The organism is Streptomyces sp. TAA204 (assembly GCF_000424965.1).
The window spans coordinates 514,794-630,136 of sequence record NZ_AUKW01000002.1 but is presented as its reverse complement, the minus strand read 5'-3'; the positions used below and the strand labels follow the sequence as shown (position 1 = coordinate 630,136).

97 protein-coding genes and 1 pseudogene (2 of these 98 cut by a window edge) are annotated in these 115,343 nt (G+C 71.5%); 59 read left to right on the top strand and 39 right to left on the bottom strand.

The window, feature by feature from the left end; translation table 11 throughout:
- Positions 1–854, bottom strand: the 5' portion of a protein-coding gene (locus tag H343_RS0105545; RefSeq protein WP_028430335.1) for an acyl-CoA dehydrogenase family protein. It extends 838 nt beyond the left edge of the window; the window shows 854 of its 1,692 coding nt (coding positions 1–854); it begins with the start codon at positions 852–854; its stop codon lies beyond the left edge, outside the window.
- A gap of 18 nt (positions 855–872) precedes the next feature.
- Here H343_RS0105545 and H343_RS0105540 point away from each other — a divergent pair, with 18 nt between their 5' ends.
- From H343_RS0105540 to H343_RS0105515, 6 genes are all read left to right on the top strand, one after another.
- The gene (locus H343_RS0105540) at positions 873–2,000 is read left to right on the top strand and encodes a YihY/virulence factor BrkB family protein (protein WP_078505025.1); all 1,128 of its coding nucleotides are present in this window, start codon (positions 873–875) and stop codon (positions 1,998–2,000) included.
- A gap of 367 nt (positions 2,001–2,367) precedes the next feature.
- The gene (rsgA, locus tag H343_RS29015; protein ID WP_037902368.1) at positions 2,368–3,525 is read left to right on the top strand and encodes a ribosome small subunit-dependent GTPase A; all 1,158 of its coding nucleotides are present in this window, start codon (positions 2,368–2,370) and stop codon (positions 3,523–3,525) included.
- 185 nt (positions 3,526–3,710) lie between these two features.
- Positions 3,711–4,313 (top strand): AAA family ATPase, encoded by a 603-nt coding sequence (locus H343_RS0105530; protein WP_028430333.1) that lies wholly within the window; start codon positions 3,711–3,713, stop codon positions 4,311–4,313.
- Positions 4,314–4,374: 61 nt separating this feature from the next.
- On the top strand, positions 4,375–4,905 hold the full coding sequence (locus H343_RS0105525; protein ID WP_486586798.1) for a hypothetical protein: 531 nt from the start codon (positions 4,375–4,377) through the stop codon (positions 4,903–4,905).
- A 212-nt stretch (positions 4,906–5,117) separates the two neighbouring features.
- Positions 5,118–6,407: an MFS transporter gene (locus H343_RS29010; RefSeq protein ID WP_078505024.1), complete on the top strand. Its 1,290-nt coding sequence runs from the start codon at positions 5,118–5,120 to the stop codon at positions 6,405–6,407.
- A 194-nt stretch (positions 6,408–6,601) separates the two neighbouring features.
- Positions 6,602–8,167 carry an AlkA N-terminal domain-containing protein gene (locus H343_RS0105515; RefSeq protein ID WP_028430331.1) on the top strand — a complete coding sequence of 522 codons (1,566 nt, stop codon included), beginning with the start codon at positions 6,602–6,604 and terminating at the stop codon, positions 8,165–8,167.
- Positions 8,168–8,281: 114 nt separating this feature from the next.
- On the opposite strand, the gene H343_RS0105510 is transcribed toward H343_RS0105515, so the two are convergent.
- Positions 8,282–8,674: a PPOX class F420-dependent oxidoreductase gene (locus H343_RS0105510; protein WP_028430330.1), complete on the bottom strand. Its 393-nt coding sequence runs from the start codon at positions 8,672–8,674 to the stop codon at positions 8,282–8,284.
- Between the two features lie 167 nt (positions 8,675–8,841).
- Between H343_RS0105510 and H343_RS0105505 the strand changes: the two genes are divergently transcribed.
- The gene (locus H343_RS0105505; protein WP_037902613.1) at positions 8,842–10,767 is read left to right on the top strand and encodes a protein phosphatase 2C domain-containing protein; all 1,926 of its coding nucleotides are present in this window, start codon (positions 8,842–8,844) and stop codon (positions 10,765–10,767) included.
- Positions 10,768–11,014: 247 nt separating this feature from the next.
- Here the strand turns inward: H343_RS0105505 and H343_RS0105500 are convergent, their stop codons facing one another.
- Together H343_RS0105500 and H343_RS0105495 are read right to left on the bottom strand one after the other, a co-directional pair.
- On the bottom strand, positions 11,015–12,148 hold the full coding sequence (locus H343_RS0105500) for a DUF2637 domain-containing protein (RefSeq protein ID WP_028430328.1): 1,134 nt from the start codon (positions 12,146–12,148) through the stop codon (positions 11,015–11,017).
- 182 nt (positions 12,149–12,330) lie between these two features.
- A complete protein-coding gene (locus H343_RS0105495; RefSeq protein WP_028430327.1) occupies positions 12,331–13,191 on the bottom strand; it encodes a (2Fe-2S)-binding protein in 861 nt (286 codons plus the stop codon).
- Between the two features lie 379 nt (positions 13,192–13,570).
- Between H343_RS0105495 and H343_RS29005 the strand changes: the two genes are divergently transcribed.
- Positions 13,571–14,320: a GntR family transcriptional regulator gene (locus tag H343_RS29005; RefSeq protein WP_078505023.1), complete on the top strand. Its 750-nt coding sequence runs from the start codon at positions 13,571–13,573 to the stop codon at positions 14,318–14,320.
- A gap of 124 nt (positions 14,321–14,444) precedes the next feature.
- Here the strand turns inward: H343_RS29005 and H343_RS0105485 are convergent, their stop codons facing one another.
- The 3 genes from H343_RS0105485 to H343_RS35215 form a co-directional block, all read right to left on the bottom strand.
- The gene (locus tag H343_RS0105485) at positions 14,445–15,275 is read right to left on the bottom strand and encodes a hypothetical protein (protein WP_486586793.1); all 831 of its coding nucleotides are present in this window, start codon (positions 15,273–15,275) and stop codon (positions 14,445–14,447) included.
- Between the two features lie 223 nt (positions 15,276–15,498).
- A complete protein-coding gene (locus H343_RS0105480; protein ID WP_028430325.1) occupies positions 15,499–16,077 on the bottom strand; it encodes an HhH-GPD-type base excision DNA repair protein in 579 nt (192 codons plus the stop codon).
- A 135-nt stretch (positions 16,078–16,212) separates the two neighbouring features.
- Positions 16,213–17,502, bottom strand: a complete 1,290-nt coding sequence (locus H343_RS35215) for a competence protein CoiA family protein (protein ID WP_051264597.1) — start codon at positions 17,500–17,502, stop codon at positions 16,213–16,215.
- Positions 17,503–17,993: 491 nt separating this feature from the next.
- On the opposite strand from H343_RS35215, the gene H343_RS0105470 reads away from it, so the two are divergent.
- The 4 genes from H343_RS0105470 to afsR all read left to right on the top strand — a co-directional run bounded on the left by H343_RS0105470 (position 17,994) and on the right by afsR (position 24,633).
- Positions 17,994–18,989 carry a hypothetical protein gene (locus H343_RS0105470; protein WP_028430323.1) on the top strand — a complete coding sequence of 332 codons (996 nt, stop codon included), beginning with the start codon at positions 17,994–17,996 and terminating at the stop codon, positions 18,987–18,989.
- 472 nt (positions 18,990–19,461) lie between these two features.
- A complete protein-coding gene (locus H343_RS0105465; RefSeq protein ID WP_037902361.1) occupies positions 19,462–19,788 on the top strand; it encodes a CU044_2847 family protein in 327 nt (108 codons plus the stop codon).
- The gene (locus H343_RS0105460; RefSeq protein WP_028430321.1) at positions 19,785–20,612 is read left to right on the top strand and encodes a S1 family peptidase; all 828 of its coding nucleotides are present in this window, start codon (positions 19,785–19,787) and stop codon (positions 20,610–20,612) included. The genes H343_RS0105465 and H343_RS0105460 overlap by 4 nt, the downstream gene beginning before the upstream one ends.
- A gap of 982 nt (positions 20,613–21,594) precedes the next feature.
- The gene (afsR, locus tag H343_RS0105455; protein WP_078505055.1) at positions 21,595–24,633 is read left to right on the top strand and encodes an SARP-family global regulator AfsR; all 3,039 of its coding nucleotides are present in this window, start codon (positions 21,595–21,597) and stop codon (positions 24,631–24,633) included.
- A gap of 136 nt (positions 24,634–24,769) precedes the next feature.
- On the opposite strand, the pseudogene H343_RS34785 reads toward afsR, so the two are convergent.
- The 5 genes and pseudogenes from H343_RS34785 to H343_RS0105430 form a co-directional block, all read right to left on the bottom strand.
- Positions 24,770–24,871, bottom strand: a pseudogene (locus H343_RS34785) (HhH-GPD-type base excision DNA repair protein); the annotation flags it as partial.
- Between the two features lie 185 nt (positions 24,872–25,056).
- Positions 25,057–25,872 (bottom strand): ABC transporter permease, encoded by an 816-nt coding sequence (locus H343_RS0105445; protein ID WP_051264596.1) that lies wholly within the window; start codon positions 25,870–25,872, stop codon positions 25,057–25,059.
- Entirely contained in the window at positions 25,869–26,867 is a 999-nt protein-coding gene (locus tag H343_RS0105440; RefSeq protein ID WP_028430318.1) for an ATP-binding cassette domain-containing protein, read from the bottom strand. The genes H343_RS0105445 and H343_RS0105440 overlap by 4 nt, the downstream gene beginning before the upstream one ends.
- Before the next feature lie 80 nt (positions 26,868–26,947).
- Positions 26,948–27,796, bottom strand: coding sequence for a DUF4097 family beta strand repeat-containing protein (locus H343_RS0105435; RefSeq protein WP_028430317.1), 849 nt, complete (start codon positions 27,794–27,796; stop codon positions 26,948–26,950).
- A gap of 81 nt (positions 27,797–27,877) precedes the next feature.
- The gene (locus H343_RS0105430) at positions 27,878–28,396 is read right to left on the bottom strand and encodes a hypothetical protein (RefSeq protein WP_028430316.1); all 519 of its coding nucleotides are present in this window, start codon (positions 28,394–28,396) and stop codon (positions 27,878–27,880) included.
- A 500-nt stretch (positions 28,397–28,896) separates the two neighbouring features.
- Between H343_RS0105430 and H343_RS0105420 the strand changes: the two genes are divergently transcribed.
- On the top strand, positions 28,897–29,223 hold the full coding sequence (locus H343_RS0105420; RefSeq protein WP_028430314.1) for an EthD family reductase: 327 nt from the start codon (positions 28,897–28,899) through the stop codon (positions 29,221–29,223).
- 98 nt (positions 29,224–29,321) lie between these two features.
- On the opposite strand, the gene H343_RS0105415 is transcribed toward H343_RS0105420, so the two are convergent.
- Positions 29,322–30,149, bottom strand: coding sequence for a phosphoenolpyruvate hydrolase family protein (locus H343_RS0105415; protein ID WP_028430313.1), 828 nt, complete (start codon positions 30,147–30,149; stop codon positions 29,322–29,324).
- Positions 30,150–30,268: 119 nt separating this feature from the next.
- On the bottom strand, positions 30,269–31,501 hold the full coding sequence (locus H343_RS0105410; protein ID WP_028430312.1) for a Tm-1-like ATP-binding domain-containing protein: 1,233 nt from the start codon (positions 31,499–31,501) through the stop codon (positions 30,269–30,271).
- A 296-nt stretch (positions 31,502–31,797) separates the two neighbouring features.
- Here H343_RS0105410 and H343_RS35210 point away from each other — a divergent pair, with 296 nt between their 5' ends.
- The gene (locus H343_RS35210) at positions 31,798–31,986 is read left to right on the top strand and encodes a hypothetical protein (protein WP_158679509.1); all 189 of its coding nucleotides are present in this window, start codon (positions 31,798–31,800) and stop codon (positions 31,984–31,986) included.
- A gap of 123 nt (positions 31,987–32,109) precedes the next feature.
- On the opposite strand, the gene H343_RS0105400 is transcribed toward H343_RS35210, so the two are convergent.
- Positions 32,110–33,912 (bottom strand): PucR family transcriptional regulator, encoded by a 1,803-nt coding sequence (locus H343_RS0105400; protein WP_028430311.1) that lies wholly within the window; start codon positions 33,910–33,912, stop codon positions 32,110–32,112.
- Between the two features lie 202 nt (positions 33,913–34,114).
- On the opposite strand from H343_RS0105400, the gene H343_RS0105395 reads away from it, so the two are divergent.
- From H343_RS0105395 to H343_RS0105375, 5 genes are all read left to right on the top strand, one after another.
- Positions 34,115–35,053, top strand: coding sequence for an FAD binding domain-containing protein (locus H343_RS0105395; RefSeq protein ID WP_028430310.1), 939 nt, complete (start codon positions 34,115–34,117; stop codon positions 35,051–35,053).
- Positions 35,044–35,664 carry a (2Fe-2S)-binding protein gene (locus tag H343_RS0105390; RefSeq protein WP_028430309.1) on the top strand — a complete coding sequence of 207 codons (621 nt, stop codon included), beginning with the start codon at positions 35,044–35,046 and terminating at the stop codon, positions 35,662–35,664. The genes H343_RS0105395 and H343_RS0105390 overlap by 10 nt, the downstream gene beginning before the upstream one ends.
- A 1-nt stretch (position 35,665) precedes the next feature.
- Entirely contained in the window at positions 35,666–38,077 is a 2,412-nt protein-coding gene (gene pucD / locus H343_RS0105385) for a xanthine dehydrogenase subunit D (protein WP_028430308.1), read from the top strand.
- A 120-nt stretch (positions 38,078–38,197) separates the two neighbouring features.
- On the top strand, positions 38,198–39,736 hold the full coding sequence (locus H343_RS29000) for an NCS2 family permease (RefSeq protein WP_078505022.1): 1,539 nt from the start codon (positions 38,198–38,200) through the stop codon (positions 39,734–39,736).
- A gap of 164 nt (positions 39,737–39,900) precedes the next feature.
- On the top strand, positions 39,901–41,175 hold the full coding sequence (locus H343_RS0105375) for an XdhC/CoxI family protein (protein WP_028430307.1): 1,275 nt from the start codon (positions 39,901–39,903) through the stop codon (positions 41,173–41,175).
- 118 nt (positions 41,176–41,293) lie between these two features.
- On the opposite strand, the gene H343_RS0105370 is transcribed toward H343_RS0105375, so the two are convergent.
- Together H343_RS0105370 and H343_RS28995 are read right to left on the bottom strand one after the other, a co-directional pair.
- Positions 41,294–42,325 (bottom strand): endonuclease/exonuclease/phosphatase family protein, encoded by a 1,032-nt coding sequence (locus H343_RS0105370; RefSeq protein ID WP_158679508.1) that lies wholly within the window; start codon positions 42,323–42,325, stop codon positions 41,294–41,296.
- A gap of 382 nt (positions 42,326–42,707) precedes the next feature.
- A complete protein-coding gene (locus tag H343_RS28995; RefSeq protein ID WP_486586792.1) occupies positions 42,708–44,162 on the bottom strand; it encodes an MFS transporter in 1,455 nt (484 codons plus the stop codon).
- Between the two features lie 121 nt (positions 44,163–44,283).
- Here H343_RS28995 and H343_RS0105360 point away from each other — a divergent pair, with 121 nt between their 5' ends.
- Positions 44,284–45,987, top strand: a complete 1,704-nt coding sequence (locus tag H343_RS0105360) for an AMP-binding protein (protein ID WP_028430305.1) — start codon at positions 44,284–44,286, stop codon at positions 45,985–45,987.
- Positions 45,988–46,060: 73 nt separating this feature from the next.
- Here H343_RS0105360 and H343_RS0105355 read toward each other — a convergent pair whose 3' ends face one another.
- The 4 genes from H343_RS0105355 to H343_RS0105340 form a co-directional block, all read right to left on the bottom strand.
- Entirely contained in the window at positions 46,061–46,891 is an 831-nt protein-coding gene (locus H343_RS0105355) for a hypothetical protein (RefSeq protein ID WP_028430304.1), read from the bottom strand.
- A gap of 266 nt (positions 46,892–47,157) precedes the next feature.
- Positions 47,158–48,876 carry a glyoxylate carboligase gene (gcl, locus tag H343_RS0105350; protein WP_486586791.1) on the bottom strand — a complete coding sequence of 573 codons (1,719 nt, stop codon included), beginning with the start codon at positions 48,874–48,876 and terminating at the stop codon, positions 47,158–47,160.
- 4 nt (positions 48,877–48,880) lie between these two features.
- Complete coding sequence (locus H343_RS0105345; RefSeq protein WP_028430302.1) at positions 48,881–49,786, bottom strand: 2-hydroxy-3-oxopropionate reductase; 906 nt, start codon at positions 49,784–49,786, stop codon at positions 48,881–48,883.
- Between the two features lie 125 nt (positions 49,787–49,911).
- Positions 49,912–50,766: a TIM barrel protein gene (locus H343_RS0105340; RefSeq protein ID WP_028430301.1), complete on the bottom strand. Its 855-nt coding sequence runs from the start codon at positions 50,764–50,766 to the stop codon at positions 49,912–49,914.
- 164 nt (positions 50,767–50,930) lie between these two features.
- Between H343_RS0105340 and H343_RS0105335 the strand changes: the two genes are divergently transcribed.
- The 6 genes from H343_RS0105335 to H343_RS28985 all read left to right on the top strand — a co-directional run bounded on the left by H343_RS0105335 (position 50,931) and on the right by H343_RS28985 (position 56,728).
- Complete coding sequence (locus H343_RS0105335; protein WP_078505021.1) at positions 50,931–51,182, top strand: hypothetical protein; 252 nt, start codon at positions 50,931–50,933, stop codon at positions 51,180–51,182.
- Entirely contained in the window at positions 51,179–51,559 is a 381-nt protein-coding gene (locus tag H343_RS0105330; RefSeq protein ID WP_028430299.1) for a helix-turn-helix domain-containing protein, read from the top strand. Before H343_RS0105335 ends, H343_RS0105330 begins: the two co-directional genes overlap by 4 nt.
- A 118-nt stretch (positions 51,560–51,677) precedes the next feature.
- On the top strand, positions 51,678–52,589 hold the full coding sequence (gene uraD / locus H343_RS33900) for a 2-oxo-4-hydroxy-4-carboxy-5-ureidoimidazoline decarboxylase (protein WP_078505020.1): 912 nt from the start codon (positions 51,678–51,680) through the stop codon (positions 52,587–52,589).
- A gap of 7 nt (positions 52,590–52,596) precedes the next feature.
- A complete protein-coding gene (pucL, locus tag H343_RS0105320; RefSeq protein WP_028430298.1) occupies positions 52,597–53,505 on the top strand; it encodes a factor-independent urate hydroxylase in 909 nt (302 codons plus the stop codon).
- Between the two features lie 121 nt (positions 53,506–53,626).
- The gene (locus tag H343_RS0105315; RefSeq protein WP_028430297.1) at positions 53,627–55,021 is read left to right on the top strand and encodes an 8-oxoguanine deaminase; all 1,395 of its coding nucleotides are present in this window, start codon (positions 53,627–53,629) and stop codon (positions 55,019–55,021) included.
- A gap of 216 nt (positions 55,022–55,237) precedes the next feature.
- Positions 55,238–56,728, top strand: a complete 1,491-nt coding sequence (locus H343_RS28985) for a nucleobase:cation symporter-2 family protein (RefSeq protein WP_078505019.1) — start codon at positions 55,238–55,240, stop codon at positions 56,726–56,728.
- 302 nt (positions 56,729–57,030) lie between these two features.
- On the opposite strand, the gene H343_RS28980 is transcribed toward H343_RS28985, so the two are convergent.
- On the bottom strand, positions 57,031–58,440 hold the full coding sequence (locus H343_RS28980) for an MFS transporter (protein WP_078505018.1): 1,410 nt from the start codon (positions 58,438–58,440) through the stop codon (positions 57,031–57,033).
- 228 nt (positions 58,441–58,668) lie between these two features.
- On the opposite strand from H343_RS28980, the gene H343_RS0105300 reads away from it, so the two are divergent.
- Complete coding sequence (locus H343_RS0105300; protein ID WP_028430296.1) at positions 58,669–59,460, top strand: maleylpyruvate isomerase family mycothiol-dependent enzyme; 792 nt, start codon at positions 58,669–58,671, stop codon at positions 59,458–59,460.
- Between the two features lie 123 nt (positions 59,461–59,583).
- Positions 59,584–60,165 carry a putative glycolipid-binding domain-containing protein gene (locus tag H343_RS0105295; protein WP_028430295.1) on the top strand — a complete coding sequence of 194 codons (582 nt, stop codon included), beginning with the start codon at positions 59,584–59,586 and terminating at the stop codon, positions 60,163–60,165.
- Between the two features lie 60 nt (positions 60,166–60,225).
- Here the strand turns inward: H343_RS0105295 and H343_RS0105290 are convergent, their stop codons facing one another.
- Positions 60,226–60,426, bottom strand: coding sequence for a DUF397 domain-containing protein (locus H343_RS0105290; protein ID WP_028430294.1), 201 nt, complete (start codon positions 60,424–60,426; stop codon positions 60,226–60,228).
- On the bottom strand, positions 60,423–61,277 hold the full coding sequence (locus H343_RS0105285) for a Scr1 family TA system antitoxin-like transcriptional regulator (RefSeq protein ID WP_028430293.1): 855 nt from the start codon (positions 61,275–61,277) through the stop codon (positions 60,423–60,425). The genes H343_RS0105290 and H343_RS0105285 overlap by 4 nt, the downstream gene beginning before the upstream one ends.
- A gap of 414 nt (positions 61,278–61,691) precedes the next feature.
- On the opposite strand from H343_RS0105285, the gene H343_RS0105280 reads away from it, so the two are divergent.
- Entirely contained in the window at positions 61,692–62,423 is a 732-nt protein-coding gene (locus H343_RS0105280; protein WP_028430292.1) for an alpha/beta hydrolase, read from the top strand.
- Between the two features lie 152 nt (positions 62,424–62,575).
- Here the strand turns inward: H343_RS0105280 and H343_RS0105275 are convergent, their stop codons facing one another.
- The 3 genes from H343_RS0105275 to aceB form a co-directional block, all read right to left on the bottom strand.
- The gene (locus tag H343_RS0105275; protein ID WP_028430291.1) at positions 62,576–63,727 is read right to left on the bottom strand and encodes an acyltransferase family protein; all 1,152 of its coding nucleotides are present in this window, start codon (positions 63,725–63,727) and stop codon (positions 62,576–62,578) included.
- Complete coding sequence (locus H343_RS0105270; RefSeq protein WP_028430290.1) at positions 63,724–64,383, bottom strand: TetR family transcriptional regulator; 660 nt, start codon at positions 64,381–64,383, stop codon at positions 63,724–63,726. Before H343_RS0105270 ends, H343_RS0105275 begins: the two co-directional genes overlap by 4 nt.
- Positions 64,384–64,587: 204 nt before the next feature.
- Positions 64,588–66,213 carry a malate synthase A gene (gene aceB / locus H343_RS0105265; RefSeq protein WP_028430289.1) on the bottom strand — a complete coding sequence of 542 codons (1,626 nt, stop codon included), beginning with the start codon at positions 66,211–66,213 and terminating at the stop codon, positions 64,588–64,590.
- A 582-nt stretch (positions 66,214–66,795) separates the two neighbouring features.
- On the opposite strand from aceB, the gene H343_RS0105260 reads away from it, so the two are divergent.
- Positions 66,796–68,031, top strand: a complete 1,236-nt coding sequence (locus H343_RS0105260) for an epoxide hydrolase (RefSeq protein WP_028430288.1) — start codon at positions 66,796–66,798, stop codon at positions 68,029–68,031.
- 76 nt (positions 68,032–68,107) lie between these two features.
- On the opposite strand, the gene H343_RS0105255 is transcribed toward H343_RS0105260, so the two are convergent.
- Positions 68,108–68,731, bottom strand: a complete 624-nt coding sequence (locus H343_RS0105255; RefSeq protein ID WP_028430287.1) for a nucleotidyltransferase family protein — start codon at positions 68,729–68,731, stop codon at positions 68,108–68,110.
- 255 nt (positions 68,732–68,986) lie between these two features.
- Between H343_RS0105255 and H343_RS0105250 the strand changes: the two genes are divergently transcribed.
- Positions 68,987–69,322, top strand: coding sequence for a DUF5955 family protein (locus H343_RS0105250; protein ID WP_199778872.1), 336 nt, complete (start codon positions 68,987–68,989; stop codon positions 69,320–69,322).
- 58 nt (positions 69,323–69,380) lie between these two features.
- Here H343_RS0105250 and H343_RS28975 read toward each other — a convergent pair whose 3' ends face one another.
- The gene (locus tag H343_RS28975) at positions 69,381–70,247 is read right to left on the bottom strand and encodes an IclR family transcriptional regulator (RefSeq protein ID WP_051264595.1); all 867 of its coding nucleotides are present in this window, start codon (positions 70,245–70,247) and stop codon (positions 69,381–69,383) included.
- Between the two features lie 210 nt (positions 70,248–70,457).
- Here H343_RS28975 and allB point away from each other — a divergent pair, with 210 nt between their 5' ends.
- From allB to H343_RS0105215, 6 genes are all read left to right on the top strand, one after another.
- Positions 70,458–71,801 carry an allantoinase AllB gene (gene allB, locus H343_RS0105240; protein ID WP_028430285.1) on the top strand — a complete coding sequence of 448 codons (1,344 nt, stop codon included), beginning with the start codon at positions 70,458–70,460 and terminating at the stop codon, positions 71,799–71,801.
- Positions 71,798–73,006, top strand: coding sequence for an allantoicase (alc, locus tag H343_RS0105235; RefSeq protein WP_078505016.1), 1,209 nt, complete (start codon positions 71,798–71,800; stop codon positions 73,004–73,006). The genes allB and alc overlap by 4 nt, the downstream gene beginning before the upstream one ends.
- A 63-nt stretch (positions 73,007–73,069) precedes the next feature.
- A complete protein-coding gene (locus H343_RS0105230; protein ID WP_028430283.1) occupies positions 73,070–73,507 on the top strand; it encodes a ribonuclease in 438 nt (145 codons plus the stop codon).
- Between the two features lie 868 nt (positions 73,508–74,375).
- Positions 74,376–75,305: a sugar kinase gene (locus tag H343_RS0105225; protein ID WP_051264594.1), complete on the top strand. Its 930-nt coding sequence runs from the start codon at positions 74,376–74,378 to the stop codon at positions 75,303–75,305.
- A 276-nt stretch (positions 75,306–75,581) separates the two neighbouring features.
- Positions 75,582–76,232 carry a bifunctional 4-hydroxy-2-oxoglutarate aldolase/2-dehydro-3-deoxy-phosphogluconate aldolase gene (locus H343_RS0105220; RefSeq protein ID WP_028430281.1) on the top strand — a complete coding sequence of 217 codons (651 nt, stop codon included), beginning with the start codon at positions 75,582–75,584 and terminating at the stop codon, positions 76,230–76,232.
- 187 nt (positions 76,233–76,419) lie between these two features.
- On the top strand, positions 76,420–76,923 hold the full coding sequence (locus H343_RS0105215) for a GNAT family N-acetyltransferase (protein WP_028430280.1): 504 nt from the start codon (positions 76,420–76,422) through the stop codon (positions 76,921–76,923).
- Between the two features lie 46 nt (positions 76,924–76,969).
- On the opposite strand, the gene H343_RS0105210 is transcribed toward H343_RS0105215, so the two are convergent.
- Positions 76,970–77,380 carry a VOC family protein gene (locus H343_RS0105210; protein ID WP_028430279.1) on the bottom strand — a complete coding sequence of 137 codons (411 nt, stop codon included), beginning with the start codon at positions 77,378–77,380 and terminating at the stop codon, positions 76,970–76,972.
- 375 nt (positions 77,381–77,755) lie between these two features.
- On the opposite strand from H343_RS0105210, the gene H343_RS0105205 reads away from it, so the two are divergent.
- A complete protein-coding gene (locus tag H343_RS0105205) occupies positions 77,756–77,968 on the top strand; it encodes a DUF397 domain-containing protein (protein WP_028430278.1) in 213 nt (70 codons plus the stop codon).
- Positions 77,969–77,973: 5 nt separating this feature from the next.
- Positions 77,974–78,771, top strand: coding sequence for a methyltransferase domain-containing protein (locus H343_RS0105200; RefSeq protein WP_028430277.1), 798 nt, complete (start codon positions 77,974–77,976; stop codon positions 78,769–78,771).
- 19 nt (positions 78,772–78,790) lie between these two features.
- Here H343_RS0105200 and H343_RS0105195 read toward each other — a convergent pair whose 3' ends face one another.
- The 3 genes from H343_RS0105195 to H343_RS0105180 form a co-directional block, all read right to left on the bottom strand.
- Positions 78,791–79,702 (bottom strand): SDR family NAD(P)-dependent oxidoreductase, encoded by a 912-nt coding sequence (locus tag H343_RS0105195; RefSeq protein WP_028430276.1) that lies wholly within the window; start codon positions 79,700–79,702, stop codon positions 78,791–78,793.
- Positions 79,703–80,027: 325 nt separating this feature from the next.
- Entirely contained in the window at positions 80,028–80,453 is a 426-nt protein-coding gene (locus H343_RS0105185) for a cytidine deaminase (protein WP_028430275.1), read from the bottom strand.
- 109 nt (positions 80,454–80,562) lie between these two features.
- On the bottom strand, positions 80,563–81,564 hold the full coding sequence (locus H343_RS0105180; protein ID WP_028430274.1) for a Gfo/Idh/MocA family protein: 1,002 nt from the start codon (positions 81,562–81,564) through the stop codon (positions 80,563–80,565).
- A gap of 191 nt (positions 81,565–81,755) precedes the next feature.
- On the opposite strand from H343_RS0105180, the gene H343_RS0105175 reads away from it, so the two are divergent.
- The 10 genes from H343_RS0105175 to H343_RS0105130 all read left to right on the top strand — a co-directional run bounded on the left by H343_RS0105175 (position 81,756) and on the right by H343_RS0105130 (position 91,545).
- On the top strand, positions 81,756–82,478 hold the full coding sequence (locus H343_RS0105175) for a GntR family transcriptional regulator (protein WP_028430273.1): 723 nt from the start codon (positions 81,756–81,758) through the stop codon (positions 82,476–82,478).
- Positions 82,479–82,592: 114 nt separating this feature from the next.
- A complete protein-coding gene (locus H343_RS0105170; protein WP_078505015.1) occupies positions 82,593–83,603 on the top strand; it encodes a sugar ABC transporter substrate-binding protein in 1,011 nt (336 codons plus the stop codon).
- A 169-nt stretch (positions 83,604–83,772) separates the two neighbouring features.
- Complete coding sequence (locus tag H343_RS0105165) at positions 83,773–84,798, top strand: sugar ABC transporter substrate-binding protein (RefSeq protein ID WP_037902589.1); 1,026 nt, start codon at positions 83,773–83,775, stop codon at positions 84,796–84,798.
- Entirely contained in the window at positions 84,795–85,883 is a 1,089-nt protein-coding gene (locus tag H343_RS0105160) for an ABC transporter permease (protein WP_028430270.1), read from the top strand. The genes H343_RS0105165 and H343_RS0105160 overlap by 4 nt, the downstream gene beginning before the upstream one ends.
- On the top strand, positions 85,880–86,743 hold the full coding sequence (locus H343_RS0105155; protein ID WP_078505014.1) for an ATP-binding cassette domain-containing protein: 864 nt from the start codon (positions 85,880–85,882) through the stop codon (positions 86,741–86,743). Before H343_RS0105160 ends, H343_RS0105155 begins: the two co-directional genes overlap by 4 nt.
- Positions 86,744–86,987: 244 nt before the next feature.
- Positions 86,988–88,142: an ROK family glucokinase gene (locus H343_RS0105150; RefSeq protein ID WP_106958773.1), complete on the top strand. Its 1,155-nt coding sequence runs from the start codon at positions 86,988–86,990 to the stop codon at positions 88,140–88,142.
- Positions 88,139–88,720 carry a hypothetical protein gene (locus H343_RS0105145; protein ID WP_028430267.1) on the top strand — a complete coding sequence of 194 codons (582 nt, stop codon included), beginning with the start codon at positions 88,139–88,141 and terminating at the stop codon, positions 88,718–88,720. Before H343_RS0105150 ends, H343_RS0105145 begins: the two co-directional genes overlap by 4 nt.
- A gap of 81 nt (positions 88,721–88,801) precedes the next feature.
- Positions 88,802–90,049 carry a bifunctional 3-oxoadipate enol-lactonase/4-carboxymuconolactone decarboxylase PcaDC gene (pcaDC, locus tag H343_RS0105140; RefSeq protein WP_078505013.1) on the top strand — a complete coding sequence of 416 codons (1,248 nt, stop codon included), beginning with the start codon at positions 88,802–88,804 and terminating at the stop codon, positions 90,047–90,049.
- Positions 90,050–90,116: 67 nt separating this feature from the next.
- A complete protein-coding gene (locus H343_RS0105135) occupies positions 90,117–90,755 on the top strand; it encodes an MBL fold metallo-hydrolase (RefSeq protein ID WP_028430265.1) in 639 nt (212 codons plus the stop codon).
- A gap of 10 nt (positions 90,756–90,765) precedes the next feature.
- Positions 90,766–91,545 (top strand): exodeoxyribonuclease III, encoded by a 780-nt coding sequence (locus H343_RS0105130; protein ID WP_028430264.1) that lies wholly within the window; start codon positions 90,766–90,768, stop codon positions 91,543–91,545.
- 54 nt (positions 91,546–91,599) lie between these two features.
- On the opposite strand, the gene H343_RS0105125 is transcribed toward H343_RS0105130, so the two are convergent.
- The gene (locus H343_RS0105125; protein WP_028430263.1) at positions 91,600–93,402 is read right to left on the bottom strand and encodes an SGNH/GDSL hydrolase family protein; all 1,803 of its coding nucleotides are present in this window, start codon (positions 93,400–93,402) and stop codon (positions 91,600–91,602) included.
- Positions 93,403–93,600: 198 nt separating this feature from the next.
- On the opposite strand from H343_RS0105125, the gene H343_RS0105120 reads away from it, so the two are divergent.
- Complete coding sequence (locus tag H343_RS0105120; protein WP_028430262.1) at positions 93,601–94,041, top strand: DUF6278 family protein; 441 nt, start codon at positions 93,601–93,603, stop codon at positions 94,039–94,041.
- Between the two features lie 53 nt (positions 94,042–94,094).
- Here the strand turns inward: H343_RS0105120 and H343_RS0105115 are convergent, their stop codons facing one another.
- Positions 94,095–94,844 (bottom strand): hypothetical protein, encoded by a 750-nt coding sequence (locus H343_RS0105115; RefSeq protein WP_028430261.1) that lies wholly within the window; start codon positions 94,842–94,844, stop codon positions 94,095–94,097.
- Between the two features lie 142 nt (positions 94,845–94,986).
- Between H343_RS0105115 and ggt the strand changes: the two genes are divergently transcribed.
- From ggt to H343_RS28970, 7 genes are all read left to right on the top strand, one after another.
- Positions 94,987–96,810 (top strand): gamma-glutamyltransferase, encoded by a 1,824-nt coding sequence (gene ggt, locus H343_RS0105110; RefSeq protein ID WP_028430260.1) that lies wholly within the window; start codon positions 94,987–94,989, stop codon positions 96,808–96,810.
- Positions 96,811–96,922: 112 nt separating this feature from the next.
- The gene (locus tag H343_RS35205; protein WP_028430259.1) at positions 96,923–98,440 is read left to right on the top strand and encodes a hypothetical protein; all 1,518 of its coding nucleotides are present in this window, start codon (positions 96,923–96,925) and stop codon (positions 98,438–98,440) included.
- A gap of 206 nt (positions 98,441–98,646) precedes the next feature.
- Entirely contained in the window at positions 98,647–99,489 is an 843-nt protein-coding gene (locus H343_RS0105100) for a nitrilase-related carbon-nitrogen hydrolase (protein WP_028430258.1), read from the top strand.
- Complete coding sequence (locus tag H343_RS0105095) at positions 99,489–100,841, top strand: class-III pyridoxal-phosphate-dependent aminotransferase (RefSeq protein WP_051264592.1); 1,353 nt, start codon at positions 99,489–99,491, stop codon at positions 100,839–100,841. The genes H343_RS0105100 and H343_RS0105095 overlap by 1 nt, the downstream gene beginning before the upstream one ends.
- Positions 100,838–102,244 carry a dihydropyrimidinase gene (gene hydA, locus H343_RS0105090; RefSeq protein ID WP_028430256.1) on the top strand — a complete coding sequence of 469 codons (1,407 nt, stop codon included), beginning with the start codon at positions 100,838–100,840 and terminating at the stop codon, positions 102,242–102,244. Before H343_RS0105095 ends, hydA begins: the two co-directional genes overlap by 4 nt.
- A 34-nt stretch (positions 102,245–102,278) precedes the next feature.
- Positions 102,279–103,280, top strand: coding sequence for a TIGR03842 family LLM class F420-dependent oxidoreductase (locus H343_RS0105085; RefSeq protein ID WP_028430255.1), 1,002 nt, complete (start codon positions 102,279–102,281; stop codon positions 103,278–103,280).
- Between the two features lie 47 nt (positions 103,281–103,327).
- Positions 103,328–104,959: an NCS1 family nucleobase:cation symporter-1 gene (locus H343_RS28970; protein ID WP_051264591.1), complete on the top strand. Its 1,632-nt coding sequence runs from the start codon at positions 103,328–103,330 to the stop codon at positions 104,957–104,959.
- A gap of 78 nt (positions 104,960–105,037) precedes the next feature.
- On the opposite strand, the gene H343_RS0105075 is transcribed toward H343_RS28970, so the two are convergent.
- Positions 105,038–110,962, bottom strand: a complete 5,925-nt coding sequence (locus tag H343_RS0105075) for a WD40 domain-containing protein (RefSeq protein WP_028430254.1) — start codon at positions 110,960–110,962, stop codon at positions 105,038–105,040.
- Positions 110,963–111,080: 118 nt separating this feature from the next.
- Here H343_RS0105075 and H343_RS0105070 point away from each other — a divergent pair, with 118 nt between their 5' ends.
- The gene (locus tag H343_RS0105070; protein WP_037902583.1) at positions 111,081–112,241 is read left to right on the top strand and encodes an SLC13 family permease; all 1,161 of its coding nucleotides are present in this window, start codon (positions 111,081–111,083) and stop codon (positions 112,239–112,241) included.
- A 50-nt stretch (positions 112,242–112,291) separates the two neighbouring features.
- Here H343_RS0105070 and H343_RS0105065 read toward each other — a convergent pair whose 3' ends face one another.
- From H343_RS0105065 to H343_RS0105055, 3 genes are read right to left on the bottom strand one after another with little or no spacing between them, the layout of a single operon-like run.
- Positions 112,292–113,158 carry an inositol monophosphatase family protein gene (locus H343_RS0105065; RefSeq protein WP_028430252.1) on the bottom strand — a complete coding sequence of 289 codons (867 nt, stop codon included), beginning with the start codon at positions 113,156–113,158 and terminating at the stop codon, positions 112,292–112,294.
- Entirely contained in the window at positions 113,139–113,822 is a 684-nt protein-coding gene (locus H343_RS0105060) for a hypothetical protein (RefSeq protein ID WP_028430251.1), read from the bottom strand. The genes H343_RS0105065 and H343_RS0105060 overlap by 20 nt, the downstream gene beginning before the upstream one ends.
- 15 nt (positions 113,823–113,837) lie before the next feature.
- Positions 113,838–114,788 (bottom strand): hypothetical protein, encoded by a 951-nt coding sequence (locus H343_RS0105055; protein ID WP_486586790.1) that lies wholly within the window; start codon positions 114,786–114,788, stop codon positions 113,838–113,840.
- A 199-nt stretch (positions 114,789–114,987) separates the two neighbouring features.
- Here H343_RS0105055 and H343_RS0105050 point away from each other — a divergent pair, with 199 nt between their 5' ends.
- Positions 114,988–115,343 carry the beginning of a phenylalanine--tRNA ligase beta subunit-related protein gene (locus H343_RS0105050; RefSeq protein WP_051264589.1) on the top strand. It continues 394 nt past the right edge of the window, so the window shows 356 of its 750 coding nt (coding positions 1–356); its start codon is at positions 114,988–114,990; its stop codon lies beyond the right edge, outside the window.

Sequence of the window (115,343 nt, the reverse complement as noted above, 5' to 3'; positions counted from 1 at the left end):
TCGAACTCGACCTCTGCGGAGGCGTTGGAGCGGTTGCCCAGCTTGTCCTTGAGCCGCTGCACGCGGAAGGCGTTGCGGGTGCCGTCCGGCAGTACGCGCGGCACGAGGAAGCAGGTCGGCCCCTCGCCCCCGCCCTCGTCCCCGGCGACCTGCGCCAGCACCAGGAAGACGTCCGACATGGGCGCCGAGCAGAACCACTTGTGCCCGGTCAGCGCGTACTCACCGCCCGCCGCACCGTCCCCGCTCAACGGCGTCGCGACGGTCGTGTTGGACCTCACGTCGCTGCCGCCCTGCTTCTCCGTCATGCCCATCCCGGCCACGGCCCCGGCCTTCGCGGACGCGGGACGGTCCAGCCCCGGCTCGTACGTGTGCGAGGACAGCAGCGGCTCCCACTCGGCTGCGAGGGCGGGCTCCTTGCGCAGCGCGGGCACCGCGGCGTGCGTCATCGACACCGGACAGCCGTGCCCCGCCTCGACCTGCGACCAGACGTAGAAGCCCGCCGTGCGCCGCAGCTGGCCGTCCGGCCGTGACCAGGCGTCGGTCAGGCCCGCGCCGACGGCACGCTCCAGCAGCCGGTGCCAGGCGGGGTGGAAGTCGACCTCGTCGATGCGGTTGCCGTACCGGTCGTGCGAACGCAGCACGGGCGGTACCTCGTTGGCCTGCCGTCCCCACTCCTGCGCCTCGGCCGAACCGGCGGCGCGGCCCAGCTCGCTCAGCTCGGCGCGTACCTCTCCGGCCCGGTCCGGATCGGCGTACCGGGCGACCGACTCGGTCAGGGCCGGGTCGGCCGAGAAGACGTCGTAGCCGGCGAGAGGCGGCGGCTGATTGGTCACGGTGTGAGTGGAGGCTGGCATGGCAGATACGTTAAGGAGGTGCAGCCAGCCGATGAAACCCCACCTCGCCGCAGCGGACGGTTCCGCCGGGCACGCGTCGTCTACCGCAACGTCCCCAAACGCAAGATGGCGTGGCTGCTGCTGAAGGACACCGTCAACTCCTGCATCGAGTACCGGGTGCTCGGCCTCGCGGCGGAGGCGGCGTTCTTCACCCTGATCTCGATCCCGCCGCTGCTGCTGGGCCTCATCGGTCTGCTCGGCTATCTGGACGCCTGGATCGGCACCGACACCATCGACTCGATCCGCACCAACTTCCTGACCGCCTCCTCCGCCGTGCTCTCCGACCGGGGCGTCGACCAGCTCGCCCGCCCCCTCATCGACGACGTCATCCGGGGAGGCCGTCCCGACGTGATCTCGCTCGGCTTCGCCATCGCCCTGTGGTCGGGGTCGCGTGCCGTCAACGTCTTCATCGACACCATCACCGTGATGTACGGGCTGGACGGGCAGCGCGGCATCGTCAAGACGCGGCTGCTGGCCTTCCTGCTCTACCTCGTCGCACTGGTCATCGGCGCGGTCGTGCTCCCGCTGATGGTCGCCGGGCCCGAGGCTGTGCTGCGGCTCGTGCCGCAGGCGGAGTGGCTGGTGACGGTCTTCTACTGGCCGGTGGTGCTGCTGCTGTCCGTCGCCTTCCTCACCACGCTCTACCACGTGTCCGTTCCCGTGCGTTCGCCGTGGCGCGAGGACATCCCGGGCGCGCTCGTCGCCCTGGTGATGTGGGTGCTGGGCAGCGCGCTGCTGCGTCTCTACATCACCAGCACCGTCGAGGGGCCCACCCTCTACGGCTCGCTCGCGGCCCCCGTCGCCGTGCTGCTGTGGATCGGCGTCTCGGCCTTCGCCGTGCTGATCGGCGCGGCCGTGAACGCGGCCATCGACCATGTGTGGCCGTCCGTCGCGACCGCCGCGGCCCGCCGTATGAACGAGCGGGCGCGCGAGGAGGCCGCCGCGGAGGTCGTCGCGGCGGCAGCCGCCCGCCGGGCGATGCGGAGCGCCGAGAGCACGGGTGCGGAGGACGGGGAGAACCCGCCGGCGGAATTCCCCGAGCGCTGGACGAAGTTCCTGCCGCACGCGGACGTACGGGCGCGGCTGCGCGCGCGGCGCGACCGCTGAAGCCGCTACCTCGGACCGCCGGCTGCACCCCGCCGGCTGCACCCCGACGGCCGCGGACCGGGAGCGCGGGAGGTGCGGGGAGAACGCGCGGCACGGGAGGGGCCCAAGAGGCCCGGGGAAAACCCGTGGCGTCAACCGTCGCCGCGGGCTAGTGTCCCCGGCAGTGAGGAGGGCCCGTCGAGGGCCGTCCCGGAAGCCGAGCAGACGCGGGAGGTGAAGACCGATGGCCGTCGCCGTGGCGGGCGCTGCCCGTACCCCGAAGCCCGATCTCTTCACCACCGTGGTCCCCCGCTGACCCGCACCGCGACACCGACGACACGTCCGGGCGGGCGTTGCCGGGGCCACCCTTCAGCGAAGGGTCACACCCTTGAACTCCTCGGCCTCACAGCCGCGTTCCACGCGTTCTCCCGCTTCTTCCGTTTCTTCCGGCGCCCCCTCCTCGCATCCGCTCGCCCGCTACGGCTGGAACGCGGACATCGCCGCGGCCTTCGAGCCCTACGAGGCCGAGGGCCTGGTCCCCGCCCGTATCGCACGTGTCGACCGTGGCCGGTGCGAGGCGGTCACGGCCGAGGGCACGGTACGGGCCGGCATCGCACCGGTCGCCGACCCCGACCCCACGCGCACCGTCTGCACGGGTGACTGGGCGGCGCTGAGAGGCACGGGCGGCCCGCCGGAGGTAGGGGCTCTCCTGCCGCGCCGCACCGCCTTCCTGCGTTCCACCGCCACCACACGCTCCGAGGGACAGGTGCTGGCCGCCAACGTCGATCACGCGCTGATCGCGGTGCCCCTCGCCGTCGAGCTGGACCTCGCACGCGTCGAACGCTTCGTCGCGCTGGCCTGGACGAGCGGCGCACAGCCCCTGCTCGTCCTCACCAAGGCGGACCTGGTCGACGGCCAGGACACCCTCGCCCAACTCGCCGCAGACATCGAGGCGTCCGCCCCGGGCGTGACCGTGCTGACGGTCAGCGCCGCGACCGGCGACGGGCTCGAGGTGCTCTCCGCCGTCATCGGCGGCGGCACCTGCGTGCTGCTGGGCTCCTCGGGCGCCGGCAAGTCCACGCTCGCCAACGCGCTGCTGGGGGAGACGGTGCAGGACGTGCGCACCACCCGCGACAGCGACGGCAAGGGCCGGCACACCACGACCACCCGCGACCTGCTGCCGCTGCCCGGGGCGTCCGGCGGTGTCCTCATCGACACCCCCGGACTGCGCGGCGTCGGCCTCTGGGACGCACAGGACGGTGTCAGCCGCACCTTCGCCGAGATCGAAGCCCTGGCAGGGCGGTGCCGCTTCCACGACTGCCGGCACGAGGCCGAACCGGACTGCGCGGTGCTCTCCGCCGTCGAGGACGGGACGCTGCCGCACCGCCGCCTGGAGAGCTGCCGCAAGCTGCTGCGCGAGAACGCCCGCCTCGCCGCCCGTTCGGACGCACGGCTGCGGGCAGAGAGGAAGCAGCACTTCAAGCAGATGTCAGCGCTGGGCCGTCACATGGCGGAGCGCAAGCGCGGCGGGAGGAACCAACCCTGACGCACGGCGCATGGCGCACGGCGGCACGGCGCTCGCCGACGGACAGGGACGGCCGACAGACCGGCCGGCGGACCGGCGGCCGTGCGGCCGTGCGCCGTGCGGGCCGGGGTGTGCGCCGGGGTGGCCTGAAGCGGACGTGACGAGAGAGAGGGTACGGAGGGAAGGCGGTTGCTACCGTCCTCTCCATGCTCCTGTGGATCAACGGGCCCTTCGGCGGCGGCAAGACGCACGTCAGCCACGAACTGCACCGCCGCCTGCCCGGCAGCGTCGTCTCCGACCCGGAGCATCTGGGCGCGGGAATGCACCGGATGCTGCCCCCGCACGCCAAGTCCGACTACCAGGACTACCGGGCGTGGCGGAACGGCATCGTCGAGGTGCTGGACAGCCTGCTGCACCGGCACCACGACGGCCCCGTCATCGTGCCGATGACGCTCGTCGAGCCCGCTTACTTCGACGAGACGGTCGGCGCCCTGCGCGCCGAGGGCCATCAGGTGCACCATGTCTCGCTGCTCGCCTCACGGGAGACCGTGCTGCGGCGGCTGCACGGCCGTGCGCTGCCCGGACTGCGCTGGGAGAAGTGGGCGGCCGAGCGGGTCGACCGGTGCCTCCAGGCCCTGCGGCAGCCGGAGTTCGCCGAGCACGTGCACACCGACGAGCTGACCGTGCCGCAGGTGACGGAGACCGTCGCCCGGTCGGCGGGGCTCGAACTCCGGCCCGACACGTACGGGCCGTTGCGGCGCCGGCTGCGCCGCGCCCGCGTCACGCTCGACCACATGCGCCTCCGCTGACGGGCCGGTGCCGGTGACCGCGTTCGGGCCCCGCCAGTTCCAGTTCGTCCTGCTGCGCAGGATGGCCGACTTCCAGCAGGGCCTCGTGGAGGAGGCGCTCACCGAACTGCACGCCGGGCGCGCGGAGATGAGAGAGGCGAACCGGCGGTGGCAGGCCATGCTGCGCTCGTCCCGCTCCCGCGGCGCGATCGGCCGCTACCGCTCCGTCCTCGGGCCGCCCGAGCAGACCGTACGGCGGCCGGCAGGCGACCTCGACTGCGAGGCGCTGACCTGGCCGGTGCCGCTCTGGCCGGACCTGCGCTTCGAGGTGGTGAGCGTACCGGGCGGCGGGGTGGTGACCGAGTGGCTGGTACGGGCGCCCGGCGCCCCGCCGGCCTCGCTGCGTACGGTCGAGGACCTCACGCCCTGGTCCTGCACCGTCGACGAGGTGGCGCGCGCCTTCGCCCCGGCACGGCCCATGGAGGGCTCGGCGCCGAGCCGCTGGCGTCTGGGCTTCACAGCGCCGGACGAGGGCGGGAGACGGCACCGGGTGATCGCGGAGTTCAGCTGGGGCCTGCTGCAGAGGCTTCCCGAAGTACGGCCGCTTCCGTGACGGGCGCCCGCCGTCGGCGGCCCTCTTCGTCCTCCGTGAACGTCTTCCGCCACGGTCGTCCGCGAAGCACCCGCCGCGCAGGGCCGGGACCGGCGCGGAGAAACCCCTCCCGGCGAGGGCTCCCGCTGCCGTACGCTGAACGCATGACCTGGCGACATTGATTCTCGGCCGAAGCATCACCGACACCCGCGGCGACAGCAGGACCGGCCGCGGTGGCCCGGCTCGTCCGCAGGCTCTACGCGTACACGTTCTTCGAAGACCTGATCCTGCTGTATCCGGTCTACGCGCTGCTCTTCGCCGGGAACGGCCTGTCCGCGGCCGAGATCTCCTCGCTCTTCATCATCTGGTCGTGCGTCACCTTCGTGCTCGAAGTGCCCTCCGGGCTGTGGGCCGACCTGTTCTCACGCCGCAAGCTGCTGGCGCTCGCTCCGCTGCTGACCGCCGCGGGCTTCGCGGTGTGGACCTGGCTGCCGTCCTATCCGGCGTTCGCCGCGGGCTTCGTGCTGTGGGGGGCAGGAAGTTCACTCGTCTCGGGCACGCTCCAGGCACTGGTCTACGAGGAGCTGGCCCGGTCGGACGCGGCGCACACCTACGCCCGGAGAATGGGCCGCTCCCAGGCGCTGGGCACGACAGCGATGATGATCGCGACCGCGCTGGCGGGCCCCGTACTGGGTGCGGGCGGCTACGAGGCGGTGGGAGCGGCCAGCGTCGTGGTCTGCCTGCTGGGCGCCCTGGTCGGCTGGTCCTTTCCGGAGTCGCGCGGGACGGGCGCAGCGGGTGGCGCGGACGGTGCGACGGGTACGAACGGTATGGCCGGCGCGGACAGTTCGCACCCGGAGGACGACCCCGGGGCCGGCGGGGAAGGCGGGGAGGACGGCGACGGCGGGGAGGACGGGGGTTTCCTGACAGTCCTGCGTGCCGGCTTCGGTGAACTGCGGGCCTCGCGGGCCGCCCTCCGTGCCGTACTGCTGTCGTCGGCCGTGACCGGCGTGATGATGATCGACGAGTATGTGCCGTTGCTCGTGCAGTCCATGAGCGTCAGCGAGGCGACGGTGCCGCTGCTGATCCTGATCGTCACCGTGGGTGTGGCTGTCGGCGGCTGGTGCGCCGGGCGTGGATCGCCGCGTCTGCTCGGTCCGGCGCTCGCCGTTGCCGCGGCGGCACTGGCGGTGGGCGCCGTGACCGGACCCGCGGGCACACCGCTGCTCGCGCTCGCCTTCGGCATCTTCCAGTGGGCGACGGTCACATGTGACGCGCTGTTGCAGGACCGCGTCACCGACCGTGCGCGTGCCACCGTCAGCTCCATGGCGGGCTTCGGCGCGGAGGTGTTCTCGGTGCTGCTCGCCGCCGGCTACGCGCTGGGGTCGGCCTGGTGGACGCACGGCACGCTTTTCGTGCTCGCCGCTCTCCCCTACTCGCTGATCGCGCTCGTACTGCTGCGGTACGTGCGGCGGAAACCCGCACGCGAGAGCGGGAGGGATGCCGGAGATGACGAAAGCTGACGGCTGGCGGCTGCGCCGGAGCCGCGGCGCGCCGCCCGGCACGGCACGGACGGCACGGCACGGACGGCACGCACGGCCGCGACGGCCGGGACGGCCGGGACAGGCCGGCGCTCCGGAAGGCGCGGGAAGCGCCCGACGGCCATGTCCGATTCCCGCGAGTGATCCCGCCGCGACGGGCGCACACTGAGGGCGTGATGACAGACGACAGCAGGTACGAGGCGGTGCGGAGCCGGGACGCCCGTTTCGACGGGGTGTTCTTCCTCTCCGTACGCACCACCGGCATCTACTGCCGTCCGAGCTGCCCGGCGGTCACCCCGAAGCGGGAGAACGTCCGTTACCACCCCTCGGCAGCGGCGGCGCAGCGCGCGGGCTTCCGCGCCTGCCGCCGCTGCCGTCCCGACGCGGTACCGGGGTCGGCCGAGTGGAATCTGCGGGCGGACCTCGTGGGCCGCGCGATGCGGCTGATCGGGGACGGTCTGGTCGACCGGGAGGGCGTCGCGGGTCTCGCCGGCTCTCTCGGCTACAGCGCACGGCAGGTGCAGCGCCAGCTCACGGCCGAACTGGGAGCGGGGCCAGTGGCACTGGCCCGTGCGCAGCGTGCGCACACGGCGCGTGTGCTGCTCCGGACGACGTCACTGACCGTCACGGAGATCGCGTTCGCGTCCGGGTTCGCGAGCGTGCGGCAGTTCAACGACACGATCCGGGAGATCTACGCACGCACTCCGAGCGCCCTGCGCGAGGCGTCCGACCGGGGCGGACGAGACGGGCGCGGCAACGGCGGGCGCGGGGAGGGCGGACCGCGTGCAGCGCAAGCCGGAGCGGACGGCGAGCGGCCAGCTCCGGCCTCCACCGGTGTTCCGCTGCGGCTGGCACACCGGGGTCCGTACGCGGCGCGGGAGGTCTTCGACTTCCTGCAGCGGCGCGCGGTGCGGGGGGTAGAGGAGACGCTCGGTGCCCCCGGAGCCCGCAGATACCGGCGCACGCTGCGGCTGCCCCACGGCACTGGCATCGCCGAGGTCGACGAGCCCGCCGGACGTTCGCGTCCCGGCGGTTCCGGCGGCGGCTGGCTGGAATGCCGGCTGCATCTGACGGACCTGCGCGACCTGACGACCGCCGTGCAGCGCGTACGGAGGCTCTTCGACCTCGACGCCGACCCGTACGCGGTCGCAGAACGGCTCGGCGCCGACGCCATGCTCGGTCCGCTCGTCGCCGCCCGCCCCGGCCTGCGCTCGCCGGGGAGCACCGACCCGCACGAACTCGCCGTACGTGCCGTGCTCGGACAGCAGATCACCGTCGCCGCGGCACGCACGCTCGCCGGGAGACTCGTCGCCGCGTACGGCAAACCCCTCCCCGCCCCGGACGGCGCTCTCACCCACCTCTTCCCCGGGGCCGACGCGCTCGCCTCGGCCCCGCTCGGCGAACTCGGCATGCCGGAGCGGCGCCGAGCGACCCTCCGCGCCGTCTCCGCCGCAGTCGCGGACGGCAGCGTCACCCTGCACCCGGGCGCCGACCGGGACGAGACCGAGCGTGCCCTGCTCGCCCTGCCCGGCATCGGGCCGTGGAGCGCGGGCTACATCCGTATGCGGGCACTCGGGGATCCGGACGTCTTCCTCGCCGGGGACGCGGGCGTCAGGCACGGCCTCGCCCTGGGCGGAGGTGACGCCACCGCATCCGGCGCATGGCGGCCGTGGCGCTCCTACGCGCTGCACCACCTGTGGTGCCTCGCCGCCGAAGGGCCCGCCGCCCGGCGGGCGGGCTGAGAGACGGGGCGGCTGAGTGGCGGGGCGGCTGAGAGGCCGGGCGGCCGAGAGGCTGGGCAGCTGAGCCGGGGCGGCTGACAGCGGGGGCCGGGAACGGGCTGGGAGCGCCCAGCCTCAGCTCTCCTCGGTGAGACCCCAGCTGTGCACCCAGCGCGGGTGCACGCGGATCATCTCCTCGCTCATCCCGGGCGCGAGTTCCGGCGGCCCCGTCAGCAGCTCCGCCTCCCCGCGTACTTCCACACCGCGCACCTTCCACGGGTGCACGCTGACGATGTCGTCGACGACGAGCGAGAGCCGCGGGTTCGCCAGCAGGTTGCGCCAACGCTTCGTCTCCGCGAGTGCGAGGCCTCCGGAGAGGATCGTTCCGTCCTCCTGGAGGTAGAAGCCGACAGGGTTGACCTGGGGCTGTCCTGAGGGGTCCACGGTCGCCATGCGGCACAGCCGCTGGGACGTGAGGTAGGCGCGTTCGGTCTCGTCGAGGGCTCGATGACGGGTCTCGGTGCTCATGCCGGAAGGCTCACACGCACGGCCGGCCACCGCATCGGGCAGAGGTCCGAGGGGGAGTGGGACCCGCGCCGGAGGGCAGGGGGCGTACGGGAGGCAGGAGCGCGCGGACGGCCACCGGGTTGGGCCGGGAGTCATTGCCCGCCTCATGTGCGGGCAACAATATGTGCATGAGTCAGCAGGGCAGGCCCCGTGGTCCCAAGCGCGGCCAACAGGACGACTGGTGGAGCCAGTTGTACGATCCGGGATCACCGGACACGGGCCGCGGCGGAGAGGGCGACACCCTCGACGACCGCTACGCCTCGGTCCGGCGCACCATGGGCCAGGGGACCGCCCCAGCGGGTCCTGCGGTGCGCAGGTCCGAACCGTCCGGTGAGGGCGAGCGGGCCGAGCGGGAACCCGAGCCGGAGCCGGAGCCGGACCGCGAGCCGGAGCCGGAGCCGGAGCCGGACCCCGAGCCGGAGCCGGAGCCGGAGCCGGACCCCGAGCCCGAGCCGGACCCCGAGCCGGAAACAGGGGCGAAGCCCGCTTCCGGGAGCCTGGGACGTCCGGCCGCAGCCGGAACCGGAGCCGGAACCCGTCTTCCCGAAGACGCCCCCGACCTGGAAACCCTCGCCTTCCAGCCGCCGTCCTTCGAACCCCCCGCATTCGAGCCCCCGGCGTTCGAACCGCCTTCCTTCGAGCCACCCGCCTTCGAACCCCCGTTCGTGGACTCGTCGCTCTTCGACTCGCCCGCCTTCAAGTCCCCGTCCTTCGACTCCCCTGTCCTGGACCCGGCCGAGCCTCCAGCGCCGACGGCGGGGCCCGGTACGCGTGCCGGGGGGACGGAGTCCGTCCCCCCTCCGGACCCTCGTACGACGCCGGAACCGGCCCCCGGGCCGTCAAGCTCGTTCCTGCGCAAGGAAGCCGATCCGGAGCCCGAACCCGTACCGGAGCCCGAACCCGTACCGGAACCCGAACCCGTACCGGAACCGGAACCGGAGCCCGCATCCGTCCCCGAGGCACAGCCCGAACCCGAACCCGAACCCGAACCCGAACCCGACCCCGCATCCGTATCCGACGCCGGGCCCGTGCCGGGCGCTGCGCCCGCGGACGAGGCGCCGCTGCGGCCCTCGCCCTCTCACGTCGGCGAACGGCCCCCGACATACGACGCCGAGCCCGCCACACTCCCCGCCGCCGATCCGGCGGCGCTCTCCGAACTCGTCCCGGACACCGTGCTGGACGGTGCGCACTACGCCGGAGTCACCCTGCGCGCCGCCTCGTTGCGCGGCGACTCGGCACGCCACCGGGGTGCCCTGCGCCGTGACGCGCTGCTGACGGCCCGGTTCGGCTCGGGCGAGTCCGCGCTGCTGCTCGTCGCCGTCGCCGCGGGCGGGCGTGCCGCCACGGGCGGGCACCGGGCGGCCCGGGAGATCTGTCACTCCGTCGGCGGTGCCGTCGGCCGCAGCCACGCCCGCCTCGCCGAGGACATCCGCGCGGACCGGCGGGGCGCCCTCAAGTCGGGGCTGCAGCGGCTCACCGAACGCTGCTACGGCAAGCTGCGCGCGCAGGCTGCCGCTCTCGGCGTCCAGCCGGAGGAGTACACCGCCGATCTGCGGTGCCTTCTGCTCTCGGCCGACCCGCGATGCCGTACCCGCATCTTCTTCGGTGCCGGCGCCGGCGGCCTCTTCCAACTCCGGGACGGTGCCTGGCGGGACATCGAGCCACATCCGACGGCCGGCCGGCGTGGGCCGGGCCCGTCCGGTGCGGAGAGCGGCCACGGTACGGACCCGGGTTCCCCCGATCCGGTGGAACTCGGTGACGCCGCCGCCCTCAGCGTGCCCTCGGGTGCGCCCGTACTTCCGCCGCCCGGTCCTCAGGAGCCGGAGCCGTTCCGGTTCCGCGCCACGGCGGGCCGGCGGGGCGACACCCTTCTGCTGTGCAGTCCGGGACTCGCCGCGCCCCTGCGTGCCGAGCCCGCATTCGCCGGGCAGCTCGCCCGCTCGTGGGCGGAGGGGCCCGAACCACCGGGGCTGGCTGCCTTCTTGGCGGACGTTCAACTGCGTGTACGGGGCTACGCGGACGACCGTACGGCGGTGGCCGTCTGGGAGGAGTGAGCCGCGCGCACGGCGGGGAGAGGCGGCGGGCGGCCTGCGGCCTGGGACGGGGCCCCGCAGGGGAAGCGGACGCGCGGACGTCCGCCCCTACGGCCCCGGCCACCCGCCACCGCCCGCCCCTGCTCTCCGGCCTTGCCGGGCGGGGTTCGGCCGGAGTCCGGCGAGAGGTACGGGCAAGAGGTCCGACCGGAAGGCCGACCCCGACCGGAAGGCCCTCCAGAAGTCCGGTCCACAGCCGGGCCCGACCTCAGCCGAACTGCCGCTCGATCTCGGCGAGTTTCTCCTCCAGCGAGTCCAGCCGCGGGCTCGCCGCGCCCCCGGCGCTCTCGTCCTCGCCGCCGGCTCCCGCCGTGCCGGGGCCGGTTCCCGTGTCCTCGCCCCTGCCGCCCTTGCGGAAGTCGGGGCGGGAGCGCAGCGGCAGGATGCCGTGCCCGCCGCCCCGGTCGTCCACCCCGGCGGACCGCACCGGCGCCGAAGTCACCGCGTGCGGGGCCGGATCGGCGGGCGCGGTCTGCGCGGCCGGAGCCGCGGACGCGATCTCCACCTCCAGCTGCCGGGTACCGCGTCCGCGGCCCCACCGCCGGTGCTGTCTGTTGAGCGCCTTGACCCGGGCCCGCTCCAGTTTCTCCTGCTCGCGGCGGCGGAGACGTTCCTGCTCACGCTGTCGCCGTTCGTCCCGCACCTCCTCCACCGCCTGGTCGAGCGTCCGTACTCCCTCCAGGAGCATCAGCGACCAGGCCCTGAAGGTCTCCCGGGGGGCGCGCAGCCATCGCACGACTCTGATCTGCGGCAGCGGGCGCGGCACCAGGCCCTGTTCGCGCAGGGCGGCCCGCCGCGTCTGCTTGAGCGCACGGTCGAAGAGGACGGCCGCCGAGAGGGACATCCCGGCGAAGAACTCCGGCGCGCCCGCATGGCCCGCACCGCGCGGCGCGTGCACCCAGTTGAACCACGCCGCCGCACCCGCGAAGGCCCACACCAGCAGCCGGGAGCCGAGCGAGGCGTCCCCGTGGCTGGCCTCGCGTACGGCGATGACCGCGGAGAACATCGCGGCTCCGTCCAGTCCGAACGGCACCAGATACTCCCAGCCGCCGGACAGCCGCAGGTTCTGCCGTCCGAAGCCGACCAGACCGTGGAAGGACAGTGCGGCGGCCACCGCCGCACAGCAGAAGAGCAGCAGATAGGCGGCTGTCGCGTAGATGGTCTCCTTGCGTCTGCGCCGCTGCTCCAACTGCTCCCAGGAGTCGGCCGGCTGCCCGCCCTCGTCCCCGGCCTTCCGCTTGCGTCCGCGCCCGCGTGCCAACACCACGACCGCCGCCAGGGCGCCGGCGAGCAGCCCGGCGCTCGCGATCACCCAGCTCACCGGTAGCTCCGTCACTCTCATCGGATGTGCCCCTTGCCGCGCGGCGGAGGGCCGGTGGAACCGGCGGCGCCGTGCTCGCCTCGGATTGCTTCGCTGTCGCCGGGCATCCTGGCGCAGCGAAGGGCGCATCACGGCGAATTCGGCCCAACTGACCGCCAACGGGGGTCAGTAGGCATCGAGCCGGGCGTTGTGGGTCGAACGGCTCAGCGACTGACGGACAGTCGCTCGACACGCTCCGCGTCACACGTACGGGGACACGTCACACAGGTGTCCTCCGGGCGCAGCGTGTAGAAGAGGCAGCAGCTCGCCCGGTCCCGGGTGGAGAGCAACTCACCGCTCCCGCCGATGAGTTCACGGAAGGCGGCGCCTTGTGCGTACGGTGCCGTGCCGCCGGGCAGCAGTTCACCTGCCTCGCGCACGGCGCGCTGCTCCTCGCCGAGAAGGTGGCCCAGGTACCAGAGCCCCTCGGTGATCTCGTCCGTGGCGATGCCCCACAGAGCGCGCCGGCCGCGCCGCAGGCGGCGGCGGAAACCCTCCAGCACGGGTGTGAGGTGTTCGGCGACGGCCGCCCGCACCTCGGCGCGCAGCGCCTCCTCGTCCTGAACGGCCCGGGCGCCCGGGGAGCGCTCGGCCGGGTCACCCGGCAGGCACGCGAACTCCTCGATGCGGACGGACAGTTCAGCCGGGGTGTGCCGCATGGAGACCGCCTCCACGGGCAGGCGGGGCACGCGGCGGTGCAGGAACCAGGGGATCGTGATCAGCAGGCAGACCGGCCAGGCGTAGCGGTGCAGGCCGAAGCTCGCGGTGACGTCGCCGCGCGGCCGTGTCCCGTACGTACGCAGCGCCTGCTCCTCCTCCCGGGCGAGAAAGGCGTCGACGGATTCCCCGCCTTCGGCCAGTCGGGTCGCGCGCACCCATCCGGGGCCGCCGGAAGGGGCTCCGCCGGGCGGCACCTCGTGCACGCCCAGTCCCGGGAACACCTCGGTCAGACGCGTGTACGCCGCCGTGAACGGTGAGGCGGCGGCGGGCCGGGGAGCGGAGGGCGCGACAGCGGGCATGGCCATGGAGAGACCACCAGATCGACGATCAACTGCAGGTAAGCCTTACCTTAGCCGATGCCAGGAGGTTTGATCTCGCGCCCGGTCCCCTTATCGTGCTGAGCGAGACCTGGAGGGGCAGATGGAGCAGACCGGAGCGGATGCACCCGAACGGGCGGGAGCCGCCGCACTCCACCCTCACCTTCCGCCTCAGTCGTCACCCGCCGGGCAGCAGCATCCGGCCAGGGTGGACGAAGACCGGGGGGCGCGGGGGGAGCATGTGCACAGTGAGCCGGCGCCGCCGGTTCGCGCTGTCCGCGCGCCGGGCGGAGCGGCGGTTCCGGCCGCACCGAACCCGGCCGCACCGAACCCTGCGGGCACTGCGGGCACTGCGGGCACTGCGGGTGTGCCGAGCACGGCGCCCGAGGCACCGCACCCGCGGACGACGGCGGGTGCGCGCAAGACGGCGCGAGCCTCCAAGAAGCAGGGCGCACCCAAGCCGCCGAGGCATGCGAAGCGGCCGGCGGACCCCGGGCAGCAGCCCGAGAGGCACTCCGTACGAGCGCAGGTGCTCAGGGCCCTGCGGGAGGCGCTGCTGTCCGGTGAACTCGCCCCGGGCGAGGTCTACTCCGCCCCCGCCCTCGCCGACCGCCTCGGAGTCTCGGCCACGCCCGTCCGCGAGGCCATGCAGCAGCTCGTGTGCGAGGCGGCGGTGGAGACGGTGCCCAACCGCGGTTTCCGCGTCGCCGTGTGCAGCGCCCGCGACCTGGCCGAACTGGCGGAGATACGGGCTCTGCTGGAGATCCCCTCGGTACTGGAGGCGGCGCGCTCGATGCCGCCCGAGTGCTGGGAGAGCCTGCGTCCGTACGCCGACGACGCTCTCGTCGCGGCCACGTCAGGGGACCGGTCCGCCTACGCGGACGCGGACGGCGCCTTCCACGGCGCGCTGCTCGAACTGACGGGCAACCGCCAACTCGTGGCCGTCGCCAAGGACATACACCGCCGGACCCGCCGGCGCCCCGCGCCGGCCCTGCCGTCCACGTCCGCAGCGGAGTTCCTCAAGGACGCCTCCGACCACGTCGTCCTGCTGGACGCGCTGCGCGACCGGGACCTGGCCGCCGTGGAGAGGCTCATGCGCGAGCACGTCGCGCTGTGAGCCCCGAGGGGCGGGGCGGTCACGCACGCACGCACGTACCGCAGGCCGCCCGCGACTCCTCGCCGTACTCCGAACCCCGAACTCCGGACCCCGATCTCTGAACTCGGAACTCCGAACCCCGATTTCACGTCGGGGAGAGCTGATCCGCGAGCCAGGTGGGAACCCCTCCCAGGAGCCGGAAGAGCCGTCCGGCCTCCTCCCGCAGCCGGGTGGCCTCCGGCTCGTCCTCGACGTCCGCGAGCGCGGTCAGCGCGGGAGCCATGCCCACCAGATAGCCCAGCTCCTCACGCAGGCGCAGCGACTCGGTGAACCCGTGCCGTGCCTCCGCGACATCGCCCTCGCGCAGCGCGAGCCCGGCCAGGTGGCGCCAGGTGAAGGAGACCAGGAGCCCGTCGCCGAGCGCCGTGGCCGCGGCGTGCGCACGCCGGTAGGCCGCCAGCGCCGACTGCGGGGTGTCGCTGAGATGTTCGGCGAGCAGTCCCCGCCGGTAGTCCAGCATCGCCCTGCCGCGTGCCGAGGGCGGCAGCAGGGCCGCGGCGCGGCCGAGGGCGGCGCGGGCCTCGTCGGAGCGGTCACGTACGGCCAGCACTGTTGACGCGTAGGCGAGTTGGCCGCGTTCGCAGGCGGCGGCGCCGCGCTCCTCGTCGTTGCGCGCCAGGGCCTCCGCGGCCCGCAGTGCCGCCTCGGCGGCTGCCCACCCCTCACCGGTGAACATGCACTGCTCGACCAGTAGCGCGGCACGCCGCAGCGAGGCCGCCGTGTCGGTGGCCACGTAGGGGTCCAGCAGGGCGGCGGCGTCCTCCCAGCAGCCGCGGGAGCGCAGGCGCCACACCGCGCGGTCCACCGGTGAGGCCGCGCCCACCTCCTCCGAGGGGGCGCCACCGCCGAAGGCCGGGGACGGTTCGCCGCCTCCGGTCTCCGGCCTTGCCGAACCTGACATGGCGGTTTCCGCCACAGTTGTCCTCCAAGCGCACCGTTGAGCTTCGAGCCGGTGTGAGCGCATCCCAGCACGGAGTGCCGAACCGGCCAAGGTTACTGTGAATCAGTTCACAAAGTTTTACTCGACGCCTCCCGGTGCCGGACGGGCGGGGGTGGGGGTGGCGGCGGCGCAACGGCGCAAGTGCCCCGTCAGCCCAGGTGAGAGCGCCTGTGGCCCTCCCCGGGCGCTCCTCGGCGCGCTACGTCTTCCTGTTCGCCCGCTTCGCCTCCTGCTTGAAGGCGCGCACCCGCTCCAGCGACTCGGGCCCCGTGATGTCGGCCGCCGAGCGGTAGGCGTCCGGTTCGCCGTAAGCGCCGGCCGCCTCGCGCCAGCCCTCTGGGGTCACCCCCATCCGCTTGCCGAGCAGCGCCAGGAAGATCTGCGACTTCTGCTTGCCGTAGCCGGGCAGGGAGTTGAGCCGGCCGAGCAGTTCGCCGCCGGTGGCCACGTCCCTCCACACGGCGGCGGCGTCGCCGTCGTAGTGGTCGACGAGGTACTGGCACAGCTGCTGCACCCGCTTGGCCATGGAGCCCGGGTATCGGTGCACGGCGGGCTTCTGCGACAGCAGCGCGGCGAACTCCTCCGGGTCCTGCGCGGCGATGGCGTGCGCGTCCAGGTCGTCGGCGCCCATGCGCCGCGCGATGGTGTAGGGGCCGGTGAACGCCCATTCCATGGGTACCTGCTGGTCCAGCAGCATGCCGGTCATGGCGGCGAGCGGGCTGCGGCTGAGCAGTTCGTCGGCTTCGGGCTGCTGCGCGAGGCGAAGGGTGATGGCCATGCCCCGATGATCGCCTGCTCTTTGCTGCCTCGCACGCCTGGCATCGCGTGCTCACAGTGTATAACTGGTCGATTGCTGTGAGTCAGGTCTGGAAGGTCTGAATGCCTTGTCAGAGGAACTCTGGGGGAGGTCGCTCTACGGTCGTGCGTGCGCTCGACGGCAAGAGGCGCAGGTCATGGGGGCGTTGTACCCGTACCTGTTGATTGGGTTGTAGCACAACATGCAGGGGCCGATCTCCCAGGTTCGGCAGCCCAGCTCTCGTGCAAACGCAGCGCGTTCGCTGTCGTTGAGTTGCAGTTGCGCGGGCTGGGACTGGGTGCACAGTAGGGCAGCGGGGATGGCATCGAAGGTGTGGAGACCGACTGCGGCGTGCCGGTCTCGTTTGCGTTTGATCGGGCTCTGCGGCTTCGTCGGTGCGCCGTAGCGGCAGGAGCCGTCCACCTCATCGCCGGTGAAGACGATCTCGTCGTCCGGCACCTCCTCTTCGCCTTCTGGCTCTTCGTCGTCTTCGTCCCGGATCTGTCGCCACTGTTCGATGTCGCCTGCTGGCGCCCACAGCCGGCTCACGCGGCGGGGGTCGTCGGTGCTCCGCGCTGTCAGGGGGAGGTGCTGGCGCTCGGCGGTGGAGGCGACGAGTTCGTCCAGCAGCGCCGGCGGCTGTGGGGGCAGGCACAGTGCGGGTAGGGACCACATTGCGTGGCCGCGCCCGCACCAGGTGCCCTTGTTGTCGCTGCGTGGGCAGGGGCGAGGGCTGGACCGGGTGCACTTCCACACCTGCAGGCGCCGCACGCCGCCCCTCTCGAGGAGTTGAAGTCGTGGGGAGAGGAGAGCTTTCCACGGCACGTTGTCGACCCGCATCCACGGGGCCCGGTCGATGAGTTCCGATTTCGGGTCCGGAGTCACCCAGAGCGAGGTGATGGTGTTCTCGGCCGCGCGGGTGGTGCGGCGCCGGACCGCGCTGGCGCTGATCGGCGAGTACTGCGCCTCCCAGCCGATCCGGGTGCCGTCCGGTCCGGTGACGAGCACATCATTGACCACTTTGCGCCGTGACGCGCCTGCTTCGACCCGTACGTCGAGTCCGGCCTGGGACGCAGCGCGGGCGATGCGTTCCTTCATTGCCTTGTGCTTGTCACTCTCTTCCGGCGTGGCGAGGTGAGTGATCGGCAGATGCGCGGGCACCAAACGGATCGTCCCGTCGGGAAATCGCTGGCGGCGGATGAACATCCAGGGAGTCTTCCCCGCTTCCGCGCAGCGGCAGTCGCCGTTGTTGAAGTCCGTGAGACACCGCAGCAGAGTGCGCTCCCGTTCCGCGACCGGCCGAAGGATTTCCTCCATCAGCCCCGGTCGCAGCTCGGGGTGCCCAAGGTCGGGCTGCGTCAACTCGACGACGATTCCGTATCCGGTGTGATACACCGCGTTGGCCATACACCTGACAATCCAACTCCAGCGCTGACTGGAGGAGGACCGCAAAGGGGGCGCACCCCGTCACCACGGGGGCGCAGCCTGTTCTGCGCTTCGCCCACTCGATTCACCCCCTCTTGAGTCGTCTTCTTCACGCTGCGATCGCTGGCTTTCGTACGGGGTGACCAGCCCGCCGGCTGTTTCGCGCATCCTTGGCTGTCGCCGACAGGAGTCGAAGTCGGTGCTGCGGAGCCCCGCGCTTGGACTTTGCCCGCCCACCTTGCTGCCTTGGCTGAGACGCAAGTTTGCGTAGGTTCAACTCGGTTCAGCAGACCGTGACACGTCACGGCTTGCTTCCAGTACGGTGGAGGTCGGCACGGAGTTCGGGACGGTACCTGAGCCACCGCCGGTCTTCTTCGAGGCACGGAGCGTCGGATAGCGCCCTCGCCACCGCCTTTCCCAAAGTCACCCGTGACCGCTGAGCCGTCGGCTGCCAGCGGGCCGAAAGGCATTCCATGACGATTTACGCTCAGCACGCGAACCGCGGAAAGACCCAGATCCTCGCAACCTATGAGGGAGCCGTCGGGGTGGTGGCAGCCACGGTTACCAGCCTCAGCGATCCCGCGCTCGCAGCCCCGATTGTGGACGCGCTCAACGGGATCTCCGCGCTCGCCACCGTGCCGGTGAGCGTGCACGATCGCCGAGAGCGGCCCGGGGACTACTACCCGGCGAAACACCTCGCAGCACTCACCGATCGGATCGCACGCGCTGAGCTCCTGAACGGGGCGTACAGCTTTTGGTACGAGTACGTGTGCCTCGAACTCCATCAAGCACTTGCCAACCTGGATGCCGCTCTGGCTGCCGTGCCCGAACCCGTCCGGATCGCGGTGGAAGCGGAACTGGAGACCGAGGCACGCCAGTTGCGAGAGGCACTCGAGGAGTTTTCCGAAGGAACTCCTCTGTCCGAGAACGAAGAGCGGCGCCGCTGGGACTTCGAGGCTCCCTTCGTGACACCTGACGGGAGGATGGAGGTGCTCAGCAGCGATACCCGAGAGCAGTTGGACCGTATCGAACGGGGGCTCACTTCCCAGGAGCGTGAGAGGGCGGTTGCAGACTTGAGGGTGATTGGCAGGGCCTATGCCCAGTGCTCCGATGGGGAGGAGGCTGGGATGCATCACGACTACGGCGAGGGAATCTTCGCCGAACCTTACGATTCGGACGGCCTGTTCGTGTCGATTGATGTGCCGAAACCCGGAGGCGAAGGCAACACCTCCTGGACCGTCGAGGTCGGGCTGTGGGAAGCCGACGACCCGGACGAGGAGGAACCGAGCAGCGCAACTGGTGCCACGATCCGCCGATGCGTTCTTCCCACAGCTCCTGGCGTCGACGAGCTCGCCGCTTTCCTGAACCGGATCGCAGACCAGGACGTGCTGACGAAGTGGGCCGAGACCCCCGTAGGCCAAGCGCTCGACGGAACAGGTTTCGTTGTCACCCACGGCCGCGAGGAGTGAACTGTTCGGCGCAGGTGATGTGCGCTCACGAGGCGACGGCAACCCGCTTCGAACTCTGTGCTTCGGCACCTTGTTGTGTTCCAGCCCATGCCGGACCCGCCCCGCACTGGACGGTGCATCATCAACGTCCGCCTGCTCCGCCGTTGGAGACCGGCATGCATCGCCTGCTGCTGTGGCTGGCCCTCGCGGACATCAAGAATCTCGGCAACATCGGCGACGGCGGCGACCACAAAGACCTTGGGCCAGCAAGCACAACGCAAGACGCTCCCGTATGGACCACACGTCATCCACACTGCCGTCGATGAGGTGTCACGCTGGTCCGCCAGGGTTCTCCCACTCTTGAGAGGATCGCATCCGTACCGAAGGTTTATGGCCCTGAAGGACCTTGAAGGCAGCCGGGACCTTGTGAACCGGCGCTAGGCTTACGGTAGTTGGATCAGGGCGCCTTCAGTTCTGAAGAGGCGATCGGGGGATGTTCGCAGTGACAGCGCCAGAGGTGAGAGTTGAGACGGTCGCGATCGATGCCGCCGGTTCACGCCAGATCGGCAGCAGGACTCGTACCTCTGACTTGCTGACAGAGCGCGCGGCCGAGGTGCAGGAGGCTATCGCCCAGGCGTCGGCGCTCGCCCAGGAGTCGCTCGCGCAAGCGCCTCGGCGGGACGGCTGGAGCATAGCCAGCGCGGAGGTGACCTTCGGGCTCACGCTTGGGGCGGAGGCCGGCGTCATTCTCTCCAAGGCGTCTGCGGAGGCCTCGTTCGAGGTCACCCTCACTGTGGAGCGAACTCCCACAACGCCATGACTGCCAAGGACTATTGGGTCGACCTCTTCCAGGCGGAGCGTCGCCTGGGTGCGGGCTTCCTGCTCACACGGCAGTACGTGCTCACGGCGTCGCACTGCCTGCAGGGGCTGGATCCATTCGGGGACCAGGTGGGCATCAGGCTCGCGGACGGGCGGCAAGTGAGCGGTCGCGTCTGCCAGCAGGCCAAGGACGCCGACCTGGCGCTGATCGAGATCGCGGAGATGCATCGGGTCGGCCACCCCCTGCCCGGCGCCGGCATCGCCTGCACAGGCGACCGGTGGCAGGGCCCGTATCGCCCAGCGCCCGGTGAGGCCCGGCTGAGCGGAACCGTCGACCACGGCCGGACATCTCACAAGTGCGAGGCCGGCGGGCTCATCGAGGCGTTGCAGCTGACCGCCGACCAGCATCTCGGCGACTACTCGGGCTACTCCGGAGGACCTGTCGAGGGCGCTGCTGCCGGACGCGAACCGGTGGTGTTCGGCATCCTTTTGGAACAGGTCCTCGACAGGTGTTCCAGCGACGGCCGGGCTGCCAACGTCCTGATTGCGGCCACCCTGGGCGAAGCTCTGCGCCGCTTCGACCAGTTCGCCGTGGGCCATCTGATCGACGTTCTCCGGCCTCCCTCCGACGCGACCGCGGCTGCATTGCCCGGACACGCGAAAGGGAGGACAACGGAAAACATCGCCAGGGGCGAGGCGCTTCTCGAGGCCTTGCAGCAGTGGTCTGAGCGAGGGCTCATCGACGTGGGGCAGGCCGACGAGTTCCGGATTCGCGCACTTCAGCGGCTGATCGACGGTCAACTGGGAGGAGGCGGCGATGACTGAGTCCGGGTCGCCGAAGGCTGCCGACGGTTTCGAGTCGTGGTCGGAGGTCATCCGCTGCGCTGAGAAGGCCGCCGGCGGTGACGAGGCTGCAAGGGCGCTGCTCGCAGGTCGTGTTCCGCCCTTCGTGGACCGGGAAACCACAGCGTCGGATCCCGCGACGCCAGGGCGAGTCGCTTACTTCGTTCCGCTGCTGGAGGCTGCGGAGCTTCATGATCTCTCCCGCTCCGTCACGAAGGCTCTGACGCGCTGGACGCTGTCGAGCGCCGTCATGCCGGCGGAGCAACGCGCCGCCCTCAGCAGCAAGTTGCTCATTCTTCTGGCTGACCGTGGTGAGTTGAACACGGCTCTGCAGCTGCTCCCGCTCAGCACGCTTCCCGGCGTCCTGGGGATACCGGACCATGTGGCCGGGGCACGGGCGTTGGCCAACCAGGCAGCGATCATGCTGCGCACGGACAATGCTGTCGCCGCCTACGATCTCGCCGCAGCCGCCCGCTCCCGCCTCGGCGAGGCAGCGGCCACCGGCAGGGAGGCACTGGAGACTCGGCTGCTCACACTTTCCGTCCTCCTGGAATGCGGACGCGAAGGTCACCGCACTCCGGATGCCGACGCCGCCGAGGCACTCGCCGGCGAACTGGAAGAGACCTCACGAGCCCTCGTAGCGCTGCTGGGGGACAATCACCCGCAGGCACTCTCAGCGTTGATCACGCTGGCATCGGCAGAGCTCGACGCGGCAAGGCTGGGCGGCTCGGCGGAGCGTATGGAGCGCGCCACGGACGTACTCGCGATCGCGGCTCAGAAAACTGCTGCGACCTACGGTGCCAGGCACCCGCAGGCCAAGTCTGCCCTGGCCGGTCTTGCCCACGCGGCGTACGCAACGGCGGTGCACGTGGACGGGGATGGCGAACGGGCCCGGCAGGCGGCGGAGTTCGTCAACGCGGTCGCGGCACGGGCACGTTCGGACGTGCCTGTGGAACGTGCCGCTATGGTGCCGACGCCTGCGGAGGCTCCTGGGAAACGTGCCGCCGTGGCAGGGAGACGGGATGCGCATCTGGTGTCCACACCTCGTTCGGTAGCCACGAGCCACGGCGAGCAGGAACACAAGTTGTGCTTCAGCGTGCTCGGACCGGTCCGTGCCAGCCGCGGCGACCAGGAACTCCCCATGGGGTCACCGCAGCAGCGTGCCCTGCTGACGGTGTTGCTGCTGCGCGGCGGTCACACCGCGACGGCCGAAGAACTGATCGACGCCTTGTGGGGCGAGGAGCCCCCGGACCAGGCGAAGGCGGCGCTGCGCACGTACGCCTCACGCATCCGCAAGGCTCTCGGCGACGACGCTGAGGTGGTGGTCAGTGAGCGCGGCGGCTACGCGATCCGTACGGGCCGCCCGTACTCCGACGTCGTGCTGGACCTCGACACCGCGACCGCCCATGTCTCGGAGGCGGAGAAGTCCGTTGTGAGCGGCGACCGTTCGGGCGCACGCGAGAACTACGCCGCTGCGCTCGCACAGTGGCGCGGCGAACCGCTGGCACATGTGCCCGGCCCGTTCGCCGAGCGGCACCGCAGCAGGCTGAACGAATGGCAGCTCTCCCTCCAGGAGCAGCACATCGACCTGGACCTCCAACTGGGCTCGCATAGCGAGGTGGTAAGTGAGCTGACGGCTCTCGCGGCCGCGCACCCGCTGCGCGAGCGGCTGCGGGAGCTGCTGATGCTGGCGCTCTACCGCAGCGGCCGGCATGCGGAGGCCCTCGCGGTTTTCGCCGACACGCGGCGGCTGCTCGCGGACGAACTCGGTGTCGACCCCTGCGCGGAGCTCGTCGAACTGCACCAGCGCATCCTGGAGGCTGACGAGACACTCGCCCTCGCTCCGGAGGAGCGGCGGGATCCCGCTACGCCTCAGTCGGCCCGGCCCGCTCAACTGCCCGCCGCCGTCGCCGACTTCACTGGGCGCGGCGCGTTCGTGGCGGAGCTGAAGGAGGAACTCGCCCAGGCTGAGGGCACGGTGATGGCCGTCTCCTCAGTCGCGGGCATCGGCGGTGTCGGCAAGACGACCCTCGCCGTACACGTCGCGCACGCCGCCGCCGAGCACTTCCCGGATGGTCAGCTGTATACCGACCTCCAAGGCGCCGGCCCTTCGGCAGCTGAACCGAAGGCCGTGTTGGGCGGGTTCCTGCGCTCGCTCGGAGTGGACGACATGGGCATCCCGGAAGGCATGGAGAAGAGATCCGCACTCTTCCGGTCGCTCCTGTCAGGACGTCGCGTGCTCACCCTGCTCGACAACGCCCGGGATGCGGCGCAGGTCCGTCCTCTCCTCGCCGGGGCGGCGGGTTGCGCGGCGTTGGTCACCAGCCGGGCCCGCATGGTCGACCTGGCTGGTGCCTATTTCATCGACCTCGATGTGATGAGTCCAGAGGAGGCGATGACGCTCTTCACCCGCATCGTCGGCGAGGAGCGCGTGCGCGCCGAGCGCAAGGCCGCCATGGATGTGGTGGGCGTCTGCGGGTTCCTGCCGCTGGCCATCCGTATCGCGGCAGCAAGGCTCGCCGCCCGCCCTACCTGGACGGTCGCCGTTCTCGCCTCGAAGCTCGCCGACGAACGCCGCAGACTCGACGAACTCCAGGTTGGCGACCAGGCCGTCAAGGCCACCTTCGAACTTGGCTACGGCCAACTCGACGTCGAACAGGCCCGCGGATTCCGCCTGCTCAGCCTCGCAGACGGCCCCGACATCTCTCTTCAGGCCGCTGCCGCCCTCCTCGATCGTCCGGCCACGACGACGGAATTCCTGCTGGAGTCGCTGGTCGACGCGTCCCTGCTGGAATCGGCGGCGCCCGGCCGTTACCGCTTCCACGACTCAGTGCGCCTTTTCGCCCGCGCCCGTGGAGAGCGAGACGAACAGCCATCGAGTCAAAGGGATGCCGCTCTCTCCAGGCTCCTCGACTTCTATCTCGCTACGGCGTTGACGGTCTTTGCCCTCGGACGCTCTGAAGACCGCGCTTTGGACCATCTGATTCAACCCGACTCGGGTGGGCTGGACTTCGCTGACAGCGAGGCCGCGATGAAATGGCTGTCGGCGGAGGCCGCCTGCGTGCTGGCGTGCGTGGAACAGTCAGCTGAGCGCGGCAAGCTGCGCCATGCTGCGGACCTGCTGATCGCCGTCCACGACATCGCGGATTCCGGCGTGCACTCTCTTCGGTACGAACGGACAGCCACAGCCGTACGGGACGGCGCACACGCCGCGGGTGACACTCTCGCTGAGGCGCGCGCTCTCACGATGCTGGCGCACACGCACATGGTGTCCGGCCAATTCCACCAAGCCGAGGATAAGGCGGTCCGCGCCGAAGTACGGGCCGAGGTCGCCGGCGACAGCCTGGCCGGATGCTGGGCGCTCAACAGCCGTGGGGCCATCGCCAATTGCCAGAGCCGCTTTGCGGACGGTGAGACCTACTTGCGCCGCGCCATTGAGGCCTTCCGGGCCGACGGCAATCGTCGGAGCGAAGCAAGTGCTCTGTGCAATCTGGCGCAAGTCCACACCGCCCTCAACCACACGGACAGCGCAATTCAGCTGACACGGCAAGGACTTGAGATCTTCGAAGAGCTGGGTGATGGAGTACGTGTCGCCGAAGGCAGGTACGCCCTGGGAACCGTCCTCACCACTGCCCGCCGGCTGGAGGAGGCTGAGCGGGAGCTTCGTGGAGCATTGGAGATCTTCCGGCGGCACAGGCACTGGCGTCTATGGGAGGGGATGACGCAATTTCGGCTCGCCGAGCTTTACATCGATGCCGATCAGGCCGCATACGCGGTCCACCACGCGGATGAGGCACTTGCCCTGGGTGGAATCGGGGGCGAGTGGATGCGCGGAAAGATGCTCACTGTGCTCGGTCGGGGCCTGTTGAACCTTGGACAGCTGGACCGTGCACGTGTGTGCTGGCAGGAAGCTCTGGAAATCTTTGAGGAGATGGGCGCTGCGGAAGCAACCGAGCTTCAAGGGCTCCTGGAGAGCTCCACGTACGGACTGACAGGAGGATGAGCGTTGTCGGTGGATGATCGGGCAACAGGCGAGTTCGGCGTGAAGACGGTTTCGTGGACATCGATGCGGCTCCCGCTGATTCGGAGCCGTTGACACCGTGTAATCAGCGAAGCTGCGAGTCTTCTGATACCTCGCGCACCTGCTGGTCCAGCAGCATGCCGGTCATGGCGGCGAGCGGGCTGCGGCTGAGCAGTTCGTCGGCTTCGGGCTGCTGCGCGAGGCGAAGGGTGATGGCCATGCCCTAATGATCACCTTCCCGGCGCCGCACCGCACGTCTGCCGGGGGCCCGTTTCCGGTGTCTGTCCTTGTCGCGGGCACGACAGCGTCCGAAACGCCGGTCGGGCGGTGTACACCGACGGGGTGTCGGGGGTACACCGCCCTGGAGGCGAACAAACCTCGGGCCGGCGGCCCTTGATCTGCTCCCTACTTCGGGTCGCGGTTGAACAGCGACTTGGACCAGAAGTAGCCGAGCGTGGCCAGCCCCAGGCACCAGGCCACGGCCAGCCACCCGCTGTTGCCGATCTCGCTCCCGAGCAGCAGGCCGCGCAGCGTCTCGATGGCCGGGGTGAACGGCTGGTACTCGGCGATCGGCTGGAACCAGCCCGGCATCGCGTCGACCGGTACGAAGGTACTGGAGAGCAGGGGCAGGATCATCAGCGGCAGTGCGTTGTTGCCGGCTGCCTCGGCGTTGGGGCTGGACAGGCCCATTCCGACGGCGGTCCATGTGAGCGCCAGGGAGACGAGCGTGAGCAGCCCGACGGCAAGGATCCACTCCAGGGCGGTGGCATCCGTGGCACGGAATCCGATGGCCACAGCGACGGCACCTACGAGGACCACGCTCATCACGCACTGCAGCACGCTGCCGGCGACGTGTCCGACGAGCACCGACCCGCGGTGGATCGCCATCGTGCGGAAGCGGGCGATGATGCCCTCGGTCATATCCGTGGCGACGGACACCGCGCTGCCGATCGTGGTGCCGCCGATGGTCAGCAACAGGATTCCGGGGACGAGATACGCGATGTAGTCGGACCGGTCCGCGCCGCCGCCGATGCCCGCGCTCATCACTTCGCCGAAGATGTAGACGAAGAGCAGCAGCAGAATGACCGGCGTGAGCAGCAGATTGAGCGTCAGGGACGGGTAGCGCCGCGCGTGCAGCAGGTTTCGGCGCAACATGGTGGACGAGTCGCGTACGGCGAGGAAGGCGCGTGCCGGGCGAGCGGGAGCCGGCAAGGTACTCATCGGACAGGCTCCTTGGGCTGGTTCCGCCGGGCGTCGACGCTCTCGGCGGCGCCGGTCAGGGCGAAGAAGACGTCATCGAGGTCGGGGGTGTGCACGGTCAGCTCGTCCGCCTCGATGGCGGCCGAGTCCAGCCGGTCGAGGATGGAGCGCAGCTCGCGCTGGCTGCCGCCGCTGGGAATCTGGAGCGCCAGCGCCTCGTCGTCCCGGGTGACCTCGTGCAGCGCGAATGCCGCGCTCCGGTACGCGGACGGGTCGGAGAAGCGGAGCCGCACGTGCCCGCCGGGGACCAGCCGCTTCAGCTCCTCGGCGGTGCCTTCGGCGGCGATCTTGCCGTCGTTGAGTACGGCGATGCGGTCGGCCAGTTCGTCGGCCTCATCCAGATACTGGGTCGTGAGGAAGACAGTGACGCCGTCGGAGACGAGTTCACGGATGATTCCCCACATGTTGTGGCGGGAGCGCGGGTCGAGGCCGGTGGTCGGCTCGTCGAGGAAGATGATCCGTGGGTTGCCGACCAGCGTCATGGCGATGTCGAGGCGCCGTTTCATGCCGCCGGAGTAGCTCTGGGCGGGCTTGCCGGCGGCCGCGACGAGGTCGAACCGCTCCAGCAGCCCGGCGGTGACCCGCCGTCCCTCGCGCTTGGACAGGTGGTGAAGGTCGGCCATGAGGAGCATGTTCTCCTCACCGGTGATCAGTCCGTCGACGGCGGAGAACTGCCCGGTGACGCCGATCGAGGCGCGCACCGCCTGCGGGTCGCCGGCCAGGTCGTGTCCGCCGACACGGATGACGCCGGCGTCGGCGCTGACCAGAGTGGAGAGGATTTTCACGGCGGTGGTCTTGCCGGCGCCGTTCGGGCCGAGCAGCGCGAACACGGACCCGGCCGGGATGTGCAGATCGATGCCGTCGAGGACGGTCTTGTCGCCGTACGACTTGTGCAGACCGACGGTGGAGACCGCGGCCGACGGCGGGTGCTCGCCACTGCGTCTGGACGTGGGCATGACAGAAGAAGACATGAAGGTCCTCCCGACAGAAGGCTGAAATGGCTGGGTGTGAGTGAGTTGAGGCCGGACTTCCGGGGTCAGACCTTGGCGCGGCGGACGTCGATGTTGCCGTGCCGGGTGCGGGCGCGGATCTTGACGGTGTCCTCCGTCTCCTGCGGGGTCTCTGACACGGTGAGGGTGTTGCGCACCTGGCCGGAACTCGAGCTGACGTCGAGCCATGCGGCCGTGCCCTCGCGGACGCCGACCTCGATGGCGCCGTAGGAGGTCTCCAGCTGGACGGTGCCGCTGGCCACTTCGTCCACACGCAGGGTGCCGTGAGCGGTGGTGGCGGTGACCGAGTCCTCGGCGCGCCCGATCGCGATGTCGCCGTTGGCGCCGCTCACCCGCAGCTCGCCCGTCGCGGCGCCGACGGTCGTGGTGCCGTGCGAGTTCTTCAAGACGCCGGGCCCGTCGACGTGGCCGACGCGCAGGCTGCCGGAGCTGGTGGTGATCTCGGCCATGCCCTCGACCCGGTCCACGGTGATCGAGCCGTGCGACGCCTTCAGCTGCAACGGACCCGTCGTCTCAAGGCGGACGTCGCCGGACGAGGTCTTCACACGGACCTCTCCGAGCCGGCCCTCGCCGAGCACCTGGGCCCAGGCGCCGGTCATGTCGATGCGCGAGTCCGTGGGCAGTTCGACCCTCACGTCGACGGTACCGGTGCGCCCGAGGCCGAGCAGATTGGCTTTGGGCGTCCTGACGTTCAGTACGCCGCTCACGCAGGTGACCTCGGTCTGGTCGGCCGCTCGTACGTCCAGGTCCCTCTTCGGGTCGCGAGGCCGTACCTCCACGACGGTGTCGAGGCGGTCGCCCGCGGTGAACTGGATGGAACCGGCCTCCACATGCGCGGTGGCTGAGATCGCTTCGGGGGTGTCGAAAGCAGGCATGGCTGTCCCGTCCTCTTGGGTCTCCAGGGCGTCCCCGCTGGTGGGACGTGGTGTGAGTGAAGTGGTGCGGGCGGGGCGCGGTCAGCGCACCCAGCCCGTGAAGTGCTGTCCGATGGTCTGGGTCTTCTGCGGCGTGCGCGGCCGCGTGCCGCCGTCGACCGCTGCCGACACGGCCCGGACCAGCCACGCGTTGACCGACAGGCCCTCGCGACTCGCGGCCTCCTCGGCGCGCACCTTGAGATGGGCGGGCAGGCGCAGGTTGACGCGGGCGGTGCCCCCCTCGTCGCCGTCGGGCGGGGCCGCGGTGCTGTGCGATTCGACGGGCGCGGCCGGCTCCGCGGAGGTGCCGTCGTCGGTGGGCGGCAGCGTCACGACGAAGTCGGGGTCGAGCCCACGGAGCCGTACGTCGACCGAGCCGGGGGCGAGTTCGCGGGTGATCTCGTCCATCGCGGCCGAGAGCACGTTGAGCATGGTCAGCCGGGCCGCCGACTCCAGAGGAGCAGTGAGCCTGTCGGTCAGCTCGCGGGCTTCGTCGCCACCGGCTTCGGCGGCCACCGCGAGTTCACGGCGGAGGGAGTCGACATACGGGGTGAGATCCATGATGCCATCATGGCACCACTATGACGTCATGTGCAACCCTCAATGGTGCCGCCAGTGGGGTCGGGCTCCCCTTCTCCCTGCTTGAACTGGCAAAACATGGAAGATGGTGACCGGGGCAGCTGTGGCCCCAGGTGGTCCGTCCGCTCTTGGTGGCGGAGAATGACGCCGGGATGGCGCTGGATGGCGCTGGATGGTGCCAATCGGTGCCATCTGGTGTCATGTGATGCCGGGCGACGTCGCAGGACGGTGGAGGCCCCGCCTCGCGGTCAGCGGCTGCCGGGGCGGCCCGGCCGGTCCGGGGACATCGGGGGCGGCGGCCCGTGCGCTCTTCCCGTCGGAGGTGCGGGCGTCACCGCACTCTCCGGTGCGTTCGGTGCGGAGGGTGACACGCTCCAGTGCCCCCTTGCCGAGCCGGCCCACGCCGCGTACGTGTAGTACCGGTACGGCAGTTCAGGAAGATCGGACAAAGAAGATCGGACAAGGGTGGGCAGGAGCGCCACATGTACCGGCTGACCGTCCTCTACGGGCACCCCGAGAATCCCCAGGCCTTCGACGAGCACTACACCAGCACGCACATTCCACTGGCCAAGAAGATGGCCGGCCTCACCGGCTGGACCATCGGTCACTGCGAGGCCGCGGCGGGGGACGAGAAACCGCCGTACTACATGATCGTCGGCCTGTACGCGGAGTCCCGCGAAGCCCTCGAAGCGATCCTGGCCAGCCCGGAGGGGCAAGCCACTGTCGCCGATGTGCGCAACTTCGCCACGGGCGGCGCGTGGTTCTTCTTCGACGACGAGCAGGTGATCACCCCGGTCGAACTGCTCTGAACACGTTCCCCCGGCTTCGCCTCCCGCCGGAGGCGGTCGCGGAGACGTCACCGGTTCCGAAAGCCCACGGGCGGACGGGCAGTTAGGACGGCCACTGCTCAGCGCCCGTACGTCATCGACTTGAAGGACTCGGTCTGCCGGCGGATGCCCTCTTCGGTGGGCAGCCGCTCGATCGAGCTGGCCCCGAAGAAGCCCACGACGCCCGAGGTGCGGGAGAGGACGTACTGCGCGTCCTCCGGTTCCGCGATGGGACCGCCGTGGCACAGGACCAGGATGCCGGGGTCGACCGCGACCGCGGCGTCCCGCATCGCCTGAACGCGCTCCACGCATTCGTCGAGCGTGAGCGCGGTGTTCGCGCCGATGGTGCCCTTGGTCGTGAGACCCATGTGCGGGACCAGGACGTCGGCTCCGGCATGCGCCATGGCGGTCGCATCGGCCTCGTCGAAGACGTACGGGGCGGTCAGCAGCCCGCGCTCGTGCGCAGCGGCGATCATCTCGACCTCCGCGCCGAAACCCATCCCGGTCTCTTCGAGGTTCTGCCGGAAGACACCGTCGATGAGTCCCACCGTGGGGAAGTTCTGCACCCCCGCGAAGCCCGCGTCCTTGACCTGGTCGAGGAAGCGGCCCATCACCCGGAACGGGTCGGTCCCGTTCACACCGGCGAGGACCGGGGTGTCCTTCACCACGGGGAGGACCTCGTCCGCCATCTCCATGACGATCGCGTTCGCGTCGCCGTAGGCGAGCAGTCCCGCGAGGGAGCCCCGTCCGGCCATGCGGTAGCGGCCGGAGTTGTAGATGATGAGCAGGTCGATGCCGCCTGCCTCCGCCGACTTGGCGGAGAGGCCCGTGCCGGCCCCGCCGCCGATGACCGGGCGTCCTTCTGCCGCGGTGGCCTTCAGCCGCCGCAGCGCCGTTTCGCGGTCCAAGTCGCGCTCTCCTCTGCCGTCGTCTCCATGCGGTCTGCGTGTCCCGCTTCCGTACTCGTGTGCCGCGTACCCGTGTGAGCCGCGTACCCGTGAGCCGCGTACTCGCGTGCAGCCGCTCCTCACACCGCTCGGGTGATCAGCCGGTCGAGTCGCCGGGCCGCATCCCGCCCGAATCCGGGGGAGTTGATGTGCGCGTCCACGTCGACGATCTCGACCCGCGACCCCTCGAGCGTGCCACGCAGCGCCTCGAAGAGAGCCTCGTCCGCCTCGGCGTCCCGGAACGGGCCACCGTCCACGTCGATTCCGCTCAGCCCACGCAGCGGAATGTGGAGGGCGACCGGTCCATGTCCACCGGCGAGCTTCGCGCCGATGCGGCGGCCCAGTTCGGCGTTCTCCTCCGCCGTGGTCCGCATCAGCGTCACCGCAGAGTTGTGGATCACGAACCTGCGGTCGGCGAACTCGGCCGGCACCGTTTCGCGTGGGCCGAAGTTGGCCATGTCGAGAGCGCCGAGCGAGACGACCTGCGGGACGCCCTTCCGGGCCGCCGCCTCCAGCCGGTCGGGGCCGGCGCTCAGTACGCCGCCGACCAGATCGTCGGCGAGTTCCGTCGTTGTCAGGTCCAGCACTCCGGCGAGCCGGCCGTCGCGCACGAGCTTCTCCATCGCGCGCCCGCCGGCGCCGGTGGCATGGAAGACCAGCGGCTCGTAGCCGAGACGCACCAGCTCTTCCCGCGCCTCGTCGACGGCCGGCGTGGTCAGGCCGAACATCGACAGTCCGACGGTCGGCCGCCGGTCCTCCTCGGACGCGTCACCGCGGGCCTCGTGGTCCACGGCCATGGCGGAGACCGCCGCCGCCGCGTTGCTGAAGATCTGACGGGAGACCGAGTTGACTCCGGCCACGTCGACCACCGCGTGCATCAGCGTCACGTCCACCTCACCGACGTACGGGGAGACGTCGCCCGAGGCCATCGTCGAGACCAGCAGCTTCGGGACGCCGACCGGAAGTGCCCGCATCGCGCGGGAGACGACCGACGAGCCGCCGGAGCCGCCGACGCCGAGCACCCCGTCCAACTGGCCCTTCGCGTAGAGCCGTACGACGACGGCGGCCGCCCCGGACGCCATCACCTCCATGGCCGCGCCGCGGTCCCCGGCTTCGCGCAGAGCCGTGAGGTCGCCGCCCCCGGCGCGCGCCACCTCGGCCGCCTCCACGTCCACGCCGGATGCGGGCGCTTCCGAGAACGAGCCGACGTCGACGGTCACCGTCTTCACACCGTGCGCGAGCACGCGTTCGGAGATCCAGGCGTACTCCTCGCTCTTGGTGTCCATCGTGCCGATCAGAACGACCGTGGCCATCCTTCCCACCTCCTGTTTTCCGGCTTCGCTCAAGTCCGCTGCCCCAGGGGCCGTGAAGTTCCGTACGCCGGCGTGATGTCTCGGGCCCGTCCGCATGGAGTGACACGGCGACGGGCCGCTCCGGGACGCCGGGGACTCCGCCCCTGGGAGCAGTTTCCTCCCGGACCCGGCACGGCAACACCTTCTCCTCCGACAGGTCCAGCAGCACGCCTGCCGCGCGTGCTCCGTGGCGTCCCGCGTGCGCGGATGTTGCGGATGCGCTGTACGCACCGGCTCTTTCCGGTAACCCTTGTCCGGTGGACGGGAAGCACGTGAACCCCCGGAAGAGGTCCGCCATGGGCCTGGACCGGCGGAAGCAGGCACGGAACCGCAAGCGCCGTCCCCCCTCGTTGAACGGCGGGAAGGCGCAGGCGGTCTTCATGCTGGTGCTCACCACGCTCACGGTGCTGATGGCGGCGGCGGTGGTCCTCCAGCTGATGTCGTAGGCGAAGAGGGAGCAGTCGCGGGGGAAGCCGGCCGTGGACGTCCGATCGCACAGCCGGGCAGCCGGGCAGCCGGGCAGTACAGCGATACGCACGGTCGCCGCGGCACGGGCGGCACCGGGACGGTCAGCTCAGGCGCAGGGCGAGGAAGAAGTCCAGCTTGTCCTCCAGCCGCGACAGGTCGCGGCCCGTGAGCTGTTCTATCCGTCCGATGCGGTAGCGCAGCGTGTTGACGTGCAGATGGAGCCGGGCGGCGCAGCGCGTCCAGGAGGCGTCCGCGGTCAGGAACGCCGAGAGCGTGGGCAGCAGTTCGGCACGGTGGCGCCTGTCGTACTCGTGCAGCGGTGCCAGCAGCCGGGCGGTGAAGGCGCGGCGGACGTCGTCGGGGACGAAGGGGAGCAGCAGCACGTGCGAGGCCAGCTCCTCGTGCCCGGCCGCGCAGACCCGCCCCTCGCGCGCGGCGGCCACCCGCCGGGCGTGGCGGGCCTCCTCGAGGGCGCCGTGGAGTCCCTCGGCGGAGTGCACCGTGGCGCTGACCCCGATCGTCAGCCGTTCGTCGCCGGAGAGTCCCGCTTCGAGAGGTGCGCGCACGGCCGCCAGCAGAGCCCTCGCGTCCAGGTCCGCAGTCCGCTCCGCGGGGAGGGCCGCCGCGTCTTCCCCGCCGGGCAGCCGGTCGGTGTCCTCGCCGCCGGTCTGCGTGACCGCCGCGAGTGCGGGCAGCGGCACCAGCGCCACCGCCTCGCCGCCCGCGTGTGCGACGGCGACGCGGTCCGCGCTGTCGGTGTCGGAGCCGGTGCCGGTGGTGCGGGGGTCGTGCAGGATCTCCTCCAGCAGGGCCCGGCAGCCGGAACCGTGGGGAGTGCCGCCGCCGTCGTCGAGCCGCGCGACGACGACCTGCCAGTGCGGAGCGCTTCCGGCGCCCGGCAGCAGCACGGGGGAGGCGACGCGCAGACGGGCGGCCGTCTCGGCGGGCGGGGCGCCCGTCTGCAGCAGTTCCAGCACCTCCGTGGCGAGGCGCCGGCGGACCGTACGGGCGGCGTCGCGCCGCTCCCGTTCGACCGCGATCAGCTGGGTGACTCCGTGCACGAGGTCGAGCCGCTCGGCCGGCCAGTCGCCCGCGTCGCCCTCCACGGCGAGGAACCAGTCGGAGAAGGCGGACTCCCGAGCCGTTCCGGTCCCGTCCGGGCTCCGGCCCGGTTCGTTCCCGGACAGCCCCGGTCGTGCCCCCGCGCCGGGCCCCGTACCCCCGTCCGCGCCCGCCCCGGTCCCCCGGACGGAGAAGAGGGAGTAGGCCGCTCCGTCGGCCGAGGCCCGGTGCGGCCCCCGGTGCTGTGTCCGTGCGGCTCTCAGGTGCTCGCCCGCCAGCCGCGAGCGAACCCCCCGGGGCAGCGCACCCGACGCGCCGGCCACCGCTCTTCCGGTGGCCGAGAGCACCCAGGCGCGCAGGTCCAGATCGGAGCCGAGGAGATCGAGTACGGCATCGGGGCCGCCGCCCGAGGCGCCCGGTGAGATCATGCGCCGGTGCCGGTCGACGACGGCCGCGAGGTCGCCGGCCCGCTCCGTGGAGACCTGCCGCAGCACGTGCTCGGTGACGGTCGCGAAGGCGACGGCCTCCGTCACGGCGAACAGCGGCAGCCGGTGCCGTCCGCACGCGGCGACGAGATCGTCCGGAACCATGCCCAGCTCCGCCTCGCCCGCCGCGAGTCCCGCCACGCCCGCGGCGGCGAGGATACGGACGAAGGGCTCGGAGTCCTCCGCCGCGCGGTGCCAGGCCAGGCCGGTGAGGACCAGCTCGTCCCCCGACAGGTAGCGGCCGGGGTCGCGCAGGTCGGTCGTCATCACGCCCCGGACCGTACGGTCGAGTTCGTCCCCGCCGGTCAGAAGACGCAGACCGAGCGAGGGGGTTTCCAGTAGTGCGCGCAACCGCATCGTCGTTTCCCCGTTGTTCGCGTGCTGGTGCTGTGGAATGCCGTCAGCGGTGTGCCGAGGGGCATTCGTACGAATCTACAAGACAAGGGTGACGAGCAGACGAACGCTTCATGGGATCGGTGACTGCCCGGGGAAGGGCATGCATCGGTGTACTGAGTCCACACCGCGCACTTCGGCGACCTGAGCGAATCGAGTAGACCCCATGGAGTTCCTGCGCCCCGCCAGCTGGGAGGAGGCGCTCGCCGCGAAGGCCGAGCATCCCGGCGCCCTGCCCCTCGCGGGCGGCACCGACGTCATGGTCGAGATCAACTTCGACCAGCGCCGCCCGGACGCGCTGCTGGACCTGAACCGCGTCACGCAGCTGCACGAGTGGGAGGTGGGTGAGGAGCACGTGCTGCTCGGCGCCTCCGTCCCGTACACACGGATCATCGACAACCTGCGCGCCGAACTGCCCGGCCTCGCGCTGGCGGGCCACACCGTCGGCTCGCCGCAGATCCGCAACCGGGGGAGCGTCGGCGGCAACCTCGGCGCCGCCTCGCCGGCGGGCGATTCGCACCCGCCGCTGCTCACCGCCGGGGCCGAGGTCGAGGCGGAGTCCGTACGCGGCTCGCGCCGCATCCCCGTGGAGGACTTCTTCACCGGCGTCAAGCGCAACGCCCTCGCCGCCGACGAGCTGATCAAGCGCGTGCACATCAAGAAGGCGAGCGGGCCGCAGCAGTTCTCCAAGATCGGCACCCGTAACGCGATGGTCATCGCGGTCTGCGGTTTCTCCGTCGCGCTCCATCCCGACAGCCGCAGCGTGAAGGCCGCGGTCGGCTCCGCCGCCCCCACCCCCTTCCGCGCTCTCGCCGCCGAGGACTTCCTCGCCGGCGCGCTGGAGGAGGACGGGCTCTGGGAGAGTCACGGGGCTCTTCCCGCGTCCGTCGCCCAGCGCTTCGCCGAACTGTGCGCGGCGTCCTGCAACCCCATCGACGACGTACGCGGCTCCGCCGCCTACCGCCGGCACGCTGTCGGCGTCATGGCCCGCCGGACCCTGAACTGGGTCTGGGACGACCACCGCGCCCGGGGACACCGCCAGAACGGCAGAACGGGCCAGGGCCGCGACGGCCACGGCAACCAAGGAGGCTCCCGATGCGCGTGACATTCACCGTCAACGGACGGCGGCACGAGGCCGACGACGTGTGGGAGGGCGAGTCTCTGCTCTACGTCCTGCGTGAGCGCATGGGCCTGCCCGGCTCCAAGAACGCCTGCGAGCAGGGCGAGTGCGGCTCCTGCACGGTCCGGCTCGACGGTGAGCCGGTGTGTGCGTGCCTGGTCGCGGCCGGCCAGGTCGAGGGCCGCGAGGTCGTCACGGTCGAAGGGCTCGCCGGTCACGCGCGCCAGCGTGCCGTGTGCGGCGGCGCCGGCGCGCAGGGGTGCGGTGCCCGCGCCCCGAGCGGCACCTCCGCCGCGGACGAGCAGCGCTGGCAGCCCCGGCCGGCCCCGGACGCGGACGTCCCGCTCTCCCCGGTGCAGCAGGCGTTCATCGACGCGGGCGCCGTCCAGTGCGGCTTCTGCACACCGGGCCTGCTGGTGGCCGCCGACGAACTCATCGAGCGCAACGCACGCCCCTCGGACGGCGACATCCGCGAGGCGCTCTCCGGGAACCTGTGCCGCTGCACGGGCTACGAGACGATCCTCGACGCGGTGCGGCTGGCGGCAGCCCGTACGGATCACGCCGAAGACGGACCGGTACAGGGAGAGGCAGTCTGAGATGGCCGGAGCGACCCGCATCCCCACCACGCTCACCCAGGGCAGCGCCACCAAGGGCGGCATCGGCGAGTCCACGCTGCGCCCCGACGGCACCCTCAAGGTCACCGGCGAGTTCGCCTACGCCTCCGACCTGTGGCACGAGGACATGCTGTGGGGCTGCACGCTGCGCAGCCCGCACGCGCACGCCGAGATCCGTTCCGTGGACGTCTCCGAGGCGCTGCGGCTCCCCGGCGTGTACAGCGTCATGACCCACGACGACCTTCCCGCGAAGACGCACTACGGGCTGGAGATCCACGACCAGCCCGTCCTGGCGAAGGACCGCGTGCGCTACCACGGTGAGGCCGTCGCGATCGTCGCCGCCGACCATCCGGAGACCGCGCGGCGCGCGGCGGCGAAGATCCGCGTCGAGTACGCCGAACTTCCGCCCGTGCACGACGAGGAGAGCGCCACCTCCCCGGACGCCCCCGTCCTGCACCCGGGCCGGGACGACCATCACGCGCCCCATGTCGCCCACCCCAACATCGTCCACCGTCAGCCGATCGTGCGCGGTGACGTGGCAGCGGCTAAGGCGCGGGCCGATGTCGTCGTCCGGCACGATTACGAAGTGGGCATGCAGGACCAGGCGTTCCTCGGCCCCGAGTCCGGTCTGGCGGTGCCCGCCGAGGACGGCGGCGTCGACCTGTACATCGCCACACAGTGGCTGCACGTCGACCGCGACCAGCTCGCGCCCGTCCTGGGCCTGCCCGCGGAGAAGGTGCGGCTGACGCTCTCGGGCGTCGGCGGCGCGTTCGGCGCCCGCGAGGACCTGTCGATGCAGGCCCACGCGTGCCTGCTGGCGATGGCCACCGGCAAGCCCGTCAAGATCGTCTACAACCGCTACGAGTCCTTCTTCGGGCACGTGCACCGCCACCCCGCCAAGCTCACCTACGAGCACGGCGCCACCCGCGAGGGCAAGCTGCTCTACATGACGTGCCGCATCGTGCTGGACGGCGGCGCGTACGCCTCCTCCTCACCGGCCGTCGTGGGCAACGCCGCCTCGCTCGGGGCCGGCCCGTACGTCATCGACAACGTCGAGATCGAGGCGCTGGCCCTCTACACGAACAACCCGCCGTGCGGCGCCATGCGCGGATTCGGCGCCGTGCAGGCGTGCTTCGCCTACGAGTCGCAGATGGACCGGCTCGCCGAGGCGCTGGAGATGGACCCGGTCGAACTGCGGCAGCGCAACGCCATGTCGCAGGGTTCGCTCCTGCCCACCGGCCAGCAGGTCGACGCCCCCGCCCCCGTCGAGGAGATCCTGCGCCGGGTGAAGGCGATGCCGATGCCGCCGGAGCAGCAGTGGCACACCTCCGGTGCCGCGCCCGCGTCCGCGGGCGGCGCCGGGGTCGACGTACGGGCGCTGCCGGGCGGCCTGTCCAACACCACGCATGGCGAAGGCGTGGTGCGCGGCGTGGGCTACGCCGTCGGCATCAAGAACGTCGGCTTCTCCGAGGGCTTCGACGACTACTCCACGGCACGCGTCCGTCTGGAGGCGGCCGGCGGCGAGGCCGTCGCCATGGTGCACACGGCGATGGCCGAGGTGGGTCAGGGCGGCGTCACCGTGCACGCGCAGATCGCCCGCACCGAACTGGGCGTCTCGGGCGTGAGCATCCACCCCGCCGACACCGGGGTCGGCTCCGCCGGTTCGACCTCCGCCTCGCGCCAGACGTACATGACAGGCGGCGCCGTCAAGCAGGCGTGCGAGGCCGTACGGGCGCGGGTACTGGAGCTGGGCAGACGGAAGTTCGCCGGGCACCACCCCGCCTGGAGCGACGGTGCCGAACTGCGGCTGGAGGGCGGCAAGGTCGTCACCGGCGGCGGTGAGGTGCTCGCCGCCCTCGTCGACGTCCTCGGCGGCGAAGCCGTCGAGGAGGAGCTGGAGTTCCGGCACCGGCCGACCGAACCCTTCGACCTCACCACCGGGCAGGGCTTCGGGCACGTCCAGTACTCATTCGCCGCGCACCGCGCCGTCGTCGAGGTCGACACCGAACTCGGCCTGGTGAAGGTCGTCGAGCTGGCGTGCGCCCAGGACGTCGGCCGTGCCATCAACCCGCTGGCGACCGTCGGCCAGATCCAGGGCGGTACGACGCAGGGCCTGGGCCTGGCCGTCATGGAGGAGATCCTCGTCTCTCCCGGCGGCAACGTACGGAACCCCTCGTTCACCGACTATCTGATCCCCACCATCCTCGACACCCCGGCCATCCCGGTGGATGTCCTGGAACTCGCCGACGAGCACGCCCCGTACGGGCTGCGCGGAGTCGGTGAGGCGCCGACGCTCTCCTCCACCCCGGCAGTCGTCGCCGCGATCCGCAACGCGACCGGCCTCGCCCTCAGCAGGGTCCCGGTACGCCCCGAGCATCTGACGGGCACCGCCTGACCGGCGGTCCCCAGGCGCTCCCGGTTCGCCTCGTCTCGGGCCGTCCCCCGGGTCGTGTATCCCAGATCCCCGCTGTGCGTCCGCACTTCGGGGTGCCCGACGAAACTTGGGAGAGCACGCATGACCCAGTCCGAATCAGCATCCGAAACCTCCGGCGGCGGCAGCAGCACTGGCAGCAGGGGCGGGGGCGGCGGCGGTACGGAACCCGCCGCCCCGCAGCAGCCGGGCGTCCCGGCACCCCGGGCGCCCGGCGAAAGGTCCCGGCTCGACCGGTACTTCCGCATATCGGAGCGGCACTCCACCGTCGCCCGCGAACTGCGCGGCGGCGTCACCACGTTCATGGCGATGGCCTACATCGTCCTGCTCAACCCGGTGATCCTCTCGGTGCCCGACGCCGCGGGCGCCACCCTCGACGCGGGGCAGGTCACCACCGCCACGGCCTTCGCCGCGGCGGCGACCACCCTGGTCATGGGCCTGCTGGGCAATGTGCCGCTGGCGCTGGCCGCCGGGCTGAGCGTCTCGGCGGTGCTGGCCTTCCAGGTCGCCCCCGAGATGACCTGGCCGAACGCGTTCGGCATGTGCGTCATCTACGGCGCCGTCATCATCCTTCTCGTCGTCACGGGGCTGCGGCGGCTGATCATGGACGCCATCCCGCAGGCGATGAAGCACGCCATCACCATGGGCATCGGCCTCTTCGTCACCCTCATCGGGCTCGTCCAGGCCGGCTTCGTCACCGGTACACCCGGACCCGGCGGTGTCGCGGGCGCCAAGCCCGTGCAGCTGGGCACCCACGACATGCTCACCGGCTGGCCGGTGCTGTGCTTCGCCGTCACGGTCCTGCTCGTCTTCGTGCTGCAGGTGCGCCGGGTGCCCGGCGCCATCCTCATCGGCATCGTCGGCGGCACCGTCGTCGCGGGGCTGGTGCACCGGTTCGCGGGGCTGGAGAAGAAGGACTGGGGCGGACGGAACGCACCCGAGGTCTCCGGCAGTGTCGTGAGCAGCCCCGACTTCGGACTGTTCGGCAAGGTCTCCTTCGACGGCATCGCCGACGTCGGCGCGGTCACCGTCGGGGTCATCGTCTTCACCCTCGTGCTGGCGGGCTTCTTCGACGCCATCGGCACCATCATCGGCATCGGGCGGCAGGCCGGGCTCGCCGACAGCGACGGGCGGATGCCGGGGCTGAACAAGGCTCTGGCCATCGACGGCGCGGGCGGGGTGGCCGGCGGCCTCGCGGGCGCCTCCGGGCAGACCGTGTTCGTGGAGTCGACCGCGGGTGTCGGCGACGGCGCCCGTACGGGGCTGGCGAGCGTCGTGACCGGACTCGGCTTCACGCTGTGCCTGTTCTTCACGCCGCTGGCGCAGGTCATCCCCACCCAGGTCGCGGCCGCCGCGCTCGTCGTCATCGGCGCGATGATGATGACCAACGCCCGGCACATCGACTGGAGCGACACGGCCACGACCGTGCCGGTCTTCCTCACGACGGTCCTGATGCCCTTCACGTACTCGATCACCGCGGGCATCGCGGCCGGAAGCATCTCCTACGTGCTGATCAAGGCGGCCCAGGGAAGGTGGCGGGAGACGGGAGCGCTGATGTGGGGGCTGGCGGCGGTCTTCCTCGTCTACTTCGCGCTCGGGCCCGTCGAGGGATGGCTGACGTGACGCGGCCGGCGGTCCCCGACGGAAGGTCCGCCCGTAAGGGGCGGGCCGGGTGAACCGGGTGAGGCGGGCGGGCCGGGCCGGCACCCGGGCAGTGTCGGCGCCGCCGCCCGCCGCCCGCGTAGGCTCGCAGACCGCAAGACCCCGCATGCCCGTGAGGAGTCCCCGTGCTGGACATCGCAGCTGAACTGCACCGATGGTGCGAGGAGGGGCGCGACTTCGCCGTCGCCACCGTGGTGGCCGTGAGCGGCAGCGCGCCGCGTCAGCCGGGTGCCGCGCTCGCCGTCGACGCCGGCGGCGAGGCGGTCGGCAGCGTCTCCGGTGGGTGCGTGGAGGGCGCGGTGTACGAGCTGTGCCAGGAGACCATGTCCACCGGGCGCACCGTCCTCCAGCGCTTCGGCTACAGCGACGAGGACGCCTTCGCCGTCGGCCTCACCTGCGGCGGCGTCATCGACATCCTGGTCACGCCCGTGCCCGTGGGCTCAGCGGCGCGTGCGGTGTTCGCCGCCGCGGTCTCCGCCGCCGCGCGTGGACGGGCCGTCGCCCTGACCCGTGTCGTGGAGGGGCCGGAGGAACTGCTGGGCGGCTCCCTGTGCGTACCGGCCGAGGGGGAGGCCCTCGGCGGTCTCGGCGGCGCGGACGCCCTGGACGCCACGGCCCTCGCCGAGACCCGCGCGCTGCTGGACGCGGGCCGCACGGGCACGGTCGCGACCTGGGCGCGCGGCGGCCCTCGCGGCGCGGGCGGACATGCCGCGGCGGGCGAGGACGCGGCGGGCGGCGGCGCCCGCGGGGAAGGGACGGCCGAGGCGAGCGGGACGGGCGAGGACCGAGGGGCAGGCGACTTCGGCACGGAAGCCTGCGGGCCCCCGGTCACCCTGCTCGTCGAGTCGAGCGCGCCGCCCCCGCGCATGCTGGTCTTCGGTGCGATCGACTTCGCCGGGGCGCTCGCCCGTACCGGCTCCTTCCTCGGCTACCGCGTCACCGTCTGCGACGCCCGTCCCGTCTTCGCGACCGCCGCCCGCTTCCCGGACGCCGACGAGGTCGTCGTCGAGTGGCCCCACCGGTATCTCGACGCCCAGGAACTGGACGCCCGTACGGTCGTGTGCGTCCTCACCCACGACGCGAAGTTCGATGTGCCGCTGCTGGAGCGGGCGCTGCGGCTGCCCGTCGCCTACGTCGGCGCCATGGGCTCCCGGCGCACCCATCTCGCCAGGCTCGCCAAGCTCCGCGAGGCGGGCGTGAGCGAGGCGGAGCTCTCCCGGCTGCACTCTCCGATCGGGCTCGACCTCGGCGCCCGTACGCCCGAGGAGACGGCGCTGTCGATCGCCGCGGAGATCGTCGCCGTGCGGCACGGAGGGAGCGGCGTCCCGCTCACCGGGGCGCACACGCCGATCCACCACGACGCGGCGGCCGCGGCGGGGCGCGTCGGCGAGATGGCGTAGCCGGGACCGGGCCGCGGACACCGCACCGCCCGTCAGGACATCTCGTCAGGACGTCTGGTCGGGACGCCTCGTCAGGACCGCCGGGACGGCACCGCCGGGCGGCGCATGGGGGGACGGCTCACAGCAGCTTCACATCGGCCAGCACCGCGAGGTGGTCGGAGCCGGCCAGTTCGAGGAACTCCGCCCCGACGGCCGTCATCTGCTCACTCAGCAGCACGTGGTCGATCTGCGCTCCCATCGCCAGGGCCGCGGTGTCGGGCCAGGTGGGCGTGCGGGACTGGCCGGTGAGCCGGGAGGCGTCGTTCATGCCGGTCTCCAGGACGGCGCGGAAGGCGGCGTGGTCCTGGGACGCGTTGAAGTCGCCGGCGATGACGGTGGGTGTCTCACCGCGTGAAGCGCCGTACGCGCGCAGCCTGTCCAGCTCCTCGCGCCAGGCTCCCAGCGCCTCCGGCATCGGCGGCACGGGGTGTGCGACCTGGACCGCCACATGCGTACCGGCGATGTCGGCCACCGCCCGGGGCATGGCCATCTGCCCCTGCAGGGAGGACTCGTCCTCCAGCGGATAGACGCTCAGCAGCGCCGAACCCGCCGCGCTCCCGGCCTCCATGATGTGCCGGTACGGGTACGCCTTCCGCATCGACGGGGTGCGAAGCGCCTCGGCGCACGTGTTGTCGCACTCCTGCACCGAGACGATCTCCGGCCGTTCCCTGCGCAGCGTCTTCACCAGCGCCGGGGTCGCCCCACCGAGGCGCAGGTTGGCGGTCAGCACCCGGAAGTGTGCCCTGGCCGCGCCCTCTGCCGGGGGGTCCGGGGCGTCCGGGCCGTGCGGGAGGGTGAAGCCGACGGTGGCCATCAGCACCGCGATCGACCACACCGCGAGGACGCCGCGGCGGGTGAGCACGGCGTACAGCAGCGCCAGCCAGCCCGGCACCAGGAACCAGGGCAGGAACGCGAGGACCTGGGCGATGGGACTGGGCCCGTCGGCGTCCACGCCGCGTACAGCGATCGGCACGCTCAGCGCGGCCAGTACCAGCCCCACGCACGTGGCCAGGCCGTTCTTGCGCGGCGGCCGCGGCCCACGGCTGCGCCACCCGCGCTCGTAGAGGGGCCGGGCGGGCCGTGCGGCGGTGCGGGGCGGAAGCCTCGTCACCGTGCCACGGCCGCCCCGCCTTTCGCGATGGTTTCGGTCCCCCGTCAACACGTCCCCGATGGTGCCTCATCACAGGGTTCCGTGTTCGCGGGTACGCCCGATCTTCGCGACGTCCGCGCACTTCCCGACGAGAGGTGACGGCGCCCGCACCGACGACGCGGGGCCCGGCGGGCTGATGATCCGGGGGACAGGGCGACCAAGACGCGACACGACACGACACGACACGGTGCGGAGCGGTGCGAGAGCCTCGATCGGGCGAGACCGTCGGCCCGCGTCCATCCTTGCCCCGTGCCCGCGGGTGCGACGAACCACCCGGTGACCGTCCGGACGGTCGCGGAGGAGCCGCCGGCCGCTCGGGCCGCGTGGCGTCCGCGCCGTCCGGTCAGCCGCCGCGCCCGCACGGGGTGCCGGTCTGCGCGGAGGGCGGCCCGGAGGCGACGCGCTCCGCCGTGGCCTTCGCACGACGGCCGGTGGTGACCAGTCCCAGCACCGCCACGGCCGCCCCGCAGCCCGTGATGATCCACCACGCGGTGACATGCGAACCGGCCGCCACCGCGGCGCCGATGACCGCCACACCCAGTGCCGAGCCGACCTGGCGGCTGGTGGAGGCGATGCTCGCGGCCAGACCCGAGCGGGAGCGGGGCATTCCGGAGACGGCCGCGTTGGTGATGGGCGCGTTCACCAGTCCGAACCCGATGCCGAAGAGCACGTACGACGTGAACAGCAGGGTGTCCGTCTCCTCGGCCCCGAAGCGCGCGAACAGCACGCCGCTCGCCGTCATCGCCACGCCCGCGAGCAGCAGCGGCAGCCGCGCGCCGCGCACCGCGACCAGATGTCCGGACAGCGGCGCGCACACGGCCGTCATCGCAGCCATCGGCAGCAGGTGCACCCCGGCCTCCAGCGCGGACAGGCCGCGGTCGTTCTGCAGATGGAGGGTGCTGACGAAGAGGAATCCCGCCAGCGCCGCGAAGGACGTCACGGCGGTGAGGGTCGCCCCGCTGAAGGGGATGCTGCGGAAGAAGCGCAGCTCCACCAGCGGTTCGGTCCGGCGGCGCTCGTAGGGGATCAGCGCGGCCAGCGCGCACACGCTGACGGCGAAGCTGCCCAGGATCAGCGGCGACGTCCACTCGCCACCCGCTCCGCCGGAACCGCCCCCGCCCTCGATGATGCCGAAGGTGAGCGAACCCAGCGCGGCCATGACCAGGAGCTGACCGACCGGGTCGAGCCTGCGCGGGTGCGGAGCGCGCGACTCGGGGACGTACAGCGTCGTGAGCAGCAGCGCGGCGAGGCCGATGGGGATGTTCAGCCAGAAGATGGAGCGCCAGCCGGTGGACGCGACCAGTACGCCGCCCAGCAGCGGGCCCGCCGCCATGGAGATGCCGACGACGCCGCCCCACACGCCGATCGCGCGGGCACGCTCCCGCGGTTCGGTGAAGGTGTTGGTGATGATCGACATCGCCACGGGGTTGAGCATCGAGCCGCCGACGGCCTGCACCGCGCGGAAGGCGATGAGCCAGCCCAGCCCCGGGGCGAGCGCGCACAGCAGCGACCCGGCCGTGAAGAGCACCAGGCCCGCACGGAAGACACGCCGCCGTCCCACGCGGTCGGCCGTCGAACCCGCCAGCATCAACAAGGAGGCCAGCACGAGGGTGTAGGCGTCCAGGGTCCACTGCAGGCCGGACACGGAGGCGCCCAGATCCCGCTGGAGCGAGGGCAGCGCGACGTTCAGCGCCGTGTTGTCGAGGCTGACGATCAGCAGACTCATGCAGCAGATCGCCAGGACCAGCAGCCGGCGCCGCCGCGGCATGCTCGTCTCGTCGTACCGGACGGGGGACATCGCTCCAGCATCCACTCCCGATGCGACGGCCAGCGCCCGGGGGTGGTGTGAGAGCCGCCGGTGACTCAGGATGACCCGCAGCGTGACCAGCGAAGAACACAGCGGCACCCGAGGAGTGACGATGACGGCGACCGAGCCCACCAGCCCCACCGACGCCTTCCGCGCCGCCCGGGACACCCTGTTGCGGCACCGGACCGACTACGAGGCGGCACGCGCCGCGTTCTCCTGGCCGCGCCCCGAGCACTTCAACTGGGCGCTCGACTGGTTCGACGTGATCGCCGAGGGCAATGAGCGCACCGCGCTGCACATCGTCGAGGAGGACGGCGGCGGAGCCCGCTTCTCCTTCGCCGAGATGCGCACCCGCTCCGCGCGGGTCGCCAACTGGCTGCGCGCACAGGGCGTCGAGCCGGGCCACCGCGTCATCCTCATGCTCGGCAACCAGGTCGAGCTGTGGGAGACCCTGCTGGCCTGCATGAAGCTGCGCGCGGTGGTCATCCCTGCCACGCCGCTGCTGGGCCCCGGCGACCTCACCGACCGGATCGAGAGGGGCGAGGCCCGCCATGTCGTCGTGCGGGCCGGGGACACCGCCAAGTTCCGGGACGTGCCCGGCGATTACACCCGCATCGCCGTCGGCGGCGGTGGCGACGGTGACGGCGGAGGCGCGGAAGAGGGCTGGCTCGCCTACGAGGACGCCTACGGAGCCTCCGGCACGTACGAGCCCGACGGCGTCACACGCGCCGACGACACTCTGCTGCTCTACTTCACCTCCGGCACCACGGCACGGCCCAAGCTCGTCGAGCACACCCATCTTTCCTATCCCGTCGGCCACTTGGCGACCATGTACTGGATCGGCCTCCAGCCCGGCGACGTGCATCTGAACATCTCCTCGCCGGGCTGGGCGAAGCACGCCTGGTCCAACTTCTTCGCGCCGTGGAACGCGGAGGCGACGATCTTCATCCACAACTACGCGCGCTTCGACGCCGACCGGCTGCTGGCCGAGATCGACAAGGCCGGGGTCACCAGCTTCTGCGCGCCGCCGACCGTGTGGCGCATGCTCATCCAGGCCGACATCGGCCGCCTCACGGCCGTGCCGCGCGAGGTCGTCGCGGCGGGTGAGCCGCTCAACCCCGAGGTCATCGAGCACGTGCGGACTGCGTGGGGCGCCACCATCCGGGACGGGTTCGGGCAGACGGAGACGGCCGTCCAGGTCGCCAACTCCCCGGGTCAGCAGCTCAAGCCGGGGTCCATGGGACGGCCGATGCCCGGGTTCGAGGTGACGCTGCTCGACCCGGTCACGGGTGAACCGGGCGCGGCCGAGGGGGAGATCTGCCTCGACCTGTCCACGCGGCCGGTCGGTCTGATGACCGGCTACCGGGGTGACGAGGAGCGCACCGCCGAGGCGATGGCCGGCGGCCACTACCGCACCGGCGACATCGGCAGCCGTGACGAGGAGGGTTACATCACCTACGTCGGCCGCTCCGACGACGTCTTCAAGGCCAGCGACTACAAGATCTCGCCGTTCGAGCTGGAGAGCGCCCTGCTGGAGCACGAGGCGGTCGCGGAGGCGGCGGTGGTGCCCTCGCCGGACCCGGTGCGGCTGGCCGTGCCGAAGGCGTACGTGGTGCTCGCGGAGGGCTGGGAGCCGGGAGCGGAGACGGCCAAGGCGCTCTTCGCGCACTCGCGGGAGACGCTGGCGCCCTACAAGCGGGTGCGCGTACTGGAGTTCGCCGAACTGCCCAAGACGATCTCCGGCAAGATCCGCCGGGTGGAACTGCGGGAGCACGCGGCCGGGGCGGCCGGCAGGGAGTACCGCGAGGAACGCTGAACTGCGGCCGGCGGCCGACGGGTTGCGGCGGGCGGTTGCGGCGGGCGGGTTGCGGACGGGTTCGGGGGCCGGCTCAGCGGACCGAGCGGATCAGGTCGTCCGCCGGGCCGTTGACGGCCTGCGGCATTCCCGTCAGGTCGAGGACGAACAGCGGCACGCACAGGGCGTCGGCGCGCGTACGGGCCTCACGCGCGTAGCCCGCGAGGGAGAAACAGGCCGTGTGCGCCTCTTCGTTGAGCCCGTTCAGCCACAGAGTCTCGACCTCGCGCAGGGCGGTCGGGTCGGTCGAGGGGTCGACGTGCGCGATGATGCCGTGCCCGCGCAGGTCGATGCCGGAGGCGGGGGGTCTGTCCGTCACCCGCACCACGGTGAAGCCCAGCCAGCGCAGATACTGCGCGGCGGCCGTACGGGCGTCCTGCGCCGTCCGGATGGTCACGGGCCGGAAGGCGGGGCGCGTCCTGGACGGCTCCTTCGTGCCGTGCGCCGTGAGCGGTGCGGGTGCGGCGGCGCCGGGGGAGTGCGGGCGGCCCGCGGGCGGATGCGAGGCGTCCTCGGCGGTGCCGGTGGCCCCGGCCTCCCGGAGGTCCTCGGCCGGTTCCCCGCGGCCGGGGGCCCCGCCGTCTCCCGTAGCGTCCCGCGCGGCGGGTGAGGCGACCGGGAGCCGGAGCAACGCCCCGCAGGCGCAGCCCAGTTCGGGCTGCGGCCAGTCCCTGGCCCGGCCGCAGGTCCGGCAGGTCACCTTCACCCAGGACTCCTCCCAGATGCGGTGCCGTACGCGCGCGGGAAGGCCGCCGCGCGTCAGCGGCAGCGTGACCGGGGCACCGCAGTGACAGGCGTAGACCGGCGGTGTCCAGGTGTGCTCGCGGCGGCACTCGGGGCAGCGCACGGGCACGCTTTCTGCCATCGGATCGGCTCCAGCGCGGTTCGGCGGCACGGGCGGGGGGTCCTGTTCATATCGTCCCCGAAAGGTGCGCTCTGCGAAGTGGAACCGGCGGAAAGGGTGAGAGAGGTGCGGGCGGTGTGTGTGCGGGGGAACCGGACGGCGGCGGCACCAGGGGCGCGAGGGTCGGGTGCCGGTGCCGCCGCCCGGAGTGTGTGGCGGCGTGTGCCGCCGGGGGACCGGCACCGGCGGCGGGTGCCGGTCCGTTGGCTGCGCCGGGCCGGGGCGGCCTACGCTTCCTCGAACTCCCGCACGGCGTCGATGTCCGGGCCGTGCGGGGTGTTGGCCTCCCGTTCGATCATGATCTCGACGAGGACGGGACGTGAGGTGGAGACGGCCTCCTTGCGCGCCCACTGGATGGCCGTGGCGATCTCGTCCGGCTCCCTTACACGCCGTCCCGAACAGCCGTACGCCTCCATGATCTTGACGTTGTCCGTGCCGAACTCGTCGTAGTGGATGTCGACCTGGTAGTTCATCCCGTAACCGATCTCGGCCTGCCGGATCAGGCCCAGATACTCGTTGTTGAGCATGATCAGCACATACGGCACCCGGTACTGGGCGGCCACGGCCAGCTCCTCGACGAGGTACTGGAAGCCGTAGTCGCCGACGATGCCCACCACTTCGGTGTCCTCTCTGCCCATCCCCTCCAGCGCCTTCTTCACCCCGATCGCGGCGGGCACCTCCCAGCCCAGCGGCCCCGCCTGGCCGCAGACCTGGTAGCGCCGCGGCAGGTGGGCCTTCTGGTGCTGCCCGCCCCAGATCTGGTACAGCCCGATGGCGGTGACGAAGTAGGTGTCCTCGTCGAAGATCTCGTTGATCTCCTTGTACGCGCGCGGCGCCTTGACCGGCGTGGAGCCGAAGTCCTCCCGGCGCACCAGCGTGCGCTTCAGCTCCCGGCAGCGCTCGACCCACCCTTCGGCGTCCGCCCGCGCCTTGCGTTTGCGCGCCTCGGCCAGCAGCGCCGAGAGGAACAGGCCCGCGTCGGAGACGATGCCCAGATCCGGTTCGAAGACCTTGCCGATCTGGCCGGGTTCGATGTCGACGTGCACGAAGGTGCGGGCGCCTCGGTAGACGTCGATGTTGGCGCCGGTGTGCCGGTCGCCGAAGCGCGCACCGACGGCGAGCACGAAGTCCGCCTCCAGGAAGGAGGCGTTGGCGTACCGCTGCGAGGTCTGGATGCCGGTCGTGCCCATGTTGAGCTCGTGGTCGTCCTCGATGACGCCCTTGCCCATCAGGGTGACCTGGAAGGGCACCCGCAACTCCTCGACCAGTTCGCGCAGTTCACCGCCGGCCTCGGCGAGGATCACGCCGCCGCCCGCCAGCACCAGCGGACGCTCGGCGGCGAGCAGCATGTCCAGCGCCCGCTCCACGCGCGGCAGATGAGGCTCGACGGCGGGGACGGGCAGACGCGTGTCGATCCGGGCGTCGTAGCTGATCTCCCGCTTCGCCAGGTCCAGCGGCAGGTCGATGAGCACCGGCCCGGGACGTCCCGTGCGGGCGATGCGGAACGCCTCGCGGAAGGCCCACGGGATCTGCGCGGCCTCCTTGACCTGCACGGCCCACTTGGTGACGGGCTTGGCGATCTCGACGATGTCGACGGCCTGGAACGCCTCCTGGTGCAGCTTGGGCGAGACCGCCTGCCCGGTCAGGCAGACCATCGGGATGGAGTCGGCCTGCGCCGTGTAGAGACCGGTGACGAGGTTGGTTGCGCCCGGCCCGGAGGTGGCGATGGCGACGCCGACCTTGCCGTTCGTACGGGCCCAGCCGTCCGCCATGTGGGTCGCGCCCTCCTCGTGGCGCACGGTCAAGTGCTCGATGCGGCCGTCCTCCTCCATCGCCTTGTACAGCGGCAGGATCGCCGCCCCGGGGCAGCCGAAGGCGATGTCCACGCCCTCGTCGACCATGATGGAGACGGCCGCGTTCATCGCGGGCATCCTGATGGGGGCCATGGCCTCAGTCCTCCAGTTTCTCGCCCGAGAGGCGCCTGACGCCGCGCACGAGCGCGGAGTGGTCGAGCCCGCCGTCGCCCTGCTGCCGCAGCGCGCCGACGAGTTGGGCCAGCAGGGCACCGGCCGGGACGGCGGCACCGACGTTGCGGGCGGCGTCGGTGACGATGCCCATGTCCTTGTGATGCAGGTCGATCTTGAAACCGGGGCGGAAGTCGCCGGCGAGGATGCTGTCCTTCTTGCGCGTGAGCACCGTGGAGCCGGCCAGGCCGCCGTTGAGGACGTCCATGGCGGCCGCCAGGTCGACGCCGGACTTCTCCAGGAAGACCACGGCCTCGGCCACCGCCTGGATGTTGACGGCGACGATGAGCTGGTTGGCCGCCTTGACCGTCTGCCCGGAGCCGTGCGGGCCGCACAGGACGATGGTCCGGCCGAGCACTTCGAGGAGCGGCCGTGCGGCGTCGAAGGCCGCCTGTTCGCCGCCGGCCATGATGGACAGCACGCCCTCGACCGCTCCCGCCTCGCCGCCGGAGACGGGCGCGTCGAGCACCTGAACTCCCTTGGCGTCGGCGGCCTTCGCCACGTCGACGGAGGTCTGCGGCGTGATCGAGGACATGTCGATGAGCAGGCTGCCCGGGCGTATCGCGTCCAGCACGCCGCCCTCGTGGAGGACGACCTGCTCGACCTGCGGGGAGGCGGGGACCATGGTGATGACGACATCGGCGTCCCGGACCGCCTCGGCGATGGAGGAGGCGCCCTTGGCGCCGTCCCCCACGACCGCCTCGACCCTCGCCGTGTCGAGGTCGAACGCCGTCACGCCGTAACCGGCGGCGAGGAGGTTGCGCACCATGGGCGTACCCATGATGCCGAGGCCGATGAAGCCGACCTTCGTGGTGTCTGCGGTGTGGCTCATGGGTCTGCCTTCCGGAGTCGTGGAGTCGGTTCAGCAAGGCCGGCCGGGCCGGCAAGGGCGGCGGTGCCGAGGCGCCTAGTCCGGCGAAGTGCCGTGCCGCCGGGGGAATCCGGCGCCGGCGCCGGTCAGGCGGAGCGCGCCGCGCGCGGCAGCCAGCCGAAGGAGTCGGCGCCGGCCACCGCGCCCGGCTTGTACTCCAGCCCGATCCGCCCCTCGTAGCCGGCCTTCGTCAGCCGGCCGAGGAGGTCGGTGAAGTCCAGCTCGCCGGTGCCGGGCGCGCCGCGTCCCGGGCAGTCCGCGATCTGCACGTGCGCGGTCCTGCCGGTGCACTCGTCGATGACCCGGTGCAGGTCCTCGCCGTTCATCGCCAGGTGGTAGAGGTCCATCAGGAACTTCGCGTTGCCCAGCCCCGTGGCCGCGTTGACGGCTTCGGCGACCTCGAGCGCCTTGGGCGCGCTGACGACGGGGCAGTGGGGAGACTCGGTGGCGTTGAGCGCCTCGATCAGCAGCACTGCCCCGGCCCGGTCCGCCGCGCGGGCCGCCGAGGAGAGGTTCTCCAGGGCCAGTTGGTCCTGCTCCAGCGGGGTGGCCCCGGACACGCGGTTGCCGTAGAGGGCGTTGAGCGCGGTGCAGCCGGCCGACGCGGCGAAGCCGGCGGCCACGTCGATGTTCTGCCGGAACTTCTCCGACTCCTCGCCCGGGATCGACGCGGCACCCCGGTCCGGCCCCGGCAGCTGTCCCGCGTAGAAGTTCAGGCCGGTCAGCCGGGTGCCCGCGTCGTCCAGCGCCGCGCGCAGCGCGTCCAGTTCGGCCTCGGGCGGTGCGGGAGCGTCGGGCCATGGCCACCACAGCTCGACGGCGGTGAACCCGGCGGCGGCAGCGGCGGCGGGGCGCTCCAGCAGCGGCAGTTCGGTGAAGAGGATCGACAGGTTGACGGTGTAGCGGTGATCGGAGCTGCCGGGGAGAGCGAGGGGGGCCACGGTGACCGCCTTCCTTCGGTGATGCTTGGGATTCCGTATTGTGAAATTAGCTTTCTGCTTTATGGAAGACTGCTCTCGTGTCCCGGAAAGTGTCAAGGGGGCTGCCGCTGATCGGCCCGAATCGCCGATGGCTGCCGCACCGCCGGTTCGCGTAGGTTGGCCGTGTGCGATTGCGAGTGGAGTTCACGACCGAGCCCTTCGATCTGGACGAGGCCCCGGAGCATGCGCTGGTGGCCCGGGAGGTCGTGCGGGGGGCGGCGCTCGACTCGGTCGACGTCGGTCCCTTCGGCAACACGGCCGAGGGTCCGGCCGATCAGGTGCTGAGCGTCGTGGACTCCGTGCTGCGCGAGTCCATCGGCGCCGGCGCCACCCGGGTCTCGCTCCAGCTCAACGTCATCGCCGAGGACGGCGCATGAGCGGCGCCGACGGGCATCCCTTCGCCGCGGCGGTCAAGCCGCTGGTCGACGCCATGGGCGGCGAGATGATCGCACCCGAACGCGCCCAGGGTGACGATGTCGTGCTCGCCTGGGAGGGCGAGGACGTCGTGGCCGTCCGCCTGCCCCATCTGTCCGGCTCGCTCGACCACATCCTGGCCGACCTGGAGCGCCGCCACGGGATGCCGCTGGCCGAGCTGGACCGCAAGACCAAGCAGTCCGTGGTGCGCGTCCTGGAGACGCGCGGCGCGTTCTCGGTGCGGCACGGCGTCGAGACGGTCGCCGGCGCGCTGGGCGTCAGCCGCTTCACCGTCTACAACTACCTGAACAGGGAGACGGGGAAGCACGCGGGGAAGTGAGTGCGGCCCTTGGGTCGGCGGTCCGCGCCGACGAAAACTTCAACAAAGTGTTGACGTTCCAGGCCGCGAGGTCTTAGCTGTTCCCAGCCCGGACAGCACCACGCTTCGGAGGCCCCACGTGACCGCGTCCCCCGCAGGAACAGGTCTGACCTGGCTCGACTCGGCCCGGGAGAGCGACGCCCGCGACGCGCTCCACGAGGTCTGCGCCGCCCGCGCCTGGGTCGACGCCGTACTCGCCCACCGCCCCTACGCGGACACGGAAGCCCTGCTCGCCGCGGGCGACGCCGCCACGGCCGCGCTCACCCCGGCCGGCCTGGCCGAGGCCATGGCGGGACATCCGCCCATCGGACGTCCCGATCCCGGCGACGCCTCCTCCGCTCGCGAGCAGCGCGGAATGGCCGGCGCCTCCGGGCAGCTCAAGGCCGAGATGCTCGAACTCAACCTGGCCTACCAGGAGAAGTTCGGACACGTCTTCCTGATCTGTGCGACCGGCCTGACGGCGGAGCAGATGCGCGACGCCGCGCGTAACCGCATCGACAACCCTCCGGAAGACGAACGTGAGATCGTCCGCACCGAACTGATGAAGATCAACCGCATCCGGCTGGCCGGACTGGCGGAGAACCGCACCGGCGGAGAAGAAGGGCGAGCGAGCATGGACAGCGAACGTGCCGCGACCACGGCGTCGGTCTCCACGCACATCCTCGACACCAGCGCCGGCAGGCCCGCCGCGGGCGTCGCCGTCGAACTGTCCGTACGGGACGGCCGCCGCGCCGCCTGGTCCGCACACGCGGCCTCCACCACCGACGCGGACGGCCGCTGCAAGGACCTCCCGGCGCTGCCCGGGGGCACCACACACGCACGGCTCACCTTCGAGGTCGAGCCGTATCTGCAGAGCAGGACGGAGGAGCCGGGGGAGCGGGAGAGCTTCTTCCCCGAGGTGTCCACGGTCTTCGCGGTCACCCCGGGCGAGCACTACCACGTGCCGCTGCTGCTCAACCCGTTCGGCTACTCCGTATACCGAGGGAGCTGACAGCGACATGGCCACGATTCTCGGCCAGAACCAGTACGGCAAGGCGGAGAACCGCGTCGTCAAGATCACCAGGGACGGCGCCACCCACCACATCAAGGACCTCAACGTCTCGGTCGCCCTCAGCGGCGACCTGGACGACGTCCACTACTCCGGCTCCAACGCGCACGTGCTGCCCACCGACACCACCAAGAACACCGTGTTCGCCTTCGCCAAGGAGCACGGCATCGAGTCCGCCGAGCAGTTCGGCATCGCGCTCGCCCGGCACTTCGTGGAGAACACCGAGCCCATCCGCACCGCCCGCATCCGCATCGAGGAGTACGACTGGGAGCGCATCGCGGTCCCGGAGGGCGAGGCTCCCCACTCCTTCGTGCGAAGCGGCCGGGAGACCCGCACTGCACAGGTCACCTTCGACGGTGACGGTCTCCAGGTCCTCAGCGGACTCAAGGGGCTGACGGTGCTCAACTCCACGGACTCGGAGTTCTGGGGCTACATCAAGGACAAGTACACGACGCTCAAAGAGGATTACGACCGCATCCTCGCCACCGAGGTCACCGCCGTGTGGCGGCACGGCCCGAGCGCGGGCGACGACGGCACCTGCGACTGGCAGAGCTCGTACGAGGCGGTCAAGGCCCTCATGCTGCGTGCCTTCGCCGAGACGTACTCCCTCTCCCTCCAGCAGACGCTGTACGCGATGGGCTCCCAAGTCATCGAGGGCAGGCCCGAGTTGGAGGAGATCCGCTTCTCCATGCCCAACAAGCACCACTTCAGGGCGGACCTGGAGCCCTTCGGCATCAAGAACGACGCCGCCGACGGCGCCGTCTACATCGCCGCCGACCGCCCCTACGGCCTCATCGAGGCCACCGTGCTGCGGGACGGGGCGCAGCCCCTGATACCCGCCGACATGACCAACCTCTGAGCGGCTCCGGGCGGCTCCCCGACCCTCCGCGAACCGTCCGGCTTCCCGACCCTCCGCGAGCGTTCACGACTTCACGTTCGTCGCGGCCCCGCGACGTCCGCGACCCGTACCGAGGACACACATGGCCGACTTGGCAGACCCGACAGAGCGCGTCGTCATCGAGCACTGCGCCGTCGCGACGGTCGACGCGCAGGACACCGAACACGCCGACGGACACGTGGTCGTGGCCGGGAACCGCATCGAGTCCGTCGGCGCGGGCAGGGCGCCCGAGGGCCTGGCGAACGTCGTGCGCCGCGTCGACGGCAGCGGCCACCTGGCCACGCCCGGACTCGTCAACACCCACCACCACTTCTACCAGTGGCTCACCCGGGGCCTGGCGCAGAGCGCCAACCTCTTCGACTGGCTCGTCGCCCTCTACCCCGTGTGGGCGCGTATCGACGAGGACATGGTCCACGCGGCGGCCCGCGGCTCGCTCGGAATGATGGTCCGCGGCGGTGTCACCACCGCCATGGACCACCACTACGTCTTCCCGCGCGGAGCCGGCGACCTCCTCGGCGCCGAGATCCGCGCCGCCCGCGGACTGGGCGTGCGCTTCAACCCCACCCGCGGCTCGATGGACCTGGGCACGTCCGACGGCGGGCTGCCGCCGGACTTCGCCGTCGAGACCACCGAAGGCGCCCTCGCCGCCACCGAGGAGGCCGTCGACACCCACCACGACCCCTCGTTCGACTCGATGCTGCGCGTCGGCGTGGCCCCCTGTTCGCCCTTCTCGGTCACCACCGAACTGCTCCGGCAGGCAGGGGAGCTGGCCCGCCGCAAGGGCGTGCGTCTGCACACGCACGGTTCGGAGACGGTGGAGGAGGAGCAGTTCTGCCGCGAACGCTTCGGAATGGGCCCCACCGACTATCTCGAGTCGGCCGGCTGGCTCGGCGAGGACGTGTGGATGGCGCACTGCGTGCACATGAGCGACTCCGACATCGCCGCTTTCGCCCGTACGCGCACCGGCGTCGCCCACTGCCCCTCCTCCAACGCCCGCCTGGGCGCGGGCATCGCCCGCGTACCCGACATGCTGGCCGCCGGAGTCCCCGTCGGTCTCGGCGTTGACGGCACCGCCTCCAACGAGTCCGGTGAACTCCACACCGAGCTGCGCAACGCCCTGCTGATCAACCGCCTCGGACCCCACAAGGAGAAGGCACTCACCGCACGACAGGCACTGCGGCTGGGTACCTACGGAGGCGCCGAAGTCCTCGGCAGGCAGGCGGAGACCGGCTCGCTGGAGCCCGGCAAGCTCGCCGACGTGGTGCTGTGGCGCCTGGACGGCATCGGCCACTCCTCGATCGCCGATCCCGTCGCCGCACTCGTACTCGGCGCCGCGGCACCGGTCACCCTCTCGCTGGTGAACGGCCGCGCCGTGGTCGAGGACGGCCGACTGGCAACCGCGGACGAGGAGTCGATCGCACGCGAGGCACGCGAGCAGGCCCGACGCCTCGCGCGTATCGCCGCCGACGCCGGCTGAACGGCCCGCGGCCGGACGGCAGACCGACCCACAACCCCATGAACTCCGGCCGGGAGGGACGGCTCCCGGCCGGGCCGAAGCACCACCACCGCCGTTCCCGGGACGTGGCCCAACCCCTCACGTTCCGGGACGGTCCGGCACCACCGGGCGCAACGGCGCGCACACACACCCCACATCACCGTGACTGTGACCCCTGACATCGACAGGAGGACCGCCGTGCCCGAGACGCCCCGGTTCAGCAAGCAGAAGAAGGACCCCGCCGACAGCGACCGCACTCCGCTCCGCGAGCGGGAGGAGAAGCATCCGGTCGACCGGTCGCTGCCACCCCTCAAGCTCGTCACCACCGGACTCCAGCACGTCGCGGCCATGTACGCGGGCGTGGTCGCGCCGCCGCTGGTGATCGGCGCGGCGGTGGGGCTGTCCGTCTCCGAACTGACCTTCCTCACCGGCGCCAGCCTCTTCCTCGCCGGTGTCGCGACACTGCTCCAGACCATCGGGTTCTGGCGGATAGGCGCCCGCCTGCCCTTCGTCAACGGCGTCACCTTCGCCTCCGTCGCGCCGATGCTCGCCATCAGCGCGTCCGAGGGCCCCGAGGACGCCCTGCCGGTCATCTTCGGCGCCTGCATGGTCGCGGCCGCGCTCGGCTTCCTCGTCGCCCCCTGGTTCAGCAAACTCGTGCGCTTCTTCCCGCCCGTCGTCACCGGCACGGTCATCACCCTCATCGGCGTCTCGCTCATGCCGGTTGCCTTCAACTGGGCCCAGGGCGGCGACCCGGAGGCGCCGCACTACGGCGGCGCGAAGAACATCGCCATGGCCGGGGCGACCCTCCTGGTGGTACTGGTGCTGCGCCGCTTCACGCGCGGCTTCGTCAAGCAGATCGCCGTCCTGCTCGGCCTCGTCATCGGCACGCTGCTCGCGGTCCCCGCCGGACTGACGGACTTCGGTGCGCTCGGGGAGGCGGACGTCATCGGATTCCCCACGCCGTTCCACTTCGGGGCGCCGCAGTTCGCCCTCGCCGCGATCGTCAGCATGTGCGTCGTCATGCTCGTCTCGATGACGGAGTCCACGGCCGACATGCTCGCGCTGGGAGAGATCGTGGAGCGGCCCGCGGACGAGAGGACCATCGCCGCCGGGCTGCGCGCGGACACTCTCGGCTCCTTCGTCGCCCCCTTCTTCAACGGCTTCCTGGTCACCGCGTTCGCCCAGAACATCGGCCTGGTCGCCATGACGAGGATCCGCAGCCGCTACGTCGTCGCCGCGGGCGGCGGCATCCTCATCCTGATGGGGCTGTGCCCGCTGGCGGCGGCGCTCGTCGCGACCGTGCCACAGCCCGTGCTGGGCGGCGCGGGTGTGGTGCTCTTCGGCTCGGTGGCGGCCAGCGGCATCCGCACGCTGGCGAAGGCGGACCTGGGCGACGACAACAACGTCATGATCGTCGCGGTCTCGCTGGCCGTCGGTGTCGTACCGGTGGCCGCGCCGGACTTCTACGACGTCTTCCCGGACAGCGCGCGGATCATCCTCGACTCCGGCATCTCGACGGGCTGCGTCACCGCGGTCGTACTCAACCTGGCCTTCAACCACTTGGGGCGGCGGCGGACCGGCACGGAGACGACGGAGACGAGGGAGACGACCGCGGACGCGGCGGACGGCGGGGCCGCCGTCCCACGGGCCCGCGAGAGCGGGGGTGCGGCGGCTCGTGAGGAGTGAGAACCCGCTGCTCGAAGCCCCTTGTCCAACTCGGATGTTATAGAGAGCGCGACAGGGTAAGAAGGAACTCGTGCTGGCGATGGAATGCAGACCTGGACCGGCGCACAGGGCCCCTCGCCGCCTCGCTCTGCGGTGGGGGGTTCTTCATGTACCAGGCTCACCGGAGGGGGGGGTACGACGAGCGTCCGCGCCGGCATGTCACCGTCGCCGGCAGGGAGTTGTTCTTCCCGAGTGGTGCCGGGCCGCGGGTGGGAGGCGCTCGCCCCTCCGGCCGCCGCTGTGCGGCCAGTTGAGTGTCCCGGTCAGCGAGGGGCGGGCGAGTCGCCCCCGTTGGGTCCGTCGTGGATCTCCGGTGCGGCTGCCGCCATCGGCCCGTGAGGCTGCTGCCCGGGCGGCTCGCCCGGCTTCCCACCAGGCTTCCCGCCCGGCCGCCCCTTGCCCCGCAGCCGGTCCATCTCCCGCCATTCCGGCCGCAGTCCGGTCAGGTTCGTCGTGAGGAAGTAGGCCGCCCCGCCGGCCAGCAGTACGGGCACGAGGCCGAAGGAGGCCACCGCCACACCGGCGAGCAGCCCGCCGAGGGGGATGCCCGCCCAGGCCAGCGAGTCGCCCAGGGCGTTGACGCGGCCCAGCAGCCGGCGCGGGACGCGTTCGAACGCGATGGCTCCCAGGATGGGGTTGAGGAAGCCCGCGCCGAACCCGCCGACGGCGAAGACCGCCAGTACGGCCCAGAGTTCCGCGTCGGCGGCGAGAACCAGGAACCTCGGTGCGCCGGCGAGCAGGAAGCCGGCGAAGAACACCAGCCGGCGCCGCATACGGTGGGCCACCGCCGCCGCGATCAGACTCCCGGCGACCGCCGCCACTCCCATGGCGCTGCTGCTCAGGCCGATCGCGGCCGGGCCGTTGCCCGATTCCTTCGCCCAGACCGGGAGAAGCACCGTGGCGAACGCCGCGTCCAGCAGGTTGGTGACGCCCAGCATGACGATGATGGTCAGCAGCAGCGGCTCGCGACGCAGGAACTGGAAGCCCTCCCTGAAGCGCCGCCAGTAGCCGGGCTCGTCCCGGCCGCCGGCGGCCGGACCCTGCTCGGGCGCGTGCCTCATGTCGCGCGGCAGCACCAGTACGACGATGACCGAACCCAGCGCGAAACAGACCGCGTTGGTCAGCAGCGCCGTCAGCGGGCCGAGGAGCGCGACGACCGAACCGCCGAGGGCCGGGCCGACGGTGGAGGCGAGCCGTTCCGTCACTCCGGACAGGCCGGTGGCCCGCTCCAGCGGTATCCGGCCCCGCTCGGCAGCCTCCGGGACCATCACCTCCTTCGCCAGGTCCCCCGGTCCGCGGGCCGCGCCGATCACCGCGACCAGCACCAGCAGCAGCGGGAAGGAGAGCAGATCCAGCGACTGGAGCAGCGGGACCGCGGCGACGGCCGCCGCGCTGACGACGTCGGTGATCCAGGAGACGGTGCGTGACCCGATCCGGTCCACCATCGGTCCGGTGAGCGCCTTGACCAGGACGTAGGGTGCCATCTCGCAGAAGGCGACCAGCCCTGTCTGGGCGGCACTTCCGGTGGTGACGAGCACGAACCAGGGGAGCGCGATGACCGATATCCGGGTGCCGGTCAGCGACACCGCCATGGCCGCGAGCACCCCGGCCAGGGGCCGCAGACTCCGCTTCCGGGCGGCCGGTCCGCCCTCTGCGGGAGCCGTCTTCGTCATGTCGCACGCCTTCGCTCGTCATGGCCGGGGGAGGACGCCGGCCGTCGTCACCGGGAAGCATCGTGGCAGGCCCTTGCGCCACCCGTCCCGGCGGTGTCCCGTCCGCACGCGGACGTGCGCCGTGCCGGAGGGTTCGCCGCGTCGCCGCGACGGTCGGGACGCGCGGAGGAACGGGCCGGGGCCTGGTGTGCGGACTGTTGTCAGTGGCGCCGCCTACCGTGACCGTCCATGACCAGTCTGAGCTTCGAGGGCCACTGCGACGGGATCGTCACGCAGACGGACCTGCTGTGTTCGCACATCGAAGGGGCGGATCTCACTCTCCCCGTGCCCTCCTGCCCCGGGTGGAACACCGGCCAGTTGCTGCGCCATCTCGGCGGCGGGCACCGCTGGGCCGAGGAGACCGTACGGACGCGGGCGGCGCATCCCCCGCCGGACGGGCACTTCCGTGACCTGTCGCCCTACGCCCGCGAGGACCCCGGCGTGCTCGGCCCGTGGCTGGCCGAAGGCGCGGCGCGGCTGGCGGGCACGCTGCGGGAGGCAGGCCCGGACGCGCGGATGTGGGCCCCCGTCCCGGGAGGCGGCGCGGCGTTCTTCGCCCGGCGTTTCGCGCACGAGACGGCCGTCCACCGTGCCGACGCGGCGCTGGCTCTCGGTGCGGAGTTCACCCTCGACCAGGACGTCGCCGTCGACGCGCTCGACGAGTGGATGGAACTCGGCTCGCTGCCGATGATGTTCGACGTCCATCCCCAGCGGCGCGAACTCCTCGGCCCCGGGCGCACGCTCCACTTCCACGCCACAGACGCTCCGCCCGAGGCGGCGGCGGAATGGGTCGTCGACCTCACCGGCGACGCCCTCGCCTGGCGCCGTGCGCACGAGAAGGCGGCCGTCGCCGTACGGGCCCCGCTCACGGCCCTGCTGCTGATCGTCTACGGCCGGCAGCCGCCGCGCCACGAGGGCGTCGAGGTCGTCGGTGACGGGGAGCTGCTCGACTTCTGGCTCGGACGCGTCGGCTTCGGGTGACCGGACGCGCACGCGCGGCACGCCCCGCGCTGTCCGTGCGGCAGAGGGGGGAAGCGGGGGCGGCCGGAAGAAGCGCGGGCGAGCCGCGTCCGTATGCCGGGTGTCACGGGGCAGGGTGGTCCCATGGACTTCCGTGATCCGCCGCCGGGCGCGGCCTGGCGGCACTGCGATGCCCGTTCCGGCTTCGAGGTCGCCTACTTCAGCAGCCTCAACGACGGCTGGCTGATCGACGGTTGCACGACGGCATACGAGGAGGGCCGGACCTGGATCGTCGAGTACATGGTCGAACTCGACCGCACCTGGACCACTCGCCTCGCACGCATCTCCGGCCGGACAGCCGCCGGTCAGCGCACCATCTCGCTCACCGCCGACCGGGACGGGCACTGGCAGATCGACGGCCGGCCCGCGCCGCATCTCAACGGGTGCCGCGACGTGGACCTGGAGTCGTCCGCGGTGACCAACACCTTCCCCGTGCACCGGCTGCGGCTGCCGCCCGGTGTCCGTGCCGACGTCCCGGCGGCCTACGTCCGCGCGGCCGACCTAACCGTCGAACGCCTCGACCAGACCTACGAACGCGCAGGTGACGAGGCGGGGCGTCAGCGCTTCGACTACGCCGCCCCCGCCTTCGACTTCGGCTGCCGCCTCGGATACGACGAGTACGGCCTCGTCGTCGACTATCCGGGAATCGCCACCCGCGTCACATGAGGTGGGTTCGCCTGATGCACGCCCGACCGGCCGGCGAACAGCCGCCCGACGAGGCGGGGTTCAGCGGTCGTCGCGGGCGGCGCGGGTGACGAACGCCCTCCACGCGGCGGGGGAGAGGCCGAGCTGCGGCCCCTGGAGGTGCTTGGAGTCCCGTACGTGGACGGTTCCGGGCCGGACGGCCACCTCGACGCAGCTGTCACCCTGGGAGCCGCTGTAGCTGCTCTTGAACCAGTTCAACTTGCCGGTGCTACCGGTGCTCATAGCGTTCCTCGCATTCGCCTCAGCAGACTCACGGAGTCCTCGGGGGTGAGGGCCTGTGAGCGCATCCTGGCATACCGCTGCGTCAGCACACTCAAGTCAGCTGCTCCCGGCAGGAGATGGCCGGTCTGCTGCCCTTCGGTGTATCCCAGCCACTGATGGTCGGCGGTCTCCAGGAGCTGCATCGGCCCGTCGAGTCCGGCGTGGTCGGACTGGCGCAGCGGCATCAACTGCACCTCCACGTTCCACAGCGCGGCGGCCTCCAGCATCTGGTCGATGAGCGGGCCGGTGACCCCGGTGCCTCCTGTGTGCCGCTCCAGCAGAGCCTGCTCGACGATGAAGCTGAACGCGATCGGCGGGTCCCGGCGCAGGAGTTCCTGCCGCTCCAGGCGGGCGGCGACCCGCTGGTCGACCTCCGCCGCCGCGGGAGGCGGCGGCACGCTCAGCGTCACCGCCCGCGCGTACGCCTCCGTCTGCAACAGCCCCGGGACGACGCGGCATTCGTACGTGCACAGACTCAGCGCCTCCTCCTCCAGGCTCGCCCACTCCCGGAACCACGAGGCCAGCCCCGGCCGCCGCACCGCGTGCTTCGCCGCGCCCCTCAACGCCCCGAACCCGTCGAGGACTTCCTCGGCGCACTCTACGAAGTCACGGGTCGGCAGCCGCCGTCCCTGCTCGACGGAGGCGACGGTCTGGTGCGAGTAGCGCAGCCGCTCGGCCAGCTCCTCCTGCGTCAGACGCGCCCGTTTGCGGAACGCCTTGAGCACCGCCCCGAACGCCTTGAGACTGTCCGAACCGTCCGACTCGTCCCTCCTCTTCGGCGCCGTGCCCGCCTCACTGCCGCTCCCCGCCATCTCCGGCCACCTCCGGTGCTCCCCGACCGCTCCGACTCAGTGACACCATGTTCACGTTGGGTGACCCCGCGGGTCCATCGCAGGCACCCGTACACCGCTGCCTGTACGGGTGGGCGAACTGGTCGCACTTTCCCGGGCGAACGGCGAACGGCGAACGGCGGCCGGCCACCCGGCGGAAAGCGTGCCGGCGAGTCTCGTCGACTGATCGCTGGATCCAGTGCGATATCAGGCAATGTTCGCCCTGTCGGCATCCCGCCCGGGCCAGGGCGAAATCTGCGTGATACGTTCCTGCCGCCGTGCGCTGCTGCGAACTTGAGGAGGTGAGACCGATCAACGCTTTGACAGGTCGGGCCTCCCTCTCCCGCATGGCCCAGGGAGTGCCCGCAGAGGCATCCCCGAAAGGCCTGAATCGCTATGCGCTTCATCTCTGAGACGTCGTCCGACGGCGTCCGCGAACAGCTCTTCACCCTCGGCGAGATTCCCGGCGTTCTGTGGACGCCGGAAGGTGCCCTCGACACCCGTCCCCTTGTCCTGATGGGGCACGGTGGCGGTCAGCACAAGAAGGCCCCTGGCATTCTGGCCCGTGCACGCCGTTTTGTGGCCGAGTGCGGTTTCGCAGCCGTGGCGGTCGACGTGCCTGCCCATGGCGACCGGCCGAAGGTTGAGGAGTTCGACCGGATCGTGGCCGAGAACCAGGCTCGTATCGAGGCCGGTGAGGAACTGGCTCCGCTGATTGCCGGTTTCCAGGCGCTCGTGGCCCGCCAGACCGTCCCGGAATGGCAGGCGGTCCTGGACGCGGTCCAGCAGCTTGAGTGTGTCGGTGCCGGTCCGGTGGGCTACTGGGGGGTCTCGCTGGGTTGCGGACTCGGTGTTCCGTTCGTCGCTGCCGAACCCCGGGTCCGCGCGGCGGTACTGGGTCTGGGCGGGGCACTGGCATCGGCCGAGGACGCCGCGAGGATCACCGTCCCGGTGGAGTTCCTGGTGCAGTGGGACGACGAGCGGGTGCCGCGAGTCCAGTGCCTGGCTCTGTTCGATGCCTTGGCCTCGGCCGAGAAGACGCTGCATGCCAACCCCGGCAAGCACGGGGAGACCCCGGCATTCGAGCTGGACAGCACGCTCAGATTCTTCACCCGGCACCTCGGCTGATCCCGCGCCGTTTGCGGTCCGCGACGCGCCGGTCAAGTCCCGTTCCTGACCGGCGCGTTCACGGAGACTGGGCGGCACGGTCGGCAGAGTTCAGGTCCGACAGATCGACTGCGCGGCCGCCTGACGCGGCACCGGCGCGCACCCCCGTCCGTTCACAGCACCGAACGCGCGCCGGGCAGTTGGCGGACCAGGGCCGCGGCGGTCCAGCTGAGCGCCATGCTGAGCGGGAGTGCGATGGCGAACTTCGCGCCCGGCGCCGCGTCGAGTCCTTCCAGAGCTGCCACCACACCGACGATGACCGGTCCGTGCAGGATGTACACGGACAGGGCGTTGGCGGACAGAAACCGTGACACCGGGCCGGTGACGTCGACGAACCGCTGGAAGGCCCGCAGCAGGATGAGGCTCGCCCCGGTGGCGAACAACGCGTCCCACAGCGCGAAAACGAGATGAGCGACGTCGGTGGGCGGCGGTGGGGATGCGCTGATCACTTCGTATCCGCCCAGTGCCATGGGTATCAGCGACACGGCCAGCAGCGCCCCGCCGAGCAGTCCGGTGCGCGGACGCAGACGGGCGAGCCAGCCGTAGCGGTACGCGCAGATGCCCAGCACGAACAGGGCGACGTACTGCGGCAGGTAGAAAAGGCTCGGCAGCTCCAGAACCTCCTCGCCGTACGGCACGACCATGCGCCACAGCCAGCTGACGCACCCGAGGCCGATGGAGAACGCCACCACGTGCACGGCTCCCGGCCCTGCGGAGGCGGGGCGCTCGTCGGCGGTGTGCGGCCGGTCGGGGGAGTCCGTGGGACGGACTCTGCCGACGCCTGCGTACACGAGCGCGAAGACGAGCAGCACCGCGAGGAACCAGGCGATGCCGGGGTCGAGTTCGGTGAGATAAGCACGCCAGTACGGCGGCCGGTCGGCGGCCGGGATGTCCAGGTAGACCGGCAGCGTGAACAGCGGCCGCAGCAGCACGAAGGAGATCAGGAACGGGATACCCAGCCGCCACATGCGGTCGACGGCGAAACGCGTCGGTCCCTTGCGGTCCAGGGACCGCGGGCTGACGTATCCCGACAGCAGGAAGAACAAGCCCATGAAGAACGTCTGGTTCAGCATGGCCAGCAGGTCCAGCATCCCCGTGAATCCGTCCGGCTGCGGCTGCTGTGGTCCGTTCGGCCATCCTCCGATGCCGCCGTAGGCGAACGCCACGTGGTGGATGACGACGACGAACGTCAGGTACACGCGGAGGTTGTCGACGAAGTGGACTCGTGTACACGCGGGCGCGGCGACCGGGGTGACGACGTTCATCGGGTGCCCTCGGCCCGGGTCGCGAAATAGAAGAAGTCGATCACTTCCGTGATGTAGGCGGCCGTGTCGAGTTCCGGATGTGCGAGCAGTTCGTACACGAACCCGTCGATGACGCGGCGCACCGAGATCGCCACCACGCGGGTGTCGAAGGAACGGAACTCGCCTGCGTCCTGGCCCTGTTGGCAGATCGACTCAAGGGGTGCCAGCAGCCGTTCGGCCCAGGCCGCGTCGAAGATGCGACGTCCGTCGCTGTCGCGGTGGCTGCGGATGATCTCCACCACTGCCTGAAGTTCGTGAGGGTGACCGGCGATGTAGGCCAGGTTGCTCTGCAGGTAGGTCCGCAGCAGGACCCAGGCGCCCGCGTCGTCGTCCAGGTGATCGAACCACTCGCGGTATGCGTAGAGCTCGCCGCGGGCGAAGACTTCGCGCACGACCTCCTCGATCAGCTCCGCCTTGCCCGCAAAGTGGTACGAGACGACACCCTTGCTCACGCCGGCCTGTTCGGCGATCCGGCTCAGCGAGGCGCCGCCGTAGCCCAGCTCGCAGACGACCGCGACGGCGCACTCGATGAGCTGTGCCCGGCGCGCGTTCTCGGTGAAGGTACGGTGCCGCGTCGCCTGACTCTCCTGACCGGAAAGCTTGGGATCTGACCGCATGGTCAGATCATAGACCGACCGGGTAATCGTTGACCATCCCGCCGGGCGGGAGACCGGGCAGCCCGCCCCCGTGGCACACAAGACTGGGCGGCACACAGGACTGGCGGCACACAGGACTGAGGGACTGCCGCACGGACCGGTGACACCGTCACCTGTGCGTGCAGCAGTCCCTCAGGGTCGGTCGGACCGCCGCTCCGGCCTGGCTCAGAGCAGTTCGTACGCCGGCAGCGTCAGGAACTCCTCGTACTTCTCGTCCAGCGCCACCCGCAGCAGCAGGTCGTGGGCCCGCTGCCACTCGCCCCGGGCGAAGTCCTCCGCGCCCAACTCCTCGCGCAGCGCGGCCAGATCCTCCTCCGCCACGCGGCGGACCAACTCCGGTGTGACGCGCTGCTCGCCCTGCGGGGTGTCGCTGAGCACGACCCCCGCGTTGACCCACTGCCAGATCTGCGAGCGGGAGATCTCGGCCGTGGCCGCGTCCTCCATCAGCCCGAAGATGGCCACCGCGCCCATGCCGCGCAGCCACGCCTCGATGTAACGGGTGCCGACCTGGACGGCGTTGCGCAGCCCCGCGTACGTCGGCTTCGCATCGGTCTTCTCCACGGCGAGGAGGTCGGCGCCGGCCACGTCCACGTCCTCGCGCAGCCGCTCCTTCTGGTTCGGACGGTCGCCCAGGACCGCGTCGAAGGACTCCTGCGCGACGGGCACGAGGTCGGGGTGGGCGACCCAGGAGCCGTCGAAGCCGTCGGCCGCCTCACGGTCCTTGTCGGCCCGAACCTTGGCCAGGGCCTGCTCGTTGGCCTCGGGGTCGCGCCGGTTGGGGATGAAGGCGGCCATGCCGCCGATGGCGTGGGCGCCGCGCTTGTGGCACGTGCGCACGAGCAGTTCGGTGTACGCCCGCATGAACGGGGCTGTCATCGTCACGGCGTTGCGGTCCGGAAGGACGAACTTGGCGCCGCAGTCCCGGAAGTTCTTCACGATGGAGAAGAGGTAGTCCCAGCGTCCCGCGTTCAGCCCGGAGGCGTGGTCGCGCAGTTCGTAGAGGATCTCCTCCATCTCGTAGGCGGCGGTGATCGTCTCGATCAGGACCGTGGCACGGACCGTGCCCTGCGGGATGCCGAGCTGCTCCTGCGCGAAAACGAAGATCTCGTTCCACAGCCGGGCTTCGAGGTGCGACTCCGTCTTGGGCAGGTAGAAGTACGGGCCCTTGTCCTGGTCGGCCAGGCGCCGGGCGTTGTGGAAGAAGTAGAGGCCGAAGTCGACGAGTGCGCCGGGGACCGCTTCGCCGTCGACCCGCAGGTGGCGCTCGTCCAGGTGCCAGCCGCGCGGACGCATGACGACGGCGGGCAACTCCTCGGCGGGGCGCAGCGCGTAGGACTTGCCGGAGTTCTCGTCGGTGAAGTCGATGCGCCGCTCGTAGGCGGCGATCAGGTTGAGCTGTCCGCCGATGACGTTCTCCCACGTGGGAGCGGAGGCGTCCTCGAAGTCCGCGAGCCAGACCTTGGCGCCTGAGTTGAAGGCGTTGATCGTCATCTTGCGGTCGGTGGGGCCGGTGATCTCCACCCGGCGGTCCTCCAGGGCCGGCGGGCAGGGGGCCACCTGCCAGTCGCCCTCACGGATGTGCGCGGTGTTGGGGATGAAGTCCAGCGTCGCGGTGCGGGCCGTCTCGGCGCGGCGGTCGGCGCGCTGGACGAGGAGTTCGTTGCGGCTCGGCGTGAAGCGGCGGTGCAGCGCGGCCAGGAAGTCCAGCGCCTCGTGGGTCAGCACCTCCTCCTGACGCTCCACGGCTGGTGCGCCGACGATCTCGACCGGGGAGGGCAGTGAGGCGGGCATGACGGGTCACTCTCCTTCGTGGCGGCGGCAGACGGGCCGGCCGGCGGTCCGTGCTGCCCCGGATCGCGTGCGTACGGCACGGGGTGCCGCACGCCGGGTGCGGCTCGTTGAAGCGTTAGCGGACACCTGATGTGAAACGCAAACCCTTCTGAACAGTGGAGACTAGTTTCCTCATGGTGGAACAATCAAGGGTCTGTTGATGTCGAGACATCTCTCACTCGTCCGACGGGGCCCGGTGACGACCCTGGGTGCCAGTGCGGGACGCCAGGGGACCGGCCCGGCCGGGGCCGTTGCGCTTCGCACTCAGGTGTTCCGCACTTCCGTGTTCCGCGTGGCCGGGAGGTGAAACGCGCCGCGTGCCGGGCGCGTTGGCCGTACCGCCGTGTCCGCGACGGTGCCAGGGTGGTCGAGTGGCGGCGAGACGAGCGCTCGCTCGCCCGGCCCCCTGACCGGCCGGCTCGACCCGCACCACCGGCAGGCACTCGCCGCGTCACTGCCCGCACTCCGCGAAACGCCCGGCTCACCGCCCGACGACCCGACAGGCCGACGACACCGCTTCCTCGACCACCAAGGAACCACGCCATGACCACACCTCACGCCTTCCCCCTGGAGCCCACTCCGATCCACGTGTCCGACAAGGTCCTCGATGACCTGCGCACCCGTCTCGCACTGACCCGTCCGCCGCTGGACGAAGGGAATGGGGACTGGTCCTACGGCGTCCCGGACACCTGCCTGCGCGAGCTGGTCGCCCACTGGCGCGACGGCTACGACTGGCGCAAGGCCGAGGCCGCCATCAACGCCTACGAGCACTACGAGGTGAGCGTCGCCGGTGTCCCGGTGCACTTCATGGGCAGGCCCGGCCGCGGCCCCCGCCCGATCCCGTTGATCCTCACCCACGGCTGGCCGTGGACGTTCTGGCACTGGTCGAAGGTGATCGACCCGCTCGCGGACCCGGCCTCGTTCGGCGGTGACCCCGCCGACGCGTTCGACGTCATCGTGCCGTCACTGCCCGGCTTCGGTTTCCCCGGGCCGCTCACCGGCTTTCCGGACGTCAACTTCTGGAAGGTCTCCGACCTCTGGCACACCCTGATGACCGAGACCCTCGGATACGAGAAGTACGCCGCGGGGGGCTGCGACATCGGCGGGATCGTCTCCAGCCAGCTCGGCCACAAGTACGCCGACGAGCTGTACGGCATCCACATCGGCTCCGGGCTCCCACTCGACTTCTTCACCGGTCCCCGCGCCTGGGACTTCGCCCGGAACCGTCCCCTCACCGACGACCAGCCCGCCGACGTCCGCGCCCGCATCATCGAGATGGACCACCGCTCGGCCTCCCACCTCGCCGTGCACATGCTCGACGGCGCCACCCTGGCCCACGGTCTGAGCGACTCACCCGCCGGACTGCTCGCCTGGCTGCTGGAGCGCTGGAACGCCTGGAGCGACAACGGCGGCGACGTCGAGTCCGTCTTCACCAAGGACGACCTGCTCACCCACGCCACGATCTACTGGGTGAACAACTCCATCGCCACGTCGATGCGTTACTACGCCAACGCCAACCGCCACCCGTGGACCCCCGTCCACGACCGCACCCCGGTGGTGCAGGCCCCGGTCGGCCTCACCTTCGTCACGTACGAGAACCCGCCCGGCATCCACTCGGCCGCCGAGCGCGTCCGGGCGTTCAAGACCGGGCCGCAGGCCGACTGGTTCAACCACGTCAACGTCAACGCCCACGAGCGCGGCGGCCACTTCATCCCCTGGGAGAACCCCGACGCCTGGGTGAGCGACCTGCGCCGCACCTTCCGCGGCCGCAGGCCCTGAACGGGCGTGAACGGCCCGGAACGGCCCTCAACCGCCCTGCGGGCCAGTGCGGCGACGGGCGTGGGCCGACAACCGGTCAGGAGCCGGGCTCCGCGAGGCGTTCCAGGTCCGCGGCGGTGTCGATGTCCGAGGGGTCCGCGACGTCGGCGCACTCGACCAGTTCGACGCCGCCCGCGGGTGTGCGCCGCAGATAGCCGCGCGCTCCTTGGTCGCCCTTCGCGCTCGCGGCGACCTCGGCCCAGTGCTCCGCCCCGAACAGCACCGGGTGCCCGCGCCGGCCCCCGTAGGACGCGGCCGCGAGGGAGGCGGGGGAGCGGCAGACCGCGCGCAGGCGTCCCATCGCCTCCGCGCCGATGCCGGGCTGGTCGACGAGCGAGACCAGCGCGGCGTCCACGCCCGTGTCCGCCAGCGAGGCGAGGCCGAGCCGCAGGGACGAGCCCATACCGGTCTCCCAGTCCGGATTGTCGAGCAGCACGCAGCCGGGGAGTGCGGCCCGCGCCCGTACTTCGTCGGCCGCCGCGCCGAGCACCACGTGCACGGGCGCACAGCCCGCCGTGCGCAGCGCAGCCGCCGCGTGCTCCACCAACACCCCGCCGCGCAGCGGGAGCAGGGCCTTCGGCCGCCCGCCGAGGCGGCGCCCGCCGCCCGCCGCCAGCAGCAGCCCGGCGACCTGCGGGGTGCCGCTGTCCGGTCCCGTCATGGTTCTTCTCTCCTCGTGTGCGCCTCCTCACGGCGCGGATGCGCTCCGGTCCGAAGCCCGCTGCCGTCGCGCCCTGCATACCGCACGATTGCGCACGAGACGCGCAAGGCGGCGCGAAAATGTCGGTTCACGCCCCGAATTTCGCCCTCCGTGTGGCGCGATGAGCGGAGAGTGGCGTTTACTGTGCCAAGCCGCTCGCAATGGTCTTGGGGAGAGAGGCGAACGGCACCATCATCTCTGTGGGGGAGAACTGTGGTGCGAAGCGACGCTTTGGGGCAGGGCACGGCCACGGCCACGGACAGCGCGGACGACCCGCGTGTCGACGGGCTGGGGAAGGCCGTGGCGCGACTCCGTGCCGAACTGGACGGATATCCGGTGCAGTTGTGTGACAGGGATGCCGCCGTGGAGGGGCTCGACGCGCTCGACGTCCAACTCGCCGCGGGTGCGCCCGCGGTCGGGGTGATACGCCAGGCGCTGCTGCTGATCGTGGCAGCGGTCGGGTCGGTCAGCGCGCTCTCCGCAGCGCTCACGGATCTGCGGAAGGCCATCGAACTCTTCGGCGAACCGGCGGAGTTCCGGCAGATCAACTAGGCGGAGCCCGGGCGGTCCCGGCAGGCCCGTGCCGGCTGAGTCCTCCGTCGCCGAGCCGTCAGTGCTGTCCGGGCACCCCGCCGGTGCCTGTGCCCGTGCCGGCGGTCGAGCTGGCCAGTGCCCTGGAGAGCTGCTCCGCGACCTCCTGCAACAGCGGGACGAACTTGTCCGTGGCCGCCTCCGTGACCCGGCCGGCGGGCCCGGAGATGGAGATCGCCGCCGCCGTCGGCGAGTCCGGCACCGCCACGGCGATGCAGCGCACGCCGACCTCCTGCTCGTTGTCGTCCATCGCGTAGCCCGCAGCCCGGACGTGCTCCAACGCCTCCAGGAACCCCTCGGGCGTGGTGATCGTCCGCTCCGTGGCCGCGGGCATGCCCGTCCGGGCGAGAACGGCGCGCACCTCGTCCGGCGGTGTGTGCGCGAGCAGTACCTTGCCGACGCCCGTCGAGTGGGGCAGGACGCGACGGCCGACCTCGGTGAACATCCGCATCGAGTGCCGTGAGGGCACCTGTGCGACGTAGACCACCTCGTCCCCGTCGAGCAGCGCCATGTTGGCGGTCTCGCCCGTCTCCTCGACCAGCCGTGTCAGATGGGGACGGGCCCAGGTGCCCAGCAGCCGGGAGGAGCTCTCGCCGAGCCGGATGAGCCGCGGGCCCAGTGCGTAGCGGCGGTTGGGGTGCTGGCGAACGTAACCGCAGGAGACGAGGGTGCGCATCAGCCGGTGGATGGTGGGCAGCGGCAGTCCGCTGCTGCCGGACAGCTCGCTCAGCCCGACCTCGCCGCCGGCGTCAGCCATCCGCTCCAGCAGGTCGAAGGCGCGCTCCAGGGACTGGACGCCGCCGGAGGGCGCGGAAGCGGACGCGGCGGCGGGTGGTGCGTGTGATGCGGGGGTGGCGGCGGAGTCTCGCTCGGCGGACGGCGGCACGTCGCGTTCCTTTCCTGCGGATGAGGCGCATGCTACCGGCAAGGATCTTCGGGACCGGTCCGGCCGGAGACCGGCAGCAGAAGACGCCCGATTCTGCATGGCGGAATCGTACTTCCATTGAGTGGAATCCGCCATGCGGTGAGTCTTGACGCCGCACGGATCTGCCCAGAAGATCTTAATCAACAGAATGTTGAAGAGAAAGGGTGCCCGGTGCCGGACGCACAGCTCGTACTGCGCTCGACGCGTGTCGTCACACCCGAGGGTACGCGCGCCGCGTCGGTGAGTGCCGCGGACGGCCGCATCACCGCCGTGGAGCCGCACGACGCGCACGTCCCCCACGGAGCGCGGCTCGTGGACGCGGGGGACGACGTCGTGCTCCCGGGCCTGGTCGACACCCACGTGCACGTCAACGACCCGGGCCGCACCGAGTGGGAGGGCTTCCGCACCGCGACGCGCGCCGCGGCGGCCGGCGGCATCACCACGCTCCTGGACATGCCGCTCAACTCCCTGCCGCCCACCACCACGGTCGCCCACCTGCGCACCAAGCAGGACGTCGCACGCGGCGGCGCGCACATCGACACCGGCTTCTGGGGAGGGGCCGTCCCCGGCAACGTCCCGGACCTGCGTCCACTGCACGAGGCGGGGGTGTTCGGCTTCAAGTGTTTCCTGTCGCCCTCGGGTGTCGAGGAGTTCCCCGAACTCGACCGGCCCCGGCTCGCCGCCGCGCTCACGGAGATCGCGGGATTCGACGGGCTGCTGATCGTGCACGCCGAGGACCCCGCGCATCTCGACGCGGCTCCGGGCAAGGGCGGACGGGCCTACGCCGACTTCCTCGCGTCCCGCCCGCGCGCCGCCGAGAACGACGCCGTCTCCCATCTCATCGCACTGGCGGCCGAGTTGGACGCGCGCGTGCATGTGCTGCATCTCTCCTCCGGCGACGCGCTGCCGATCATCGCGCGGGCCAGGCGGGACGGCGTGCGGCTGACCGTCGAGACCTGCCCGCACTTCCTCACTCTCTGCGCGGAGGAAGTCCCCGACGGCGCGACCGAGTTCAAGTGCTGCCCGCCCATCCGTGAGCGGGCCAACCAGGACGCGCTGTGGCAGGGCCTGGCGGACGGCGTCATCGACTGCGTCGTCTCCGACCACTCGCCCTGCACCGCAGAGTTGAAGGACGGTGACTTCGGAACCGCCTGGGGCGGCATCTCCTCGCTCCAGCTCGGTCTGCCCGTCGTGTGGAGCGAGGCACGCAGGCGGGGGCACACCCTGGACGACGTCGCCCGGTGGATGTCCTCCGGTCCGGCCGCCCTGGCCGGACTGGACGGGCGCAAGGGCGCCGTCGCTCCCGGACACGACGCGGACTTCGCCGTCCTCGACCCCGATGCCTCCTTCACCGTCGACCCGGCACGGCTGCACCACCGCAACCCCGTCACCGCCTACGCGGGACGAACCCTGCACGGCGTCGTACGCGCCACGTGGCTGCGCGGCGAACTCGTCGCCGAGGACGGCCGCCCCGGCCGGCGCACCGGACAACTGATCGAGAGGGCCACCGCATGACAGCCACCCAGCCCGCAGCGTCCGGTTCCCTCCCGGGAGCCGCCCCCGGCTCCAAGCGCGGCTCCGAGCCCCGCATCGGCCCCGGTCTCCCGGCGCCCTTCACCGGGGCCGCGAGCCCGTACGCGGGCGGCGACCCCTACGCCGACTACCGCACCGCCGACTTCCCCTTCACCCACCTCACCGATCTCGCCGACCGCCGTCTCGGCGCCTCGGTCGTCGCCGCGAACGACGAGTTCTTCGCCGAGCGGGAGAACCTGATCGAGCCCGGGCCCGCCGTCTTCGACCCCGAACGCTTCGGCCACAAGGGCAAGATCATGGACGGCTGGGAGACGAGGCGCCGCCGAGGCGCCGAAGCCGCGCACCCCCACCCCGGCGACGGTGACCACGACTGGGCGCTGGTGCGGCTCGGAGCTCCGGGAGTGCTGCACGGAGTCGTGGTCGACACCGCCCACTTCCGCGGCAACCACCCGCGCGCGGTCTCCGTCGAGGCGGCGTCCGTGGAGGGTGCTCCCTCGCCGGAGGAACTCCTCGCGGACGGCGTCGAGTGGACGACACTCGTCGCGAGGACGGACATCGGGGGCCACGCGGCCAACGGCTTCGCCGTCACCGCGCGGAAGCGCTTCACCCATCTGCGCGTCAACCAGCATCCGGACGGCGGCATCGCGCGGCTGCGCGCCTACGGTCAAGTCGTCCCCGACCCGGCGTGGTTGAGTGCCCTGGGCAGCTTCGACCTGGTGGCCATGGAGAACGGCGGCACCGTGCTGGACGCCTCCGACCGCTTCTACTCCCCGCCCGCGAACACCATCCGGCCCGGGCGCTCGCGGCAGATGGACGAGGGCTGGGAGACCAGACGCCGGCGCGACACCGGCAACGACTGGATCACCTACGCCCTCGCGGCACAGGCGCACATCCGCACCGTGGAGATCGACACCGGCTTCCTGAAGGGCAACGCGGCCGGCTGGGCCGCGCTGTGGGGCAGGGACGGCGAACACGGCGAGTGGCGGGAGCTGTTGCCCCGCACCCGGCTCCAGCCGGACACGGTGCACCGCTTCGTGCTGGGCGACACGGCGGCAGCGGCCACGCACGTACGTCTCGACATCTTCCCCGACGGGGGTGTCGCACGGCTGCGGCTGCACGGTTCGCCCACCGCCGAGGGCAGCCGTGAACTGGCCGAACGGCACCGCCGGCTGAGCGCCGGAGAGTGAACGGCGGGGAAAAATCAGTGAGTTGGCGTTGACATGTCATCTACGCGCGTCAGCATGGAACGCATGAGATTCCCCCCACGAATCGCGCGCGTCAGCGCCCTCAGCGCCCTGTCCCTCTCCCTTCTCGTCGGCGGACCGGCCGCGATGGCCCAGGCCACCGCACCAGCCCCGGCACCCGCTCCCGTCTCGGCTCCCGCGGCCGTCGCGCCGGCAGCGGTCGGTGACATCTGCGAGTCGGAACTGCCGTCCGAGGCCCACGACACGCTCGACCTCATCGAGCAGGGCGGCCCCTACCCGTACCCGCAGGACGGCACGGTCTTCGAGAACCGCGAAGGCCTCCTGCCGGACCATGAGACCGGCTACTACCACGAGTACACCGTGGAGACCCCCGGCTCCGACGACCGCGGCGCGCGCCGCATCGTCACCGGTGACCAGGACCAGGAGGACTACTACACCGAGGACCACTACGAGTCGTTCGATCTGGTCGACTACAGCTGCTGACACATCCGCACGGCCGGCCCGCCGGGCTGGCCGTGCGTGCGGGCGTCCCGGGCGGCTGAAGCCCAGGGCGCCCGCCCGTGTCCGTCCGCTGCCCGGTCCGTCCGGGCTCCCGCCTGTCCGCCTCCGTCCGCGCGATCTCCTCCCGCGCCGCCTCCTCCCGCGCGATCTCCTCCCGCGCCGCCTCCTCCCGCGCGATCTCCTCCTGCGCCGCGTCCGTCCGCGCGACCCCCTCCTGCGCCGCGTCCTCCCGCGGCGCGCGCCGCGCGCCGTGCCCGCCGCCCGCCGGGCACGCACGATCCCGGCGCAGCGACGCCCGCTCGTCTTCACGGCGGGCGCCGCCTCGCGTGCTCGGCGTGGACGAGGCCGAAGGCTCGTCGTGGCCGCCTCCCCGCTCGTGCCGCCCGCGGACCGTGCCCGGGGCGCGGCAGATGGTGTCCCGGACGGACGGCGAGCAGCCGTCCTCGTCGACGGCGCGCTCGGCCTGGAACGCCGAAGTGCCCACGGAGCGGGCATCGCCGATCCGGTCGATCTCCTCAACCCGGAGCGAATCGTCCTGGGAGGCCGGTCGGGTCTGCTGCCGGAACCGCGGCTCCTGCCCGGCCCGCGGAGGTCACGGATGCGTACGGGTTGCGCCGGCCCGCCGCCCGTACGGCCTTCGGAATCGGCAGACTCGGACCCGACGCGGTGACCGTCGTCGCGGCGGCCCTGCCACCGTGACGATTCCTCGCCGGGGCAGGAAGTGCGCCTGTGGGGGGTGGCAATGTCCGTATGAACGGGTAACGTTCTCCACAGAGAGTGATCCCATGGTGGCAGATCTGGGGAGAAACCGGTGACAAACGGGCCGGAGGCCGTTACCTGCGGTGAGGCGATGCTGCTGATGCTCGCCGAGCCGGGGATGCCGCTGGACCACGCCGTCTCCTTCCGGCGCTCCGTCGCGGGCGCCGAGTCCAACGTCGCACAGGGCCTTGCCCGTCTCGGGCACTGGGCGCGCTGGATCGGCCGGGTCGGCGACGATCCCGCGGGGGAGGCCGTGCTGCGCGAGCTGCGTGCAGACGGTGTGGACGTCTCGGGCGCCGAGAAGGACCCGCAGGCGCCGACGGGGCTGCTGCTGCGCGACAGCCATGCGCAGCGCGCGATCGATGTGCAGTACTACCGCTCCGGTTCCGCCGCCTCACTGCTCAGCCCGGACCAGATCCACGTCGAGATGCTGCGCGGCGCACGGGTGGTGCATGTCTCAGGCATCACACCGATGCTCTCGGAGTCCGCCGCGAAGGCGACCTGGGCCCTGATCGAGCGGGCCCGGAAGGTCGGTGCGGCGGTCTCCTTCGACCCGAACGTACGGCGCAAGCTCGGCACCGACCACCAGTGGATCCGTACCGTCGGTCCTCTCCTGCGGGAGGCCGACCTCGTCATCGCAGGGGAGGACGAACTGGAACTGCTGCTGGGCAGCAGCGCGGAGGAGGCCGCGAAGGCGCTGCTGACGATCGGCCGCGCCCGTACCGTCGTCATCAAGCGCCGCGACCACTCCGCGACGGCACTCGCGGCGAAGGGCAAGTGGACGCAGGCGGCGTTCCCGGTCCCGGTCGCCGATCCCGTGGGCGCGGGCGACGCGTTCGCCGCGGGATGGATCTCCGCCTGGCTGCGGGGCGTGACCGCCGAACAGGCGCTTGCCGAAGCGGCGTGCGTGGCGGCCCTGGTCGTCCAGGCGCCCGGCGACACCGACGGTCTGCCCACCGCTCACGCCCGTGACCGCGCCCTGGGCGCGTTCGTACAGGGAACCGACTCCGTACACCGCTGACCATCCCGCCGTGCTCCGCGCGCGGCGTCACCGAAAGACGGCCTCGACCGCACCCGACCGGCACCCCCGTGCACCGAGCACCGAGCACGTGCACATGACCGCAGCACATCGCGCACGCCCCACGGCTGTGCACAAGCGCACACAAGTACGGCGTGTTTCACGGGGAATCCGGAAAACAGCGCAGAACAGCACGAGTGAAGCGATCGCAGGCCGACAGCCGGACGCGCACCCGCGAGCCGGCCACGGCCCCGACGAGAGAGTGAGGCGACGACTGCCGTGTACCGCTGGGAGATCACCCGTGCCGCCCTGGAGCAACGCGTCTTCGCCATCGTCCGCAGCGACAGCTACGACCGGGTCACAGCCACGGCCGACACCCTGCTCGGTGCCGGGATCAACAGCATGGAGATCTCACTGACCAGTCCGCACGCCCTGGAGGCCGTCGCCACCCTGCGACGGGAGACGGGGGACGACTCCGTGATCGGCGCGGGTACCGTCCTGGACGCCGCAGCCGCGCGGGCCGCGATCGACGCGGGCGCCCGGTTCCTCGTCTCACCCGCCCTGGACCCGGAGGTCATCCGCACCGGTCACCGCTACGGCGTGCCGGTCTTCCCCGGTGTCGCCACCCCCACGGAGATCGTACGGGCGATGGAACTGGGGGCCGACGCGCTCAAGCTCTTCCCGGCCTCCGGATACGCACCGGGCTGGGTGCGGGACGTGAGGGCCGCCCTGCCCCAGGCCGCCCTGCTGCCCACCGGAGGCGTCACCGTCCAGAACGCACCCGAGTGGATCGCGGCCGGAGCCGTCGCCTGCGGGATGGGTTCGGCCCTGGCGGAGGGCGACAAGGAGACCGTCTCCAAGCGCGTCACCGAACTGCTGCAGCGGCTGGAGGACGCCGTCCCCGCACCGCCGCGGAAGAGCAGACGCTGACATGGCGCCCGACGGAGGAGACGCGCACACCGGTGACGGCAGGAGCCCGGACGCGGCGGATCATGCACCCACCGGTGCGACGGGCGGCGGCTCGTCGCGCGCGACCGCAGCAGGAGGCGCATGTTCCGCCTCACATGCGTTCGTAACCCCCACCACACCCGCACATCGGGAATCTAGTGTGTGCCGGATGAGGATCAGCGAGTGCAGGGAAGAAGACGTCGCGCTGCTCGACGCACACATGCCGTCCCTGGGCGCCGCCTCACACCACGTTCCCCGCTTCGCCCGCCACAGTGAGGGCGCCAGCACCTTCCTCGTCGCCTGGCGGGACGGTGTGCCCGTCGGAAGCTGCGAGGTGCTCTGGAGCGGCTGCGAAGCACCCGAGGTGCGTGCCGTGCACCCCGGCTGTCCCGAGATCAACGGCCTGGGCCTGTGGCCGGAGACGCTGCGCAGCCAGTGCGTGGGCACCTCCCTGATAGAGAAGGCCGAGCAGCTCGTACGCCAACAGGGCCTCGACTGCGTCGGCCTGGGCGTGGAGAAGAACAACCCGCGCACGGAGGACCTCTACAAGAGGCTCGGATACAGCGCCACGACCCCGTATCTCGACTGCTGGTCCTACGAGGACAGCGAGGGCCACCCGCACCGCGTCGCCGACGCCTGCACGTTCATGGTCAAGTTCTTCCGCGGGTCCTAGCCGGCCGGCGTCACTGGCCTACGGAGATCCGAACGGCACGGACTTTCTACGAGTTGGACCAGGTGCGGGTGGAGAGCACCAGCAGGTAGCCGTCCGGGTCCTGGACAGTCACCCCCCAGGTGTCCCAGTACGGATTGTGAGCCGGCACCCGCTTGCCACCGTGCTGCTCGAGCTGTTCCACCACAGGGCCGGGAACTGGTTCGCCGAGATAGATGACCAGCAGGTCCTCGGGGGTCGGCCGCGGCTCCAGGGGGGCAGCGGGATCGCGGACGAGTTCCAGGTGCCAGTTCGCATCGGGCCGGCCCACCATGAGAAGTGAGCTCCGGCCCGGGGTGCCGTCCGCCGCATGCTGGTACAGGATGTCGAGACCGAGTCCGGAGACCCAGAAGCGCTCTGCGGCCCGGAGGTCACGTGAGGGCCGGGCTATGCGGATGTGAGCCGTGGCGTCAGCCGGCATTCTGCATCTCCTGATCGGAAGGTTCCTGCGTGGATCAGCGGTCGGTCTCCGTGGACACGAACCGCAGCGAGCCTAGAGACCCAACGTCCATGTGCCATCGGGCGCTTGTCCTAAGCCCTGGTCCTGGTCCCGCTGCTGTGACGGGCAGTATCCGGTCTTCTTCCGCGACGGAACACGCCGCCCTGGCTCCATTCACCTTGATCGAGACCAGGTACGGGCGGAGGATCGCTTGCACGGGGAGGTGCTGAGCGGGAGGGCCGGCTGTACACCGAGCGGCAGACTGTCCCCGTGGGCGCGGGGAGTGTCGGGGGATTCTCCGGGCCGGCACTCTCACCATGAATCGCCGGTCTTCGTCGAGGAGTTGCTGGGAGAGCAATGAGCGTCGCGCAGCCTGATCAGAGTGTGCCTGAGCCGGCACGGTCCAAGAGCAGCCACAGCAGCGGAGTGGGCGGCGAGTGCACGGAGGTGGCCGCCCGTCCCGGTGCGGTGCACGTCCCGGATCCGAAGGACACGGTGCTCCCGGCGCTGACGCTTGCCGCCGAATCCGGGGCGGCCTGCGTGCCTTTCGCCACGCGGCAGGGGCAGTGAGGCCCGTGTCGGGACTGTTCGACGCCGCCCTCGACGGCTGGCGGCAGTGGCAGGAGAGTCCGTGGGGCCGACTGCGCTACACCGTCGCCGAGTTCAACCTCCGGCGGCGGCTCCCCGCGCTCGGTGAGGGACCACTGCGGGTGCTCGACCTCGCGGGCGCCGACGGCGGCGACGCGCTGCGGCTCGCACGTCACGGTCACGAAGTGACGATCGTCGACTTCTCGCCCGGCATGCTCGCCGCCGCGCACGAACGCGCCCGCGACGCGGGGGTGGAGGACCGGCTGCACACCGTGGAGGCGGACGTCCTCGACCTGCCCGGGCCGGTGACCCGCACCCGCTACGACGTCGTGCTCTGCCACAACCTCCTGCAGTACCTGGACGATCCGCGGCCGGTGCTGCGGTCCGCGGCAGGGCTCGTTCGCGCCGGCGGCCTGCTGTCCGTCATGGCGGTCAACCGGCACGCGGCTCCACTGAACCTGGCCGTACGGTCCCTCGACCCCGCCGCCGCGCTCGCCGCTCTCGACCGCCGCACCGCACAGGGGGAGACCTTCGACTCCGAACTGACCCTCCACACGGCGGAGGAGATCACCGCCGTGCTCGCCGAGTCGGGGTGCACGAAGATCGAGCACTGCGGCATCCGAACCGTCAACGACCACATCACCGACGACGCCCGCAAGCACGACCCCGACTTCTACGCCGGTCTGGAGGCGCTGGAGTTGGCGCTGACCGACCGGCATCCGTACCCGCACGCGGCGAAGATCTTCCAACTCCTCGCCGACGCCGGCGGCGCGGGCGGCGGTTGAGCCGCACAGCGTCTGTCCGTCAGGCTGACCCGTCCGAGGACGAGGCCAGCAGCCCGTCGACGGCGGGGCCGACGTCGGCGGGAGCCCACCGGCCCCCGGACTCCACCGCTGGGCCCCGGCGGGGCCGTTCGACGACGCCCAGATGTCCGCCGTGGATCTCGAACACCTCGCCGTTGACGTGCGCCGACCCCTCGGAGCACAGCCACACCACGAGCGGCGAGACGTTCGCGGGATCGAGTGCGTCGAACCGGCCGGGCGGAGGCTCCTCGGCCAGACCCGCGTCGAGACTGATCGTCATGCGGCTGCGGGCGAAGGGCGCGATGACGTTGACGGACGCGCCGTAGGCCTCGAGTTCCTTCGCGGCGGTACGTCCGAGCAGCACGACCCCGGCTTTGGCGCTGCTGTAGTTCGTACGTCCCGCGTCGCCCCAGATGCCCGCTGCCGAGGTGGTCAGCACGGCGCGTCCGCCGGAGGGACGGCCGGTTCGCTCGGCGACCCCGCGCCAGTGGCGGGCCGCGTGGTGCAACGGAGCGGCGTGCCCGTCCATATGGACGGCGACCACCGACCGCCAGTCCTGCTCGGACATCTCCACCAGATCCCGGTCGAGCAGGTTCCCCGCGCTGCACACCAGCGCGTCGAGCCTGCCGTACGCCTCGAGTGCCGAACCGACCAGCCTTCCCGCGCCGGACCAGGACGTGACGTCGTCGGTGTTGGAGACGGCACGGCCGCCGGCTTCGCGGATCTCCCGCGCCACACTCTCGGCGACGGAGACCCCGCCCGCCTCCTCCGCTCCGGAGCCGTCGAGAGCGGCGTCACGGTCGTTGACGACGACCAGGGCGCCCTCGGCAGCCGCCGCGAGCGCGTGGGCGCGGCCGAGACCCCTGCCGCCGCCGGTCACGAGTACGACGCGGTCCTCGCAGATGCCACTCATGCATGCTCCCCCGGATCCGGTGACGCGGTTCGTCGTGGTCGTGACCGAACGATACGCCTCGGCATCCAGGTATTCGGCGCTCTCCGCAAGGAGGTTGACACCGCGTCAGGCGGAGCGTCCGGCCGTACTTCTCACCGGCGGTGGGTGCCCGGGGGCGGAGTTCATCCACGCCTCGCGGGGCGAGAAGTGGGGGCGTGCACCGCTTCTTCGTCACCGAACCCGGCGGCCGGGTGGTCGTGTGGTCGGCCACCGCTGACCTGCGGCCACCGCTGATCCGCGGCCACCGCTGATCCGTGATCCCGGCAGGTCCGGGAAGCACGGCAGCTCAACGCGGCGGGTCCAGCGGCTGCGGCCACTCGTTGTACGGCAGCAGCTCCCGCAGCGTCGCTGTCTCTCCCCGGCCGAGCACCACTTCGGTGTCGATGTTGGCCGGGTCGATCTGGCGGATGAACTCCCTGCACCGTCCGCACGGCGGCAGCACGTGCAGCAGCCCCTCGTCGCTGCGCCACACCGCGACGATCTTCGCGATCCGGTACTCGCGGGCGGTGACCATGGCCGCGATGGCCGAGTGCTCCGCGCAGAACCCGGTGCCCGATCCGGTGTCGAGGCAGACCCCCGAGTAGCGGTTGCCCGCCTCCGTCACCAGGGTGGAGGCCACGTTGCCGAACAGCCGGTCGCCCACCGTGCGGGGGTGGAGGACGGACTCGGCGGCGGCGATCAGTTCGTCCGGTTCGTCCTCGGGGGCGGTCATCCGCGGAAGCTACCGAAGCGGGCGGCCGGGCGGCCACAGATTTCCGGACCGCGTGCCGACCCGAGTGCCGGCCCGCCACCCGGCCACCGTGTCAGCCCGTGTCCCGCCGCTACTGCGCGATCTCCTCCATCGCCACCTGCCGTCCCTCGCGGCGTGAGAGTTCGCACGCCTCGGCGACGCGGAGGGCCGCCAACGCCTCGTGCCCGTCGCAGGGGTTGGGGGCCTCGCCCCGCACCGCCCCTACGAACGCGGCGAGTTCGGCCTCGTACGCGGGGGCGAACCGATCGAGGAAACCCGGCCAGGGCGTGCCGGCGGCGGCTTCCGCGGCAGGTTCGAGCGAGGTCAGGGGTGTACGGGCGTCGAGGCCGACGGTCACCTGGTCCTTCTCGCCGGCGATCTCCATGCGTACGTCGTAGCCCGCGCCGTTGACGCGGGTCGCCGTGGCCGTGCACAGGGTGCCGTCGTCGAGTGTGAGCAGGGCGGCGGCCGTGTCGACGTCGTCGGCCTCGCGGAAGATGCCGGGGCCGGCGTCCGAGCCGGCCGCGTAGACGGAGACGACCTCGCGCCCCGTGACCCAGCGCAGGATGTCGAAGTCGTGCACCAGGCAGTCGCGGTAGAGGCCGCCGGAGAGCGGGAGGTAGGCGGCAGGCGGCGGCGCCGGGTCGGAGGTCATGGCGCGCACCGTGTGCACCCGTCCCAGGCGGCCGGAGGAGACGGCGGCGCGGGCCGCCGCGTACCCGGCGTCGAAGCGGCGCATGAAGCCGATCTGCAGCAGGATGCCCGCCGCGTCCACCGTGCGCAGTGCCTCCAGGGTGCCCGGCAGGTCGAGGGCGATCGGCTTCTCGCAGAAGACGGGCAGCGCACGTTCGGCGGCGGCCTGGATGAGGTCGGCGTGCGACGCGGTGGCCGAGGCGATGACGACCGCGTCGGGGCTCTCGTCGAGCAGTTCGGCGGGTGTGGGGACGGCGGTGGCGCCGAGGGAGGCGGCGACTTCGGCGGCGCGTGCGGCGTCCGCGTCGGTGAGCAGGAGCTCCGTCACCTCGGGGGCGGCGGTGAGGGTACGGGCGTGGAAGGTGCCGATCCGGCCGGTGCCGATGAGTCCGATGCGCATGGGGGACACATTCTCCGCCGGTCCCAAGTGCTGTCAATACTTTGTCAGGACAATTGACCGGGCAACGCGCGGAAGCGGCCGGGTCACGGATCGTTTTGTCCGGACAACCGAACTTACGCCTTCCGGTGGACCGCCCGGCCCACTACGCTCCCACCGTGGCGAAGAATGATCCCGTCGACCTCGAGTTCAGCGTGGACCGCAGCAGCCCGGTCCCGTTGTACTTCCAGCTCGCGCAGCAGCTCGAAACCGCGATCGAGCGCGGCAGACTCTCCCCCGGAAGTCTGCTCGGCAACGAGATCGAGCTGGCCGGGCGGCTCGGACTTTCCCGGCCCACGGTGCGGCAGGCCATCCAGTCCCTCGTGGACAAGGGGCTGCTGGTGCGCCGGCGAGGCATCGGCACGCAGGTCGTGCACAGTCAGGTCAGGCGTCCGCTGGAGCTGAGCAGCCTCTACGACGACCTGGAGGCGGCCGGTCAGCGCCCCGCGACCCAGGTGCTGCGCTACGAGCGGGAGGAGGCCTCGGGTGAGGTGGCCGTCGCGCTCGGTGTCAGTCAGGGTGCGCAGGTGCGGCGAGTCGAGCGGCTCCGGCTGACGCACGGCGAGCCGATGGCGTACCTGTGCAACCACCTTCCCGGTGACCTGCTCCCGGGGGAGAGCGGCGAGGAGCTGGAGTCGACGGGGCTGTACCGGCTGATGCGCGGCGCCGGTGTCACGCTGCACAGCGCGCGGCAGTCGGTCGGTGCCCGGGCGGCGACCGCCGAGGAGGCGAAGCTGCTCGGCGAGGAGGCGGGGGCGCCGCTGCTGACCATGGAGCGGACGACTTTCGACGACACGGGACGGCCCGTCGAGTACGCCTCGCACCTGTACAGGGCGTCGCGCTACTCCTTCGAGTTCCAGCTCCTCGTGCGTTCGTGAGTGTGCGCGGGCACGGCCTTCCCGGTGCCGCGGAGTATGTTCGGACAAACTGTCGTGGAGAATGTTCGGACAAAGTATTGACGCTGCCTTCGGACCGCGGCTAGAACTCCGCTCATGGTCCTTCGGCGTAGAGCACGTAGAGCAACAACGGTCGCGGCAGCACTGACGGGCGCGGCGCTCCTCGCCGCCGGCTGCAGCAGCTCCGGTGGCAAGGGTGAAGAGGAGAAGAGCGACGGCGCGGGCGGCGGCAAGGGGGTGAACACCCCGCGGATGACGATCGCCATGGTCTCCCACTCCGGGGACGGCGACACCTTCTGGGACATCGTGCAGAGCGGGGCGAAGGACGCCGCCCGCAAGGACAACGTCCAGTTCGACTACTCGCACGACGACGAGGCGGGACGGCAGGCACAGCTCGTGCAGTCGGCCATCGACAAGAAGGTCGACGGGCTGATCGTGACGCTGGCCAAGCCGGACGCGATGAGGGGCGTCGTGAAGAAGGCCGTCAAGGCAGGCATACCCGTCGTCACGATCAACTCCGGCGGCGAGTTCTCCTCCGAACTGGGCGCGCTGGCGCACATCGGTCAGGACGAGAAGATCGCCGGCGAGGCCGTCGGCGAGGAGCTCAACGAGCGGGACCGCGAGAAGGCCCTGTGCGTCATCCACGAGCAGGGCAACGTCTCCCTGGAGGAGCGGTGCGCCGGGGCGAAGGAGGCCTTCGACGGCGAGATGTCCACGCTCAACGTCGACGGTACGAACATGCCGGACGTGCAGTCCTCCGTCGAGGCCAAGCTGCAGTCCGACTCCGCGATCGACTCCGTGCTCACCCTCGGCGCCCCCTTCGCGGCGACGTCGGCGAAGGCCAAGGACAAGGCCGGAAGCGAGGCGGAGATCAACACCTTCGACCTCAACGCCCAGGTGGTGAAGGGGCTCAAGGACAAGTCGTTCGGCTTCGCGGTCGACCAGCAGCCGTATCTGCAGGGCTACGAGGCGGTCGACGTGCTGTGGCTGAACGCGTACAACGCCAACGAGCTGGGCGGCGGCAAGCCCGTACTGACCGGCCCGCAGATCGTCACGGAGAAGGACGTGCCGCGGCTGGAGAAGTACACCCAGCGCGGAACCCGGTGACCACGCACGCGGCAGCGGTGATCCATACTCGTCCGGCGTACCGCACGGGCCACCGTGCCGGGCGCCGGACGGGCAGCACCACAGGCGGCGGGAGGCCGGCATCCGCCGTGCACCGCCGCCGGAACGAACAGCACCACACGCACCGAGAGGTCAGCAGCACGTGTCCAGGCTGGAGAGGTTCCGCGCGAACCGCACGGGAGCACGAGCGACGCGAACCGCCACGGCGGCGCTCCTCGCGGCGAGTGTCGTACTCGCGGGATGCAGCAGCACCGGCGGCAAACGGGCCGAGGAGGAACGCGACGCGGCGGTCTCCGGAGAGTCCGGCGTCAGCACCCCCCGCTGGAAGGTCGCCATGGTGAGCCACTCGGGAGAGGGCGACACCTTCTGGGACATCGTGCAGAGCGGAGCCGAACAGGCCGCCGCGAAGGACAACATCGAGTTCCTCTACTCCAACGACGACGAGGCGGGACGGCAGGCACAGCTCGTCCAGGCCGCCGTCGACAAGAAGGTCGACGGGCTGATCGTCTCCCTGGCGAAGCCGGACGCGATGAAGGGCGCGGTGAAGAAGGCCGTCAAGGCCGGCATACCCGTCGTGACCATCAACTCCGGGCAGGACAAGTCCGAGGCGTTCGGCGCCCTCGCCCACATCGGCCAGGACGAGGTGCTGGCGGGCGAGGCCGTCGGCAGGGAGCTGAACCAGCGCGGCCGCAAGAAGGCCGTCTGCCTGCTGCACGAGCAGGGCAACGTCGGCCACGAGGAGCGGTGCCGCGGTATGGAGAAGACCTTCGACGGCAAGGTGCGCAACCTGCACGTCGACGGTACGAACATGCCGGCCGTCGAGTCCTCCGTGGAGGCCGAACTCCAGTCGGACCGCGACGTCGACAGCGTCGTCACGCTGGGCGCGCCCTTCGCACTGACCGCCGTGAAGGCGGCCGAAGGCGCGGACAGCGACGCGGAGATCAACACCTTCGACCTCAACGACCAGGCCGCCGCCGCGCTGAAGGACGGGACGCTCGGCTTCGCCGTGGACCAGCAGCCGTACCTGCAGGGCTACGAGGCGGTCGACCTGCTCTGGCTCGAGCGCTACAACGCCAACGTGCTGGGCGGCGGCGAGCCCGTGCTGACCGGCCCGCAGATCCTCACCGAGAAGGACGCATCGACCGTGCAGAAGTACACGAAGCGGGGGACGCGATGACGGCGACACCCACGCCCACACCCACACCCGCCGGCGCCTCCGGGACGGAGCCCGACGAGGCCGCGAACAGTGACGAACGACTGATGCACCGGCCGCTGCTGCACCGTCTGCTCGGCCGCCCCGAACTGGGCGCGGTCGTCGGAGCCGTCGCCGTATTCATCTTCTTCTCGGTCGTCGCCGACAGCTTCCTGCGCGCATCCAGCCTCTCCACGGTGCTCTACTCCGCCTCGACCCTGGGGATCATGGCGGTGCCGGTGGCGCTGCTGATGATCGGCGGGGAGTTCGACCTGTCGACCGGCGTCATGGTCACCACCTCCTCGCTGATCTCCTCGATGTTCAGCTACCAGATGACGGCCAACGTCTGGGTCGGCGTCGGCGTCTCGCTGCTGCTCACCCTCGGCATCGGCCTCTTCAACGGCTACATGCTCGTACGGACGAAACTGCCGAGCTTCATCATCACGCTCGGCACCTTCCTGATGCTGACGGGCCTCAACCTGGGCCTCACCAAGCTGATCAGCGGCACCGTCTCGACCAAGAGCATCGCCGACATGGAGGGCTTCACCTCCGCCCGGGCGCTCTTCGCCTCCGAGCTGACGCTCGGCCCGGTGCAGCTCCAGGTCACCGTCGTGTGGTGGCTGGCGCTGGTGGCCGTGGCGACGTGGCTGCTGCTGCGCACCCGGGCGGGCAACTGGATCTTCGCGGTCGGCGGCGGCAAGGAGACCGCCCGCGCGGTCGGCGTCCCGGTCGTCCGTACGAAGATCGGTCTCTATCTCGGGGTCGCGCTGGGTGCCTGGATATCCGGGCAGCACCTGCTCTTCAACTACAACGTCGTCCAGTCCGGCGAGGGCGTCGGCAACGAGCTGATCTACATCGCCGCGGCCGTCATCGGCGGCTGCCTCCTCACCGGCGGCTACGGCTCGGCGGTCGGCGCGGCCGTGGGCGCCTTCATCTTCGGCATGACGAGCAAGGGCATCGTCTACGCCCAGTGGGAGCCCGACTGGTTCAAGTTCTTCCTGGGGGCGATGCTCTTGATCGCCACCCTCCTGAACGCGTGGATACGCAAGCGGGCGGAGGCGAACCGATGAGCGCGCAGAAGGAAACCGGCGACGGGACTGCCGGTCAGGCCCGGGAGGCGGCTGTGGACACGGCGGCCACCCCGCTCGTGGAGCTGGCCGACGTCAGCAAGTTCTACGGCAACATCCGCGCACTGGAAGGGGTCTCGCTCCAGGTCCACTCCGGCGAGATCACCTGCGTGCTCGGCGACAACGGCGCGGGAAAGTCGACCCTCATCAAGATCGTCGCCGGGCTGCACCAGCACGACTCGGGCAGCTTCCGCATCAACGGCCAGGAGACCACGCTCGGCTCGCCGCGCGAGGCCCTGGACCGCGGGATCGCCACCGTCTACCAGGACCTCGCCGTCGTCCCGCTGATGCCGGTCTGGCGCAACTTCTTCCTCGGCTCGGAGCCCGTCAAGGGGCGCGGCCCCTTCGCACGGCTGGACGTGGAGAGGATGCGCCGCACGACGCACAGCGAGCTGCTGCGCATGGGCATCGACCTGCGCGACGTCGACCAGCCCATCGGCACCCTCTCCGGCGGTGAACGGCAGTGCGTGGCCATCGCGCGGGCCGTCTACTTCGGAGCGAAGGTGCTGGTGCTGGACGAGCCGACGGCCGCGCTGGGCGTGAAGCAGTCGGGTGTCGTACTGAAGTACGTGGCCGCCGCGCGGGACGCGGGACTGGGGGTCGTGCTGATCACGCACAACCCGCACCACGCGTACCTCGTCGGCGACCGCTTCGTACTGCTCAAGCGCGGCACCATGGCGGGCAGCCACCGCAAGGAGTCGCTGGAGCTGGAGGAGCTCACACGGCAGATGTCCGGCGGCAGCGAGCTGGAACAGCTCAGTCACGAGCTGGAGCGCGCACCGGTGCCGCAGCACCTGAAGTGAGACGTCCGCAGCACCTGAGGTGAGACGCCCGTCGCGCGACCACGGGCCGCGGTAAGGCAGAATCGGCCACATGGGCCCGGGCTCGTCCGGCATGTCCATCCCTCGTACAGGCCCCCGGTCCGCGCCGGGGCCCCGCCCCGGGAGTCCGGGGGAGGGCGGCGCACGGCGCCGGACGTCCCGGCCCGGACACACCAGTGACCGAGAAGCCAGCAGCCGTGCACATACGAAAGGCCGCGCAGTGAGCATGTACCGAGAACGCGCGGACCGGGACCGTGTCCACACGCGCACCGCCCCCAACGCCAGCGTTCTGCGGACGGTCAGCACCAGGGAGCGGCGCTCGCACCTCTCCGCGCCCCGGGTGCCGACCGTCGGCATCGACATCGGCGGTACCAAGGTGATGGCCGGTGTCGTCGACGCCGACGGGCAGATTCTGGAGCAGGTGCGCGCCGAGACCCCCGAGAAGTCCAAGAGCCCCAAGGTCGTCGAGGACACCATCGCCGAGCTGGTGCTGGACCTCTCGGACCGGCACGACGTGCACGCCGTCGGCATCGGCGCCGCCGGCTGGGTGGACGCCGACCGCTCCCGCGTACTGTTCGCGCCGCACCTGGCGTGGCGGGACGAGCCGCTCAAGGACGCCCTCACCGCCCGTCTCGCCGTCCCCGTCATGGTCGACAACGACGCGAACACCGCCGCCTGGGGCGAGTGGCGCTTCGGCGCCGGACGGGGTGAGGAGCACCTCGTCATGATCACGCTCGGTACGGGCATCGGCGGGGCCATCCTGGAGGGCGGACGCCTCAAGCGCGGCAAGTACGGGGTGGCGGGCGAGTTCGGTCACATGCAGGTCGTGCCCGGCGGCCACCGCTGCCCCTGCGGCAACCGCGGCTGCTGGGAGCAGTACAGCTCGGGCAACGCCCTGGTGCGCGAGGCGCGCGAGCTGGCCGCGTCGGAGTCGCCCGTCGCGTACGGCATCATCGAACGCGTCGACGGCCAGATCGCCGACATCACCGGGCCGCTCATCACGGAGCTGGCCCGCGACGGCGACGCCATGTGCACCGAACTGCTCCAGGACATCGGACACTGGCTGGGTGTGGGCATCGCCAACCTCGCCGCGGCCCTGGACCCGGGCGGCTTCGTCATCGGCGGCGGGGTCAGCGCCGCCGACGACCTGCTCATCGACCCCGCGCGGGACGCCTTCCGGCGTCATCTGACAGGGCGCGGCTACCGGCCGGAGGCCACCATCGCCAAGGCACAGCTCGGCCCCGAGGCGGGCATGGTCGGGGCCGCCGACCTGGCCCGGCTCGTGGCCCGCCGCTTCCGCCGCGCCAACAGGCGGCGCCTGGAGCGCTACGAACGCTACGAACGCGCGGCCGACAACCTGCGCCGGGCGGTGGGACAGTGACCACGACCTCTCCGAAGCCGCCTGCCGCCGGCACGGACCTTCGCACGCCGCAGAGGCCGCCGCACCGGCCGCGGCACCGCGTGCTCACTCTGCTGATCGTGGTGGGGCTGATCGCGATCCCGCTGGGGTACGTGGTCCACTCGGCCTTCCAGAGCCGCGACAGCGGCGAGGACAAGCAGCGCAACGCCGCCGCCACCAGCCTCAGCTACGGCTGGCCGAGCAAGGTGCAGCGCAACGTCTACAACGTGCCGCTGCCGGCCCGCGTCGGCCACCCCGCCTTCTACGAGACCAACTCCTGGCAGCGCAGCACCCTCTACGTCCAGTTCCGCACCTCGGACAAGCGGCTGGGCCAGTTCCTCGACGACGTGGGCTCCGGGCGCGGCTCGCTGCGTGAGGGAGATGTGACGATCAACGAAAGGCACGCCGATCACGTCGGCTGGGACCTTCAGCAGGAAGGGCACAGCTACGCGGGCACAACTCTCCGACAGGAGAAGGGCCGCCCGAACGTGACGATCACCGTGGACCGTACCTATGAGAACAGGCCACGTGTGTATGTCGTGTCCACCGTGGAGTTCTGATGTGCACAGCAGCGGCCCCGAGACCGTGCGGGGTCATCCGCTGGGTAGCGTGGCCGTGTGAGCGAGAAGCAGAGTGGCCTGATGTTGCAACACCGCGTTGACGGACCCGACGACGCGCCGGTGCTCGTGCTGGGCCCGTCCCTCGGCACGACCTGGCACATGTGGGACCGCCAGATCCCCGAACTCACCCGCAACTGGCGCGTCCTGCGGTTCGACCTGCCCGGCCACGGGGGCGCCCCCGCACACGCCGCCGACTCCGCGGCCGCCATGGCCCAGCGGCTCCTGGCCACACTGGACTCCATCGGCATCAACCGCTTCGGCTACGTCGGCTGCTCCATAGGCGGCGCCATCGGCATCCAGCTCGGCCTGCTGGCACGCGAACGGCTCTCCTCGCTCGCGCTGATCTCCACCTCGCCGCGCTTCGGCACGGCGGACTCCTGGCGGCAGCGTGGCGTGGTCGTCCGTACGAACGGGCTCGACCCCATCGCACGCGCCACCCCGGAACGCTGGTTCACCGACGGCTTCGTGGCGGCGCAGCCCGCCATAGTGGAGTGGGCGGTGCAGATGGTCCGTACGACCGACCCCGGCTGCTACATAGCCGCGTGCGAGGTGCTCGCCGCCTTCGACGTGCGCGACCGGCTCGGGAGCATCGGTGTACCGACGCTGGTGATGGCGGGAGCCGAGGACCAGGCGACGCCGCCGGCCGACGCCCGTGCCCTGGTCGCCGGCATACCGGACGCGCGGCTGGCCATAGTCCCCGGCGCCTCGCATCTCACCCCCGTCGAACAGCCCGGCGCCGTCACCGAGTTGCTCATCAGGCACTTCACCACGAGCTGGCAGGAGTCCCCGGCGGGACCGCCCGCGCCGGTCCCGGTCGTCACGCCCGAGTCGACCAGGCCGACGGGCGCCGTGGCCGAACTGGAGTCCGGGGAAGTGGTGTCCGCTCGCAATGACCCCTACGACGCCGGCATGAAGGTGCGCAGGGAAGTGCTGGGCGACGGCCACGTCGACCGTTCGCTGGAGAAGGCCGACGACTTCACGCAGGACTTCCAGGACTTCATCACCCGCTACGCCTGGGGCGAGGTGTGGACCAGGCCGGGCCTCGACCGGCGCAGCCGTTCCGTGGTCACGCTGACCGCGCTCGTCGCCCGCGGCCACTTCGACGAGCTGACCTTCCACATCAGGGCCGCTCTGCGCAACGGGCTGACCCCGGGGGAGATCAGGGAAGTGCTGTTGCAGACGGCGGTCTACGTGGGCGTCCCGGCGGCGAACTCCGCGTTCGGGGTGGCCCAGCGCGTCATCCGCGAGGAGACCACGCCGGAGGACTGACTTCCGCTCACCTCCCTGCGGGCGGCGCGGCACCCGTACCGTCCGCCCCTGCGGGCACAATGGGCCCATGGAGCTGATCAAGAAGGGCCACGCCTGCGTACGGATCGAGCGGGACGGGCGCACGCTCGTCATCGACCCGGGCGGCTTCAGCGAGGCGGACGCCGCCGTCGGAGCCGACGCACTGCTGGTCACGCACGAACACCCCGACCACTTCGACGAGGCACGGCTGCGTGCCGCCATGGAAGCCAACCCCGCCGCGCGGATCTGGACCCTGCGCGGCGTGGCCGAGAAGATCTCCACCACCTTCCCCGGCCGTGTGCACACCGTCGGTGAGGGGGACACCTTCGATGCGGCGGGCTTCGAGGTCGAGGTGCACGGACAGCTGCACGCCGTCATCCACCCCGACATCCCGCGGATCGCCAACTGCGGCTATCTCGTCGGCGGGTCCCTCTTCCACCCCGGCGACGCACTGACCGTCCCCGGCCGTCCCGTGGACACGCTGCTGCTCCCGGTGCACGCGCCCTGGAGCAAGGTCTCCGAAGTCATCGACTACGTGCGCGAGGTCGCCCCCCGGCAGGCGCTCGACGTGCACGACGGGCTCCTCGCCGACCAGGCGCGCCCGGTCTACGACCGGATGATCGGCGATCTGGGCGGCGCGAAGCACGGCCGTCTGGCCCCGGGCGAGAGTGTCGGTGTCGCGGGGTAGATTCACACGTATGCGTATCGCCACCTGGAACGTCAATTCCATCGGTGCCCGGCTCCCGCGGCTGCTGGCGTGGCTGGAGTCCTCCGGCCCCGATGTGGTCTGCCTCCAGGAGCTGAAGTGCTCCGCCGAGGCCTTCCCCGACGACGAAGTCCGCGCGCTGGGCTACGAGTCGGTCGTCAACGGCGACGGCAGGTGGAACGGCGTCGCGGTCCTCTCCCGGGTGGGCCTGGCCGACACCGTCCTCGGTCTGCCCGAGGGCCCCGCCTTCGACGGCGGTCAGGAGTCCCGGGCCGCCGCCGCGACCTGCGGCGGCGTGCGCGTCTGGTCGGTCTACGTGCCCAACGGCCGTGAGGTCGGCCACCCGCACTACGCCTACAAGCTGGAGTGGCTCGAAGCGCTCCGCCTGACCGCCCGTAGTGAGGCACCCGGCGAGCGGCCCTTCGCGATACTGGGCGACTACAACATCGCCCCGGCCGACGAGGACGTCTACGACCGGGCCGCCTTCGAGGGCTCCACCCATGTCACCGAGCCCGAGCGGGCCGCCCTGACCGCCCTGCGCGGGACGGGCCTGACAGACGTGGTGCCGCGTCCCCTGAAGTACGACCACCCCTACACGTACTGGGACTACCGCCAGCTCTGCTTCCCCAAGAACCGGGGCATGCGCATCGACCTCGTCTACGGCAACGCGCCCTTCTCGTCCGCCGTCAAGGACGCCTACGTCGACCGTGAGGAGCGCAAGGGCAAGGGCGCCTCCGACCACGCCCCGGTCGTGGTGGACCTGGATCTGTGACGCCGCGCGTCCGGGACGGTGCCGCCAGCTCTCCGGCACCGTCCCGGACGGCCGTCACGGCACCAGCTTGCGCAGCTCCACCGAGTCGGCCATCGCCTTCAACCCCGCGTCGCCCGGGTGCAGATGGTCCCCGCTGTCGTAGGCGGGCAGCATCCGCTGCGGGCGGGCCGGATCGCGTACGACCGCGTCGAAGTCGAGAACCGCGTCGAAGGCCCCGCCGCTGTCGCGGATGAAGGCGTTCACGGCGCTGCGCTTCGCCTCGACCTCCGCGGAGCAGTCGTGGTAGCCCTCGCAGGGCGTCAGCGTCGCCCCCACCACGCGCAGTCCGCGCTCACGGGCCCGCTCGGCGAGCGTCCGCAACCCCGCGACGACGTCCGCGGCGGAGGCGCCCCACCGCACGTCGTTGATGCCTTCGAAGACGACGACGGTACGGGCGTCGGTCTGGGCGAGCACGTCCCGCTCCAGCCGGTGCAGGGCGCTGACCCCTCCCGTGTCGGTGCTGACGCCGTCGCCGGGGTAGCGGTCGGAGATCACGCGGTTCGCCGAGATGCCCTGGTTGAGCACCCCGTAGCGCGGCACCCCGTCCTGGGCGCGCAGACGCCGCGCCAGCACGTCCGGCCAGCGCCGGTTCGCACCCTGCGTGGAGCGCACCCCGTCGGTGATCGAGTCGCCGAAGGCGACGACCGACCCCTGCCCGCCCCGCACGTCGACACCCGTCAGGAACGGCCACACCTCCAACGACCCGGTGAACGCGCCGCCCTCCTCGTCCCGTGTACGGTCCCCGCTCCCGCTCTCACTCATGTACGAGCGCTGGATGGCCGCACTGTGCACGGGTGCCGCCGCCACCGGCCCCGGCAGATGAATGCTCACCAGCAGATCGGAGTCGGGCGGCACCCGGAGTCCGACCGGGTCGCTGACCGCTTGCGCACCGGCCGGCATGACGGTCCCCTCGCGTCCGCCGAAGCGGAGCGGTACCGGCCGCCCCCGTCCCGCCGCGCCCTCGCGACGTACGACGACCGAGGCGTGGCCGATCTCGACGGGCGCGGAGGCGAAGGTGTTCGCCAGCCGGACCCGCGTGCGCGACCCGCCCTCCGAGGCGTGCACCACCAGCCGCAGCGTCTGGTCCCGCCACGGCCCCACAGCGGTGTAGCCGGAGCTGCTGGTGGACCAACTGCCGGTCCATCCCGCCGCGTCCCGTCGCACCGACGCCGCGAACACGTGCAGGTCCGAACCTGTGCGCGTGTCGTGGGGCAGCGTCAGCGAGCGGATCCGCCGGTCCTGCCGGACCGGCACGGTCACGGCGTAGAGCTTGGCCTTCTCCGTGAGCTGCCCGCCCGAGCGGGTGTTCACATGCGGCAGCGCCACCGCCTTGGTGGCCAGGGGGCCGCCGCGCCAGTCGGGCGCGCTCAGCGTGTAGGTGCTGGTGGAGCCGTCCCGGTAGCGGATCGTGCCGCTGCCCGTGACGTCGCCGCCCGGACCGCCGGGAGAAGTGCCCGCCACGAGCAGCGAGACGGCGTTGCCCTCGCCGCGGATCCGTACGTGCTGTCCGTCGGCCCGTACGTTGTCGGGACGGCCGGGCCGGGTGCGCGGCCAGCGAAGTGACGCGGAGTCGAGGTCGAGGCGGCGGCCCGGCTCCCAGCCGGCGGCGTGCAGGTCCTGTGCGGACAGCGAGTTGCCCGCGCCGTCGAAGTCGGCCTCCCCGGGGCGGGCGTCGTCACTCACCGCCCGGTTGTCGAAGAGCCGCTCCAAAGGGAGCGGCTCGGTGGTCGTTGTGCGGTCCTCCGCCACGGCGACGGCGGGGGCGCCCGTCGCGGTCAGCAGGATGACGAGGGGAACGCTCCACAGACGTCTGCGCACGCCGACTGTCCTCTCTCCCGGTCCGGCTCCAACACCCGTTCGTCGCGCCCCGATTCGACCGAGGCCCGGTGAAGGTAGAGAGGCGGCAAAGCGTCGTCAAGGTGTCCAACCCGACACGGGAGGCTTTTTCCCGCACACCTCACATGTGCACAGCGTGCCTGTGGTGCTCGCTCGGGCGGGGATGCCACCCTGAAGCGTATGAACATCCCCTTCCTGGACAACTGGCGCAAGAGACACGTGGGCACCCGGAGCGTGTCGCTCGCGGACGCGGTGTCCAGCGATCCCGAAAGTGCCGCGCAACTGCTGTCGGAATGTGAACTCCTGCGGGACCAGGCCGAGCGTGCGGGCGTCGAACTCGACGACTCACCCGAGTCGTTGGCCGCCCTGGACCAGCTCCTGCCGCGGTGGCGCGACGACCCGGAGGTCTCTCCCTGGCTCGGCAGCGACGCCGGTCTCTACCTGGGCACGGTCCTCGTGCGTACGGTTCCGGGCACGCGCTGGTGGCTGCGGGGCGACGGCCAGCCGGTGGTGCGGCTGCTCTCCGGCCGGGAGCTGGACGTGCTGGAGGAAGGGGCGTCCTGGGCGGAGACGGGCACGCCGGAGCTCTCGCAGCTCTACGCGGAGTTCTCCGAACGCTGAGTTCCCCGACGGCTGAGAGGCGCGCAGACGCCCCGGCAGCGGGGCGGGAGGACCTACGTGCTGGGAGCGGGGGCAGGGGGAGGGGGCGGCGTGGTGGCCGCGCGGGTGACGTCCCCGACCAGCTCGACGACGTCCGGCCCGTACGCCTGGGAGTTGATCACCCGCAGCAGTATGCAGAAGCTGCCGCCCGTCCCGTACTTGCGCTGCAGACGTGAGTGACGGCGGGCCAGATAGCGGGCCGCGGCCTGGTTGGCTATCGAGCGCTGGCCGCAGAAGAGGAAGACGGGCCGTGACCCCGCCTCCGGTCCGGCCGTCAGCCGCGCCAGCAGCACGTACTCACGGACGTCCTTCTCCATCACGTGCCGCTCGCCGCCGATGGTGAAGGTGCCGCGGTCCGTTCCGGGACCGGACTCCGAGCCGACGGTGACGCCCGGCAGCAGGGACCGCAGATGCGCCGCCGTCCGCCGGTTGGAGACGGGAGCGCCGATGCAGAACTCGGTGCGCTCCCCGAAACCCTGCTGCGCCACGTCGTGCGGGACGACGTCCGCGTTGGCGCCGCAGTCCTTGATCAGTGCGGACAGCTCCAGGAGTGCGAAGACGTCGTGGCGGGCCACGGACCAGTCGCTCGTGGCCGCGTCGCGGTTGACCACCAGCAGGCACTCCGAGTTGTCCGGGAGCCCGAAGAAGCGCTGCCTGCGCCGCAGTTTGCGCCGCCACAGGTATGTACGCGCGAACCAGCCCAGGGCGGTCGTGATGCCCGCCGCCACGACACCGAGAACGATGTCCCGCAGGTTGTCGGTCATGGGGCGGCAGCGTACAGCGGCGGCGCCGAAGGCCGAAGGGGACGGCGGCGGGCGATCTGCGGGTGAGAAGCACACGCACCGCTGCTGACGTGCGGGCGGCGGCGGGCTAGTCTGCGCTGACCGAACACGCAAGGAGGTCCCCATGCGGCGCATGACCAACCGCCGTTCCGCCAGATTGCTCGCCCTGATCACCGCCACGGCGGCCGTGGCCACTGTCGGTGTCACTCTGGCGCCCGCCGGGACGGGCACGGCGAACGCCGCACGGCCCGAGGCGAAGGAGCCGGTCGCGGTCGGCCACGGCGGAGCCGTCTCCAGCGTGGACTCCGACGCGTCCGCCGCAGGCATCAAGGTGCTCAAGCAGGGCGGCAACGCCGTGGACGCCGCCGTGGCCACCGCCGCGGCGCTCGGCGTCACCGAGCCGTACTCCGCGGGCGTGGGCGGGGGTGGCTACTTCGTCTCCTACGACGCGAAGAGCGGCAAGGTCCGCACTCTCGACGGGCGTGAGACGGCACCGATGAGCGCAGACGAGAAGCTCTTCCAGGAGGACGGCGAGCCGCTGCCCTTCGACGAGGTCGTCACCAGCGGTCTGAGCGTGGGCACTCCCGGCACGTCCGCCACCTGGGAGAAGGCCCTGGACAAGTGGGGCACCAAGTCGATGGGCAAGGTGCTCGCGCCCGCCGAGCGCATCGCCCGCAAGGGCTTCACGGTCGACGAGACCTTCCGTGAGCAGACCGCCGACAACGAGGAACGCTTCCGCAACTTCCCCGCGACGGTCGAGCTGTTCATGCCCGGCGGGAAGCTGCCGAAGGTCGGCTCCACCATGCGCAACCCCGACCTGGCGCGCACGTACAGGACCATGGCCCGTCAGGGTGCCGGCGCGCTCTACGAGGGCCCCGTCGCCGACGACATCGTCAAGACCGTGCGGAAGCCGCCGGTGGCGGCGGGCCAGGAGAAGAAGATCCGCGGCGGCGACCTGCGGGCGAAGGACCTCGCGGCGTACGACGTCAAGAAGCAGGCGCCCTCCCGCACCGCCTACCGCGGTCTCGACGTGTTCGGCATGGCGCCCTCCTCCTCCGGTGGTACGACCGTGGGCGAGGCGCTGAACATCCTGGAGTCCGGCGATCTGAGCAAGCTCAGCAAGAAGGAGCTGCTGCACCGCTACATCGAGGCGAGCCGCGTCGCCTTCGCCGACCGCGGCCGCTGGATCGGTGACCCCGCCGCCGAGGACGTACCGACCAAGGAACTCCTCTCGCAGGAGTTCGCCGACTCCCGCGCCTGCCTCATCAAGGACGACGAGGTGCTCAAGAGCCCGGTGGCGCCGGGCGATCCGCGTGACCCGTCCGACTGCCGCTCCGGCGACAAGGCCGCGCCGACGACGTACGAGGGCGAGAGCACCACGCACCTGACGACTGCCGACAAGTGGGGCAACGTCGTCTCCTACACCCTCACCATCGAGCAGACCGGCGGCAGCGGCATCACCGTCCCGGGCCGCGGATTCCTGCTCAACAACGAGCTGACCGACTTCTCCTTCGAGGCGGCCGACCCGGACGTGCACGACCCGAACCTGCCCGGACCGGGCAAGCGGCCGCGCTCGTCCATGTCGCCGACGATCGTGCTGGAGGACGGCAAGCCCGCCTTCGCACTCGGCTCACCGGGTGGCGCGACCATCATCACCACCGTGCTGCAGACCATGATCAACCACGTGGACCGCGGCATGTCCCTGCCCAAGGCCCTCAACGCTCCGCGGGCCAGCCAGCGCAACGCGGAGAAGACCGAGATCGAACCGGAGCTGTGGGAGAGCGGAGTGCGGCCCGAACTGGAGTCGCTCGGCCATTCCTTCACCGAGATCCCCGAACTGGGGGCGGCGACGGCGGTGCGGCCCCTGCCGGGCGGCCGCTGGCTCGCGGCGGCCGAGGAGGAGCGGCGCGGCGGCGGGTCGGCGATGGTGGTGCGTCCCGAACGCTGAAGCGCGCACCGGAAGCACTGAAGCGCGCACCGGAAGGGGTGTGCCGGACGGAAAACCGTACGTAGCATCGCTGTAACACCTCCCGTAACACGGCGGGTGTCCAATGCGGTGCATGGCAGATGTGCCCGTACCGCCGACCGTCCGGCAACTCCCCGGTGAGGTACGTGCGTACGCCGCCGGACTCCTCGAACTGACCGGCCGGCTCGATCCGGGCGAGGGATGGTACGCGGTCTTCGCCGCGCACGATCCGGACGGGCTGCGTGAGTGTCTGACAGGCCGGGAGATACCGCCCTGGGACGTGGTCGGCTCGCTGCTGCAGGATCTCGGGCACCGGGCCGGTCCCCGGGAGGCGGAGCAGGCGGAGAACCGGCTGCGTGCGCTGCACGGGGCGGCGGTCGCCGCCCACGACGCGCAGCAGGGCGACGGGCGGCTGCTGCGTGAGCGGCTCGCCGCCGCCTCGCGTGAGCGCGAGGAGACGGCGGAGCGTGTGCGCGGCCTGGAGGCGGCGGTGGCCGGACGCGTCCCGGACGCCGTGCTGGGTACGGAGCTGGTGTGGGCCCGGGACTACTTCAGGCGCATCGAGGCGCGGTGCGCCGAACTCGGCGCCCGGCTGGAGGGTTTGGAAGCCGCGCGTCCGCTGCCCGCACCCGCACCCGCACCCGCACCCGCACCGATGGTCATGCCCGCACCGGCTCCCGCTCCCGCTCCGTCCCGGGTTCCGGCTCCCGCGCCGTCCACGGCAGGACCGGCGGGTGACCGGGTGTCACCGGGCGCCCCGAAAGCGCCGGAGGATGCGGCCCCGGGCGCCGCGCCCCGCAAGAAGCGTGCACGGAGCGGCGGTTCCCGCTTCGCCGGCAGCTTCGAGGACGCCGCGGAGTCCGGCGCCGAGCCGGCGCCCATCGTGCCCCCGGGCGCGCCCTCACCCGATCTGGCCCCCTCCGCGCAGCCCCCGCCGCGTACCGGCGGCCCGCCCGCCGCGACGGACGGCACGCCCGGTGCGTCGGCCCCGCCGCGCGGCGCACGCTTCGCCGGAGCGGTGACCGCCGCTCCGCTGCGCCGGAGCGAACCCGGCCCCGGGGAACTCGCCGGGGCACGAGCCGCCGCGGAGGAGGCCGTGACGCGGCTGAGGGCCCTGCGCGGCGCCGGGCGCGGCGGTGAGGCGCACTACCTGCTCTGCGGGGCGGCGGGGATGCCGGCCGTGCAACTCGCGGTCCTGGTGGGCCGGTTGCAGCAGTCGGGGCTCTCGGCGGACGCGGGCACCCTGCTGTGGGAGGCCGCGACCCTGCCGCCCGCCGAGTTCGCCGACGCGGCCGACGCACTGTGCGCCGTGGGACACGGCGAGGACAGCGTACGGCTGCTGCGGCAGGGCGTCGCCCGCCCGCTGCCGCAGATCGCTCAGATCGCTCTGCTGCTGCACAGGGCGGACCGCCGGGTGCAGGTGAGGGAGTTGCTGGCCGCGGTGATGCGCTCCCGCACGCCGCCCGAGGTCGTCCAGATCGGCCGGGCGGAGCCCGCGGTGCTCGTCGGGGCGCTGCTGGACGCGGCCGGAGCCGTCTCGCCCGAGCACCACCGATCCGTTGCCAACGCCTTGCGGGGCGCGGGCCTGCCCGGCGTGCCGGAGACTGCCTGAGAGCGGGCCGGTGTGCAGTCGTGCGGGGCCGTGAGGGGCCCGCGGCAGCCGTGGGACGCCGCCCCGGTGCGTCGTGTGGAAACAAGATCGATCGGGCGACGTAACGTCGATGCCCTTGCCACCGTGGGTGACGGGATCTACGGTCACATTCTCACGTGGATCTACGCGTGTCGATTGGCCTTGACCTCCCGGCAAAGGAGCTGCTCATGCCCGATGTTGTGCGCGCCGCGCTCGTGCAGGCGACATGGACCGGCGACACCGACTCGATGATCGAGAAGCATGAGCAGCACGCGCGCGAGGCGGCCCGGCAGGGGGCCCGCGTGATCGGCTTCCAGGAGGTCTTCAACGCGCCGTACTTCTGCCAGGTCCAGGACGCCGAGCACTACAAGTGGGCCGAGCCCGTGCCGGACGGCCCGACCGTACGGCGGATGCAGGACCTGGCCCGGGAGACGGGCATGGTCGTGATCGTCCCCGTGTTCGAGGTCGAGCAGCCCGGTTTCTACTACAACACCGCAGCCGTCATCGACGCGGACGGCTCCGTGCTGGGGACGTACCGCAAACATCACCTGCCGCAACTTCCCGGGTTCTGGGAGAAGTTCTACTTCAAGCCCGGCAACCTCGGCTGGCCCGTCTTCGAGACCGCCGTGGGCAGGATCGGCGTCTACATCTGCTACGACCGCCACTTCCCCGAGGGCTGGCGCGAACTCGGTCTGGCCGGCGCCCAGCTCGTCTTCAACCCCTCCGCCACCTCGCGCGGCCTCTCCAGCCATCTGTGGCAGCTGGAGCAGCCCGCCGCCGCCGTCGCCAACGAGTACTTCGTGGCCGCCATCAACCGCGTCGGCAGGGAGGAGTACGGCGACAACGACTTCTACGGCACCAGCTACTTCGTCGACCCGCGGGGCCAGTTCGTCGGTGAGACGGCGAGCGACAAGGAGGAGGAACTCCTCGTGCGCGACCTGGACTTCGGTGTCATCGAAGCCGTGCGCCAGCAGTGGGCCTTCTACCGGGACCGCCGCCCGGACGCCTACGAGGGGCTGGTGCGGCCCTGATGAGCGCAGCGGACCCCGCGGAGGGGCCCACCACCCACGGCTCCCTCCTGGAACGCCACCGGCGCGTCCTCCCCGACTGGCTCGCGCTCTACTACGACGACCCCCTCGAGATCACCCACGGCGAGGGCCGGCACGTGTGGGACGGCGACGGAAGGCGCTACCTCGACTTCTTCGGCGGCATCCTCACCACCATGACGGCGCACGCGCTTCCCGAGGTCACCAAGGCCGTCAGCGAGCAGGCACAGCGAATCCTGCACACCTCCAGCCTCTACCTCGACCGTCCCATGGTGGAGCTGGCGGAGCGGATCGCGGCGCTCTCCGGAATCCCCGACGCCCGCGTCTTCTTCACCACCTCCGGTACCGAGGCCAACGACACCGCGCTGCTGCTGGCCACCTCCTACCGCCGCTCCAACCAGATCCTGGCGCTGCGCAACAGCTACCACGGGCGTTCCTTCTCGGCCGTCGGCATCACCGGCAACCGCTCCTGGTCGCCGACGAGTCTCTCGCCGCTGCAGACGCTCTACGTGCACGGAGGCGTGCGCACCCGCGGCCCGTACGCCGAACTGGACGACGCCGCCTTCATCGAGGCGTGCACCGCGGACCTGACCGACATGCTCGGCCAGAGCGGCGGGGACGTGGCAGCGCTGATCGCCGAACCGGTGCAGGGCGTCGGCGGGTTCACCTCACCGCCGGACGGACTCTTCGCCTCGTACCGCGAAGTCCTGCGCGAGCACGGCATCCTGTGGATCAGCGACGAGGTGCAGACCGGCTGGGGCCGTACCGGCGACCACTTCTGGGGCTGGCAGGCCCACGCGCAGGCCGGACCGCCCGACATCCTCACCTTCGCCAAGGGCATCGGCAACGGCATGTCGATCGGCGGCGTCGTCGCACGGGCAGGGGTGATGAACTGCCTCGCGGCCAACTCCATCTCCACCTTCGGCGGTTCGCCCGTCACGATGGCCGCCGGCAACGCCAATCTCAACCACCTGCTGGAGCACGACCTGCAGGGCAACGCGCGCCGTGTGGGCGGCCTGCTGCTGGAGCGGCTGCGTGCCGTGGCGGCCGGGACGCAGATCGTGCGGGAGGTGCGCGGACGGGGCCTGATGATCGGCGTCGAGCTGGCGGACCCGCACACCGGCTCGCCCTCGCCCCGGGCGGCGTCGCTGGTCCTTGAGCTGGCACGGGAGAGAGGGCTGCTCGTGGGCAAGGGCGGCGGCCACTCCACCAGCAGCGTGCTGCGCGTCGCGCCGCCGCTGAGCCTGACCGTGGCGGAGGCGGAGGAGGGCGCCGCGATCCTGGAGCACGCCCTGCGCGGGGCGGACACCGAACTGGGAGGGGAGAGCACGCAATGACACACACCCGTACGGTCGTTCGCGGCGGTCTGGTGATCACCGCGGCCGACGAGACACATGCCGACGTACTCATCGAGGACGGCCGCGTCGTCGCGGTCGCCGCCACCGGCAGCACCGTGGCGCAGGGGTGGAGCGCCGAGCGGACGATCGACGCCACCGGCAAGTACGTCGTCCCGGGCGGCGTCGACGCCCACACCCATATGGACTTCCCCTTCGGCGGGACCTTCTCCGCCGACGACTTCGAGACGGGTACCAGGGCCGCGGCCTGGGGCGGCACGACGACGATCGTCGACTTCGCCGTCCAGACCAAGGGGCAGGCCCTGCGCGAGGGCCTGGACCGCTGGCACGCCAAGGCCGACGGCCGGTGCTCTGTCGACTACGCCTTCCACATGATCCTCTCCGATGTGAACCAGGGCACGCTGAAGGAGATGGACCTGCTCGTGGAGGAGGGCATCACCTCCTTCAAGATGTTCATGGCCTACCCGGGCGTCTTCTACAGCGACGACGGCCAGATCCTGCGCGCCATGCAGCGCACCGCCGCCAACGGCGGCCTGGTGATGATGCACGCGGAGAACGGCATCGCCATCGACGTGCTCGTCGAACAGGCGCTGGCGGCGGGCCGCACCGACCCCCGTCACCACGGCGAGGTGCGCAAGGCGCTGCTGGAGGCGGAGGCCACGCACCGCGCCATCCAGCTCGCCAGGGTGGCCGGTTCGCCCCTGTACGTGGTGCACGTCTCGGCGGAGGAGGCCGTGGCCGAACTGGCCGCAGCGCGTGACAAGAACCTGCCGGTCTTCGGCGAGACCTGCCCGCAGTACCTCTTCCTGTCCACGGACAACCTGGCCGAGCCCGACTTCGGCGGCGCCAAGTACGTCTGCTCCACGCCGCTCAGGCCCCGTGAGCACCAGGCCGCGCTGTGGCGGGCGCTGCGCACCGACGACCTCCAGGTGGTCTCCACCGACCACTGCCCCTTCTGTTTCACGGGCCAGAAGGAGCTGGGCCGGGGCGACTTCTCCAAGATCCCCAACGGCATGCCCGGCGTCGAGCACAGGATGGACCTGCTGCACCAGGCCGTCCTGGACGGCCACATCTCGCGCCGCCGCTGGATCGAGCTGGCCTGCGCGACACCGGCCCGCATGTTCGGCCTGTACCCCAAGAAGGGCACGCTGCAGCCGGGTTCGGACGCCGACGTCGTCATCTACGATCCGCGGGCCGAGCAGACCCTCTCCGCCGAGACCCACCACATGAACGTCGACTACTCGGCGTACGAGGGCAAGCAGCTGACCGGGCACGTCGAGACGGTGCTCTCCCGCGGGGAGACCGTCATCGACCGGCGCACCTATGCCGGACACGCGGGACACGGGCAGTACACGCCCCGCGGTCTGTGCCAACTCCTGGACTGAAACGAAGTGTCGAACGGCCACTGAAAGGACCGGCATGGACTTCGGACTCGTACTGCAGACTGACCCGCCCGGCTCCAGAACGGTCGGCCTCATGCGCCGCGCCGAACGAAACGGCTTCCGCTACGGCTGGACCTTCGACTCGGCGGTGCTGTGGCAGGAGCCGTACGTCATCCACAGCCGCGTGCTGGAGCACACCGAGCGCCTGATCGTCGGCCCCATGGTGACCAACCCCGGCACCCGCTCGTGGGAGGTCACGGCCTCCACCTTCGCCACCCTCAACGAGATGTACGGCAACCGCACCGTGTGCGGCCTCGGCCGGGGCGACTCCGCGATGCGGGTGGCAGGGCGCAAGCCGAACACGCTGGCCCGGCTGAGCGAGGCGATGTCGGTCATCCGCGATCTCGCGGAGGGCCGGGAGGCCGTCATCGACGGAACGCCGCTGAAGCTGCCGTGGGTGAAGGACGGCAAGCTGCCGGTGTGGATGGCGGCGTACGGGCCGAAGGCGCTGGCCATGGCGGGCCGCGAGGCCGACGGGTTCATCCTCCAGCTCGCCGATCCGTATCTGACCGAGTCGATGGTCAAGGCGGTGCGGGTCGCGGCCGCCCAGGCCGGACGCGACCCGGACGAGGTCACCGTCTGCGTGGCCGCACCGGCATACGTCGGGGACGACCTCCAGCACGCCCGGGAGCAGTGCCGCTGGTTCGGCGGGATGGTCGGCAACCACGTCGCCGACCTCGTCTCCCGCTACGGGGAGGACTCCGATCTGGTGCCGGCCGCGCTCACCAGCTACATCAAGGCCCGTCAGGGCTACGACTACGCGCACCACGGCCGGGCCGGCAACCCCGACACCGAGTTCGTGCCCGACGAGGTCGTGGACCGCTTCTGCCTGCTGGGCCCCGCCGAGGCGCACATCGAGAAGCTGCGGACGCTGCGTGAGCTGGGTGTCGACCAGTTCGCCGTGTACGCCATGCACGACGCCACCGAGGCCACCGTCGACGCCTACGGGAGCGAGATCATCCCCGCCCTGACCGACTGACCCGCTCCCGCCTCCACCCCACTCCCAGCCCGAAGAGGTGCATGCCCATGACCGGGACCGCTCCGAGCACCGCACCGGACCCCGAGAGCGTTCCCGGAACGGGCGGCGCCGACCGGGCCGGGCACCAACTCGTCCACCCCGACGGCCGGGTGGAGCTCGCCGAGGGCGCGATACCCGAGAACAGCAGGTTCGCCAACGCCGACCTCCACCCCGTGCCGCTGGCCAAGCGGCGCTGGACGACCTACAACTTCGCCGCCGTGTGGATCGGCATGGCGCACAACATCCCGTCCTGGCTCCTGGCTTCGGGACTCGTCGCCCTCGGCATGGACTGGCGGCAGGCCGTCTTCACCATCGCCCTGGCCAACGTGATCGTGCTCCTGCCGATGCTGCTGACCGGGCATGCCGGGCCCAAGTACGGCATACCCTTCCCGGTGTTCGCCCGCGCCTCCTTCGGACTGCGCGGGGCCAACCTCCCCGCGATGATCAGGGCGGCGGTGGCCTGCGCGTGGTTCGGCATCCAGACATGGATCGGCGGCCAGGGCATCTTCATTCTGCTCGGCAAGATGTTCGGTGGCTGGACCGAGGCAGGCCGCGTCGCCGGGCAGCCATGGACTCTCTGGGTCTGCTTCCTGCTGTTCTGGGCGCTCGAACTGGCCATCATCTACCGGGGGATGGAGGCGCTGCGCCGTTTTGAGAACTGGGCCGCGCCGTTCGTACTCGTCGGCGCGTTCGTGCTGCTGGCGTGGATGGCCGTGAAGGCGGGAGGCTTCGGACCGCTGCTCGAGGAGCCCTCGAAGCTCGGCTGGGGCGCGGAGTTCTGGCCGGTCTTCTTCCCCGCCCTGATGGGCATGATCGCTTTCTGGGCCACGCTGTCGCTCAACATCCCCGACTTCACCCGCTTCGGCGCGGGGCAGCGCGCCCAGGTCTGGGGGCAGTCGCTGGGGCTGCCGACGACGATGACTCTCTTCGCCCTGCTATCGGTGTTCGTCACCTCCGGCTCCCAGGCCGTGTACGGGGCGACGATCTGGGACCCGATCGAACTCGCCGCCAAGACCGACAACGTCTTCGGACTGCTGTTCGCGCTGGTGACCGTACTGGTCGCGACGATCTCGGTGAACATCGCGGCGAACGTCGTCTCCCCTGCCTACGACCTGGCCAACCTGGCCCCCCGGTTCATCAGTTTCCGCACCGGCGCGATGATCACCGGTGTGATCGGCGTGGTGATCATGCCGTGGAAGCTGACGGAGACGCCCGAGCTGTACATCTACACCTGGCTCGGCACCGTCGGGGGCCTCCTCGGCACCGTCGCGGGCATCCTCATCGCCGACTACTGGATCGTGCGGCGCACCCGGCTCGACCTCGCGGACCTCTACCGCGAGGGCGGTGCGTACTGGTACGGCCGCGGCTGGAACTGGCGGGCGCTGGCGGCCTTCGCCCTCGGCGGGCTGCTCGCCGTCGGCGGGTCCTACTCCGCCGCCGGCAAGGGCCCCTTCCCGGCGGACGGCCTGATCCCCTTCCTCAAGCCCTTCGCCGACTACGGCTGGGCGGTGGGGCTGACGGCCTCCCTGCTGCTGTACGTACTGCTGATGCGGGTGAGCCCGCCGCGCGGGACGGCGGACAGCGGTGCGGACAGGGGGGCGGGCAGCGCGGGCAGCGCGGCGGACAAGGGCAGGCGGTGAGACCGGGCGGACGAGCCGGCCCGGGCGGTCCGGGGTGACCGGCTCGACGGCCGGCCCGGCCTCCCCGGCAGGCCCGCTTCACAGTTCGGCGTCGAGGGCGAGGCGGTGCACGCCGGGGAGATGGTCGTCCAGTTCCCCCGGCGCGAACCGCGTCATACCCACCGCGTGCCAAAACTCGCCCGTCACATCGCCCTCGTACTTGTAGCCGCCGCCCGGTGTCACCGCGGCCCAGCCCTCCGGCACGCCGATCAGCATCGCGCGCAGCCCCGGCCGCCGCCCGCCCGCCGCGGTGCCTCCGCCGTCCGGGCCGCTGCCCTCCGGACGGCCCGCTGCCGTGCCCACGTGCGCGGGGACGTTCCACAGACGTACGGTCCCGTCCTCGCCCGCGCTCGCGAGCAGCGATCCGTCGGGGCTGAAGCCGAGGGCGAGGACGCGGCCGGTGTGTCCGGTCAGCCGCGCGGACAGCAGCCCGGATGTGGTGTTCCACAGCCACACGGTGCGGTCGTCTCCCGCCGTGGCCAGCAGCGGCAGCCCCGGATGGGCCGCGGCGGCCCACAGCCTGCCGCGGTGCCCGCGCATCACGTGCTGCGCCTCGCCGTCGCGCCAGACCACGGCCGTGCCGTCCCACGACGCGCTGAGGACCACACCCTCCTCGGCGCCGAAGGTGACGGCGTACACCCGGTCGGTGTGGCCCGCGAGTTCGGCGACGAGGCGGCCGGCAACCGGTTCCCACAGCCGCACACGGCTGTCGTCGCAGCCCGTGGCGAGCAGCGCGCCGTCGGTGCGGAAGGCGATGGAGCGCACCCGGCCGCGGTGCTGCGTCAGGGTGGTCACGTGCGCGCCCGTGCCGCGCCACCACAGACGGACCGAGTCGTCGTCGTTGGCGGTGGCGAGCAGATCGCCGTCCGCGCTGAACGCCTCGGCCCAGGTGTGGTCGGTCTCCACGTCCAGCTCCCGCAGGTACTCGCCGGTGGCGGCGTTCCACAGGTAGACGTCGCCGTCGTTGCTGGCCGTGCCCAGAACAGGGGCCGCGGGGCTGAAGACGGCCGAGACCAGCCGGCCGCCGTGGCCGGAGAGTTCGGCGGTCCTGCGGCCCGTACGCGGGTCCCACATCCGCACGACGCCGTCGTTGCCGCTGGAGGCGAGCCGGGTGCCGTCGGCGCTGAAGGAGAGCGTGTTCACGCGGCGGCCGTGTCCGCGCAGGATGCGCTTGCCCTGCCCCGTCTGCGCGTCCCAGATCTGCGCCCCGCCGTCGTTGCCCACGGTCACGAGCTGGCTGTCCTGCGGGCGGAAGGCGCAGGCCCAGGCGGAGCCGCGGTGTTCGAGCGGCTGCTGCGGCAGGAGCGTCACCGAGTGACGGTCCCTGCCGGGGGAGACCTGCCAGAGCCGGACGGTGCCGTCGCTGTCGCAGGCGGCAAGCAGCCGCCCCTGGCTGGAGAAGAGCACCTGGTACACGCCGCCGGTGCAGCGCTCCAGGGACCCGGCCGGCGCCCCCGCGACGGGGTCCCACAGCCGTACCTGGCCGTCGGTGTCCCCGCTGACGAGCAGATCGCCGTCGGGGTGGAAGTCGAGGGTGTAGACGCGTCCCGTGTGGCCGGTGAACTCGTGCAGCAGTGAGGCGTCCGCCATGCTCCACAGGCGCACCGCGCCGTGCCCGTCCGCGCCCTGGTCGCCGGTGGCCAGCAGCGTGCCGTCCGGGCTGAACCTGGCCCGGTAGAGCGCGCCTTGATGGCCCGTCAGCGTGCCCGTGCACAGACCGGTGCGGGTGTCCCATATGCGCAGCGAGGCTCCCGCGTCGCCCGTGACGAGCGTGCCGCCGTCGGGGCTGAAGACCGCCGTGAAGACGGGCGGGCTGTGGCCGGGGAGCCGGTGCAGGGGCTCTCCCGTCGCCACGTCCCACAGCGTCACCAGCCCTTCGGCGTCGCCCGTGGCGAGCATCCGCCCGGTGCTGTCCAGGGAGACGGGCCAGACCCCGCCCGGGTGGATGTCGAGCCGGTGCAGGCAGCTGCCGGAGACGGGGTCCCACAGCCGTACGGTCCCGTCGGAGCTGCCGGTGGCGAGCACCTCCCTGCGGAACTTGACCGCGTAGACCCGGCCTTCGTGCCCGTGCAGGGTGCGCTGGGAGAGTCCGCTGTCGGCGGCGCACACCAGGACGCCGCCGTCCTCGCTGCCCACGGCGAGCAGTTCACCCTCGGGACTGTAGGAGATCGGCTCCGGCAGCCGGCTGGTGCGCATGTCGAAGCCGTAGGGGACGCCCACGGCCGACGGGCGGAGCCCCGCGTTCACCGGCATGCCGGGAGCGAGGGCCGCCGTGCGCAGTTCGGGTGCCGAGCGGACCCTCGGATCGGTGACGGGGGCGATGAGCGCGGCCCGGTTCCACCGGCTGCCGCTCAGGCGTGCTCCGCGCAGGTCCGTCCTGATCAGTGAGGCCCTGCGCAGGTCCGCGCCCGTCAGGTCCGCGCCGCTGAGGTCGGCGCGGTCCAGACGGGCCCCGGCGAGCCGTGCGTCGGTGAGCTTCGCGCCGGACAGGTCGGTGCCGACCAGACGGGCGTCGGTCAGGTCGGCGCCTGTGAGGTCGACGCCGGAGAAGTCGCGGGCCGAGAGGTCCTCGCCGCTGAGCCGCGCGCCGCGCAGGTCCGCGTCGGCGGGGACCCGCAGCCGGTCGATGACGCGTACGGCGTTGGCCCGTGCGGCCTCGGTCGTACGGGGACCGGGGGAGTTGAGGACGTCCCGCACCCAGGCGGCGCACAGTTCGTGGTCGGCCAGGTCGCAGAAGAACTCCACCGCGAGCTGCGTCAGGGGCCGCACGGAGAGCAACTCGTCGTCCCCGGCTGCCAGCCGGGCGGCGGCCTCCCGTGCGACCAGCCATTCGACGACGGAGCCGTGGATGAACTGGAAGAGCCCCTCCTCCGTACGCACCAGCAGGCTGCCCGCCCCCACCGCCTGCGCGCTCTCCTGCGTGGAGAGCGAACTGCTCTCGGCCAGCCCGCTCAGCGTCCCGGCCACCGTGTCCGTCAGCTCGTCCAGCCGCAGCGCGCTCCTGCCGCTCTCCCACAGGCGCCGCGCGAGGGCCGTCACCGCGGCCCAGAGGTGGTCCAGGGTCAGCCCGGGTGCGGCCCCCGGCCCGCCCTGACCGCGGTGTTCCTCGAAGGTGAGCCACGCCGAGAAGACGTCCTCGTACAGCCCCGCGGGGCTCAGCGCGCGGCCCGCCCCGGCCACGGCCCGCAGCTGGTCCGGATCGAGGTCGGCCACGAAGCTGAGCAGCCGGGGGTTGCTGCACAGGGCGAGCAGGTCGGGGATGTTCTGCAGGAGCTGGAAGCGCTGGTCGGCGACCTCGGTCCCGCCGTAGCGGTTGACGAGGTAGGCGTGGATCTGGGCGGGGAGGAAGCCTTCGAGGGACAGCACGCGGCGCTGGGGCAGCATGCCGACACGTTCGCCGAGGGCCGTGAGGATCTGCGCCTGGGACTTGAAGTGCTGCGTCCGGCTGCTCACCACGATCTTGGCGTTGTCCACCGAGGCGTCGAGGAGGACCTGCAGATGATCGGCGGCACGGTCGTAGCTGACGCGGTTGACCAGTTCGTCGAAGCCGTCGAAGAGGAGGACGACGCGGCCCTGGCCGAGCATGTAGCGCAGGGCGCGGAGATCGATGGTGTCGACGCCGTGGCCCGCGAGATGGGCGGCGACCAGTCCCTCCAGGCTGTGCGCCCGGTCGAGGGTGTTGAGGGGGATGAGCAGCGGCGTGAGATGGGGCAGCCGTTCGGGGATGCGGCGGGCCAGCTCCCGCAGCGCGAAGGTCTTCCCGTGCCCGAAGTCCCCCAGTAACAGCACGAACCGGCCGTGGTCGGCCTCCAGGAGCTGGAGCATGTTCTCCACGAGGCCGTCCCGCTCCTCGCCGTCCGGCCGTTCGGCGTCCCGGTAGCGCTGGGCGAGGTAGAGACCGGGGGAGTAGCGGTCGTCGGCGGTGAGCCTGGCGGTCTGCGCGGCGACGTACGCACGAAGGTCGAGCAGCCCCTGGAACTCCAGGAAGCTGCGTACCCGGATGCCGCGCCGCCCCGCGCGCTCCCGCAGGGAGCTCTCCGGAGGCGGTCCCCCGTGGACGACCTTGGCCTCGAAACCGGTGTCGGTGGCGTGCGCCTGCGCGGTGAAGCGTTCGAGTTCCTCCCCGGTGGGGGTGCCGGGGTGCACGGCGATCCGCTGCTGCCGCACCACCCCCTCCTCCCGCCAGGTGACCATGATCTGCGGCATGTCCGCGCCGCCGCCGCGGGGGACGTCGCGCAGCCGTACGCCCTCCCTGCGGGCCCGGCAGACCTCCCGCACCTGTTCGGCGAGCGAGTCGGCGGGCTCCTCGACGGGGCGGTTGTCCTCCGGCTCCGCCTCGCCGCGGGGGGCGGCCGGCTCGTCGGGTGCGGCGAAGATCCTGTGGGCGCGGCGCCACTGGACGGGAAAGTGCGAGGGCCGGTCACCGCCCTCGTCGCTCCAGCGTGTGACGCCGCCGTCGGTGACGCGCAGCAGTTCGCAGCGTGCGGGGGCCGCCGAGCCGAAGAGGAGCAGTTCGCCGTCGGCGAGGGACAGCTGGGAGTGCGCCGGCTGCGCCGAGGTGGTGCGCGGGCCGCCGCTCGGACCGTGCAGCAGGAGGTGCAGCCGGCGAGCGGTCAGCCGGGCGAAGTCCTCGGTGTCCCGCAGCGGACCGGGCCCGCCCGGCACCTCACCGGGCCGCTGGCGTGCGGCCGTGAGCGGGTGCCGGAGCACGCCCAGACGCAGCCAGCCCTCGTCCTCGTACGTGCGCAGCGCCTCGGCGAACCAGGTGGCCTGGTCGCGGCCGAGGAAGCCGTACTGGTCGTCCGGGCGGTGGCTGAAGGCGATGGAGGAGTTGAACCCGGCGATCACGGTGTGCAGTTCGGGCACGGGGAAGAGCGTCCAGGGCTGGTCGCTGTCGAAGACCGTGTCCATGCCCTGGTAGAGGTCGCGGAACAGCCTCGTGTAGTGGCGCCACTTGGGCCAGTACGGAGGCTGCGGGGCCACCTCGTCCGCCTCGCAGGTGTGGAAGTAGGCAAGGCATGCGGCCTGGCTGACGTCCTGGGTTCCCGGCACCACCACCACCCGCCCGGGCGGCAGGTCGAGCTGGGAGCGGAGCCCGGTGAGGAAGCCGAGGGCCTGGTCGCACTCGCGCGGGCTTCCGGACGCTGTCAGGTCACCGCTGACGACGAGGAGATCGGGGGAGGGGGCGCCGGTGTCCTTCAGCTCCACCAGATCGCTCCAGATCTGCCGCCGCAGCGTGTCGGGTTCACGGCCGCGGCCGAAGTCGGGCCCCGCCACATGCAGTACGGTCACGGCGCCCTGCGCGGGCGCGGCGCCCGGCGACCGCGGGTAGACCGGGGCCCGGGACGGACGGCGGCGGCCGGGCCACCCGGCGCGTCCGAGGGGACGCCGGGCCCAGTCCGGGTTCGCGTCCGGTTGCGGTTCCGGGTTCCCGTCCGCGGCCGTTTGCCCGCCGCGCTGCCCGGGAAGCGCGGCGGGCGGTGCGCCGCCCGGGTAGCCGGGCCGCTCCCCGGGGCGTGCGTGGCCGTCGAGGGCTTGGCCGACGCGGGTCAGGAGCATGCCGCGTGCCGCGCCGCTGTCGCTCACGCCCACCAGATCGACGTAGGTGATGGTGGCGAGCAGCCCCTCGACGGGGATGTCCTCGACACGCACGGTGAGCAGTTTCCGCGCCGGTGCCTCCGGTTCGGCCCGCAGGGCGGCCTGCCACTCCATGCGTCCGTACGTCGAACGCTCGTAGTGGCGGGAGAGGACGGCGATGACGGCCGCGGACTCGCTGACACCGCGGTCCATGAAGTCGATGAAGTTGGTGCCGGGCACGAAGTCCCACGCCTGGATCGCCGTGCGGTAGCCGGCCTCCTCCAGGGTCCAGGCGATCCAGGCCGCCCATGGTTCGTCCGCCGGGGAATAGCTGATGAAGAAGTCCAATTCCCGCGCCCGCCCCACCAGTTCCCCCTCAGCCACCATGGCTCCATCGTAGGAGCGCGGGGCCCGGCCGGGTATGTTTCCGGGGTCTGCGGCGAGTTGCGTGGGCGGGCCATGTGGGAACCTGAGTGCCGTGCGAATCCTCAAGCGCGTGCATTCCCTGGACTGGCTGGCCGCCGGGCTGCTCGTCTGCGGACTCGCTCTGGTCGCCTCGGGAGTCCTGCCGGCCGCCCCGGCGGAGGACGCCATGAGGCGCATCGGGCCGCTGCTGGTCTTCCTGGCCACGGTCATCGTCATGGCCGAACTGACCGGCAGGGCCGAGGTGTTCGACGCCGTCGCCTCCTGGGTCGCCCGCACCGGCCGGGGCAGCTACCTGCTGCTGTTCGGGCTGTGTGTGCTCTTCGCCTCGGTCACCACCGTCACGCTGAACCTGGACACCACGGCGGTCCTGCTGACTCCGGTGATGCTCGCTCTCGCCTCCCGCGTCGGCATCGCGGCCGTACCGCTGGCGATGACGACCGTCTGGCTGTCCAACACCGCGAGCCTGCTGCTGCCCGTCTCCAACCTGACGAACCTGCTGGCGGCGGACCGCGTCGCGCTCTCCCCCGCGGAGATGGCGGCCACCATGTGGGCGCCCCAACTGGCCGCCATCGCCGCGACCATGGCCTGCCTGTGGGGCTTCTACTGGCGCCGGGGCCGCCGCGGTGCCGGCGCCTACACCCCGCCGTCGCCGCTGCGCCCCGCCGATCCCGTGCTCTTCCGCGTCTGCGCCCTGGCCTGCGCGGGCTTCCTGCTGGCGATCCTCGTGGCGGACGTGCCCCTGTGGTCGGCCTCCCTGACGGCGGCCCTCGTCGTCGTCGCCGCCTTCGCGCTCAGACGCCGGGAGGACCTGCGGCTCTCGCTGGTCCCGTGGCGCCTCCTGCTGCTGGTGCCGGGGATGTTCCTGGTGGTGGAGGCCGTCAACCACAACGGCCTGGACCACCTGCTCGCCGCGGCGATGGGGTCCGACGGAGGAGTGCTCGGCATGCTCCGCTCCGCCGGAGTGGGCGCCGGGCTGTCCAACGTGCTGAACAACCTGCCCGTCTACATGGCGGGTGAAGCGGCCGTACCGCCGGGCCACCAGGACCAGTTGCTGGCTCTGCTCATCGGCACCAACGTCGGTCCCCTCGTCACCCCCTGGGCCTCCCTGGCGACGCTGCTGTGGTTCGAGCGCTGCCGGTGGCACGGCACGAGCATCCCCCTGAGGCGCTTCATGGGCACCGGGCTGGTGCTCTCCGTCACGGCGACGCTCGCGGCCACCGCGGCACTCGCCGCGTTCTGAGACGGGCGTACGACCGCGGGGCGCACCGGCGGGGCGGCAGGATCCGGCGCTCAGCCCTCCACGGGACGGGCGTACCCGGCACCGGCCACCGTCTCCAGCAGATACGGCAGCATCTCCCCGCGCGCCGCCACGAAGCTTCGCTCCGAGTCCGGACCCGCGAAGCCCACCCGGAAGCCGCCTCCCGTCAGTGAGCGGAACTCCACACCCGCCTCCGAGGCCAGCAGCGCGCCCGGCGGGAAGTCGATGCCCTCCGCGCAGTATCCGACGAAGCCGTCGATGGCTCCCCGCGCCAGCATGCTCCAGCCCAGCAGCGGCGCCCACAACTGCAGTACCCGCCGGGAGCGCAGCTCCAGCGCTCCCCGCAGCGCCCTCGCCGCCGTGTCAGAGCGGCGCACCGAGTGTCCCTGCGTCCACGCCACGACGGGCCCCGCCGCCGGTACGGGCCCGGCCGGGCCGGTGAGCCTGCCGGAGCCGCCGTACGCGCCCTGTCCGAGCGCCGCGCGCCATGTGCTGCCGGTCACCGGTTCGTGGACGACGCCGACCACGGGTGCGCCCTCGACGCACAGACCGATCCCCACCGCGTACGCCGTCAGGCCGATGGCGACGTTGTTGCTGCCGTCCAGCGGATCGACCAGCCACGTCCGCCGGCCGAGCGCGTCGAAGAGCCCCGCCTCCTCGGAGATGATGCGCTCGTGCGGGAAGTGGGTCTGCAGACGTGCCAGTATCAGCTTCTCCGCCGCCAGGTCGAGGTCGGTGACGACGTCGCCGTCCTCGCCCTTGTGCCCGACCGTGTGCGCCCGGCGGAAGCGGGAGGCCAGCATCGCGCCGGCCTCCTCGGCCGCCGCGACGGCCACCTCCTGCTCGAGCTCGTACGTTCCGTGTGTTCCTGCGTCCGGGTCACCGGCGCTGCTGGGCATGGACCCTCCTGAGAGCTGTCCGCACGCTCCGTTGCGTGTGTTCTGCCCCGCACAGCCGCCGGACAGTGCTGTGCCCGTCCCCGCACAGCGGTCCGAGTACGAGGTCGCTGCGTCCCGGCAGGGACCTGCCCAGGACCAGCGTCGCGGCGGGCGCGTCCCGCGTGACGAGGGTGGCGTGGAACTCGCCGGCCGGGAGGGTGTACGTCTGGCCCCGTGAGCTGGTGTGTCCCTCGCCCGGCTCGCACCGCACCAGACGCTGTGTGGGGAGCAGTTCGTCGACGCCGGTGGGGTCGCTGCGCACCTCGAAGACGCGGTGTGTGGGTGCACTCGGCGAGTCCCTCACCCGAACGGGAACGTTGGCCACCGTTCCGTAGAGCACGTGGCTGCGCAACTCCCAGCTGTGGGCGTGCATGACGGCGCCCGCGGCCGTCCCGGGGCCGCCTGCGGCGGCGTCGCTCCCGCCGTCGGCGAAGAGGTGTACGCACACGCCGCGTTCACCGTCACGAAGGAGAGGCAGACACAGGAAACCGAGCGGATGCCGTACGGCGCGTAACTCCCGTCTGCCGGAGGCGATCTCCGCCAGGGCCTCGGCCGCGGCGTCACGCGGGGCGTGCGGGGCCGCCGAGCTGTCCCTGAGCGCGTGTTCGAGGTCGTCGTAGTCCATGGGCGCCGGGGCTTCTCACCTCCGGTAGGGGTCCTCGGCGTGCAGTGCCTTGTCAATGATCTCGCCGACGTCGCCGTCGGAGAAGACGGCGGGGAGCTGGAGGTCCAAGTGGGCGAAGACAGCCCGCACTTCGTCCACGGTCGGGGACTCGCTCAGCGGCGGCAGGCCGTGCAGATGGAGCCTGGCCGCGTGCTCCCTGCTCTGGTGGAGCTCGGTGACGTAGTAGTCGTAGAGCGGCTGGTCGCGGGCCACCAGGAGGCTGACGCGGTTCGGGTCGTCCTGCGTGATGACGAGACAGGAGTCGGACAGGTCGAAGCGGAGCGTGGGCACTCCCGAGGAGAGGTGCACGCTGATGTCGAGAGTGTCCAGGCGCTGCTGGAACCAGCAGGCGGCCAGCACGGTTGCGTAGGACTCCTTGCGGGTGCGTTCCATGGTCCAGACGTCGGCGGCACCCACGTTGCGCTGACGGGCGAAGGTGTGGCGGAAGCGCGCATAGTCCGCACAGGTCCGCTCGTTGGCCGGGTTGATGATGTCGATCTTGACGGTGAGCGGCGAGCGCTGCTGCGTGGCCCGCTCCACACACCTGGGCAGCGTCACCGCCCGCAGATAGGTGCCGGTGCCGCCCTTGAAGTACCAGCGGCCCGTCTCCTGCCGGGCCTTCTGCAGCTCCTCCCCGACCTCGTTGCCCGACAGCGAGCGCACCATCGCCAGGTCCTCCAGGGTGCGGCGCGTCTCCGCGGCCACCTCCCGGATGTCGGTCCTGCGGCGGACGCGTTCGGTCATCGAGCCGATGGCCAGGGCGCCAAGGACCAGCAGGGTGGCGCCGGAGGCGACATCGTCGCTGACCACGTCGCCGAACACGTCCAGGAACCCGATCGTCAGGCCCAGTCCGACGGCGATGACGACGTCCAGGTTCCTGATCACCCAGCCGATGCCGCTCTCCAGGCGCCCTACACGCTGTGCCACGAATCCACCCCTCCCCGTGATGGCCAGCATCGTAGGAGGAGCGCGGAGCCGCCCGCCAGGCGGCCTGCGCACCGGGCCGGGGCCGGGAGCCCGACCCGTCCCCGGCGGGCGGCAGTCGGGAGGCGCGCTGAGATGGTCCCGGAGTCGTCAATACTGTACTCTATGGTGCACTGAAGTGTTCTCGCATGGAGGGAGAGCCGTGGAGGCCGAAACCGGTGCTGTCCGGCGCGGACCCGAGGCCCTGCACCGCGTGCTGGATGCCGCCCGCATCGCCCCCGAAGTCGCCGCACTGCGCCCCGACTACCGCGCGCTGCTCGTCGCAGCCGAGGGCCTGCGTCCCGGCCCCGGGGACGAGTTGAGCGAGAGCATGCTGACCGCCGCCGAGAACTCTGCCTGCCAGGACCCCGGCGCGCACCCCCATGTCGCCGCCTGGCACGAGGCGTTCAGTTCCTTCGGTGCCAAACCCAGACGCCAACGGCCCAGCGTCGACGCCCTGTTGCGCCGCGCACCGGCGGGGCTGCCCCGCGTCGACCGGCTCACCGACATCTACAACGC

Excerpts from the sequence above, each read along its gene's own strand:
- H343_RS0105530 (WP_028430333.1), top strand. The coding sequence starts at position 3,711 with ATGCTCCTGTGGATCAACGGGCCCTTCGGCGGCGGCAAGACGCACGTC.
- H343_RS0105525 (WP_486586798.1), top strand. The coding sequence starts at position 4,375 with ATGGCCGACTTCCAGCAGGGCCTCGTGGAGGAGGCGCTCACCGAACTG.
- H343_RS0105515 (WP_028430331.1), top strand. The coding sequence starts at position 6,602 with ATGACAGACGACAGCAGGTACGAGGCGGTGCGGAGCCGGGACGCCCGT.
- H343_RS0105510 (WP_028430330.1), bottom strand. The coding sequence starts at position 8,674 with ATGAGCACCGAGACCCGTCATCGAGCCCTCGACGAGACCGAACGCGCC.
- H343_RS0105505 (WP_037902613.1), top strand. The coding sequence starts at position 8,842 with ATGAGTCAGCAGGGCAGGCCCCGTGGTCCCAAGCGCGGCCAACAGGAC.
- H343_RS0105500 (WP_028430328.1), bottom strand. The coding sequence starts at position 12,148 with ATGAGAGTGACGGAGCTACCGGTGAGCTGGGTGATCGCGAGCGCCGGG.
- H343_RS0105495 (WP_028430327.1), bottom strand. The coding sequence starts at position 13,191 with ATGGCCATGCCCGCTGTCGCGCCCTCCGCTCCCCGGCCCGCCGCCGCC.
- H343_RS0105480 (WP_028430325.1), bottom strand. The coding sequence starts at position 16,077 with ATGGCCATCACCCTTCGCCTCGCGCAGCAGCCCGAAGCCGACGAACTG.
- H343_RS35215 (WP_051264597.1), bottom strand. The coding sequence starts at position 17,502 with ATGGCCAACGCGGTGTATCACACCGGATACGGAATCGTCGTCGAGTTG.
- H343_RS0105470 (WP_028430323.1), top strand. The coding sequence starts at position 17,994 with ATGACGATTTACGCTCAGCACGCGAACCGCGGAAAGACCCAGATCCTC.
- H343_RS0105465 (WP_037902361.1), top strand. The coding sequence starts at position 19,462 with ATGTTCGCAGTGACAGCGCCAGAGGTGAGAGTTGAGACGGTCGCGATC.
- H343_RS0105460 (WP_028430321.1), top strand. The coding sequence starts at position 19,785 with ATGACTGCCAAGGACTATTGGGTCGACCTCTTCCAGGCGGAGCGTCGC.
- afsR (WP_078505055.1), top strand. The coding sequence starts at position 21,595 with ATGGTGCCGACGCCTGCGGAGGCTCCTGGGAAACGTGCCGCCGTGGCA.
- H343_RS0105445 (WP_051264596.1), bottom strand. The coding sequence starts at position 25,872 with ATGAGTACCTTGCCGGCTCCCGCTCGCCCGGCACGCGCCTTCCTCGCC.
- H343_RS0105440 (WP_028430318.1), bottom strand. The coding sequence starts at position 26,867 with ATGCCCACGTCCAGACGCAGTGGCGAGCACCCGCCGTCGGCCGCGGTC.
- H343_RS0105435 (WP_028430317.1), bottom strand. The coding sequence starts at position 27,796 with ATGCCTGCTTTCGACACCCCCGAAGCGATCTCAGCCACCGCGCATGTG.
- H343_RS0105430 (WP_028430316.1), bottom strand. The coding sequence starts at position 28,396 with ATGGATCTCACCCCGTATGTCGACTCCCTCCGCCGTGAACTCGCGGTG.
- H343_RS0105420 (WP_028430314.1), top strand. The coding sequence starts at position 28,897 with ATGTACCGGCTGACCGTCCTCTACGGGCACCCCGAGAATCCCCAGGCC.
- H343_RS0105410 (WP_028430312.1), bottom strand. The coding sequence starts at position 31,501 with ATGGCCACGGTCGTTCTGATCGGCACGATGGACACCAAGAGCGAGGAG.
- H343_RS0105400 (WP_028430311.1), bottom strand. The coding sequence starts at position 33,912 with ATGCGGTTGCGCGCACTACTGGAAACCCCCTCGCTCGGTCTGCGTCTT.
- H343_RS0105395 (WP_028430310.1), top strand. The coding sequence starts at position 34,115 with ATGGAGTTCCTGCGCCCCGCCAGCTGGGAGGAGGCGCTCGCCGCGAAG.
- H343_RS0105390 (WP_028430309.1), top strand. The coding sequence starts at position 35,044 with ATGCGCGTGACATTCACCGTCAACGGACGGCGGCACGAGGCCGACGAC.
- pucD (WP_028430308.1), top strand. The coding sequence starts at position 35,666 with ATGGCCGGAGCGACCCGCATCCCCACCACGCTCACCCAGGGCAGCGCC.
- H343_RS29000 (WP_078505022.1), top strand. The coding sequence starts at position 38,198 with ATGACCCAGTCCGAATCAGCATCCGAAACCTCCGGCGGCGGCAGCAGC.
- H343_RS28995 (WP_486586792.1), bottom strand. The coding sequence starts at position 44,162 with ATGTCCCCCGTCCGGTACGACGAGACGAGCATGCCGCGGCGGCGCCGG.
- H343_RS0105360 (WP_028430305.1), top strand. The coding sequence starts at position 44,284 with ATGACGGCGACCGAGCCCACCAGCCCCACCGACGCCTTCCGCGCCGCC.
- H343_RS0105355 (WP_028430304.1), bottom strand. The coding sequence starts at position 46,891 with ATGGCAGAAAGCGTGCCCGTGCGCTGCCCCGAGTGCCGCCGCGAGCAC.
- gcl (WP_486586791.1), bottom strand. The coding sequence starts at position 48,876 with ATGGCCCCCATCAGGATGCCCGCGATGAACGCGGCCGTCTCCATCATG.
- H343_RS0105345 (WP_028430302.1), bottom strand. The coding sequence starts at position 49,786 with ATGAGCCACACCGCAGACACCACGAAGGTCGGCTTCATCGGCCTCGGC.
- H343_RS0105330 (WP_028430299.1), top strand. The coding sequence starts at position 51,179 with ATGAGCGGCGCCGACGGGCATCCCTTCGCCGCGGCGGTCAAGCCGCTG.
- pucL (WP_028430298.1), top strand. The coding sequence starts at position 52,597 with ATGGCCACGATTCTCGGCCAGAACCAGTACGGCAAGGCGGAGAACCGC.
- H343_RS0105315 (WP_028430297.1), top strand. The coding sequence starts at position 53,627 with ATGGCCGACTTGGCAGACCCGACAGAGCGCGTCGTCATCGAGCACTGC.
- H343_RS28980 (WP_078505018.1), bottom strand. The coding sequence starts at position 58,440 with ATGACGAAGACGGCTCCCGCAGAGGGCGGACCGGCCGCCCGGAAGCGG.
- H343_RS0105300 (WP_028430296.1), top strand. The coding sequence starts at position 58,669 with ATGACCAGTCTGAGCTTCGAGGGCCACTGCGACGGGATCGTCACGCAG.
- H343_RS0105295 (WP_028430295.1), top strand. The coding sequence starts at position 59,584 with ATGGACTTCCGTGATCCGCCGCCGGGCGCGGCCTGGCGGCACTGCGAT.
- H343_RS0105290 (WP_028430294.1), bottom strand. The coding sequence starts at position 60,426 with ATGAGCACCGGTAGCACCGGCAAGTTGAACTGGTTCAAGAGCAGCTAC.
- H343_RS0105285 (WP_028430293.1), bottom strand. The coding sequence starts at position 61,277 with ATGGCGGGGAGCGGCAGTGAGGCGGGCACGGCGCCGAAGAGGAGGGAC.
- H343_RS0105280 (WP_028430292.1), top strand. The coding sequence starts at position 61,692 with ATGCGCTTCATCTCTGAGACGTCGTCCGACGGCGTCCGCGAACAGCTC.
- H343_RS0105275 (WP_028430291.1), bottom strand. The coding sequence starts at position 63,727 with ATGAACGTCGTCACCCCGGTCGCCGCGCCCGCGTGTACACGAGTCCAC.
- H343_RS0105270 (WP_028430290.1), bottom strand. The coding sequence starts at position 64,383 with ATGCGGTCAGATCCCAAGCTTTCCGGTCAGGAGAGTCAGGCGACGCGG.
- aceB (WP_028430289.1), bottom strand. The coding sequence starts at position 66,213 with ATGCCCGCCTCACTGCCCTCCCCGGTCGAGATCGTCGGCGCACCAGCC.
- H343_RS0105260 (WP_028430288.1), top strand. The coding sequence starts at position 66,796 with ATGACCACACCTCACGCCTTCCCCCTGGAGCCCACTCCGATCCACGTG.
- H343_RS0105255 (WP_028430287.1), bottom strand. The coding sequence starts at position 68,731 with ATGACGGGACCGGACAGCGGCACCCCGCAGGTCGCCGGGCTGCTGCTG.
- alc (WP_078505016.1), top strand. The coding sequence starts at position 71,798 with ATGACAGCCACCCAGCCCGCAGCGTCCGGTTCCCTCCCGGGAGCCGCC.
- H343_RS0105230 (WP_028430283.1), top strand. The coding sequence starts at position 73,070 with ATGAGATTCCCCCCACGAATCGCGCGCGTCAGCGCCCTCAGCGCCCTG.
- H343_RS0105225 (WP_051264594.1), top strand. The coding sequence starts at position 74,376 with ATGCTGCTGATGCTCGCCGAGCCGGGGATGCCGCTGGACCACGCCGTC.
- H343_RS0105215 (WP_028430280.1), top strand. The coding sequence starts at position 76,420 with ATGAGGATCAGCGAGTGCAGGGAAGAAGACGTCGCGCTGCTCGACGCA.
- H343_RS0105210 (WP_028430279.1), bottom strand. The coding sequence starts at position 77,380 with ATGCCGGCTGACGCCACGGCTCACATCCGCATAGCCCGGCCCTCACGT.
- H343_RS0105205 (WP_028430278.1), top strand. The coding sequence starts at position 77,756 with ATGAGCGTCGCGCAGCCTGATCAGAGTGTGCCTGAGCCGGCACGGTCC.
- H343_RS0105195 (WP_028430276.1), bottom strand. The coding sequence starts at position 79,702 with ATGAGTGGCATCTGCGAGGACCGCGTCGTACTCGTGACCGGCGGCGGC.
- H343_RS0105185 (WP_028430275.1), bottom strand. The coding sequence starts at position 80,453 with ATGACCGCCCCCGAGGACGAACCGGACGAACTGATCGCCGCCGCCGAG.
- H343_RS0105180 (WP_028430274.1), bottom strand. The coding sequence starts at position 81,564 with ATGCGCATCGGACTCATCGGCACCGGCCGGATCGGCACCTTCCACGCC.
- H343_RS0105170 (WP_078505015.1), top strand. The coding sequence starts at position 82,593 with ATGGTCCTTCGGCGTAGAGCACGTAGAGCAACAACGGTCGCGGCAGCA.
- H343_RS0105160 (WP_028430270.1), top strand. The coding sequence starts at position 84,795 with ATGACGGCGACACCCACGCCCACACCCACACCCGCCGGCGCCTCCGGG.
- H343_RS0105155 (WP_078505014.1), top strand. The coding sequence starts at position 85,880 with ATGAGCGCGCAGAAGGAAACCGGCGACGGGACTGCCGGTCAGGCCCGG.
- H343_RS0105150 (WP_106958773.1), top strand. The coding sequence starts at position 86,988 with ATGTACCGAGAACGCGCGGACCGGGACCGTGTCCACACGCGCACCGCC.
- pcaDC (WP_078505013.1), top strand. The coding sequence starts at position 88,802 with ATGTTGCAACACCGCGTTGACGGACCCGACGACGCGCCGGTGCTCGTG.
- H343_RS0105135 (WP_028430265.1), top strand. The coding sequence starts at position 90,117 with ATGGAGCTGATCAAGAAGGGCCACGCCTGCGTACGGATCGAGCGGGAC.
- H343_RS0105130 (WP_028430264.1), top strand. The coding sequence starts at position 90,766 with ATGCGTATCGCCACCTGGAACGTCAATTCCATCGGTGCCCGGCTCCCG.
- H343_RS0105120 (WP_028430262.1), top strand. The coding sequence starts at position 93,601 with ATGAACATCCCCTTCCTGGACAACTGGCGCAAGAGACACGTGGGCACC.
- H343_RS0105115 (WP_028430261.1), bottom strand. The coding sequence starts at position 94,844 with ATGACCGACAACCTGCGGGACATCGTTCTCGGTGTCGTGGCGGCGGGC.
- ggt (WP_028430260.1), top strand. The coding sequence starts at position 94,987 with ATGCGGCGCATGACCAACCGCCGTTCCGCCAGATTGCTCGCCCTGATC.
- H343_RS35205 (WP_028430259.1), top strand. The coding sequence starts at position 96,923 with ATGGCAGATGTGCCCGTACCGCCGACCGTCCGGCAACTCCCCGGTGAG.
- H343_RS0105100 (WP_028430258.1), top strand. The coding sequence starts at position 98,647 with ATGCCCGATGTTGTGCGCGCCGCGCTCGTGCAGGCGACATGGACCGGC.
- H343_RS0105095 (WP_051264592.1), top strand. The coding sequence starts at position 99,489 with ATGAGCGCAGCGGACCCCGCGGAGGGGCCCACCACCCACGGCTCCCTC.
- hydA (WP_028430256.1), top strand. The coding sequence starts at position 100,838 with ATGACACACACCCGTACGGTCGTTCGCGGCGGTCTGGTGATCACCGCG.
- H343_RS0105085 (WP_028430255.1), top strand. The coding sequence starts at position 102,279 with ATGGACTTCGGACTCGTACTGCAGACTGACCCGCCCGGCTCCAGAACG.
- H343_RS28970 (WP_051264591.1), top strand. The coding sequence starts at position 103,328 with ATGACCGGGACCGCTCCGAGCACCGCACCGGACCCCGAGAGCGTTCCC.
- H343_RS0105075 (WP_028430254.1), bottom strand. The coding sequence starts at position 110,962 with ATGGTGGCTGAGGGGGAACTGGTGGGGCGGGCGCGGGAATTGGACTTC.
- H343_RS0105065 (WP_028430252.1), bottom strand. The coding sequence starts at position 113,158 with ATGCCCAGCAGCGCCGGTGACCCGGACGCAGGAACACACGGAACGTAC.
- H343_RS0105060 (WP_028430251.1), bottom strand. The coding sequence starts at position 113,822 with ATGGACTACGACGACCTCGAACACGCGCTCAGGGACAGCTCGGCGGCC.